Raw genomic sequence first — 83,476 nt, forward strand, 5'->3', positions numbered from 1 at the left:
TCTTGATGGTGGTAAGAGGGCAGAAATTCTATACCGGAAAGCTCGGAAGACGATCACCAAACCAAATTCCGTCCTGGTTCGGGCGCTTGTGGTTTTTCGCAGGAGCCATAATGACGTTGTATATAGGAATCAGAAATCTTCGATGACACTACTTGCACCGCTCCCACCCCTGTGGTACAACATAAATACATTCAAGTTTGCTCTTCATGAGCGGACATGAATTTCATGCAGAGTGGCTGAGGGACGGGCCCTGTGACGCCACGACAACCGGCTCAAGCAATTTGAGACATCGGTGTCAACTCTCGCTCACCTTAAGTGGTGGGGAACATGAGATTCGGGGTGCTGGCTGTATCGCATCTCGCTAAATCCCAGGTGTTAGGCAGTACCGGTAGTAGAGCAGTACCTAAACGAGTTTTTTGTCGTCACGTTGTGCCCGTGCATTCGTGCACCCGTTTTAGTCTACGGGTCCACAAAAGCTGCTCTCGGAAGCGAGGGTAGGATGGCTATATCTTACGAGTTGTGTTGTCGGGAGTGCGGTAAGCGCTATGAAAACGCGCCGCTCTCGATTTGTGACGAGTGTTTCTCGCCGCTGGAAGTACAGGTTGATCTCGACGCCGCCAAAAAGACGGTGACCCGCGAATCGATTGCGCAGGGTCCCACGAATATGTGGCGCTACCAATCACTGTTGCCCGTTCCTGAGAATTACGTTCCGCAGACGCCTGCGGGATGGACGCCGCTGGTGAAGGCTCCCCGGCTGGCCGAGCGCATTGGCGCCAAGAATCTCTATATCAAGAACGATGCCGTGTGCATGCCTACGCTGAGCTTCAAGGATCGCGTGGTAGCGGTGGCGCTGGCGAATGCGCAGATCTTTGGTTTCGATACGGTGGGCTGCTCGTCGACAGGGAACCTGGCGAACTCAGTGGCGGCACAGGCAGCGCGGCTGGGGCTGAAGACTTACATTCTTGTGCCGGCTGATCTGGAAGCGGCGAAGATCCTCAACACGCAGGTCTATGGCGCTAACCTGATTCGCATTGACGGCAACTATGATCACGTGAACCGGCTCTCGTCGCAGATTGCGGACCGCTACAACTGGGGCTTTGTGAATGTGAACCTGCGGCCCTATTACGCGGAAGGCTCGAAGACAGTGGGCTTTGAAATTGCCGAGCAGCTGGGCTGGCGCTTGCCGGATAACGTTGTGGTTCCCATGGCTGGCGGATCGCTGATTACGAAGATTCGCAAGGCCTTCAAGGAGCTGATTGCACTGGGCCTCGTCGAACCCAAAGATGTGCGCTTCTTTGGCGCGCAGGCTACAGGATGCTCGCCCATTGCACGCGCTGTAAAGACAGGTGCGGATCACATTGAGCCGCAGCGGCCTGCAACCATTGCGCGATCGCTGGCGATTGGGAATCCGGCAGACGGTATCTATGCGGCGAAGGCGATTCGCGAGAGCGGCGGCTGGGCTGAGGATGTGTCGGATGTGGAGATTGTTTCGGGGATTCAGGAGCTTGCGGAGACCGAAGGCATCTTTACCGAAACGGCGGGCGGCGTGACGACGGCTGTGACGGCGCGGCTGTATGCGCACGGGCGTATCAAGCCGGATGAGCTGACGGTGACCTGCATCACTGGCAACGGCCTGAAGACGACGGATGTGCTGGCTGGCGCGTATGAGACGGAAGCAGCGATTCGTCCACGGCTGACGGATTTTGAGAATTACATCAACGAAATTAAGGAATTGAACGAGCTGGTATCGGGAGGCGTAGATGTCCGTTAGAGTTTTGTTGCCGAATGCATTTCAGAAGCACACGAACGGCGCGAAGGAAATTCAATCGAGCGCGTCGAACCTGCCGCAGCTGCTGGATGAGATCGAAGTTACATTTCCTGATTTGAAGTCGCACCTGCGAGATGAGACGGGCAATGTGCGGCGGTTTATCAACTTCTATGTGAACGAGGAAGATATTCGCTTTCTCGGAAATGAGAAGTATGCGTTTCAGGATGGCGATGAAGTGCTGGTGATTCCTTCGATTGCCGGCGGGTCCTGGCCGGACGGGCCCACGCGCTTTGCGCCGAATGGCCACTGTTCCTGCTGTTCGTATTGTGGACAGGAAGATTGCAGCTGCTATTAAGATTCCCCCAACGGCCCTCCCTATGGAATGCGCGGATTTCGATCCGCGCATTTCTTTTTTGAGGGCGTTTTATCTCAGCCGAGAGAGATCGTGCGCACGCCGCTCTACTGGCGAGGAAAAGACGATGCTGGTGGTGGGGATGCCATACGGGAGTAGCCGCTCGATGACCTTTTCCAGCCCGGCGATCGATGCTGCGGCGACCTGAAGGAAGAAGGCGTCGCCCCCGGTGACGTGGTGGCACTCACGGACCTCGGGCAGTTCCTTTACGAACTTCAAAAATGGGTGGTAGCGCGGTCCATCGCAGGTCATGCGGATGATGGCAAGAATCGGCAGGCCTAGTGCTTCGCGGTCCATCTCGATGGTGTAGCCACGGATGACGCCGGTGTCCTCCATGCGGCGCAAGCGCTCAGCTGTAGCCGATGCCGACAGGCCGATGCGGCGTCCGAGGTCGGCGAAGGAGGCTCGGGCATCCTTTTGCAGCTCTTCGAGGAGATTTCTATCGTAGGGGTCGAGGTTTTCCATAGAATCCTCTGAGATAAAGCTGATTATAAGAGCAAAAGATGGAAATACGATGAAATTTCGCTCGGATCGATTGTACTGAGGATCAGATTAATCGCTAGCATTCAAGCATTATGGGTTTAGTTCCAATTGCGCTTTTCGGACAGGCGCTCACGATTGAAGAAATCAGTGCAGTTGCATTCCAGCATCATCCGGTCACAATCAATGAAAAAGCGTGGCCAAAGATCAAGGCTTCGCGGGCGGTTGTCGAGTCGGTTGTTTCAAGCGGCGAGACTGCTTATGGGATCAATACCGGCTTCGGCAAGCTGGCCGATGTTCGCATTTCAAATGGCGATCTGCGCGCGCTGCAACATAATTTGGTCCGCAGCCATGCGTGCGGGCTGGGAGAGCCGCTGCCTGAGCCGGAGACGAGGGCGATGCTGCTGCTGCGCGCGAATGTTCTCGCAAAGGGGCATAGCGGCGTGCGACCTGTTGTGCTGAAGATGCTGGTGTCGCTGCTGAACAGCGGCGTGCATCCGGTGATTCCTGCGCGCGGGTCGGTGGGCGCGAGCGGCGATCTGGCTCCGCTGGCGCACCTGGCGCTCGCGTTGATTGGCGAGGGCGAGGTGATGTATCGCGGCAGGCGCGTGGGCGCGTGCTGCGCTTTGCGTGAGGCTGGGATTGAGCCGCTGACGCTTGAGGCGAAAGAGGGGCTGGCGCTGCTGAATGGCACACAGGCGATGGCTGCGACCGGTGCGCTGGCGCTGGAGCGCGCGATGCGCGCAGTGCAACTCTTCGATCTGGCTGGGGCGATGTCGCTTGAAGCGCTGCGCGGAACACCGACGGCATTCGATGAGCGCATCCATGCGGCACGGCCGCATCGGGGGCAGATGGCGGCGGCTGCGCATCTTCGCAGCCTGCTCGAAGAAAGCGAAATTCGCGAGTCGCACCGGCATGACGATCCGCGTGTGCAGGATGCGTATTGCCTGCGGTGTATGCCGCAGGTGCATGGCGCGGCGCGGGGCGCGTTTGCGCATGTTCGTGAGGTGATTGAGACGGAGGCTGGATCGGCGACGGATAATCCGCTGATCTTTGTCGATGAGAGTGGGATTGTGTCTGGAGGAAGCATCCTTTCCGGCGGAAATTTTCATGGTGCTCCGCTGGCGCTGGCATTGGATTATGCGGCGATAGCTCTGACGGATTTGATGAGCATCAGCGAGCGACGCATCGATCGGCTGATCAATCCGGATATTAATGAAGGTTTGCCGCCGTTTCTATCGGATACTCCCGGGGTTTCTTCCGGGCTGATGATTGCGCACGTAGCTGCTGCTGCGCTGCTCAATGAAGCCAAGGTACTGTCGCATCCGGCGAGTGTGGATTCGGTGCCGACTTCGGGCGGCAAGGAAGATCATGTGTCGATGGGGATGACGTCGGCGTTGAAGCTGCGGCAGGTGGTGGAGAACGCGGAGAATGTGCTGGCGATTGAGATGATGTCTGCGGCGCAGGGGCTTGATTATCGTGCTCCGTTGAAAGCTGCGCGGGAAGTGGAACGGGCGCGGGTAGCGGTTCGCGATGTGCTGCCGCGACTTGTTGAGGATCGCGTGTTATCTGGAGATATTGAACGACTTGCTGGTGAGATCCGACAGGGAGCATTCGACGGATGGAGAAATTAGGAGGAACGATGCTGGAGACAACCGCAGAAGTCATTCGCGCGCCGCGCGGCAAAGAGTTGAACACGAAGGGCTGGCAGCAGGAAGCGGCGCTGCGTATGTTGATGAACAATCTCGATCCGGAAGTGGCGGAGCGGCCTGATGATCTTGTTGTATATGGCGGGACGGGGCGTGCGGCACGCAACTGGGAGAGTTTTCATGCGATCGTGCGCGCGCTTAAGACGCTGGAGAACGATGAGACGCTGCTGATTCAATCGGGCAAGCCGGTGGGGATTTTGCGGACGCATGAAGCCGCGCCGCGCGTGCTGCTTGCCAATTCGAACCTTGTGGGGAAGTGGTCGAACTGGGAGCACTTTCATGAATTGGAGCGCAAGGGGCTGATGATGTATGGCCAGATGACGGCCGGATCGTGGATATATATCGGCAGCCAGGGCATTGTGCAGGGAACTTACGAAACATTTGCCGAGGCTGGGCGACGGCACTTCGGCAGTCTTGAGGGGAAGCTTGTTGTCTCCGGTGGCATGGGTGGCATGGGCGGCGCGCAGCCACTGGCCGCGACGATGAATGGCGCGCGTTTTCTGGGCATAGACGTGGATGCTGCGCGAATTGAGAAGCGGCTGTCGAGTGGATATTGCGACCAGATGGCGTGGACTCTGGATGAAGCACTCGCGATGCTCGATGCCGCAAAGCTTGAGGGAAAGGCGATTTCTGTCGGGCTGGTGGGGAATGCCGCTGATGTTTTGCCGGAGCTGATTCGCCGCAAAGTTGTGCCTGATGTGCTGACGGACCAGACGAGTGCGCACGATCCGTTGCATGGTTATGTGCCGAATGGAATGAGTTTGAGCGAGGCGCCGGAGTTGCGTGAGCACAATCCGAAAGAGTACACGCGGCAATCGATGCGGACGATGGGCGAACATGTGCAGGCCATGCTGGAACTGAAACGCATGGGCGCGGTGACGTTTGACTATGGCAATAATCTGCGCACGCAGGCGAAGCTTGCCGGGGTTGAGGATGCGTATGAGATTCCGGGGTTTGTGCCGGAGTATATTCGTCCGCTGTTCTGCGAAGGCAAAGGGCCGTTTCGCTGGGTTGCGCTGTCGGGCGATGCAGAAGATATCTATCGCACGGACAGGCTTGTGCTGGAGATGTTCCCTGGGGACGAGAGCCTGAGCCGCTGGATTAAGCTGGCGCAGGAGCGCATTCATTTTCAGGGGCTGCCGGCGCGTATTTGCTGGTTAGGTTATGGACAGCGGGTGAAGCTGGGCGTCGCGATGAATGAGCTGGTGCGCAATGGCGAGATCAGCGCGCCGATTGTGATTGGACGCGATCATCTGGATGCAGGTTCCGTTGCTTCGCCTTATCGCGAAACGGAAGGCATGCTGGATGGCTCGGATGCGGTGGCGGACTGGCCTTTGCTGAATGCGCTGGTGAATACTGCGGCGGGTGCGTCATGGGTAAGTATCCACAATGGCGGCGGCGTGGGAATTGGCTACTCGCATCATGCGGGAATGGTTGTGGTCGCTGACGGCACGGAGCTTGCGGCGCAGCGGCTGGAGCGCGTGCTGACGACCGATCCGGGGATGGGCGTACTGCGGCATGTGGACGCGGGATATCGAAAAGCCATCGACTTTGCGAAAGAGAAGGGCATTCGCGTGCCGATGCATGAGGGCCGCGCATGAGCGCGTTGCACGAGGATCCATACTGGCCGCGCGCGCAGAGCTGGCTTGCGGGTGAATCTTTGCCAACGGCACGTGGATTGTTGCGCGTGCTTGGCGCGCCCCTGACGCTCGGCTCGATTACGCCGAGCCGTTGCGATCTTGCTCCGCAAGCGGTTCGCGATGCGCTATTACGCTTCAGCACGTGTGACGCTGCACATGGACGCGACGTGCGTGATTTGCGCGTGGAGGATCTGGGTGATCTGGCGCTGGCGCAATTGACCGTGGAAAATGCGCAACTGCCGATCGAACAGGCTGTGCGGAATGCGGCTGCGGGTGCTGATGCGGTTGTTCTACTTGGTGGCGACAATTCGATCACGCGATCTGCTCTGCATGGTATGCATGAAGATTTGCAACGGTGCGGATTACTTACTCTGGATGCTCATCTCGACCTGCGCACTCTGGAAGGCGGCTTGCGTAATGGGAACCCTGTACGGGCGTTGCTGGATGATGGGCTGCCCGGTAAGAACATTGTGCAGGTCGGCATCCAATCGTTCGCAAACTCCGCGGCATATTTTCAAGTAGCGAAAGACGCCGGTATTCGCGTGATTCCAGTGGAACAGCTGGTAGATGAGGGTGTGAAAACTCTATTGGAACGGGTCTTGCAGGATCTTGCAGAGAAGGTAGACGTCATTTATGTCGATCTCGATCTGGACGTGATGGACCGCGCATTTGCGCCTGCGACAGCGGGGGCGCGTCCAGGTGGACTGACTCCGCTCGATATTCGACGCGCTGCTTATCTGTGCGGCGCGCATCCAAAGGTGCGGGTGATGGACCTTGTTGAAATGGATCCCACACGTGACAGCAATGATGTGACGGCGATGGCAGCGGCTGCCTGTCTTTTGTCGTTTGCTTCCGGGCTTCTGGGGAGCCTGGAATGAGTGTATCCGTATTAGTTACAAATTGCTCCCAGTTGGTAACGATGGCGGGGCCGGATCGCCCGCGCACTTGTAAAGAGATGCGCGAGCTAGGCATTGTGCACGATGGCGCAATGTTTTTGCGCGATGGGCGTATTGCCGCGGTTGGCTCGCGTGCGGAAGTAGAGTTGCTGGCAGAGCCGAATACGCAGGTTGTTGATGCGGGTGGCCGCGTGACGATGCCGGGATTCGTGGATGCGCATACGCATCTGATTTTTGCTGGAAACCGCGCTGATGAGTTTGAGATGCGCTGCTCGGGAATGACCTATCAGCAGATTGCGGAGCGTGGCGGCGGGATTCGTTCGACGGTTCGCAAGACGCGCGCAGCGACGGAAGAAGAACTGATTGCGGTCGGGCAGAAGCATGCGCAGCGGTTTCTGCGCGGCGGCACGACGACGGTCGAGACGAAGTCAGGTTACGGGTTGACGCTTGATGATGAGTTAAAGATATTGCGGGCTGTGCGGGCCGTTTCGCGGACTACGCCGTTGCGTTGTGTGCCTACGTTTCTGGGTGCGCATGAGATTCCAGATGAGTACAAAGGACGACCGGATGCGTACGTCGATCTGGTTGTCGAGGAGATGCTGCCTGCGGTTACGCGGGAATCGCTGGCGAAGTTCTGCGATGTGTTCTGCGAGGATAAGGTTTTCAACGTGAAGCAGACGGAGCGTGTCTTGCGTGCTGCGAAGAAGCTTGGATTGGGATTACGCGTGCATGCGGACCAGTTCACTTCGAGCAGCGCAGTTGAACTGGCGGCTGCTCTTGGCGCGAAGACGGTGGATCATTTGGAGCAGACGACTGCTGATTCAATTGCGGCGATGAAGCAGGCGGGAGTGCAGCCGGTGCTGCTGCCGGGATCAGTATATGCGATTGGTTCGCAGAAGTATGCACCTGCGCGGGCGATGATCGATGCCGGGCTTCCGGTTGTGATTGCCACGGATTTCAATCCGGGCTCTTCGCCGACGGCTTCGATGACGATGGTTCTCTCGCTCGCCTGCACGCAGATGAAGATGACTCCGGCGGAGGCTGTGACGGCGGCAACGATCAACGCAGCTTACAGCCTGAATCTGGGGCATGAGGTTGGCAGCCTGAAAGCGGGCAAGGTTGCGGACTTCGTGATTCACGATGCGGAGGATTACCGTGAGCTGGCTTACTTTTTTGGGAGCCATCGCGCGCACCGGGTCTTTGCGGCGGGCGCTGAAGTTTGACGGTGCTTCCTCCGGTCTGATACTCATATCTCAACCGCTATGGAAATTTACAACGATGACCGTGTGATATCTGCTCCTGCTTCGCAGAGCTGCGCCGGTTCGATTTCCATTTGCATTCACATCATTCGAATTAGCTTCGAACAAGATGCGGGTGCGTAGGCGACGAGAGTTTTAGAGCAGCATGAAGCCACCACCCGCAGCGGTTGGTGGCTTTTTTATTTTGATCAAAGGACGTGAGGGGCAATGAGCGTGTCGTTAAAAGATGTGCAGGCAGCGCGACAGAGAACGCGCGAGTTTATCTATTGTTCTCCGGCACCGCATTCGGCGGCGCTGTCGGCGATGACCGGGCAGCAGGTTTTTTTAAAGCTCGACAATCTGCAGCGTACGGGAGCGTTCAAAGAGCGGGGCGCTCTGAATAAGATTCTGATGCTTAGTGATGACGAAAGGCGGCGCGGCGTGATTGCGGCGAGCGCAGGAAATCATGCGCAGGCTGTGGCCTTTCATGCGACGCAGCGTGGCATCAGGGCGCGCATTGTGATGCCGCTGATGACGCCGCTGGTGAAGGTATCTTCTACCGAAGGATTTGGCGCGGAGGTAGTGCTACACGGCGCGAATTACGACGAGGCGTGTGCGGAGGCGCTGCTGCAGGGCGAGGCGGATGGCATGACGTTTCTGCATCCGTTTGACGATGCGGATGTGATTGCGGGGCAGGGAACGATTGGCCTTGAGCTGCTGGAACAGGTGCCGGATCTTGAAGCTGTTGTCGTTCCTATTGGCGGCGGAGGGCTGATCAGCGGCGTGGCCTGCGCGATCAAGGAGAGCAATCCGAAGATTCGCGTAGTGGGGGTGCAGACGGAGAAGCTGCCTTCGATGCTGCGCGCAACTGAGGCGGGAAAGACGGTCACGATTCCTGCGGAGGCTACGATTGCCGATGGCATTGCGGTAAGGCGGGCGGGTGAGCTGACGCTTCCGCTGGTGCAACGCTATGTGGATGAGATTGTGACCGTCGATGAAGAAGAAATCGCCAAGGCGATTCTTGTTCTGCTGGAGCGAGAGAAGACGCTGGCGGAGGGCGCAGGCGCGGTTGCGCTCGCGTCACTACTGCAGCATAAGACGTCGCTCGACGGACAGCGTACGGCAGTCCTGGTATGCGGTGGGAATATCGATGTGAGTTTGCTGGCGAAAATTATCGAGCGCGGCCTGGTGAAAGATGGACGGCATACACGGCTGCGGATCCATTTGACTGACAGGCCGGGATCGCTGCATCAGCTCACAAAGATTATTGCGGATGCGCGCGCGAACATTGTGCAGACAGGGTATGACCGCGCGCACTATGGAGTGAACCTGGGCGATACGGTGATTGATTTCACCTTGGAGACGCGTGGGTATGAGCACAGCCGGGAAATCTCGGATGTGCTGACGGCGGCAGGCTACCGACATGAAAGGATTGAATAACAGGCGTAAAATAACTCTGGGCGCTTCACTCGGAACGAGGAGGCAGCTGAGGGTTTCATGGCACATCTTGCTGAGGCGGCAGCAGATCAGCTGACGCTTGATCCTGAAAACTGGAATGAACTGCGAGGGCTTGGCCATCGCATGCTCGACGATATGTTCGACCACATGGAAACGCTGCGCGAACAGCCTGCGTGGCAGCCTGTTCCTGAGCGGGTGCGGGAGGCTCTTGACGAGCCATTGCCACGTCAGCCGCAGGGTGAAGAGGCGGCGTATCGCGACTTTCTTCGCAACGTGCTGCCGTATTCGACGGGCAACCGCCACCCGCGTGCATGGGGATGGGTGCGCGGCAACGGCACTCCATTTGCGATGCTGGCGGAGATGCTGGCTGCGGGGATCAACACGCACGCGGGCGGAGGCCAGCAGGCGGCGACGCTGGTAGAAGAGCAGGTGATTGCGTGGTTCGCGCAGATCATGGGCTTCCCGCAAGATGCCAGCGGTATTCTGACCAGCGGCGGAACCATGGCAAATGTGCTTGGACTTGCCGTGGCGCGGCATGCGAAGGCCGGGTTCGATGTGCGCGGCGAAGGACTACAGTCCGGGCATGCGAAGCTGACGGTGTATTGCTCGACGGAAACGCACATGTGGGCGCGCAAGGGCATGGAGTTTCTTGGGTTGGGGCGGGAGTCGCTGCGGCGAATTCCGGTCGATGCGGATTTCAGGATCGATACGGCGGCGCTGCAGAAGCAGCTGCAGGAAGATCGAGTTGCCGGGCTTCATCCGATTGCGCTGATTGCGAATGCTGGAACGGTAAATACGGGCGCGGTGGATGAGATGAAGGCGCTGGCAGAAATTTGCCGCGAAGAAGATCTCTGGCTACATGTGGATGGCGCATTCGGCGCGCTGCTGAAGTTGTCGCCGAAATATAAACATCTCGTGTCGGGTATGGAACTGGCGGATTCGCTGGCTTTCGATCTGCACAAGTGGATGTATCTTCCGTTTGAAATTGGCTGCCTACTGGTGCGCGATGGCGATGTACACAGGGCAACGTTTGCGGCACATGCGGATTATCTCGAAAAGGCTGACCGCGGAATGCTTGCCGGTGGGTTGTCGTTTGCCGATCGCGGGATTGAGTTGTCGCGCGGGTTCAAGGCTCTGAAGGCCTGGATGTCGCTCAAGGCTTATGGGGTCGAGATGCATGGCGAGCTGATTGAGCAAAACATGGAGCAGTCAGCGCATCTTGCGGCGCTGGTAGATCGGCATGCAGAGCTGGAGCGGATGGCTTCGCGGGTAATGAATCTTGTGTGCTTCCGGTATCGTCCGCGCGGGTGGTTTGAGCAGGATGCTTTGAACCAGCTTAATCGTGAGCTGGTGCTTCGACTGCAGGAGTCCGGGGAATTTGTCGTTTCCGGTACGCTGCTGGGTGGGGATTATGTGATTCGCGTTGCGAATACGAATCATCGCAGCCGTATGGAAGATTTTGATGCGCTGGTAGATTCGGTTGTGGCTGAAGGGCGACAGATTGCCGCTCAAGAAAAGCTCGCGGGAGATTCTTCGCTTCGCTCAGAATGACGGTAACTCCTCGCTGATGTAATGAAAAATCTAGTGTTTGCCCGCTGGTTTTGGGCCGGTGGATTTGCGGATTACCAGCGTGGGCTGGATGGTGTATTCCGCGCCCTTTGTGGCTCCGGTTTGATAGGTGTTGTAGAGGGCGCGAAAGGCCAGCTTTGCGATCTCCTGGCGGGAAAGACGCACGGTGGTGAGCGCTGGCTGGGTGAAGGCGCTTAGTTCAATGTCATCGAAGCCAACGATAGAAATGTCCTGTGGGATGTGCAGGCCGCGCTCGAAGACCGCACCCATGGCGCCGATGGCAGTCATATCGTTTGAGGCGATGACGGCGGTTGGATGCGCCTTGTGATCAAGCAGTCTGGACATGGCTTCGTGGCCACCGTCAGTGCGGTGATTTCCCTGTTCGACAAATTGCAGGTCGAGCTTAAGATTGTTGCGCTTGAGCGCATTGATGAAGGCGCGTTTACGAATGCGGGCAGATGCGAGAGACATGGGACCGGCGATGAAGCCGATTGTTTTGTGTCCCAGGCTGATAAGGTGATCGACGGCAGCGTCGATGCCGGCAGCATAATCGACGAGGATGTTGCTGATGCCTTTCTGCGGGGTGGCATTATCGAGGAAGGCCAGCGGAATTTTGCGGCTGTTGAATTCGTCAATGAGGTGCTCGGCGATTTCTGAAGTCATGATGGCGACACCATCGACCTTTCGCTGCAGCATGCGGCTGACACAGACTTCCATGCGATGCGGGTCGTAGTTGGTATTGGCAATCAACACTTCCTGTCCGTACTGCACAGCGATGTCTTCGAAGCTTTTTACCAGCTCAGGGAAGAAGGGATTGGTGATGTCGGAGATGATGAGCCCATACAGGCTGCTGCGGCCCGATCCCAGGGCGCGCGCGTTGGTATTGGGGTAGAACTTCAGTGTTTCGATAGCTTTGCGGACACGCTCGGCGGTTTCGGGAGTGACCTTATCGGACCCATTGATGGTGCGGGAGACAGTGGCGGTGGATACCTTGGCGAGCCGGGCAACTTCCTTAATATTCATGTCTGTCCTGAAGTTTGGAACGAAAAAGAAATATATCAGTTCAGTAGTTAAGTGATTTTCGCAGGTTCGCCGACGGAGTGAAAGGGAATGCTTGCTTGTGAGGTATAGCGCGGGCGGTAGATAGATCGATAGACATTGTAAGCGCTTCCATTTATGATCTTGCCAATCTTGAGGAGGGTTTGTTTTGACTGATCGATTTCGCCTGTCGGGCTTGCTTGTTGTCATTCTTGGATTTGCGGCTGTGCTGCCCTTGCATGCCCAGAGATGGTCCGAGGAGAAGGCGAATGCCTGGTACGCGCAGCAGGGCTGGCCGGTTGGCAGCAACTTCATTCCTTCCGACGCGATCAATCAGCTAGAGATGTGGCAGGCGGAGACATTTCATCCCGAAGAAATAGACAAGGAACTGGGATGGGCACAAAGCATCGGCATGACGACGATGCGGGTCTTTCTGCACGATCTGCTCTGGCAGCAGGATGCGGCAGGATTTCAGAAGCGGATCGATACTTTTCTGACGATTGCGGACAAGCACCATATTAAGCCGGTTCTGGTGCTCTTCGATTCGTGCTGGGACCCGAACCCGAAGCTTGGACCGCAGCATCCGCCAATTCCCGGCGTGCATAACTCGGGATGGGTACAGAGTCCGGGTGAGAAGGCGTTGCAGGACAAGGCGGAATATCCGCGGCTGAAAACGTATGTAGAAGGCGTGATCGGCGCGTTTGCGAATGACAAGCGGATTCTGGCGTGGGACTTGTGGAACGAGCCGAGCAATGGCAACAACAGCTCTTATGGGAAAGACGATCCCAAGGACAAAGGTGCCCTCGTTCGTGCTTTGCTTCCGCAGGTGTTTTCATGGGCGAGGGCGGAGCATCCGATTCAGCCGTTGACGAGCGGTGTATGGACAGGAGACTGGTCGTCGCTCGACAAGATGGATGCTATGTCGCGCATCCAGATTGCAGAGTCGGACGTGATCTCATTTCATAATTACGGCTGGCCGGAAGAATTTGAGCAGCATATAAAGTGGCTGGAGCAATTCCACCGGCCCATCATTTGCACGGAGTATATGGCGCGGGGAGCGGGCAGCACCTTCGACACGATTCTGCCGATTGCGAAGAAGTATCATGTGGCGGCAATTAACTGGGGATTTGTTGCGGGCAAGACGCAGACCTATCTTCCTTGGGATTCGTGGCAGAGGCCTTATGTTCTGCAACAGCCTACGGTCTGGTTCCATGATGTATTTCACGAGGATGGCAAGCCATACCGCGAAGCTGAGATACAACTGATTCGCAAGCTTACGAGTGAGGCCGCGGCTGCGGGAGGCCAGTAGACCTGCGAATCTGCTATATTCAGGCCGTGTCCCTCTGCAACAAAAAACATCTTTCGTGCAAAGGGGGCTGTGTGTCTGCAGCCCTTTTGTTTTGCTCCTTAACGGCTTCCGCCTTGTTTGGGCAGGCACCTCCACAGCAGGATCAGCAGCCGATGGGAGGCAACAGTACGGGCGGCGTGCACGCGGCTGTGCATGACTCGGAAAACCGGCCGATTACGGCGGGCGGCTTTGTCGACAGCGGCCCGATTGTCTTTCAGGATGTGAGCAAAGAGGCGGGGCTGACAACGTGGCGCCACCAGATGGGCGTGCCGAATAAGCAATTCATTATTGAAACGAATGGGTCGGGCGTTGGACTGATTGACTACGACAACGACGGCTGGCTCGATATCTACCTGGTGAATGGTTCGACGTACGATGCCGAGTCGGGCAAGGCTGCAGCGCCACATGCTGCGCTCTTTCATAACAATCACGATGGGACCTTTACCAACGTTGCGGAGAAGGCCGGCGTCACGAATGACCGCTGGGGCTTCGGTGTGGCAATTGGCGATTATGACAACGATGGCTGGCCGGATATCTTTGTGGGGAATTTCGGGAAGAACCGGCTGTACCACAACAATCATGACGGCACGTTTACCGACGTTGCGGAGAAGGCGGGCGTCACGCTGGGCAACTGGTCTACGGGCGCAAGCTTTGGTGATTATGACGGCGACGGGCGGCTCGATCTGTTTGTGCCGGGCTACATTCATTATGACATTGCCAGTCCGCCGGTGCCCGGAACGAAGGCGGTTGCCTTTGCCGGATGCCACTTCCGCGGTGTGGAGACAATGTGCGGGCCGCGCGGGCTGCAAGGCGAGCACGATCACCTCTTCCACAACAACGGCGATGGCACGTTTACCGATGTGAGCGTGAAGGCGGGTGTTACCGATCCGAATGCGTATTACGGATTTACTTCGATCTTTGCCGATTTGAACAATGACGGCAAGGTGGATTTGATTGTTGCCGACGATTCGACGCCGAACTATCTGTACATCAACAAGGGCGATGGCACGTTTGAAGATGACAGTTATGCTTCAGGATTTGCGCTGAACCAGGATGGACGCGAGATTGCGGGTATGGGGCTTAGCGTGGGCGATTATCAGAACAATGGCCTATTGGATATTGTCGCCACAGATTTTTCTGATGACTACAAAGTCCTCTTTCACAATGATGGCGATGCAAATTTTACGGATGTGAGCTATCACGCAGGCATCGCGCAGGAAGGAATTCCTTTTCTAGGCTGGGGTGTTGGTTTTCTCGACTACGACAATGATGGCTGGAAAGACATCCTGATGGTGAATGGGCATGTCTATCCACAGGTGGACAAATATGACTGGGGCACGAGCTTTGCCCAGCGCCCGCTGCTGTATCACAACCTTGAGGGTAAGAAGTTTGCCTATGTTCCGCCGGTAAAGGGAACAGGCCTTGCCGATGTGGTTGCGGGGCGCGGTGCTGCGTTTGGCGATCTGTTCAATGATGGCAAGATCGATGTAGTCATCAATGTGATGGATGATCATCCGGTGCTGCTGCGCAATGTGAATGCGGATACGCATCACTGGGTCGAGATGAAATTGATTGGCGGACCAAAGGGTCCGCGCGATGCTGTGGGTACGGCGGTGTATCTGACTGCTGGCGGCGTGAAGCGGCGCGATGATGTGTTAAGCGGTGGAAGCTATATTTCTTCGAACGATCAGCGCGTGCATTTTGGTTTGGGTGATCTGACGAAGGTGGACCAGGTGGAGATTCACTGGGCCGGTGGACCGGTGGAGAAGGTCGCGCTGCCGAATATCGATCGCATTTATACGATCGAGCAAGGCAAAGGGGTCGTTGGCGAGCTATGCACCGGCTGCGACAAGAAAGCAAAATGATGCGTAGCCGGTTTCTCTGGGTTTTGTTGATGCTGCCGGTCTTTTGCCGCGCGCAGAACACTGCTGCGGTTCCTGGTCAATTTGTCGAGGTGACGGATGCGGTGGGCGTTCACTTTCTGCACCAGGCTCCGCATACTTCAAAAAAATATCTGATTGAGACGATGGGTTCGGGTGTCGCGCTTTTCGATTACGACAACGACGGGCGGCTCGATCTGTTTCTTGTGAATGGCGCGCCTTTCAGCGATCCCACGGCGAAGGGAACGATTCCGCAAAAGACCGGACCGCAGTATTGGAACCGTCTCTATCACCAGAAGGCTGACGGCACCTTTGAAGATGTGACGGAGAAGGCCGGGCTGCAGGGCGTGGGCTACGGCATGGGCGTGGCTGCGGGCGATTATGACAATGATGGCCGCGAAGACCTGTATGTGACGGCTTACGGTGGCAACAAGCTTTATCACAACAATGGCGATGGAACGTTTAGCGATGTGACCGCGAAGGCTGGTGTAGCCGGGAGTGGGTGGTCAACGAGCGCGGCATGGGTTGACCTCGATGGTGATGGGTTTCTCGATCTGGTGGTGCTGCGCTATATCCAGTGGGACTGGGATGATCTCTGGTGCGGTGAGCATCGCGAAGGGTTTCGCGGGTATTGCCATCCTGATGTGTTTCAGCCGATATCGATGCTTGTGTATCACAACAACGGCAACGGGACATTCACGGAAGAGGCGCACAAGTTGGGCCTGGATAAGCCAGCCAAGGCTCTGGGTATCGCAATTGCTGACTACGATCACGACGGGCATCCGGATATTTTTATCGCTAACGATTCGATGGTGGAGTATCTCTTTCACAACAAAGGCGATGGAACGTTTGAGGAGGTCGGACTCGACACGGAGGTCGCTGTCGATGGCGAGGGCCGCACATATGCGGGTATGGGCGTCGACTTCTCTGATTACAACAACGACGGGTTGCCCGATGTTGTGGTGACGAATCTGGCGAACCAGAAGTATGCGCTCTATCAGAACAGCGGGGATGGGTCGTTTACTTACTCGAGTTATACGTCGGGCGTTGCGGGGATGACGCTGTTGCATTCGGGATGGGGTATTCGTTTCCTCGACTATGACAATGACGGATACAAAGACCTGCTGATTGCGCAGGGGCACGATCTCGACACGATTGAGAAGACCTTTCCGCAGCTGCATTATCGTGAGCCGATTCTGCTGGCGCACAACGAGGGTGGCAAGAAGTTTGTAGATGTCTCGGCTACTTCAGGCGAAGTGTTTACCAAGCGCTGGGTCGGGCGAGGCATGGCTATCGGCGACATCAATAACGACGGGCTACTCGATGCTGTGATTACCGAAAATGGCGGCCCCGCGCATGTCCTGCTGAACAAGACCAAGACCGATAATCACTGGCTTGGCATCAAGCTGGTTGGGCATAAGAGCAACCGCGATGGTATCGGTGCCGTCATCAAGATTACGACTTCCGCCGGGCCGCAGTGGCAGACGGTGACGACCAGCGTTGGCTATCTTTCTTCGAGCGATCCTCGCGCGCATTTTGGATTGGGCAAAGATGCTGCTGCGCAGACGGTTGAGATTCGGTGGCCCAGTGGGATTGTGCAGACGCTTAAGGATGTGAAGGGCGATGCGTATGTCACAGTGGATGAAGCTGCCACTAAATAGTCGGTGACGTTTCGATTCCGTCCAGTTTGAGAAGCACTCGTTTCAGCTGCGTGTCGTTATCGTAGCCGGAGGCGACAGCGCGCTCTCTTCCGCGACGTGCAATGGCTTCACGTTCGGCGGCATGATCGAGGTAGTAGCGGGCCTTTTCGGCGCATTCTTCGAGAGTAGAGAAAAAGACCGCTTCCTTATCTTCCTTAAAGGCGGCCTGATGGCCGGGTGTGCGCAACGCGAGAAGAAAGGCTTCACAGGCTGCGATCTCAAAAGCTTTGTGAGCGACGTCTTCCTGATTGGATTGGGTGACAAAGGCGAGATTTATTTTTGATTGCCAGATGCCCTTTCTGTAATCAGCTGTCCGGAGGCTTCCTGAGACGACGTACTTCGCCCGAGTCTCAGGCGGATAGACTTTATCCCATCGATCTCCTGAGATGACGAGTGGCAGTTTGTAGTCTTCGGCCAGTGACCTGAGGAATTCGTGGCGTTGATCGTAGGGTGTTCCGATAAAGGAAAGCGCTCGGGTGCGATCGCTATCGCTCCAGCCTGCCGGCGGAGGGAAGTGTACGGCTGGGTCATAGCTGAGCTGAATCTGAATGAAGGCTACTTTCCATTCGATATAGCGTCGAATGTCCGCTGTGCGGAAAAGGCATTGCAGGTCGAAGAGCTTGTATATCCGGTAGAACTGCATCCAGCAGCCGTCATTGCGTGGGCCGAAGGGGTTGTCCTGGTTGTAGCAGACGGTCTTTGCGCCGGTGGCTTTGATTTTCTGGATAGTTTCGGGCGTGAAGACGAGCGGCTTGTCGAACCAGACGACGTCTGGTCGGTGCTGGTTTATAGCTTTGAGCAGGTTGCGGTTCGCGGCGGCAATCAGTGGACCGATGGGTAGCGGTAACGAAGCTTTGAGAGCAGCGGCGAGGGCGATAAATGGTCGCGAGTGTTGAAAGGGAGGACGTCCTGACCGATGCGCTTCAACGCTTCGAGACGGAAAGCGGAGGTTGCGCCAATTCCTAGGTCGGCAACATAGAGGATTTTTCGTTTGGCTGGCGTTCCGTCCAAGCTCCTCCTTGGCCGACCCCCCTAGGGAGGGGTCCGCTAAATTATTGAAATTATTACCTTATATACAAAGATCGGCACAAGTATTTGATTTTGCTGCGGTTATACGTAAATATCTGATTCCTTAAGAATCAGGGTTCGGCGTCAAAGACACCTATCTCTATTATAGAAAATTCAAGGGAAATATTCGGCAGATTTGTTGACCTTGTAAGTTACTGATTTTGAGATGGTTATTGCCAGATCCGAGAGTTTTGCCTCTTGACAGGGATTTGGTTTCCTCGCTGACGTGAAGCTTCGCACCCTGCGGTGGATTGGGTTCGATTTTCGCCATGCTGCGTTCAGAATGGCCGATCTGGGAGCCTGATGCTATCCCACCCTTTCGCAAAGAACGCGAAAGGATGGGGCACCCACACCCAGCACCCAACACCCCGTTTTGCTGGCTCAGTTAAACAGTTAGAAGTTGTAGTGCAGCGACAATTGAAGGATGCGCGGTTGTGACCGCACTTGCTCGTCCTGGCCAAAGGTTGAATCGCCTGCGTTGGTATCAGGATTCCCATAGCTGGCAATGTTGAACGTATTAAAGGCATCTGCACGGAAACCGATAGTGTGATGCTCTGTGATGTGGAAGTCCTTAAACGCGGACGTATCGATCTGGGTGAAGCGCGGAGCGCGAAGAGACCCGTTTCGCCCGCTGCCGAAGAGAGTGCTGGATGGCTTGCCATAGGCGCAGACGCCATTATCCACGCCCGGCACGACATCGTTGGGAGGGAGGCCGTAGCCACAGGCGGTAGCCGAGGGGTCAGTGCCGTACCAGTTTGCCAGGCTGCGATTCACGACTTTGATATGCCGGTATTGGTTGGCACGCTGTGAACCATAGGAGTTCACGCTGATGTTGCCTCCGGTGACGGTCTCCGGAAAGCCGGAATAGGCAACTCCGGCACCGGAGATCGACCAGCCACCAATCACGGCGTCGACCAGACGGTTCACTCCTGAGGCGAACTGTTTGCCGCGACCGAATGGAAGGGCATAGACGATCAATCCTGAGAAATTGTGGGTTACGTCGTATCCGGCAGGGCCGTAATCAGAATGGCTGTCAAAGTAGTTCTGGAATGCGCCGCTAAATCCGTTGACATTGAGTCCGTAGTTACCCAGGCTGTTTGTCATTGCCTTGCCATAGCTGTAATTCAACGTGTATTCGAGGCCATGGATTGCGCGATGGCGCAGGACGGCCTGCAACGCGTTGTAATTCATCATGGCGCGCGATTCGGTGATCAGAAGGCCACCGCTGCCGACGCTTCCAAGCGGACTGCCGTCGCCGACACTCTCATGCTGTCCCGATGTGGAATCGTTCGGCGTGAGCCACTGGTTCGCGTTGCCGTAGTCCATAATGTGCTGCCCCTGCTCGCCCAGATATCCGATTTGGAGCGAGGTTGCTCCGCTGAGAGCGTACTCGGTAGTCAGGCTCCACTCCTGGATATAGGCAGGCTGGATGTTTTGTGGCCACAAGGCGTACTGAGAGCCAGAGTAATTCACATCCGACGGATTGGAACTGAAGCCTTGTTGTGCGGTGCGGGGCTGGCCACCAGAAGCCGGTGTCGTGCCGGAGGCCACGGTCGGCTTTATTTCCGGGGTTGCGGTGGATTGAATGAAGGGAACGATAGATGTCAGGCGCTGGTTGCCAGCGTTGCCTTCAAAAAAGCTGGTTGCTCCATAGCCTCCGCGAACGACAAAGTTGTTTGTTGCCTGCCACGCGAAGCCAAGACGGGGCATGAACTGTGTGTGATTCGCGTTGTAGCAGGCGCGATTCTGGCAAACCTGCGCTCCGGTAGGGGCTTCGTCAGGGACTTTGCCAGCATAGATCACGGCATTGGTATCCAGCAGCACGTTGCCCGTCTTGTCGTTGACTTCATACCAGGGCTGATCGTATTCATAGCGCAGGCCGAGGTTAAGGGTGAGATTTGGAAGTACTTTCCAGTCATCCTGAAAGAAGCCCGCGGTCCGCCATTGACGCTGTCCGACAAATACGCCCCGCGACGTAACCTGCACGGTGCTGACGCGGTTGAGGACAAAGTCGGCTGCGCCATATCCGGGGCTGGTTATACCGTTGACGCCCGGATTTCCAGTGAAGTCGCCGCTGTAGGACAAGGAACCGAGAAAACCGCTGTTATTGCTGGTGATGTAATTATTCTGATAGCGGATCGCCTGGATGCCCATGCTGAACAGATGCAGCCCGTGCTGCCAGGTGAGATTGTCGATATAGCTGTATGTATTGTCGATGATGGAGCCGTCCTGCGCGGTGGTTCCTCCGGCGCTGGGGCCGCTGGCGATGCTTTGGTAGGAGTAGCCGGGGAAGGTCTGCGCCCCGTTGAAGGGGATTCCAACTTTGGCGTTACCTGTCAATCCGAACTGGCCGCTAGGATCGGTTGGTTCCGATTGGACCCAGAAGGTACGGGTAAAGCCGATGCGCGCGGCGTTGACAATTGCCGGGGAGAAGACATGCACCCAGGTTCCGCCGCCAATATTCGTCGGAAACCGGTTCTGTGAAGGGAACTGGATATCGAGAACAGCGATATTGCCGTCATAGGCATGGGACTGGCCGTAAAAGCCAGTGATCTTGTCTGCTGCACGCAGATCCCATTCGAGTTTGACATCGAACTGATTATTGACGGTAAAGCTCCGGCTCGGACCCTGATAGTTGTTCGCGGCGACACCGTCGCTCGGCGTGGCGTTTGGCAATGGGTAGAGTGAGGGGTTCGCGAAGAGGAATTGCGCGACCGGGTTCGAGACCGTGATTTGATTATTGGCGTAAGGCACGAAATTGTTCTGGGTGTCGTAGAGCTGAATCGGCGTATTCTGCACGCCGCCGGGGCCTACGGGAGGATGCAGGACCGCAGAAAAGTCTCCATTGCGCATGGCCTGCGTGAATACGCTGTACTGGCCCGTGCCTCCGGTATGTGCTCTTGCGCCGATGTAGTCGGCAAAGAAGAAGAGCTTGTCGTGGAGAATGGGGCCGCCAAGAGCGCCTCCAAACTGCGATTGCGTGTAGGGGTTCTTCTCAATGATGGGAACTGCGTGATCGTTTCCCCAGGTATTGGCGTTCATATTGTCGTTCTGCAGGAAGTAGAAGGCGTCCCCGTGGAACTGATTGGTTCCGCTCTTCATTACGGCGATCACGTCGCCGCCATTCACGTTGCCATATTCGGCGGGCGCGTTGGCGGAGATGACTTTCAGCTCACCAATCGCAAACGGAGAAGGATTGATGGCGATGAGATTGTTCTCGGTCTCGTTATTGTCGATTCCGTCGAGAGTGTAGTTATTAGCCTGCGCGCGCTGTCCGTTGATGTTCGGGATGCCGCTGTAATAGGTGTTGCGCTCGATGGCGTTGTTCCCGGACATGCCTGCCGGGCCATTGGTGCTGGTTGCGCCGGGTAGATACAAGGTGACGCTTGAGAAATTCAGGCCGTTCAGAGGGATATTGGAAATCTCATTGCTGGTGAAGGTTACGCCGAGGCTGGGGTCATTGGTGTTGAGAATGGGCGCGGCGGCTGAGACTTGCACAGTTTCTGCGGCGCTGCCGGCCTTCAGCTGCACATTGAATTTCGCGGTCTGATCGATCTCCAGAGCAAAGGGCGGGATCGTCTGTATGCCGAAGCCGCTGGCCTGCACGGTGACCTGGTAGTGGCCGATTGGCAGAAACTGGATCGTATATTGACCGGATGCGTTGGTGGTTACAGGAGTGTCTACGTTCGTGGCCACGTTGTGTGCCGTGACTGTAGCTCCAACAATGATGGCGCCGCTTGCGTCGGTTACGGTTCCTGTGATGTTGCCGGTGATGGTTTGGGCGAATGTGGTTAGAGTGGCCAGACATGCTATGACGATCAGCAGGGGATAACACAGCCATTGGCTGCGGTGGGAGAGTTTCGATTCGCACATTTTGAAATGTGTCCTTTCGTTATGGTCCTGCGGTGAAACTAAAGCCTCGCACGATAAATCCTGGTTGAGCGTAGCGACATAGATATCCAGCGTCAAATTGAATGGTATCGATACCCACGCTGTAAAAATGGAATTTCTGGAGCTAAATGGAAGCGTGCTTATGAGTTGCGGGATGGGGTTGCGGTTATATAGTTCGTTACTGTTTTGGGCCGGCCGAGGCTGAAGCCTCGTTCTTATCGGGACCTTTTCCGCCGGGCTGAAGCCCGGTGCTTCTACCGTGGCCTTGCTGGCGCAAGGCTTCGCAGCTTTGCTGCGGATGATATGGTTCCGGTCGCATTTTTGTTTGACGGGGAGCGCACAGGAGATCCTTCGCTTCGCTCAGGATGACGGCGCTTTCGGAGAGGGTGTATCTTCGCCTGGGATGGCGGTGGTTGAGTTCATGGTAGCCCACCCTTTCGCAAAGTGCGCGAAAGGATGGGGCCCCCAAAATTCCGGTTGTGCTGCGGCCTCAGTTGCCGGATGCGACGGGGAAGACGATGTGGGAGGGATGATCGGCTGATCCGTAGATGTGCTGCGTAGCGGCTTTGTAGTCGGATGGCGAGGCGGTCATGATGTTGGGCACGAAGGTTTGCGGGTTGCGGTCGTAGAGCGGGAACCAGGTGCTTTGGACCTGCACCATGATGCGGTGTCCTTTTAAGAAGGCGTGGTCGGCTCCGTGCAGGCTGAATTTGTATTCCTCGGGCTTGTCGGCGGGGATGGCTTCAGGGTGCTCGAAGCTCTTGCGGTAGCGGCCGCGGAAGATCTCGTCGACGATCATGAGCTGCGCGCCGGACATTTTGCCGAGGGAGGAGTCGTCGGGATAGACGTCGATGAGCTTGACGATCCAGTCGGAGTCGGTGCCGGAGGTGGAGGCAAAGATGTCGGCGACGATGTCTCCGGTGATGGTGACGGGCTGATCGAGAGCCTGGGTTTGCCAGGTGGCGATATCTTTGCGGGTGCCGAGGAATTTCTGATCCTGCACGAGCCAGGTGTACCAGCCGGAACCGCCCGGCGCGTAGGTGGCTTCAATCGGCCGATTGCGATAGGGGACTGGATTGGCCGGGTCGGAGGTGTAGGCGGTAAAGCTGGTGTCACCGGCTGTGGGTTTGTCAAAGCTGAGGGAGCCGTCGGCGTCGAGGTAGAGATTGCGCTCGGTGATGTTTTCCTTTGGCGGCCACGCGTCATAGCGCATCCAGCGATTGGTGCCGGTCTGGAAGCTGGCTGCGTCTTTGAGGTCGAAGGTGCCTTCGTCCTTTAAGTAGTGGGCGAAGAAGGGCGCTTCGATCTGGGCGCGGAACTGGTCTCCGGTGGCTGCGCCGAAGTTTACGTTGCCGAGTGAGCGCGTGGTGCGCGACCACTGGCCGTGGTTCCAGGGGCCGAGGACGATGAAGACTTCGTTGTTTTTATCGTGTGGCTTGAGGGAGGCGTATTCGGCCTGCGGTCCCCACATGTCTTCCTGATCCCACCAGCCGCCGACTTCGAGCGTGGGCACATTGACTTTGGTGAGATGGTCTTCGACGGCGCGAATCTGCCAGTAGTGGTCGCAGCTGGGGTGATCGATGAAGCCTTTCCATGTAGGCAGGACGCCGACGTTAGCCTTCTTGATGTCTCCGGCGAGCGAGCCGGCGTCGAGGAAGAAGTTGTAGGCGTCCTCGTCGATTTTGCTGAAGGCGTTTTCTTTGCTGGTTTCAAGGCCGATGGCGTAGTCGTATCCGTAGCTCTGTCGCCAGGCGCCGTTGTGGAAGAAGTCGTCGCCGAGCCAGAGGTTAGTCATGGGCGCTTGCGGCGAAATGGCTTTGACGGCGGGGTTGGGATCGATGCCGGATTCGATGGCGAGGAAGCCGGGATAGGAGATGCCGACGACGCCGACGCGCCCATTGTTATTGGGCAGGTTTTTGATGAGCCAGCCGACGGTGTCATAGGCGTCGGTGGTTTCGTCGATGTTGTTCGGGTCGGAGGATTTGGGGTCATGGTGGTCGACGATGGGGCGGTTCATGAAGAACTGGCCCTCGGAGCCGTAACGGCCGCGGATGTCTTCCATGACGAAGATGTAGCCGCTTCGGGCAAGGTCAGTGTATTGCGCGTTGATTGAGTTGGAGTTGTATCCGTCGACGCCGTAAGGTGTGCGCTGCATGATGATGGGAAGCGGTTGGTTCGTGTCAGTCGGGCGAAGGATGATGGCGTGGAGCTTCACGCCGTCGCGTACGGGGATCATCACTTCTTTGCGGTCATAAGAGCGGAAGTGGTTGTGCTCGGGCTGGTCGCTGACGCGGGTGGCTTCATTTTCTTCCTTGCCGGCGACGCGCTTGACGCCGGTAACTTTGCCGGTGGAGTCGGTGACGAAGGTGAACTGCATGCCGTGTCCGTTATCGAAGGTATTTTGCGATGAGGCATGCAGCGGTGTATGCGGGATGCGGGCACCTTCCAGGGCGAGCGAGTTACCGTCATGGAAAAAGGAGAGCTTAATCTCGGGCTCGTCATTCATGCGGTATTGACCGGCGTACTTGTCGAGGGTGGCGGCGTCGAGCCTGATTTCTGCGGCGGGTGCGGCCTGTGCGGTGAGCGAAAGTTGTATCAGCGGCAAGAGTAGCGCAAAGGCGGCTGCGCAGTGACGAAGAGCGCGATAGTTCATGGGTTTTCCTTGTGAGTGAGGCGGGAAATTCTTCCTGCCCGAAGAATGACCTTAGCAGAATCAGTTGGTACGGCGCTGAAAATTTGGGATCGCGTGAATGCAACCGTGACCGTACAAATAGACAATCCGCCCGATTATTTCTGGCACCTTATGCGGGTCGTTATGAGCACTAGTTATCGCGCGGATAAGTATTTGTAATGGTGAGTACTGATAAGTACATTTTGATGTTTAATCTGAATGAACATCTCCCATTTGTAACCTTCACCGCCATAATTTCGGCAGCTCAACAGCTGACGAAATCTGTTGTATTCAGATTTGGTCTGGAGGACAATTGGGAATCCCATCGCGTCCACGGCGCGAGTACCGCAAGATTGATAGAAAAACAAACGAACTGATCGCCCGAGCCGAGCGATCCTGCTGCATTTTTTGGAGGAATTTGTGACCAAGCGACATGCCTACTGCGTGCTCCTTCTCCTATTGTCCCTAACTTCACCCCTACTGGCCCAGACGGCAACAACATCACTACGCGGCTCGGTAAAAGATCCGAGTGGCGCGGTTGTGCCGGAAGCAACCGTTACTTTAACTGATAGTGCAACCGGTAAGACGCTGCAGACGACATCCAATAGTGGCGGCGATTATCAGTTCAGCCAGATTCCGCCGGCAAAGTATACGATTAAAGTTTCGGCGACAGGTTTCGCCGATCAATCGAAGGTAGCTGAATTGCTGGTGAACCAGCCGGCCACAATTCCTTTTACATTGTCGGTGCAAGCCAGCGCGGAAGTTGTGAATGTCAGCGCCGAAGCGCAGACACTGAATACAAGCGATGCCACCATCGGTAACTCTGTAAGCAATGCGACGATACAAGCGCTCCCAAGTGAGGGGCGAAATGTTCCTGATCTTCTTGCACTGCAGCCCGGTGTATTGTTCCTGGGCCACGAAAACAATCAGACGATGGACAGCCGCAGCGGTTCAGTGAATGGCGGAAGATCCGATCAAGGCAACGTCACAATCGATGGGTTAGATGATAACGATCAAGTGAACGGCTATGCGTTTACTGGGGTTTTACGTGAGACGCAGGATTCCGTCGAGGAATTTCGAGTTACCACCAGTAATTCGAATGCCGATGCAGGACGCTCCTCGGGAGCGCAGGTCAGTCTCGTAACTAAGGCAGGCACAAATCAGTTTCACGGCAGTGCTTATGAGTATCACCGGCCAACCTTTACCGTTGCCAATGACTGGTTCAACAAACAGGCAGAGTTGGCTAGCGGCGAACCAAATATTCCGGGTAAGCTGATCCGCAACACGTTCGGCGCTGCAGTGGGCGGCCCGATTATTAAAGACAAGTTGTTTTTCTTTGGGAATTATGAAGGGCAGCGTACCGCAGAGAATGAACAGGTAACGCAAACTGTCCCGACCGCGAGTCTTCGCACGGGAAACATCACCTATGTTACCGGCACAAACCCGACGACGACACAGACGATCACCGCGGCGCAGATTGCGCAGATTGACGACTGTTCCGGACCAAGCGTATGTCCCTGGGGTCCGGGGCCTGACCCCAATGTAGAGCAGTATTTTCAACAATTTCCGGTCAATAACGGGCTTTCGACTGGTGATGGATACAACTATGGGTCCTATACGTTCTCATCACCTGCGCCCGCCACTCTGAACACGTCACTCGCAAAGTTTGACTGGACGCCGAACGATCGGCAGCGCATTTTTGTACGCGGAAATCTGCAGAAAGACACGACGGCGGGAACAGAAAATTTTCCCGGTCAGCCGCCGCAGTCTTTTCTTGTCGACAACACGAAGGGCTTTGCGGTTGGCGATACCTGGACGATCAGTCCGAATCTTGTGAATGACATACGCTACGGTTATACGCGTCAGGGATTCGGCCAGAGCGGACTAGGGCAAGGAGACTATGTAGATTTTCGTTTCCAGGCCTCATTGACGGCGGAAACGCGTTCCACCATCGTGGATGTCCCGGTCAACAACATTGTGGATAATTTGAGCTGGACCAAAGGCAACCATACAATTGAAGGCGGCGCGAACTGGCGCCTGATACACAACAACCGGGGTACAGACTCAAACTCTTATAACAGTGCCAGCACAAATCCGTACTGGTTGGCAAACTTTCCGCCGACCCCTGACGCGATTGGACTTCCCGGCGTAGACTCCAGCTTTGCCAACTCATACGAGATTGCATATGACAACCTGATTGGTACCGTGCCGTCGGTGACGCAGCAATCCAACTACCAGGTAACGAACGGAGGGGCGGGCGGCAATCTGCTTCCAGACGGAACGTTCATCAATCGCCATTTTAAAGCCAATGAATTTGAATATTACCTTCAGGATTCATGGCGCATTCGTCCAAACTTTACGTTGACGTTCGGCCTGAGACACACCATTCTTCAGACACCGTATGAGACGAGCGGCCAGGAGATAGCCCCAACAATCGATACTCACGACTGGTTCATGCAACGCGGCGCCGCGGCGGCGGCGGGACAAGTCTACGAGCCCGATCTAAGTTTCGCTCCGAACGGTCCCGTCTATCACCGGCCCAGCTATTGGCCGAAATCAAAAGACAACATCGCACCGCGGCTTGCGTTTGCCTGGGCACCTGACAGCAAAACGTCGGTCCGTGGCGGCTTTGGAATGTTCTATGACCATTATGGTCAGGGTATCGTTAACTCGTTTGATCAATTAGGGTCGTTTGGACTTACAACGAGCCTGCAGAATCCGGCGAACGTGCAGACAACCAGCACTTCTCCGCGATTTACGGGCCGTCAGACACTCCCGTCACTCGGTCTTCCGCCAGCTCCATCCCCTATCGCTTATCCCTATACGGTTCCCGGCGGGTCCTTCCTCATTACATGGGGTGTGGACAGCAAGCTGAAGACGCCGTATTCGGAGTCAATCGATTTCTCCGTTCAGAGGGAATTGCCTGGCGGATTTACAGTTGACTTAGCCTATGTTGGCCGTTTAGGCCGCCATTTGTTGCAGCAGCTTGATCTTGCGGAGCCTGTAGATTTTGTCGATACCAAGAGCGGTGCCGATTATTTCACAGCAGGTTCACAGCTCTCCCGCATCGTGGATGCAAACCATGGAAACGGTCCGTACAGCGGCAATGGTACAGCCGTCTCTGTTCCGACCATTCCTTACTTTGAAAATGTCTTTCCGTACATGGCGGGCTACGACTACGCCGGCGAAAGCGCAACACAAGCAATCTATAACAACGAGTGGGCTCCCTATCGCTATGGCGCAGGAGAAACCAGCGCATTAGCGGATATCGATTTCTTCAGTTGCACGCCGAATGATCCTATCTATCCATGCCCACCGGGACAGGCACCAAAGTTCTGGCAGGACCAGTTTTCCTCGCTGTATGCCTGGTCTTCGATCGGCATGAGCTATTACAATTCCGGTCAAATTGTGCTGCGGCATCCTGTCAGCCACGGTCTACAGTTTGATTTCAGCTACACCTTTTCGCGGTCGATCGACATGGGATCGGATACCGAACGCGCCAGCGAACTGTTTGGAGGAGGTAACGGCCCAGCTGGGGGCACCTCTGCCTTCAGCACGATCCTGAACAGCTGGAAGCCGTCTTTGAATCGCGGTGTTTCCGATTTCGATACAACTCATCTGATCACTGTCGATTGGGTTTATAGGCTCCCATTCGGTCAGGGGCAACGCTATGCGGGCGATGTGAACCGTCTGGTAGATGCATTTATCGGCGGTTGGCAATGGTCTGGTCTGAACCGTTGGACGAGTGGTTTGCCCTTCAGCATTTTTGGGCCTGGATGGCCGACGAACTGGCAGGAAGAAAGTGCCGGGGTTGTCACGGGCACGGTGAAGATTCGTAAACATCTTGACGCTAATGGAAATCCGCAGATATTCGACAATCCTGACACTATCAATGCCGGGGTTGCGAATGGTGGTTCTCCGGTCCGTCTCGCCTATCCGGGCGAGGCTGGCGAGCGCAACAACTTCCGCGGCGATGGTATCTTTGCTATCGATTCTGGATTGTCAAAATCGTGGAAGATTGTTGAAGGACAAAACCTGAAGTTTGCCTGGGAAGTGTTTAACGTCACGAATTCCGTGCGTTTTGATACGAACCCGGTGAACTTAAATGGCGGGCTTACGAGTGGAACGCTTGGCGTTTACAGTGCCACGCTTTCACAGCCGAGAAAGATGCAGTTCTCGCTGCGGTATAGCTTCTAACCTGGTTCTGATAAAAAAGGCCCCGCTCATCGAGCGGGGCCTTTTTATGGACAAGATTAGTTGTTAGCAGAGGTTATCCCTGGATAATGACAAGAGAACGTTGCGAGGGATCCGGTGGAGTGTTTCAAATCCGCCGCTTACTTTGCGATTTGTTCCCTTTCTTACTCATGGCCAGAATGGCGGTCTTCCATTTGTGTAGCCGCATTTGTTTCGTGCAAATGACGAACCGCTTTTTAGCTTACAGCTTCTTTATTCAGAAGCCAGGGCTTTGACAAACTGATAGTAGAAGTCGACGCCTTTGTAATAGGAGTCAATGGGAAGGCGCTCGTCTTTGCCGTGGGCGCGAACATCGTCGGCTTCGAGGGCGATGCCGGAGATACCGTATGTGGGCATGCCGGCGGCATTCGTATAGACGCCATCTGAGGCACCGGTGGCCATGGTTGGGATGACGGGCGTGTTCGGCCACATCTTGTTTACTAATGCTTCGAGCGGCTGCATCACTTCCGGCTTGAGTGCTGCGGGTGGAAGCTGCTTGCGGTCGGGCGCAGTGTCGGAGATTCCGGCTGCGTCGTTCTCATAGCGGATGGTCACTTTAGGATCGTTGACGATGCGGATGAGGTCCTGGCGCACTTCTTCAAGCGAATGGCCGGGCAGGATGCGGCAGTTGACGATGGCCTGCGCGCTCTGCGGCAACGCGTTGTTGGCGTGGCCTCCGGAGAGACGCGTGGCGACGCAGGTGGTGCGCATGGTGGAGTTGTATTCCGGATTCTCGGAAAGATGCGCGATGGCCTTTTTGTCCGGCGGTGTGGAGAGAATAGCTTTCATGTCGGACGCGGTCTGGCCTGGTTCAAGGGTGCTCATTTTTGCGAAGTAAGCGCTGGTGATGGCGTTCAATTCAAAGGGGAAGGTGTAGTTCTGCACCCGCTGCAGCGCGTCGGCGATGTGATAGATGGCGTTGTCGGGGACGGGCAGGGAACTGTGTCCGCCGGGGTTGAGTGCGGTGAGCTGGTAGTCGCCGTAGAGCTTTTCGGTTGCGTCGACGTCCATGGCGATGGTTTTGCCGTGCTGCAGGTCGATGCCGCCGCCGTCGGGATTGACAACGTAATCGGCATCGATGAGATTGCGCTGATTCTTGATGAGCCAATCGACACCGTTGGACTTGCCGCCTTCTTCATCGGCGGTGAGGGCGAGGATGAGGTCTCGGTCGGGCTTATAGCCTTCCTGCCTGAGGCGGATGAAGGTGGTGACGAGGATGGCGTCGCTCTCCTTCATGTCCTGCGTGCCGCGGCCGTAGTAGTAGCCGTCTTTTTCGACGAATTTGAAGGGGTCGGTGGTCCAGTCCTCGCGGCGGGCTTCGACGACGTCGAGGTGGCCGATGAAGAGGATGGGCTTCTTTGCGCCCGCGCCGTGTATGCGTATGACAAGGTTCTTCTTACGGTCGTTAGGGCCGCCTAAGTACATGTCTTCTTTCGGGAAACCGGCATCGAGGAAGCGCTGCTGCATGGCTTCAGCTGCGGCGGTGACGCTGCCGACGGAGTCGGTGGTGTTGATCTCGATGAGCTGCTGGAAGATGTCGTGCGCGAGTTGCTTCGTTTGCGGATCGACCTGGGCGAAAGAGCGGCTGGGTATGGCAGAAGTGAGAGCGCAGAGCGCAAGAATGCTGAGCGCAGAGGTACAACGCATGCAGTTTCCCCTTTCAAGTAAAGTCAAAAAGTAACAGATCGCGTCCGTATTTTGTGGAAGAAATACGCATAAGTAGTGCTTGGAGAGGCTTGTGCGCGGGTGATATCGTCAAGCACAAATCTCCGTTTTATACAGAAGGAATCGAGTGAAGAAGATCGCCGGCGTTTTGCTTTGTTTCTGCGCCTCCCTGCCCGCCTGCTACTCCCAGAATTCAAAATCAGCCATTACGCTGGATGAATTTATGAATGCGACCGATGTGAAGCAGGCGAGGATTGCGCCCGATGGGTCAGCAGCGGTGATATGGACGAGCGCGGCAGACTGGAAACATGATCGCTTCCGCGACGATCTTTGGCTGTGGCAGCAGAAGACGGGAGCTACGGTGCAGTTGACTCAGTCAGGGTATGACTCGGAGCCGGCATGGTCGCCGGATGGAAAATATATTGCGTTTATTTCTTCGCGCTCGCTGGCAGATGAGGATGACAGCGATGCTAAAGACTCCGATAAGGAGGAGACGGAGCGGGTGTGGGTAATCTCGCTGGCTGGCGGCGAGGCATTTCCGTTATATCGGGAGAAGCTGGATGCGCATGCGTTTGCATGGTCAGTGGATGGGACGAAGATTTTCTTTTCTACGCAGCAGCCGCTGACCAAAGAGCAGGAAGATGCGCGCAAAGAGGAGTGGAAGGATGTAATTCGCTGGCGTGAGCAGGAGCGCGGAGATGTACTGCTGGCGCTTCCGCTGGAGGCTGCGCTTGCCGAGGCGCAGAAGATTTCGCCACCGAAGACCGATGCCAAGAAACAGGATGAGGATGCGACGCTGCCGAAACTGGCGCAGACGCTGACGAAGAACGATCGCGAGATTTCCGAGATTGCAGTGTCGGCACAAAGGATTGCTTTCGAGACGGAATCGGTTTCGCATCGCATGGAAGGGCCGGAGGCGACGGAGATTTTTCTTGTCGGGACTTCTGGCGGCAATGCGAAGCAGCTGACGCATAACCAGGCGACTGAAAGCGGGCTGCGTTGGGGACCGCAAGGAAAGCGACTGTACTTCAATGTGCGCGCTGGCGCGGGTTCGCTTGAAGGGAAGTATGAAGACGTCCAGGGACGCTTGTACGCGATCGATCCTGAGAACGGGAAGACCGAGCGTTTAGGCAAGGAGTTCAAGGGGTCGCTTGAGGACTACACAGTTGCGAGCGACGGGACGATTTTCGCGACTGGACTGACCGGAATGCAGCAGCAGCTTTACAAGATTGATGGCGCCAAGGCCGAAGAAGTGAAGGGCGTGGCGGGAAATTATTCGAGCGTCGATGCGGCGAAGCAGACGGGGAAGTTTGTGGTGCTGCATTCGACAATCAACGACCCGACGCAGGCATTTGTAGTGGACGGCGCGGGCAAGCTGGATTCGGCGAAGGCGGTCACGACCTTCAATACGCTTTTTCACGAGCGGGCGCAGGAGGAGTGGGAACCCTATCGGTGGAAGTCTTATGATGGGACCGAAGTTGAGGGCGTGCTGATTTATCCGCCGGGGAAGAAAGGCCAGAAGCACCTGCGGATGCTGACGCTGATTCATGGCGGCCCGGCAGATGCGGACGGCGATCGCTTTGGCGCTGACTGGTATGACTGGGCGACGCTGGCGGCAGCGAATGGATGGCTGGTGTTTCGTCCGAACTATCGCGGTTCGAGCGGCTACGGTGACGAGTTTATGTTGCAGATCATGCCGCACCTGGTTTCGGTTCCGGGGAAAGATATTCTGGCAGGCGTGGATGCGCTGGTGAAGGATGGCGTGGCTGATCCCGATCATCTTACGATTGGCGGGTACAGCTATGGCGGTTATATGACGAACTGGCTGATTACACAGACGACACGCTTCAAGGCTGCGGTGACGGGCGCCGGCGCGGTGGAGCATGCGGCGAACTGGGGCAACGACGATGAGACCTTCGACGATGCCTGGTATCTGAGCGGCACACCGTGGGAAAAGCCGGAGCTATATCAGTCCGAGGCGGCGCTGTTTCAATTCGACAAGGTGAAGACGCCGACGCATATCGTTGGCGGCAATGCCGATATACGTGTGAACTTTCTGGAGGATGTGCTGATGGAGCGTGCCTTCGAGCAGATCAAGGTTCCGCATACGTTTCTCGCGTTTCCGGGTGAGGGACATAGCTTGGATAAGAATCCCTGGCATGGATACATTAAGGTGCGCGAAGAGCTGAAGTGGCTGGATAAATATGTCAATCAGTAAGCGTCTGGTGTTGCCGGTTTTGTTTGCAATCTGCGTGAGCGCAGTTGCGCAGCAGAAAGTCATCATCGATACGGATATTGGCGATGATATCGACGATGCGTATGCGGTGGGGCTGGCGCTGTCGAGCCCGGAGCTGAAGATCCTCGGCATTACTTCGGCGTGGGGAGATACGGAACTGCGCAGCCGGATGCTCGACCGTATTTTGTGTGAGACGGGGCGCAGCGATATTCCTGTGCTGACCGGCGTCAAGACGCAGACGAAGACCGATTTTTCGCAGGCGGTGTGGGCGAAGGCTGGTGCTGTCCGCGAACATGGCGATGCGGTTGGATTTCTGCTGGATGCGATTCGGAAGAATCCCGGTGAGATTACCTTGATTGCGCTGGCACCGCTGACGAACATTGGCGCGGCGATCGATCGCGATCCGGAGACGTTCAAAAAGCTGAAGCGTGTAGTGATGATGGGCGGTGCGATTCGTCATGGATACGGCGAGTTCGGGTTGGCAAACGCCGGCGCGCCGGAGCCGGAATACAACATCGCCATGGATGCAGCCGCAGCGCAGAAGCTGGTGAAGGCCGGCGTGCCGATTTACATGATGCCGCTCGACTCGACGCAATTGAAGCTGGATGAGATACAACGCGGGATGCTGACGACGGTGAGCACTCCGCTGACCGATTCGCTGCAAGTGCTGACAGCAGAGTGGCAGCGCGTGGCGCACCAGACGACGCCGACGATGTTCGATGTGGTGGCTGCGGCGTACGCCGTTGAACCCGAAGTATGTCCGGTGACTCCTTTGCACATCGATGTGGACGATAAAGGATCAACGCGGGAGGGGACGGGCGCACCGAATGTCAATGTCTGCCTTAACTCCGATTCGGACACCTTCTTTCGGTTCCTGATGCCGCGTCTGCTCGCGCAGCGGCTGCATGGCAATTCGTCGTGCGTAGCCCCCTGAGTTCGGCTCTAGCTGGCATCGTGAAAGATAATTCCGAGGGTGTACCTTTGTCCTGAGCGCAGACGGCTGACACCGTGTCGGAGATTGACTCGATAAACCCCGCGAGTTCCCTGAACTGGGCGATGATGTACTGCGAAGGCCACGGCGTCGCCCTGGTGAAGCGGAACGACCTCCGGCCGCGATTGCATGCGAGGCCGCTGTTCGGTGAGCACAAATTCGCCGCCCGTGAAATCGCGTTGCGGCTCAGAAAGCAGGATCGCTACCTGAATAGGAAACACGTGTTCGCCATAAAGATCCTGATGCAGGCAGTTGAAGTCGCCTTCTCGATACTGAAGGAGCAGCGGGGTTGGCCGTTTCTGTCCTGCCTGATGGCATCTGTGGAGGAAATCTTCATGATTGTCCGGATACCGGACATCGATTCCCATGGCGGTATTCCAGCGATTCGCTACAGGTGCGAGCCGAGGATAGAGCGCAGTGCGGAGGGCTTGAACAAGTTCGGGAAGCGGGTAGCTGAAATATTTGTACTCGCCGCGACCAAAGCCGTGCCGTCCCATGATGACACGGCTTCGAAATACGGATTCCTCTGAGTACAGTGCTGCAAGAGTCTGACACTCTGTGGGTGCGAGGATACCGCGAAGCAACCCACACCCTTGCGCGTCCAGATTTTTCTCGGTTTGCTGCCAATCGAGTGAGTTGATCCGGGCAGCCGCATTTTCAGGAGAAATGGCGTTCACAAATTGCTCATTTTTGATTGCGGTATCCATGGTGAATTCCTTTCAGTTCAATATATTGAGACGCAGCTGGATTGGCGCTCCGCTTCTTGCTCTTGAATTCGGTGGAAGCTGATCCAGCCGCGATCCATGCTTGTAAGCGACAAGCGATTGTTTCGCCCTTTATAATCAGCGTTTGCCCGATATCCGATGACCATGCTGGCCGACTCCATCGCCGAACACCATCCAGTTCCGACTGAAGCCGAGAAAACAGCGGTGCAGGAGCAGCTGGAGCGCCTGTTGGCGAGCTCTTATTTCAGTCACAGCAAGCGATTTCCAACATTTCTACGCTTTGTGGTGCAGCATGCGCTGAACGGGCAGGCAGAGATGCTGAAGGAGCGGACGCTCGGCATCGAAATTTTTGGGCGAACGCCGGACTACGATACGGCAGCCGATCCGATTGTGCGTGTGACAGCAGCGGAAATTCGCAAGCGCATTGCACAGTATTACCAAGAGCCACGCGGTGAGGAAGAGATTCGCATTTCGCTGCCTTCCGGCTCGTATGTGCCACATTTTCAATGGCCGAATGTGCGGGAAACTGAAGTTGAGACCCCGCCTTTGCCGGTGGAGGCGAGCGCGGAAGCCGACCGAAAACCCTTTCTTGCTCGCGGATGGCTGGTCGCACTTGTTGTGTTGCTGGCGGTGGCGGCTGCGATAGGGGCGCTGTTCTGGAGAACGGAGGAACATTCTCCTTATGAGCAGTTCTGGGGACCATTGCTGGGATCGAAAGAGCCGGTACTGTTGTGCATTGCCGACCAGACGCAGTATTCGGAGATAGCGCTGCGCGATGCTGCTGATCCGACGCGGCAGAATGTGCTCAAAGACAATTTGAGCGCGGTGGTGATGGACGATATGAATGCCATCGTCAACATTGCGGGATTGATGCAGGCGAGTGGAAAGAAATACAGCCTGAAGGGCGAAGGCACGACCGACCTGATGGATCTGAGAAATGGCCCGAGCGTTTTCGTCGGGGCGTTCGACAATATCTGGACGCTGCGGCTGACGAAGGGACTTCGCTATCACTTCGGCAACAATCCGGAGATGACCAAGCTCTGGATTGCGGATTCAAGCAGTGCGCAGCCTCCGGTGTGGGTGGTGGACCGGGAGCTGCAGGAGAAGACCAACAACTACCGCGACTATGGCCTGGTGGCGCGCTTTGTGGATTCGACGACGGGCAAACTGACGGTGATTGCCGCGGGCGTATCGCGTGGCGGGACGATTGTTGCAGGGCAGTTTCTTACTGATCCGGAATATCTGCAGGAGCTGGCAAAAGTGACGCCGAAGGGCAGCGGCAATAAGAATGTCGAAGTCGTGCTGGGGACGCAGATTATCGGCGGCCAGCCGGGCACTCCTAAGATTGAAGCTGTCTATTTCTGGTGATCGGTTCTGGTTGACGGCATCTTCCGACGAGCGCTATGTCTCATTGCCGATGGCCACGACGAAATACTGTGCCGGTTCCTGGCCTGTGTTGCGGATGCCGTGTTCTTCACCGGAGTGAATGAAGGCGGCCGAGCCGGGGCCGATGGTGGTGGTTTTGCCGGCGATCGTGACCTCAAGCGTTCCTTTGGAGATAAGGAAGAGCTCTTCGTGCGTGTGATGATGCGGCGGGTGCGGCATGGCTCCGGGTGCGAGCACGGTTTCGTGAACTTCGAGATGAGCGCCGGCGTGCGTGACACCATTCAGGATAGGCCGCGCCGTGTTGGAGCCGTTGGTATGCGTCTGCATCTGGTCGAAGGGCAGGGCGAAGGACTGGATGGGCTGATTGTTGTCCTGTGCGGCGGCTGCCAGCGCGAACGGAGTCAAGAGCATCGGCAAAACCTGGCAAAGGCTGCGGCGTGAAATTTCCATCAGAATTCCCTCTGCGAACAAAGTAGCACTCGCGGGAAGACATGCGAAAGCGATCGGCGCTATGACTTCTGCGGCAGATTTCGATAGACTTTGCATCGAGTATGAAGCTGGCTGAAATTCAATCCGCACTGCGCGAACAGAAGCTGGACGCGTGGCTTTTTTACGATCATCACCATCGCGATCCGATTGCGGGGCGCATTCTCGGGCTCGACCCGCACGCGCATATCACGCGCCGCTGGTACTACGTAATTCCGGCGCACGGCGAGCCGCACAAGCTGGTGCATCGCATTGAGCAGGGACGGCTGGATACGCTGCCGGGCGGGAAGACGCAGTATTCGTCATGGCAGGAGCTGCAGACGGGACTGGAGGCAATGCTTGCGCCCTATCGCCGCATTGCCATGCAGTATTCGCCGCGAAACACCATTATGTATGTCGCGATGGTGGATGCGGGCACCGTTGAGCTGTTGAGGGAGATGGGCAAGTCGATTGTCAGCTCTGCGGATTTGGTGAGCCAGTTTGAGGCAGTGCTTACCGAGGAGCAGATTGCCAGCCACTACGAGGTGCAAAGGGCGCTTGATGAAATTCTGGCTGAGGGATTTCGCGCCATCGACCGACGGGTGAAAAGCGGCGTCACCGAATACGAAATGATGACGTGGTTCCAGGAGGCGATGGAACGCGCGGAGCTGATTACGGAAACCGGCCCGAACGTTTCGGTGAACGAGAACTCTTCGGATTCGCACTATGAACCGACGGCATCGCACTCACGGCAGATTAAGAGCGGCGATTTTCTGCTGATCGATATATGGGCGCGCAAAAACCGGCCCGGAACCTGCTGGTATGACATTACCTGGACCGGCGTTGTGGGACGCGAGCCTTCTGCACGCGAACGCGAAGTATTTGAGACCGTGAAGAATGCACGTGATGCTGCGATTCGAGTGGTCGAGGAGGCCTTCGCGCAGAAGAAGCCGATTGCTGGATGGCAGGCGGATGATGCTGCGCGTGCTGTGATTCGGGATGCGGGTTTTGCGAATTACTTTACGCATCGCACAGGACATAATATTGCTACCGAACTGCACGGCAACGGAGCCCATCTGGATAATCTGGAGACGCATGACGAGAGGCGCATTCTTCCGTTTACGTGCTTCTCGGTAGAGCCGGGAATTTATCTGCCGGAGTTCGGGATTCGCAGCGAGGTGAACATGATGACTTCGCGTGACAGCGCTGTGGTGACGGGACGGATGCAAGAGGAGCTGGTGCGGATTTAGACAGTCTCCATTGGTAAACTCAAGTTGTGACTCAGGAAAATTTGCGTACAAGAATTGAGCAGCATTTCGCCGCCGGTGCGGCTGCTGTGAGTGATGCGGCGGCGATGGCCGCTTTTGAAGAACTGCGCGACGCTCTGGAGATGGGTGCAGTTCGCTCGGCAGAGCCGGATGCCAGCGCTCCAACCGGCTGGCGCGTGAATGCATGGGTGAAGCAGGGTATTCTGCTCGGCTTCAGGATTGGCCATCTGGAAGCATGGGGCCACGAGCTTTCCTTTGTCGATAAACATACTTTTCCGGCGCGGAAATTTTCTGCGGAGGAAGGCATTCGTATCGTTGCCGGGGGATCGTCGGTGCGCCGCGGTGCTTATCTGGCGAAGTCGGTGATCTGCGTTCCGCCGATGTATGTGAATGTGGGCGCATACGTGGATGAGAGCACCCTGGTGGATTCACACGCGCTGGTGGGCAGCTGCGCGCAGATCGGCAAACGCGTGCACCTGAGTGCGGCGGCGCAGGTGGGTGGCGTGCTGGAGCCGGTGAACGCGAGTCCTGTGATTCTGGAAGACGATGTGCTGGTCGGCGGCAACTGCGGCGTTTATGAAGGCACAATTGTGCGCAAGCGTGCGGTGCTGGCGGCAGGGACAGTGCTGACGCGCGGCACTCCGGTCTATGACGTCGTGAATGGAGTTGTTCTGCGGGCTGAGGGCGAGATGCCCCTGGTGATTCCTGAAGGCGCAGTTGTGGTTCCAGGAGCGAGGGCTGTGACCAAGGGGAAGGGACAGGAGTGGGGGCTAAGCGTCTATACGCCGGTCATTGCGAAGTATCGGGATGAGAAGACCGAGCTTAGCCTGGCGCTGGAAGATTTGCTGCGGTAAGAAAGCATCCATTTCGAGCCACAAGCTTTGGCTCCCACCCCTCGCAAACTACGCGAAGGATAGGCACCCGGATTCAACCGTTGCGGAGAAAAAGCACCGCTCAGGATGACAATTCATTTTTAAGCTGGCCGGATGCCATTGGACGGTGTGGTTTACTCTAATTAAAGAACCGTTCACAGAAGCACTCCCGACGCCGAAGGCGTGTGTGCCTGGACGGCAAGTCCAAAATGGCCGACGCAAAGCTGCAAATCATTCCTTTGGGCGGGTTAGGCGAGTTCGGCATGAACTGTCTCGCCATCCGCTACAAAGACGACATTCTCGTCATCGATGCTGGACTCATGTTCCCCGAGTCGGAGCTGCTGGGCGTCGATATCGTTGTCCCTGACATTACTTACCTGGTTGAAAACCGCGAGCATGTGCGCGGCATCATCCTCACGCACGGGCATGAGGACCATATCGGCGGCTTGCCGTGGATTCTCTCGGAGCTGAATGTGCCGGTCTACGGCACGGAGTTCACGCTGGCCTATGTCGAGGGCAAGCTCGAAGAGCACAAGCTGCTGGATCAGACGGATCTGATCGAGATTGCTCCGGGATCGAAATTTCCCATTGGACCGTTTACGGTCGAGCCGATCCGGGTAACGCACAGTCTTGTCGATTGCGTGGCATTGGCGATTGATACTCCAGTTGGCGTCATCGTGCACACCGGCGATTTCAAGATCGATCTCTCGCCCCCGGATGGCAAGGCCTTCGATCTGCACAAGTTTGCCGAGTATGGACAGCGCGGCGTGCTGGCCCTCCTGCAGGATTCGACGAACGTCGATCGGCCCGGCTATACGCCGAGCGAGTGGGCGGTGAAGCCGCGTCTGGACGAATTGTTTTCACGCACGAAGAAGAAGCTTTTCTTCAGCTGCTTCTCATCTTCGATTTACCGCATTCGCATTGCTGTCGACCTGGCGCATACGCATGGACGCAAAGTCGCCATCATTGGACGCTCGATGGTGGAATCGTCGGAGATTGCGCAGGACCTCGGCTATCTCGATGTGCCTCCGGGGATCATTATTCATCCCGGACAGATTGCCGATTTCGCTCCGGAAGAGGTGATGGTCCTCATCAGCGGCACGCAAGGCGAACCAATGAGCGCGCTAAGCCGCGCCGCCGTCGACAATCACAAGCATGCAAAGATTCTGCCGGGCGATACGGTTGTGCTGAGCTCGCGTGTGATCCCAGGAAACGAGAAAAGTATCTTCCGCGTGATCGATCACCTGTATCGACGCGATGCGCATGTGATCTTCGACGACGGAGCTTCCGGACTGATCCATGTGAGCGGACACGCCAGCCAGGAAGAGCAGCGGTTGATGATCAATCTGCTGCGGCCGAAGTTCTTTATTCCGGTGCATGGTGATTACCGTCATCTGAAGAAGCATGCCGAGATTGCGCAAAACATGGGCGTGGTTGACTTGGCACTGGTGATCGAGAACGGCGATGTGCTCGAACTCGATAAAGATGATGCGCGCAAGACGGGCAAGATTACTGCCGGACGCGTCTGCATCGATTCCGGGTCGACTGCGGATGTGGTCGAAGACATTGTGATTCGCGATCGCCGCCACCTGAGCGAAGATGGGTTTGTGCTGCCGATCCTGACAATTAACAAGCTCAGCGGCAAGGTGGAGAGACTGCCGGAGATTGTGAGCCGTGGCTTTGTGGGTGCCGATCAAGGGTTGATGGAGGAGGCGCGCAAGGTCGTCAGCGGGACGCTTGAGAATTCGAGCGATGAAGAGAAGGCCGATTACGGCGTCATCAAGGAAAAGATTCGTATTGATTTGAAGCGGTATATCCAGAAGAATACGAGCCGACGGCCTTTGATTATGCCGGTGATTCTCGAAATATAAGGAAAGACCATGCGCTCGAAGTTTCTCTTTGTGGCTCTGTGTATATTGTGCGCGCCTATCATGCGCGCGCAAGCGACTTCATGTCCTTCGACGAAAACGCTCGATGAGTTGACCAACGCTTTATATGGCGCTGTCAGCGGGCCCGCCGATAAAGATCGCATCTGCATGCGGGAGCTCATGCTTCCTGAGGTGAGATTGATTCCGGTGGGAAAAGCCAAGGACGGGAGCTTCGGCCCTCATATCCTGACTCTGGATGACTGGATCACTCGCGTGAAGGCGCGCGGGCATGATGCGTTTTATGAGCATCAGGTGAAGGTCACCAGCGAAGTGTATGGGCATATCGCGCACCTTTGGAGCACCTATGAAATCAGTCCAATGGAAGGCAAGCCTCCCGTGCGAGGTATCAACAGCATCCAGGCGGTCTTCAACGGAACTGATTGGAAGGTCGTAGAAATCGTGTGGCAGGCGGAAACACCGGAAGAGCCGCTCCCACAGAAGTATCTCCCTTAGATTTTCATCGCTCCTTTTCAGGAAGGGGAGTCAATCTGAGCACAGCGAAGAATCCAGAGACTATCTCGTGCGGTACGACTCTTCTAAGTTTCCGCGAGAAACTCGCCAGTTTTTCCGTTAAGCCGTCATCTTCTGGATTCCTCGCTACACTGTCTTTCTAAATTTTTCATCAGGAGATTCCTTTGCTGGTTTCCAATCAAGAGTTTCATGATGCGCAGGCTCGGATTCGCGGCGTGGCTGTGCATACGCCACTGCTACGGTTACAAGTTTCGGGTTCTCCGGGGAATGTGTTTATCAAAGCCGAGGGTTTACAGCCCATCGGCAGCTTCAAACTGCGCGGCGCATATAACAAGATTGCGCAGCTGAGCGAGGATGAGCGCAAGCGCGGGGTGATTACCTATTCGAGCGGCAACCATGCGCAAGGTGTGGCGTACGCTGCAAAGGCGCTGGGAACGAAGGCGGTGATTGTGATGCCGTCGAATGCTCCTGAGGTGAAGAAGAAGGCGACGGCTTCTCTGGGTGCGGAGATTGTCGAGGTCGGGCCGTCGAGCTCGGAGCGCAAATTGAAAGCGGAAGAGCTGGAAGCGAAGTTCGGCTATGTGATGGTGCCTCCTTATGATGACGCAGCCATCATTGCCGGGCAGGGAACTTGCGGACTGGAGATTCTGGAAGACCTGCCTGAGGTCGATCTGGTGCTTGCGCCTGTAAGCGGCGGCGGATTGCTGAGCGGCGTGGCTACGGCCATCAAGCTGATCAAGCCGGATGTGCGCGTCTTCGGTATTGAGCCGGAGCTGGCTGGTGACGCGCAGGAAAGCTTTCGCGGCGGCAAGCTGGTGAACTGGCCAGCGGAGATGACCACGCGCACCATGGCTGACGGGCTACGTACGCAGAGTCTTGGCGATCTGAACTTCGAGCATATACGCGCGTATGTAGACGACATCATTACCGTAAAAGAAGACGAAATTGCCGAGGCGATGCAGGTCCTGCTTTATCGTGCCCGGTTGACCCCGGAGCCGAGTGGCGCGGTTGCGCCTGCGGCGGTGCTCTTTCACATGGAGCAGCTGCTTCCATTTCGCAATGTGGTGGCGATTATGAGCGGTGGCAATGTGGAGCCTGAGGTGCTGCGGGGCGTTGTGTGCACAGGCTGAACCGTCAGTGCCGTCGGCATAGTAGGTTCTTGTTAAACGTTACAATCGAAACACGATGCTTCGCACCGTTCGAGCAACTCGGTATGTCACCCCGCTGCGGGAAGGTGGATCGTTGCCGGCGATTATCGAGGCCGACGACCTGGGGATGTATGTCCTGAAATTCCGAGGCGCGGGACAGGGGCCGCTTGCGTTGCTGGCGGAGCTGGTGGCTGGCGAGATGGGTCGCGCTCTCGGCTTGCGGGTTCCGGAGCTGGTTTTTGTCGAGGTAGAGGCCGCGCTCGGGCGCAACGAGCCGGATGCCGAGATTCGAGACCTCCTGAAGCGCAGTGTGGGGCTGAATCTGGCACTCGATTACCTGCCGGGATCGACGATGTTCGATCCGGCGGCGGGGGATACCGCCGATGCGAAGTTGGCTTCGCTCGCGGTGTGGTTTGACGCTTTTGTGGCGAATGTGGACCGTACGCCGCGCAATCCGAATCTGCTGAAATGGCATGGGGACCTGTATTTTATTGATCATGGTGCCGCGCTGTATTTTCATCACAACTGGCAAAGCATAGATACGGCGGCACATTCTCAGTTTTCCGCAATCCGCAATCATGTGATGCTGCCCTGGGCGTCGGCTCTGGATGCGGCAGATGCGGAGGCGCATCAGCAGCTGAACACTGCTGTTTTCGCGCAGATTCTGGATGCTGTTCCGGATGCATGGGTGACGCCGGAGGGTGGAGTTGCGGATGCGACGGAACGGCGGGCTGCTTATGTGCGCTACTTCGACGAGCGTCTTGCCGCGTCGTCAAGTTTTGTGGAGGAGGCGAAGCGTGTCCGCGCAGAGCTCGTTTGATTACGCCGTGATTCGCGTGGTGCCACGTGTGGATCGGGAGGAATTCGTCAACGCGGGCGTGATCGTTTTTTGCCTGGAAAAGAATTTTCTGGGAGCCAAGGTGAGCGTGAATGAAGAGCGGCTGAAGGCTCTCTGGCCGGAGATCGATGTGGCACTAATCCGGCGGCATCTGGAGGCTTTTCCGAAGATCAGCGCCGGCGACTCCGACGCCGGACCGATTGGGCAACTGACTCTTCGCGAGCGCTTTCACTGGTTGGTTTCGCCGCGCAGCACCATGATTCAGGTATCGCCAGTTCATACCGGCATCTGCGGTGATCCCCAGCAATCGCTCGACCGGCTTTTTGAGCGTCTCACGTGTTGAGAGAGAAGAAATGCAACTCTTCCCTGTGCGTCAGGACGACAAGACCTTCTGTAAAGGCTAAACCGATGAACGCTGAAAACCGTCAGACAAACGTGATGCGAAAACGAATCTCAGCTCTCTCAGTTGTTCTGCTACTCGGCGCTTCGCTGGCATGGGGCGATAAGAATTCGCCGCCTTCGCATGGCGTGAAGGGCACGGTGGTGCATGTTGCCAACATTTATGTGCAGGCGGATGAATCGTCGGACAAAGTGAGCTCGGTAACTCCGGGGCGAGAGTTGATTGTTGCCGAGCACAGCGGCAAGTGGCTGCGCGTGTTTGCTAACACCGATGTGGAAACGGTCAACGAGCAGGATGTTCCCGTCTTCGGCAATGAAACGAATGCGCAGCCCATTTCAGGATGGGTCTTGGATAAAGGCGTGGTGACGGCGGACACCCCAAATGGTGGCCAGATTTTGTATGGCGAAGCCGTCAGCCTGGAGAATGTGGCGAGCCAGTCGCATCCTCCGCCGGATGCGGCGCAGAGCGCGCGACGTTTGTATCGCATGGTGGTCACGCTTTTCCCGCAATCGCCGCGTGCTGCGGAAGCGATGTGGCGCGCAGCCGATATTCGCTGGCAGCTGCAGAAGGCGGACTCGCTGGCGCTGCCTTCTGCCCACGAAAAAGAAAATTACCTGCGTGAACAGATGGATGAGAGCGAGATGAAGAAGATCCAGAAACTCTATCCGCGCACGAAGTGGGCCGATCTGGCGGCTTACGACATGATCGACAACAAGGTGTGCGGAGACTGGCAAGGAACGGAGAAGTGCCCAGAGAAGGAGGCCGAAATTTACGGCAAGTATGCCGAGGAGCATCCTGACTCGCCCAAAGCTCCGCAGGCACTGTTTGAAGCGGCCTGGCGCGAGGCTTCCGCTGGCGACATGTTCCAGGCCGACAACGACCAGAAGAAAGCTGACGAGGCGCGTGGCCGCGCGAAGGCGCTGGCTGGGCAGGTCGAGAGCAAGTATTCCGACAGCGACTATGCGGCGCGCGCCGCCGGTCTGGTATACAAGATGGAGCAGCAGATTCCTATTTACGGCAGCGAACGCGAATGATGCTGGAGTGATATTCGTATCCTTGCAAGCAGAAGAAAAAGCAGATCCTTCCGCTTCACTTCGCTCCGCGTCAGGATGGCAATTCCTTTGATCGGGAATTGTTTTCAGGAAATACTGGAGGTTTTTTGAACGACTACATTGTTTCTGTATTGCTTGGCATTGTGGAAGGTTTGACGGAATTTCTGCCGGTCAGCTCGACAGCGCATCTTCGCATCAGCGAAGCACTTCTGCACATCAATCTGACAGATCCCTACTGGAAGATGTATACGATCGTCATCCAGCTGGGCGCGATTCTGGCTCTGTTGTTGATCTTTACCGGCCGTATCGTTGAATTTTTCCGGACATTTCCGGAGGGCGAAGATCACAACCGCACGATCTGGAATCATCCGCTGACGCTGACGATGATAGCGTTTGTCTGCACCGCGATCCCTGCGTTTCTGCTTACAAAAACGATTGGCAAGCATCTGGAAAGCCTGACTGTGATGGCGATTTCGCTGCTGGTCGGCGGCGTGGTGATGTGGGCCGTCGACGCGTGGAGCGAACGCAGCGACCCGATGACGACACATGTGGAGCAGATGTCGCTCTTCCAGGCGATCTGGATTGGCTTATGCCAGGTAATGTCGGCGGTCTTCCCCGGGACTTCGCGCTCGATGTCGACGATTGCAGCAGGTCAGGTTGTCGGGATGTCGCGGCCTGCGGCGCTCGAATTCAGCTTTTTGGTTTCTATCCCGACGATGATTGCTGCGACTGGCTACGACCTGCTGAAGACGCTGCATCCGAAGCATGTGGAAGGCGCTGAATCCATCGCTCCGCTGGTGATGACCGGGCACGGCTGGATTGTGCTGGCGATTGGGTTCGTGGTCTCGTTCTTTGTGGCGCTTGGTGTGGTTGAGTGGTTCCTGCAGTGGGTGCGCAAGCACGGATTTGTGCCATTCGCGGTATACCGGATCATTCTGGGAATTCTGTTGCTGGTATTTGCGGCAAAGCTGCGCTAGAAAGGCACGGGGCCGACTCCAACCCCGTGCTCCGTCTGTTCTCTGACTGGGTTCCCCCGGGCAATTTTTTACGAAGAAGGCCACGCGGCATCTGGGATAATAAAACTGCTCTGGGGGTTCGGAACGGTAGAGCCGATTACGGCAATGCCTTCGTGTGTCTCTTATGAAGCCCCTCAAACTGGTTCTTACGCCAACGCGCAACCGCCGCCTGAATGAACTGATCGGGCTGTTAGTGCTGGTTGTGGCGGGCCTCCTTCTTCTCGCGCTGTTTTCGTACCATCCTACCGATCCGTCACTCAATACCGTTTCCGGAACCTCGGCTCGTCCGGACAACTGGATTGGCGTTGTCGGCGCATATATCAGCGACTTCCTGCTGCAGATGGAAGGTGCGGCAGCCTTCTGCCTGCCTTTGCTGCTGTCGGTTCTGGGCTGGACGTGGATGCGATCGCTGCCAACTAGCTCTCCCTGGGCGAAAGCGGTTGGCGCGGTGTTGACAATGCTCTTCGTGCCGGCGGTTTTTGGATTGCTGCCCGGGCACCTGCATTTTCTTGGCGGACTTCCCATTGAGGGTTTGACCGGACGCCTGGTTGTCGACACGCTGGTGCACTATTTGAATTTCCCAGGCGCGTGCATCTTTACCGTGGCCATGGTGGCCGTAGCGGTCTATCTCTCTTCGACCTTCAGCTTCAATACCGCCAAAGAATGGCTCTCGATCCGTTTCGCTTTTGTGATGGCGTGGCGTGACAGGCTGAAGAACTGGCGGTCTGCACGTATCCGCGCGCGCGAGGCGAAGAAGCTAGCGCGGGAAGAAGCTATCCGCGAAAAAGAGCTGATGCAGGCGCGCAAGTTTACGGCGAAACAGGAGAAGCTCAACTTCAAGAAGCAGCCTGACGCGACGATGGAGGGAGATGCTCCGGCGCATCGTCAGGGCGGCTTTGCGGAGATGCAGCCGGAGCCTGCTCCGCAAAAGAGCGTGTGGGAACAGATGCCGCGTGCGACGGTGCCCGATCCTGAACCGGACCCGGCACCACCGCCAAGCATTGCCGTCAATGAGCGCGCAGATGCGGAAATTAATAAAGTCACGGTCGCTCCCAAGTCGCATAACGGCTTCCGCCTGCCGCCGAGCACGTTGCTGCATCGCAGCGAAGATACGCAGGTCGTCCGCGAGGACGAGCTACGAGTTGAGGCGCAGGTGCTGGTGGAGAAGTGCGCCGAGTTCGACGTAAACGGGCAGGTGGTGCAGATCAATCCTGGACCAGTAGTTACGACCTTCGAATTTCGTCCCGAAGCGGGTGTGAAATACAGCCGCGTGACTGGACTTGCTGAAGACCTCTGCCTGGCAATGCGCGCAGAGAGCATCCTGATTGAGCGCATGGCGGGCAAGAGCACCGTCGGCATCCAGGTGCCGAATCATACGCGCGAAACCATCTGGCTGCGCGATGTGATCGAGTCAGAAAATTTCGGACAGCCCAAAAGCAAGCTCACGCTGGCGATGGGCAAGGATATCAATGGGCGCATCGTGACTGCCGATCTGGCGACGATGCCGCACGTTCTTATCGCGGGCTCGACAGGCAGCGGCAAATCTGTCGCGATCAACGCGATGATCATGTCGGTGCTTTACAAAGCGACGCCTGAGCAGGTCCGCATGATCCTCGTCGATCCCAAGCGCGTTGAGCTTGGCATGTACGAAGGCATTCCGCATCTCTTTACGCCGATCATCACCGAGCCGAAGCTCGCTGCCAATGCTCTTCGCAATGCTGTCCGCGAAATGGAGCGCCGCCTGAAGCTGCTCGCTTCGCGCAGCGTGCGTAATATCGACCAGTACAACAAGCTGTTTGAGAACGGCACACCGAGCCTTTTCGACCAACAGGAAGAAGAGAAGCCGCTGCCGTACATCGTCATCATCATCGACGAGCTGGCCGATCTGATGATGCTCGACAAGGCCAACGTCGAGGAATCAGTGACGCGGCTGGCGCAGATGGCGCGTGCTGTCGGCATTCACCTGGTGCTCGCAACGCAGCGGCCTTCGGTCGATGTCATCACCGGCCTCATCAAGGCCAACGTGCCTACTCGCATGTCCTTCCGTCTGGCGACGAAGGTCGATTCGCGTACGATTCTCGATTCGAATGGCGCAGAATCATTACTTGGGCGCGGCGATATGCTCTTCCTGCCTCCGGGAACGTCGCGGCTACAGCGCGTGCACGCTCCATTCGTGACAGAAAAAGAGATTGCTGCGGTGACGGAGTTCTGGAAGAAACAGGGCGATGCCGAGTACGTGCAGGGCTTCCTTGAATCGCCGAAAGATGACAAGGGCCGCGATCTCGATATGGACGGCGGTGGCGAGGATGCCAACGACGAGCTGTACGAAGATGGAGTACGGCTGGTGCTCGAGTTCGGCAAGGCTTCGACTTCGCTGCTGCAACGCCGCCTGCGCATCGGCTATGGCCGCGCCGCTCACTTGATCGACATGATGGAGCGCGATGGCATTGTTGGACCTGCGGAAGGCTCAAAGCCACGCGAGATTCTCAAGCCGCCGGACTGGTTGAATGAAGTAGAACCGGCGATTCGTTAGGTGCTGGTTTCCTGCAAACAAAGCCGTCATTCTGAGCGAAGCGAAGAATCGCCAGCGAGTCTGGCTGAGATTCTTCCTCCCTTCGGTCGTCAGAATGACGGCTTTTAAGATCTGCTACCTCGCAGGCCAAGCCAATCGCGCTGATAGACGAAGCTGACGGAGAGCAGCAACACACCTAATCCGAGAAAACTGAGGATGCGATAGCCCTGACTCAGCTGGCGCGTGTCTACGAGGAAGACCTTGGCGATGCTGAGCGTGAGCAGAGCCAGAGCCTGCCAGCGTAGAAAGGCCGATTTCTTCCAGAAGCCTATGGCGAGAAGTAGCGCTCCAAAAAGCATCGCCCATGCGGAGTAGGTGAACTGCTCATTGGTGTACAGATCGCTTCGCGGAATCGATATCTGCGCGGCCCAATAGGAATGAATTTCGAGGCAGACGGCAATCATGACCAGCACGTTCACGCCGATTCCCGTTGCTGCTGCGATGGGCCGCCATTCCTGCGATGCGCGCGTCGCTATCCACGCAGCAAAAGCGAAGACGGCAATCGCGACCAGGTACGTGGCGAAGCGCGCATTCAAAAGCACCGGCTGGCTATCGCCAAGGTGAATGATATTGACACCGACAAATGCCAGCCCGAGAACCGAACTGGCGAGATAGCGCAGCTCCGCTTGCGGCTGCTCCCGCGCCAGCCATATGAGGACCGCGGCCTCCAGCAACCAACCGATGGCGATGTATCGTCCGTGGAGTTCCAACGGGATTGCGGCGGTAAAAAAGATAATGCTGATCGCCATGTAGACCGCAGGCAGCGCCATGGGTCCGCGGCCGAGCTGGCGCAAGCGGGATACCCGCAGCATGACGAAATAAAAGGCCGCAAGTGGCAATGCGATCCATGGGCGAGCATAAGTTCTGCCAGGTTCGCTGAACAGTGCATAGAACTCAAAGAAGGCGAGCGCCGCATTCAGAAACGGCAGAACGACGAGAACGATATTGTCCTGCACGGCGAGATGTTTCGTCTGCGTGGACATACGCAGATTGCGCAATAGCTGCGGAGCAACAGCGAAGAGCAGGAAGAATGCGACGGCGAAGAAGGCAGCAAGCGGGAATTGCTGGTCAGAATAATAGGCGACATACCATCCGATGGCGTAGAAGCTGGTGCCGAAGAAGGCGGCCAGCAGCAGTCGCGACCAGGGACGCAGAGCTATAAGGATGACCGCGGCTATATCCAGCAGTAGCAGATAGCTGAAGAGCGAGAGCGCGTGGTTCTGCCCATTTGAGAGCAGAACAGGCGTGATGAATCCGCCGATGGCTGCATAGAACGCCAGCAGCTCAGAGTTCTGCATCCAGCACAAGACAGCGTTTGCAGCCGTTACCAGCACCATGGCAAGTAGCGCAACCGCGGTGGGCACAAGGTGAAAAACGGCATAGGCAGCCCATAACGACAGGTACAAAACGCCAGTGCCGAGCGCCTTCATCGAGTAGGAAAATGCACTATAGCCCTGCGAACGGAAACGCTCGGACCATGCGACGATTCCGATACCTGCAGCCAGTCCGATGAGCACGCGGCTGAGCGGGCCAATCCATTGATTGTCGATGGCGAATTTGAGAAACCAGGCCGTCCCGATGAGCAACGCAATGATGCCGATACGGTTGAAGAGCTGCGAACCGATGCGGTTCTCGAGAGTCTTCTGGCCTTGCTGCCTTACGATGCGCGGACCGGTCGCGGGTTCTGGCGTTGCCACGGGAGCCGGAATACTGCGGGCCTCAGTTGGTGCTGCGGATGTTGGCTGTGCCTGCTCCTGTCCCTGCTCCAGGCGATAGACGCGTGCTGTCAGCTCGGCTACCTGGCGCTTCAGGTCTTCAATCTCATCGCTCACTCGTTCAATGTACAGCGCGGCAAAAGAAAATGGGAGCCGACGGGCGGCTCCCATTTCAGTGCGTCGCAAGGATCAGTAAGTAAGCTTCAGACCAAACTGAATAATGCGTGGCTGAAAGGTGCCGGTGACCTGTCCGTTGCTTGTAGGAGTGCCGCCCGTAATGGAATTGACAGGAACGGTGGCTCCCGGCGCGAGGGTAGCGCTGGTCGTGCCCAGCGTTCCACCCAGGCCGCTGCTCGGCAGGTAGTAATTAGTGTGGTTAAAGAGGTTGTAAAACTCTGAGCGAAACTCAAGCTTCATGTTCTCGAGGGGCAGGCTGAACTTTTTATTCAATGCCATGTCGGTTTGATAGAAGGCTGGAGTGCGGCCTGGATTGCGCGAAGAGTTGCCGAAGGGGCTGAGCAGGTTTCCAGCTGCATCCTTGGTGGGAGGCAGAACGAAGGCTGCGTAATTGACGTATTGAATGTAGCCGGTGCCGGGAAGCTTTGACTTCTTGATAAGCGGCTGGCCGGGCACACGGTCCGGACGATAAAGGTTGGCTCCGCGATAGCTGGCTGTGATCTGCTGAGAAACCTGATTCGCTGAGCTGGGCGAATAGGTGATGTTGAAGGGAGTGCCCGCCTGCATGGTATTGATTGCGCTCACCTGCCAGCCGCCCAGGACTGCATCGACAAATCCATTTGAGCTGGAAAGGTAAGTGCGGCCACGTCCGACGGGAAGATCGTAGACGAGGCTGGTAACATTCGCGATGGGCAGGTTGTAGTCCGATTGCGAATAGTCGGCGGCAATCTTGTTGCCATCCTGCGGAGAAGGCGTGTTGCCTTCGAGTGAGGCGCTGGCGTTGTCGAGCGAGTGCTGCCAGGTGAATGAGTTCAGCAAGGTTAATCCACCGACGAAGCGCTGTTCATAGCGGGCCTGCAGCGAATCGTAGTGCGAATAGAACTCGTTCAGAGCCTCGGTAATATCCGATGGCCAGTTGCTATACGGGCGAGCAAATCCATTCCTCGGGTTTTTCTGGTTTCCATTCAGGAAGCCCTGCAGCTTGACACCGTGATTGCCCACATATGCAACGTCGAAGACGATGTTCTTTGCGAGCTGGCGCTGCACGCTGAGGAAGTAGCTCTCAACGTAGCTGTCGCGGGTGTCTTTGGGAATGTAGGTGATGTTATCCGTCGCCTTATTGAAAACCGTCAACGAAGCAGGGAAGCCGCGATCGATGGTGACGAAGCACGTGGTGGCGGGCGCGCCGATCGGGCACTGGCTGGCCGGTGACGGCGCCACTGTCTGCGATCCGACCGAAGCAAATTGCGCCTGCGGAGCATTGATGCCGAGAATGTCGCCGGAACCAGCGCGGGTGTAATGAACGAAGCTCATACCGAAGCCGCCATGAATGACTGTCTTGTCATCCGGCGAATAGGCAAAGCCGACGCGCGGGCCAAAGTCGGTAAAGTCAGGATTGACCAGTGTGCTGCCATAGACTCCACCGCCGCGGTACGGCGTAATCCCATCAGCTGCGATTGCGCCAGGGGTGATGGTGAGCACGGTCTGCGAAACAGGATCGAAGTTCGAGATATTGTTATTTTCCTCTGAGTAGGGCGAGCCGTATTCTCAGCGCATGCCGTAGTTGAGCGTAAATTTAGGCGATATCTTCCAGTCATCCTGCGCGTAGACGTTGTCCATCGACGCACGAAGATGAGTAACGTAGTAGTTCGCTAACGCGTAGGAAGAAGGCATGCCAAAGAGGAAGTCTGCCCAATAGTTGTCGGCAACTGGGGACTTCGAGTTGAGGGCGGTGTAATCCGAGCTGAAGCCGAACGAGCCATAGAGCGGGTTGTTGTCGTTGACAGCCATCCACACATGTTCGTATTCGTAGCCGAACTTTATCGAGTGCTGGCCCTTCACCCAGGTGAAGTTGACCTTGGGATCAAGCAGAGAAGGGTCCTGCCATTGTGGGTTCGTGCTCTGGCGTCCGAAGGCGCTGAAGTTGGTAATGCCGATCGACGGCAGACCGCCAGCAACGATGGGATTCGTCGGCAATCCCGGAATGGTGATGGAGTCATTGCCGATGGAGAGCGTGAATTTGCCAGCCTTGGTGCGCGATAGACCGAGACGCGCATCGAGAACCTTGTTCGCACCAAAAAGATGCGTATAGCCGAGCGCGACTTGCTGATCCAGAACGCGGATCGTTCCGTTGGTCTGGCCATCGAGAGGCAACGGAATTGCCGGATAGTTAACGCCAGTCTCCTTGCGATCGCTCACACGCAGGAACCATGAGCTGTTGGCGTTCTGCTGCCAATCGAGGCGCAGATCGCCCTTGTCCGAATTGTCGGTGAAGGGGACAAGCAGCGCGTAATCATTGGAAGCAAGGCCCGTGGTTGGTGAACCTGCGATCGGGAGAGGAATCTGCCGGAAGAAGTTCACCACTTGCAGCGACGTGGGATTGAAGTCGCCGTCCGGGATTCGCTGGCCTGCTGCGTAAGTTTTGCCGGTGATCGGATTCTGTACCGGAACCACCAGGGTGCCGTTCAGCTCATTCTGCGTCGGTAAAGTAAAGACGCCCAATGGCTTCAAGGTCTGGCGGAAGCCTTCGTAATCGAGGAAGAAGAAAAGCTTGTTCTTGAGGATGGGACCGCCAAAATTCATACCGAACTGGTTACGGTTGAAGGTGGGCTTCTGAAACGGAACAGGGCCAAGCGTACCAGTGAGCGTTGGCTTGAAGTAGCCAGCCGCGTTCAGGTCCGTATTACGGATAAATTCATACAGCAGAAAATGATAGTCGTTGGTTCCGGCCAGCGACGCCACGTTGATCGTCGCGCCCGAAGAACGGCCATATTCGGCGTTCTCATTGTTGGTAACGATCTGCCACTGCGAAACCGAATCCGGCGGAATGGCGATAATCTGGTTGTCGAAGCCCTGATTGCTCTCGCCGTAGGCATTGTTGTCCATGCCGTCGAGCAGGAAGTTATTGAACATGCTGCGCTGGCCGTTGACGTTATACGCTCCGGCGCGCACGAGGCTGTTGACTGAGCTGGTGGTTGCCGCCGTGGGAGCTTGACGCGAGCCGGTGACGAGTGCCAGCAGATCGGAATAGTTACGGGTAACAAGCGGGTAAGCGGCGCTTTGGTAGCCGGTAATCACCTGTCCGCGCTGGCTCGATTCTGTTTCCAGCTGCAGGTGCACGTCGCTGACCTCGACTGTTTCAGTTGCTTGGCCAATTTGCAAGGCAAGGTCGATGCGCTGACGGCTGCCGACCGACAGGGTGACATTGTCGGCAACTGCGGTGTTGAAGTCGCTCATCGAAGCCGTCACGCGATATACTCCGGCACGCAGCGAAGGTATTTCCCAGTCACCGCTGCCATTGGCAGTGACTTTGCTTTCTGTTCCTGTAGCAGTATTGGTTACAGTTACCGATGCCCCGGCAACACTGGCGCCGCTGGCATCACGTATCGTTCCCACCAGGCTTCCATTTTCATACTGCGCGCTGGCCAATAGCGAAAACGACAGAACGAGGAAAACCCCGAAAAAACGCAAAAATGCTGTTTTATATGTAGGCATTAGCTAAACCTTAACGGCGGCCCAATAATAATTGTTGAAAAGAGTGTGAACGCAAGATGAAACCGATACTCTAGGTCGGAACGTACCTTCGATGGTACCCTTCAGAGAGGCGATGTTTTGGGCCGCCCCCGCTGTTGAATAGTTCACCCCCATGAATGCAGACAGACCCGGACGCATTGCAGACGACAAAACGGATGGAAAGCCACGCATCCGCGTGCTGGTTGCCGACGAGCATCCAGTCATACGTATTGGTGTAGAGAATCTGCTCCAGCTGGAGCCTAGCTTCGAGTATGCCGGGGAGGCAGGCACCGGCGAAGAAGCGATGGCTCGCACTTTGGAACTCGATCCTCACATCCTGCTGCTTGGCCTGAGCCTGCCTGATCTGCCCGCACTGGAGACGATGCGGGCCGTCATCAGTGGCTCACATTCCACCAAAACTATTCTGCTGACCGAGGCGATTTCTCAGCAGATCATTCTTGAAGGCTTGCAGCTTGGTGCGCGCGGCATCGTTATGAAAGCAGCGCTTATGGATCACCTTGCTGCCGCCATTCGGGCCGTGTCGGGCGGAAGGTACTGGATCGAAGACCATCCCGCCACGAGTCTCGTGCAGGCACTTCACGATATCAGCCGCAATCCCACACCTGTTCCGAAGAGCGCTCCACCGCTGACGCCACGCGAGCTTGAAGTGGTAGGCTGCGTCGTAAGGGGCGGCAGCAATCGCGATATCGCCCAGCAATTCAACCTCAGCGAAGAGACCATCAAGCGGCATCTCTCGAATATTTTTGAGAAAACCGGCGTCTCTACGCGCCTTGAGCTGGCGCTGTACGCCATCGAGCATCAATTGGTTGCTCTGCCCGCCTGATTTATTTCTTCTTATCTTCCTCGTTCAACAGACCACCCGCACTTTTCCGTGAGCATCCTTTGTAATGCGCGCCGTATTGCGCCTTTGTGCTTTACCCGAAAGAAGCAAGGAGCTCGAAAGAAAAATATGAAACAGCAAGTGTTACTTTTACTCTTCGCCTCAGCGTTGTGCGGTACCGTCTATGCCCAGGAAATGAATCCCACAGCCACGCAGCAATGGCCGCAAAACCAGCAGCAGACGCAGAATCCGCAGGCTGAGATGCGTGATGGCGTCCCGGTTTACAAAGTGCAGGTCGTAGGCCGTGATATTCCTGCGATCAATTACTTTCATCGCAGCGGGAGCACGAAAATCGGCTTTCAGGGCACCAGTCTCCTGCCTGAAGCAAAGGGCTCAGCTTCTGTCGAGAGCGGTCGGGGAAGGCTTACGATCAATGCAAAATTTGAAGGTCTGCGCCCGGCAAACAGCTTCGGCGTCGAATATCTGACCTATGTCCTGTGGGCCATCACCCCGGAAGGACGTCCATCGAACCTCGGTGAAATTTTACCCTCCCGTTCCAAAAACGAGATTACGGTCACCACTCCGCTGCAGGCTTTCGGCCTGGTTATTACCGCCGAGCCTTATTACGCCGTCACCATGCCGAGTGACATTGTCGTGATGCAGAACTCTGTGATGAACGACAAGACGCAGGGCATCATCGAGCAGGTGAATGCGCATTATTCCTTGTTGCCACGCGGCGCTTACACGCAAACGGCGGGCCGGAACAGCGTGCTGCATCCGATCACTCGCAATGAAGCATGGCCGCTTGAGCTTTATGAAGCGATCAACGCGGTACAGATTGCTGAAGCTGCCGGAGCCGACAAGTATGCGCCTGATACTCTGGCGACTGCGAAGCAGAATCTTCAGAACGCGCAGGATCTGGAAGAGCATAAGAGCCGTCAGAAAGAGCTGATCACCTACGCGCGAGCTGCTGTGCAGACAGCCGAAGATGCTCGCATCATGACCATTCGCAAGATGCGGGCGGAGGATGAAGCTAATACGAAGCAGGCGGCGCAGAATGCGCAGCTTGCCGCAGCCCAGTCCCAGGCAGCTGCCGACCAGGCTGCTGCGGAACGCGCACGCGCAGAGGCGCGCGAAGCGGAAGCGGAAGCGGAGGCGGCTCGCGCTCAGCGGCAAACGCAACGTGCCAACGACCAGACTGACCAGATGCGCGAACGGCTCAAGGCGCAGCTCAATCAGGTGCTGGCCACGCGTGAAACCGCACGCGGTCTGGTAATGAATATGTCCGATGTTCTTTTCGACTTTAATAAGTTCACGTTGAAGCCGGAAGCCAGGGAGAAACTCGCCAAAGTATCAGGGATTCTGCTCGCTTATCCGGGATTGACGATGCAGGTGGAGGGCTATACCGACAACATTGGCTCGGATGAGTACAACCAGAAGCTTTCCGAACAGCGCGCTGGCGCCGTACGCGATTATCTGGTGGCACAGGGTGTCGCGCAGCCTGGAATTACTGCAACTGGCTATGGGAAAAGCGATCCTGTCGCCGACAACTCAACCAACGATGGCCGTGCACAAAACCGCCGTGTCCAGCTTGTAGTTTCGGGCAACTCTATCGGCGTGCAGCAGCAGGGCCCCGGTCAGCAGGGTGATGCAGCGGCTCCACCCGAAAATGCTCCTCCACCACAGCCGCCGAACAGCGGTGTTTCTAATCCACCAGGGCCACAGTAAAGAGAATTCTCCGACATAGGGCTGCCCGCCAAGGCAGCCCTATTTTTTTTGCTTTTGGCCAACTCGCAAAATCCTGCCGTTCTCTGTCATCATCTAACCGTACATATGCAAATCACATTTCTGGCTACCGGTCAGATGGGAACGGCCATCGCGTCTCATCTCATGAAGCAGGGCCATAAGCTCACTGTCTGGAATCGCACGCAATCGAAGCTTCAGCCGCTTCTCGAAGAGGGGGCGACGGCTGCGCGGACTCCTGCTGAAGCGGTAAAACAGTGCGAAGTCGTCTTTTCCATGCCGATGGACGATGCGTCGCTGGAGGCCATTGTCTTCGGGGATCATGGGCTGCTTGATACTCTGCCTGCATCCGCGATTCATGTTTCGCTCAGCACCATCAGCGTGCAGCTCTCGCAAAAGTTGGCTGTAGAGCACTCGATACGTAAACAGAACTTCGTCGGGGCGCCGGTTTTTGGTCGTCCCAATATCGCTGCCGAAGGCAAGCTCTGGATTACTGCTGCGGGAAAGCAGGATGCCATCGAAAAAGTGCGTCCCCTGCTCGAATCTTTCAGCCGCGGGATCACCATTGTGGGCGATAAGCCGTACAAGGCGCACGCGCTCAAAATCGGCGGCAATTTTCTTATCACGGCCATGATCGCCGCGCTCAGCGAAGGATTTGTCTATGCCGAGTCGCAGAGCATCGATCCAGCTCTTTATATTGAGGCGGTCAACGCAGCGCTCTTTCGGTCGCCATTTTATGAGGCTTACGCCAAGGTGATGCTGCACCCGCCAGAAACGCCCGGAGCGACTATTGCGCTCGGGCAAAAAGATACGCGCCTCTTCCGCGAGGCGGCAGCGGCTACGAATACGAGAACGCCGCTGGCCGACCACTTTCAGGAAACGCTGCACGAGGCCGAAGAAGCCGGGCTACGCGACCACGACTGGGCTGCGGGATATTACCAGTTCGTGCGCAGTATTTCGCACATAACGCATAAATTAGGATGACTGCATGCAGAAATTGACCGGCAAAATCGCCTTTGTCACCGGAGCCAGCTCCGGCATCGGAGAAGCTACCGCCCACGCCTTCGCTGCCGAAGGCGCCCGCCTGTTACTCGCCGCCCGCAGAACCGATCGTTTTGCCGAGTTGACGTCCAAACTCAAAAAGGCTGGAGCCCAGGATGTGCATACATTCTCGCTGGACGTTCGAGATGCAGCCCAGGTCGCCAGTGCCGTCGACAAACTCCCGGAAGCCTGGAAGGCTATCGATATTCTGGTGAATAACGCCGGATTGAGCCGCGGGCTCGACAAGGTGTACGAAGGCAAGCTGCAGGACTGGGACGAGATGATCGATACCAACGTCAAAGGACTGCTGTATGTCACTCGAGCCGTGGTTCCGGGTATGGTGGCACGCGGAAGCGGCCATATCGTCAGCATGGGATCGACTGCCGGGGAGATGACCTATCCCGGCGGCGCTGTCTATTGCGGAAGCAAAGCGGCGGAACACGCCATCAACGACGGCTTGCGCCAGGATCTGTTGGGCACGCCGGTGCGTGTTACCAGCATCGATCCCGGCATGGTGGAAACAGAATTCAGCAAGGTGCGTTTTCGCGGCGACAAGGAACGCGCCGCCAAGGTCTACCAGGGGCTGACCCCCCTGCAGGCGGCCGACGTCGCCGATGCGATTCTATGGGCAGTCACCAGACCGCCGCACGTAAACATTGCACGCGTTCTGCTGACCAGCATCGATCAGGCAAACTCGCTGCTCTTCAACCGCAAGCAAGCGTAAAAGCTACGATATCGAGGACAGGCGCGATTCAATATGCGCCAATGCCGCTTCGAGGGCAGCGCGACGGTGCGGACTTGAAGTACGCTCGTCCAGAATCCGCTCGCGCTGCAGTTCCAGTTCCTGAACCTGACGCTTCTGTGCGGCCTCTGCAGCCGCCTTCGGCCCCCCGTTCATTTGTTCTGGTTCTGCCTGCTTTTCTGCCACTTGCTCCTCCACGGATTTACTCTCCCAACCTCTAGCCATACTCCTATGGTAACGCTTCCCGCGCGTATTCATGCTCCGAGACGTCGCATTTCGACGAGCGGATGGATTACGAAGGTGGCAAAAGCGCATTTTTTGATGCGCGTTGTGCTGTTTGTTGAACCGAAATCGAGCAAAGTTTTGTGCAGATTGCTATTCTGCGTCCTAATCCCAATTTGAATTCTATTCCTCATGCCGCATTCAGCCTGTTTCAAAAGGCTGCCAAAAGGGATTTAAAAACGTAGTTAACGTCGCTATTTTGCACCCTTCCTGTCCTGATTCGAACCTCTTTTCCGAAAATTTACCTGATAAGAACCGTATGACTTGCGGCAAAGACCTTATCAGCCGTTATCTCCGATCCGTATAAACGCGCTGGTTCTGAATAATTTCTGAGGTTCAGCTATCTCCTTACAAATGTTCGCGAAAGGAGAAGGGGGAACTCAGTTTTTGGAGGCAAGCGTTGAAACGCAAACCAAGTTGGATAGGGTTTTTGGGGCTGCTCGTCATTCTGGCGTGCGGCATTCCAAGAGCAAAAGCACAATTAGCCGTGACCACCGCCACACTCAGCGGTACGGTCACCGACTCGACGGGGGCCGTAGTTCCCGGAGCGAACGTAAAACTTACAAGTAATGAGAAAGGGGTCGTCCGGACCTACTCGACCGACGCCAGCGGGGCCTATAGCTTTACCCAGGTACCGCCGGCCAACTACACCCTGGATGTTCAGGTCAACGGATTTAAGGCATACAGGCAGACCGGGCTTGTGCTGGATGCGGGGCAGTCGGCGAGCCAGAATGTGGCTCTGACGCTGGGGGCTGCGACCGAGCAGGTGGTCGTCAACGCTCAGGCATCGCTATTGAATACGGACAATGCCAACCTTTCGGCAGACATTAACGGCAAAGAGGTGGTGGAGCTTCCGCTGAACCTTAGAAACGTCTATGGCCTCGCCACCCTCAATTCTTCGGTCAACAACACCTCGGAAGGCCAGATGCTTCTGGGCGGCGGCGGTCCGAGCAGCGACAATGCAGATCAGGATATCTCGTTCCTGAACTTTGCTGGCGGATTCTTTGGAACCTCGGCTTACCTGCTGGACGGAGCCTGGGACACAGATCCGGAGTGGGGCGCAGTGAATTACGTCCCTTCAGTGGATTCGGTTGGGGAATTCAAGGTCCAGAACAACTCCTTTACCGCACAGTACGGATGGAGCACCGGCAACGTGGTGAACGTGGTCACCAAGTCGGGTACGAACAAGTTTCACGGTGATATTTACGAGTTCTACCGCAACTCGGCGCTCGATGCGAACCTCTGGTTCAACAACTACAACAACCTGCAAAAGGAAGATTTCAGTCGTCACCAGGTGGGTGCTTCGGCGGGCGGACCGCTCTATATTCCCGGGCTCTACAAGCAGAAAGAAAAAACTTTTATTTTCGGCCTGTATGAGCACCTGACGCTGGCTACCCCGGCAGTAAGTACCTTTACGGTTCCGGACGCGAACTTCCTGGCTGGAAACTTCTCGGAGCTGCTTGGTTCGCAGGTAGGAACGGATGCCCTGGGGCGGCCCGTGTATGCGGGGTCTATTTACGACCCGCGGAGCGCTCGCGCCATCACCGCGGGACAGGTGGATCCGAGTACAGGTCTAGTTGCACGTCAGACCGGCTATATCCGTGACCCGATTGCCAACAACACGATTAATGCAAACGGCATCGACCCGACTGCTGCCAAGCTGCTGGGCTATTATCCCAAGCCAACCGGCTTGGGGGTGGCGAACAATCTTGCGGCGACCGGTACCAACCCGGCGAACTCGGACGAATACCTGGTTCGCGTAGACCATAACATCAACCAAGCGTCTCGCTTCTACTTCCGTTATTCGTATAAGAAGGAGTTCAAGACCGGCACGCCCGCTTACTGGGGTTCGGCGAATCCGGCTGGGCCCGGCAACGATCGCCCGAACAATCGCTGGAACATGGTCGCTGGATACAGCCAGGTTTTCAGCCCCACCTTCACTATGAATATCGCGGCAGGTGTGGAAGTGTGGCATGAGACATCGACGAACCAGTCTCGTGGTTTCAAGCCGTCGACGATTGGATTGCCTTCGTATCTGGATGCAAATAGCCCAGAATTTCCCATCGTGAAAGTCGGAGGCGAATCACCGCTTGGTCCGCTTACGAATGAGACGGTGACGAACCACGGACCGATTGGCAGCGTCTCGCTGGATTTCATCAAGACGCTTTCACACAACACGCTGAACTTCGGCTTCATGTTCGTGGAGCAGGAGGACGATCAGGCGAACTACTTTCAGTCGACCTTGCAATCGAACGGCAACTTTACTGGCGGTCCTGATCCGAACAATCCGGGAACCGCTACCGGAGTTGACGGCAAGCCGGTTTCGTTCAACAGCGGAAACGGCATGGCGCAGATGATGATGGGCGTGCTGGATGGGGCTACGGCGGGAACTACTTATAACCCGGCAGTGGCTGTCCACTACTTTGGTGGCTACATTCAGGATGACTGGAAGCCGCTTCCGCAGTTGACGTTGAACCTGGGTCTTCGCTATGAAATACAGACGGCGCCGACATATCGGCATAATGTGGCTTCCGTCTTCAATCCGGATGTCACCAACCCCCTCAGCAGTGCTGTTGGTATGACATTGCCGGGCGCATTGCAATTTCTGTCTGACGACCAGCGCGCGTCGTATGACACGAACACGGATAACTGGGCGCCTCGTTTTGGTTTCTCGTACCAGGCGAAACCGAATGTTGTGCTTCGTGGAGGATACGGCATCTTCTATCCGCCATCGATCTCGTGCTGCTTTGAGGCTAGCGCCTCTGGATTTGCAGCCCAGACAAACGCGCCGATTACGCTCGACACCATTCACCCCAACCCGGCCATGAGCATTACAAACCCCTGGCCGAATGGATTTGTTCCGATCACGGGCAACTCACTCGGCGAGATGCAGCAGGTAGGCGATTCCGTAAGCAGCAACTTCAGGAAGCGCGCGGCAGGCTACGTGCAGCAGTATCTTGTTGGCACGCAGTGGGCGATTACACCGGCCGATGTTCTCGACATTAACTATGTGGGCAACCATGGAGAGCATATGCTGGCTGCCAACCTTAACCATTCACAGCTGGACCCCAAGTATCTGCCGATGGGAACCGTGGCTCTGAATGCACTTGTTGCGAATCCGTTTTATGGTGCGATTGCGCCGGGAACGGGCGGCTGCAATCTGGGCAATGCCATGATTGCTCAGTCGCAGCTTCTTCAACCCTTTCCGCAGTATTGCAACGTGACGGAGAACGGCGCGAATGTCGGCTTCTCAAACTACAACGCTTTGCAGGTGAACTATAACCATCGGTTTACCAAGGGTCTGACGGCGCTGGTGTCTTACACGTATTCGAAGTTTCTGGATAACGTAGAAGGCAACAACGCGTGGTCGTATTCCGGCAATCCGGGACCTGCGAATAATTACAATCTGGCTGCGGAGAAGAGCGTGGATGGCTCTGATATTCCTCACAGCCTCGTAGCAAGCTATGTCTATGACCTTCCGATTGGCCGCGGTAAGGCGATTGGATCGGGCATGGGCCGCGTGGCCGACGCAGTGATTGGCGGCTGGGAAGTTTCGCAGATCGTGACCTTCAAGCAGGGCATTCCGCTTGCGATCAGTGGTGCGAATATCTCGTCCTACGGCGGCAATCCGCGCCCGGATGTGGTGGCCGACACGCATGTGGATCACCAGAGCATTCATGAGTGGTTCAATACAGGCGCGTTCAAGTACGCTGATTATGGAACCTTCGGAACCGCGCCTCGCTTCTTCTCCGATCTTCGTGGCCCGGGTTACCAGAACTGGGACACCTCAATCATGAAGAACTGGCAGTTCAAGGAATCGATGCGGGTGCAGTTCCGCGCGGAGATGTTCAACACCTTTAACCATGCGCAGTTCTATGCACCACAATTCGGCGGCGAGACCTATACAGGTTGCGATCCGAATGCGGACCAGGGCTGCTCATCTACGCTGGGACAAATTACAAACTCCTTCCCCAGCCGCACGGTGCAGTTTGCAGGAAAGTTCTATTGGTGATCGTTACTTGAGAATTTTTTCTGTACTGTTGTCGCTGGTTTTGTTGGCCATCCCGCAATTTGGGATCGGCCAGCAGAGCCAGAACACCACGCTTGAGTCGCTGCTGGCCGAGGCGCAAAAAGCCCAGGCTGGCAGCGACTATGCGGCGGCAGCCAATGAATACAAGCAGGCAGTAAAGATTCGCCCCGATATTCCGGAGTTGTGGGCGAACCTCGGCCTGATGGAGCATGAAACCGGAGATTACCCGGAGGCGATCCGGAGCTTCCAGCAGGCGCGTAAACTCAAGCCCACTTTATATGTCCCGAATCTTTTTCTTGGCATCGATCTTGTGCACACGAAAAAGTCGAGTGAAGCGATCCCATATTTATTGACTGCCGAAAAGATGAATGAATCCGACTTGCAGCCGCATTTAACGCTGGGCCGCGCTTATTTCTCGTTACAGGAATATACGCTGGCGGCGCAGGAGTTTTCGCGTGCCGCGCAGCTCGATCCGAAGCAGGGAACAGCATGGTTTTCTCTCGGGCTTGCACATCTGGACCAGGTGGAGAGCGATGCGCGCAAAATGTCGGCGCAAGGGCAGAATTCGCCATATACTAGGGCGCTCTATGCGGAATCGCTTGTGAGTCAGTCGCGATATAACGAAGCAGCCGGAGTCTTCAAAAATGTTTTTGCTGCCGGCTCGCATCCTCCGTGCGTACATAGCCAGTTGGGATTCGCTTATCTACGACAGCAAAATGTCTCTGGCGCCTTGGCTGAATTTGCGGCAGATAGCCAAGCGGAGCCAGGATGCGCGCTTGCGGTCCTGGGCGAGGCGCGTTCGCATGTGGATGCCGGAGAAGATAGCGAAGCGTTGATGCTTCTAACGCAACTGTGGACGCGAGATGCCGGATTTATCCGCGCCAATGCGTCGCCGCTTGTTGATGGTTTGAGCTCGGAGCGCTCGGCGGCCTTTGCTCAATTCGTGGCACAGCAATATAACGATGGGGGACTTTCTGCCGATTTGTATGGGGCATTAACCGCAATCTTGAAGGGCGCTGCGCAAGCGGCGAATCACGAAAGTATTTCCAGCCAGAAGGGAAGTGCTTCGGCTGCGGCGCAGTTTGCGTCTGGTCAATACCGAGGGTGTGCTGATTCGACCGAACACTCTCTGACAACGAAAAACCAGAGTGATCTCCGTTTGCTGGCGGCTTGTTCCTACTTCACGGGGGATTATGAGCAGGCTTCGCGCGCGGGAGCCGCTCTTAATTCGACCGAAGGGCTTTACTGGTCCGTCAAGGCAAATGAGCGGCTGGCGTTTCAGGCGCTCAACCAATATGAGCAGTTGGAGCCGAATTCGGCGCGAACGCATCTCTTGTTGGGCGACATTTATGTGCAGCGTGAGCGATATGATGACGCGCTGGGCGAATATCAGAAGGCGCTCGATCTCTCGCCTGACAATGCAGCGGCGTTGGAGGGGTTGACGTCGGCTTATCTTCGTAATGGCAATACTGTAAAGGCGGTCGAGACCGCGCAACTGGCGCTGGCACAGACGCCCAATGACCCGGAGATCAATCTCCTGATGGGCGAAGCGTTGGTTGCGCGTCATGAATTTGCTCAGGCCGAGCCTTTCCTGACGAAAGGCTTGCAGGCGAAACCGCAGATGCTTTCGCATGTGCATGCATTGCTGGGTAGGGTGTACGCTGAAACCGGCCGCACGCAGGAGGCGATCCGCGAGCTGAAGTTAGGGGTTTCCAGCGACGAGGACGGAAGCGTTTATTATCAGCTATCGCGACTCTATCGTGAGACTGGCGATAACGCTGAAGCAACAGCTGCGATAGAAAAGATGAAGGCTCTCCAGCAGAAGCGGCGGGAAAACGCCGTGATCGCATTTCACGACGCGCATCCGTCTACACTGGACGATACTCCATAGGCAAAAGCGCTGCGTTTGCACTCGCATCAACAAAATTTATTCAAAAGAAAGACAGGGAATCCCTTCATGCAACGATTTCGCTCCCAGACTGCAGCACTCTCCACCGCATTTCTGCTTTTGAGCCTGGGAACTGCACTTGCACACGGGCAATCAACTCGTGGCGGAGACGATCTTCGCCTTCTGGACCATGTGACGGAATATCATTCTCTGCCTGATGGCATTGACCTGCGTTCGGGTGGCGCGCGAGAGCAAATCACCGCTCTGCGTGATGATGTATTGCGCATTCGTATTACGCGCGGCAGTTCGCTGCCGGAAGATGCATCCTGGGCCGTACTTCCCGAGTCCCGTCGCAGCTCCGTTAAGGTTACGCCTGAGAGCACCGGCGATCGCGTTGGGTTTCACACGGATGCGTTGCGTGTCGAGATCGACAAGAACACTATGGCGCTGACGGTGAGCGACCTGGAAGCCCATGTGATTCAGAAGGACTCCAAGCCTGCGCGCTTTGAGGGAGATACATTTCGTCTCTACAAAGCTATGGGTCATGATGAGCATTTCTTTGGACTTGGAGATAAGACAGGTCCACTCGACCGCAGAAACGAAGCGTTCACTCTATGGAATACAGATGCTTACCGCTTTCAGGAATCCACGGACCCGATTTATAAAGCAATTCCTTTTTTTATGACGTACGACGGAGGGCGCGCCGCGGGCGTTCTGCTCGACAACACATGGCGCAGCAGCTTCGACTTCGGCAAGGCTTCTGCTGATATGTATTCGTTTGGCGCTGCGAATGGGCCGGTGGATTACTACGTGATGTATGGGCCTTCGCCAAAACAGGTTGTCGAATCGTATGCATGGCTGACGGGCAAGCCGCCTCTGCCTCCGATGTGGATGCTCGGCTTTCAGCAATCGCGTTATACCTACGTACCGCAATCGAGAGTGCTGGAGATTGCAGACCATCTTCGCGCGGATCATATTCCTGCCGATGCACTTTATCTGGACATTGATTTTCAGGACAGGAACCGGCCGTTTACCGTCGACACCAAGTTGTTTCCGGATTTCACAGGCATGATCGACAAGCTGAAAGCCGAGAACTTCCACGTAGTCGCGATTACTGACTTGCACATTGCCAATGCGCCGCATCAGGATTACGCACCTTATGACAGCGGTATTGCCGGTGATCAATTTGTAAAGAATCCGGATGGCTCTGTCTTCACTGGAATCGTTTGGCCGGGGCCGAGTGTCTTTCCCGATTTCACGCAGCAGCAGACGCGGGCATGGTGGAGCACGCTTTATAAAGAGTTTGTACACGACGGAGTTGCTGGTTTCTGGAACGACATGAATGAGCCATCCGTCTTCAACACGCCGTCGAAAACCATGCCGGAGGATGTAGTGCATCGCATCGACGAGCCTGGATTTGCGAAGCGCACGGCCACGCATGCGGAGATTCATAACATGTATGGCATGGAAAATTCGCGCGCTACGTTTGAAGGCCTGTTGAAGCTTGATCCCAACACGAGGCCATTTGTGCTGACGCGTGCGAGCTATGCAGGAGGGCAGCGTTATGCGGCGACATGGACGGGGGATAATAGCGCGAGCTGGAATCATCTTCGTATGACCACGCCGATGATCGAAAATCTTGGACTGAGTGGCTTCTCCTTCAGCGGCGCAGATGTAGGTGGATTCGCGGGTAGCCCGCAGATGGACTTGTTGACTAAGTGGCTGGAGATCGCTGCCTTTCAGCCGATTGATCGCGATCACTCGGAAAAAGGCACCGCCGATCAGGAGCCGTGGGCAGGAGGATCAGAGCAGGAAACAATTCGAAAACGCTTCATCGAAGAGCGCTATCATCTGCTTCCTTATCTCTACACGCTGGCGGATGAAACATCGCGTACGGGACTGCCTATGGTGCGTCCGTTGTTTCTCGAGTTTCCGCACGCCTTTCCTGACAGTCATCCTATGGATGTAGACCCGGCAGCGGCTGGCGAATTTCTTCTGGGCGGCGATTTGTTGATCGCGCCGCCGCACTATCCTGATGAACTGGATAGCTATTCAGTGGAGTTTCCTTCGCGTGACTGGTATGACTACTGGACTGGGGAGAAAATTCCTGTACCTGTTGCGGTTGCTTCTACGAATTCGCCGCAGCCTGTCGATCCCAATACGATTGCACCCTTGACGATCCAGGTGAAACCGGAACTCGCGTCGTTGCCAGTCTATGTGCGTGCCGGAGCTATTCTTCCAATGCAGCCGCTGGTGCAGAGCACTAACGAAACGCCGAAAGGTCCACTCACATTACGCGTATATGCGGGTGAGGCCGGTTCTCCTTGCAGCGGAGAGCTATATCTGGATGACGGCAAAAGCTTTGCCTATCAGCATGGCGAGTATCTGCGGATGAAGTTCAGCTGCGAAGTCACTGCCGACGGCCTTCGTCTGCATATTGGCGCACACGAAGGCTCATATCCGGCGTGGTGGAAAGAGATTCGCGCGGAATTTTATGGATTGCAGCCAAAACAGTATCGCGCTGCGGTAAAGGGGCGCGAAGTTACTGCCGAGCAGTCTGCTGCGCATATCAGTGTTGAGGCAGCGGATGATGCGAAGGGGTTGGATATTGAGGTGAAGTAGAATTGTTTTCGAATCCCAGCGATGTGATGGATTCACGTCGCTGGGATTTTTATTTCACATCACTTCCCGGCAATCGGAATCATCTGCTGCGGCAGGTTCCATCCCCGGATGGCTATCTCTGGCTTGCCGTCAGTTGCAGCTGATGGATATTCCACGTCGATCTCGCGGCTTTCTCCCGGCAGCAGCGAAACATAGTTATCGCTGTAATACGCGGGAAGAATTCGCGAGCCATCATCTGCGTTCAACAACGTGAGCTTGTTCGCAAGCGCAACGGCATTACCGTGATTCTGCAACTGCACATGTACATGCACCGTACCGTTGTCGCGGTCTTGCGAGGCAGATACAGAGAGCGTGGCAGGCGGCAGGTGATTTAACTGCCGGTACGAAGCGCTCTTCGCTCCAAGCCAGTAGAAATTGCTCGACAACTCTTTACCTGTACTATCTCGCAGCTCCAGCTTTACAAGCGCCACGCCTTGAGCGAGGAGGGGAGACAGATCGAGATGAAGGCTATTCATTTCACTGTCAGCGGCCACATCTTTTTTATCGTCCCGATGCAACAGCAGCTTGTTATCGAGGGAATAGACATCTGCGCTGACGCTCACTGCGGCGAGCGCGGTGGTGGTGGTATTCACGATGGAGATGCCGTAGTCGGGCAGGTTAAGCTGGACGTGAACTGGTTCGCACGCCTTCTTCGTTCCATAGAAAGAAGCCTGCGTGTCGTAGTCTGAGCTGAGAATCTGCCACATGTTGCTTGGCCACGCTGGCTGCGTCATCCAGAGCAGGCGGCCGCTGTTGGGGGCCCACAGGTGCGCATTCATTCCTTCAAAGATCGCGCGATGGTCTACATAGTTCAGCATCTGCGACTTTCGCTCGAAGTCTTCAAGTCCGGTAGGCGCTCCGAACTCAGACTGTATCTCATCTATGAACGTGGCTACATCGCCGTTCCCGCTTTGATGCCAGTCGTGATAAGCCCATACATCATCGACAGGCCACTGATCCTGCTTTGGAACCCATTGCTTAAATGATTCGAGCGTCGACATGGACGGCGTGCCGGTCTCGACGGAGAAGCCATGGTTCAGCGTAGTGAAATACAGCGACGGATCCATGTAGTGATATGGACCGCTATTTTGAAGGTTCACCTGGTTCGAACTGGGTGAGTAATATCGCGTGCCATCAAGCGTCCGCGTCAGATCGGCGAGACCTTCATTGATGATGGGCTGCGGGACACCTTCGTTGCGTCCACACCACATCACGATAGAAGGATGATTGCGGAAGCGCAGAATCGTATCGCGCGCATTGTTCAGAAACAACTCTGGATCCTGCGCTTCCACGTTGTAGTTCTGCGTCGATTCCCAGAAATCATTCCACACCAGCATGCCGTACTCGTCGGCAAGATCGAAGAAGGTCTGCTCCGTATCCTGGCCGACCCAGTTGCGGATGATGTTCAGGTTGGCATCGCGATGCAGGCGGAAGTATGGCTCCAATCGTTGGCGCGACACACGCTTGCGCGAATCATCCATACCCCAGTTGCCGCCGCGACAGGCAATCTTCACGCCATTCACTTTGATCACGAGATAGGGCGCGGTGCTGGTGTCAGAGATGATGTGAATCGCCGGGGATGTTTCCGCCCCGAGCTTTAATGATGCGACCCAGGAACGCCAGTTTTCTCGCCACGCTTCAGGCAGATTGGGCGGCGGAGGATCGGCTGCCGGAATTCCGCGCATGCCCTCGTGGCTTATATCTACAACAGGCTGGTCTTTGCTCCTCGCTTCAGATGGCGCATATTCCACGCGCCGCAGATGGCCGCTGCTGTCGAGCAGGCTAAGCTCATAAGTAATTTCACGGATACCGAAGCGGAGCTGCTTTATATCCGACACTGTGCCGTTTTCGTTGAATGTGAGTTTCAGATGATACAACTCCGGCTTGCCGTAACCGTTCGGCCACCATAACCGGGGATTCTGTACCGTCAGCTGCGCAAATTCAGATGGCGAGAGCTTGATAGTGTCTGTGCCCGGCTGAATCGTAACCTCTTTGGTTACATTTACGCCCTCAAATGCAGCGGTCAAGGTACCATGCACCGCGGCCGTGGCCTGGTTCTCCACAGGCACGTTGATCTCGACACTTGCACGGCTTATATCCGGCAGCGGCAGGGTCGTAACTACCTGCGGGTCGCCAATATTTACCGCAGCAGTTGCGGTCAGCGTCACCGGCTGCCAGATCCCTGTGTTGCGATCGCGCACCGCCGGAATCCAGTCCCATCCTTCCGTAGCGACAAAGGTTGGACCATCGAGGCACATCATGCCGCCATTTTCGCCTGGGCCACCCTTTACTGATTGCTCCTGCGGAATGCCGGGATGCGGTGGCGGAGAGATACGGACTGCAAGGACATTGGTCTGTTCCAGCTTGAGGACCTTGGTGACGTCGAAGGTTCCGCGTATGAATGCTCCGGTGACATTTCCGAGTGACTGGCTGTTGAGCCAGACCGACGCTTTGTAGTTGATGCCTTCAAACGTGAGCGATAGATGCTGCCCCGCTGCGAGTCTGGGACCTTTGAACTCTGTGCGATACCAGTAGTCCTGCTTGTTGAGGCTCTCCGGAATTGCGAGATTATTGAGACCATAATCCGGATCGGGATAGACACCACGATCAATCATGGTCGTCAATACGGTTCCGGGTACGGTTGCCGCGAGCCAGCTTTTGCTGTCGAAGCCAGTTTGCGAAATGTCTGTTGCTGCGGCTTTTGTTTCAGGGGCTGCGATCAGTTTCCAGCCACCTGCGATCGTCCAATGATTTTCGCCGTCAGCTTCGAGAGATGTGTGTGAGGCCGGCAGCGGCTTAGCAACCGGCTGCTGAAACGGCGCTTTACTGTGGGGCAGCGTCTCCGGATCCTGCGGAGCGCGATAGCCCGCCTGCCCCCGCGTTTGTATCGGCCAAGGTTTTGAACCTTCTTCAAAGGCCGCGAGTGAAAAATCCGGCTTCTGCGCGTAGAGCTGCTTGATCTCCTCCGCACTCATGGCGTGACGCGTCAATGTCAGTGATTCGATCTTTCCCCCGAAATGTTTCCAGCCTTCCGCAGGGATTTCACCGGGAGCCAGCGAAATGACCGGGCTCACACTGCCGAGCACCAGAGCGCCGCTGGTCACTTCCCGGCCATCGCTGTAGAGGTGAAAGGTGCTGCCGTCGAAAGTCGCAGCTAGCAGGTGCCAGGTTGCGGGGGCAAGGGTCACGGTGGCTTCCAGGCTGTTGTCTTTGCCCAGCCAAAGGATCAGCTTATTGCTGCTTAACGCGAGGAAGCGCGGGTACTCTTCTGTGGGATCGCCGAGACCTGCTACGACGCTTGGCGCATCGAGCGCGGCGTCGGTTCTTACCCAGCAGGAAAGTGACCACGGCGCATCCGCGCGTAACACAGTATCAGTCTTGAGCAGCGGTTTTCTTAACCCTTCGCCATCCGGAAGGAATACTCCGTTATAAGGGCCGTACTCTGGCGGATCATTGGTGGGCACAATTTGTGCCGATGCGAGCTGCAATCCAATGCAGGCGGAAACCAGCAGGCAGAAAAGCCGCAGCAGAGACCTGTTCATGAATCCCCTTTAAGAAGCCTGTTTTGCAGTATTGCTTCGATGAGAACGATATCATTTCGACGTCGCGGCTGCCAGTAGACTTGTCGCGTCAGTCGTGTTGGGTGGTGGAAAGCAGGAAACCAAGCAGCGTTTTCTCCGCCCAGTAGCCGTCATATCCGCTGGCTGGAGCAAGAAAGGCGCAGTGCCCTCCGTGTTGCGGCTCAATGAAGTTGACGTGAAGATTATCGATCAGAGTCTGCCGCGTCTCTGGCAGCATGCGGATGAATGGATCATCGAGCGCGTGCAGAATCAGTGTAGGAACATGGATCTGTGAGGCAACGCGCGAGCTGGCAACTGAAAGGTAATAATCATCAGCATCGGCGAAGTCGCCAAAGCGGGCTACCACGTGCTCGTCAAACATTCGCATACTGGAAAGCTTCCGCAGCATCCCGCTGGCGTAGAAGGGCAGGTAGATGGCAGGAAACAGTTCTGCCTTGCGCCGGATGCGGTCGACCATAGCGCGCAGAAAGTAGCGCTCATAAAAACGGTTCTGCGGCTCATGCAATGCGGCCGAAGATGCGGCGAGATCCATCAGCGGTGAAATGCCGGCGACGGCCTTCAGCACCGACGGCACATCGGCGCCGAGCTCGCCTGCGTATTTGAGTACCAGGTTTCCGCCCATGGAGTAACCGATGAGCGCTATCGCCTGAATCTGGTGTTGTGAAACGATGGCCTCGATCACTCGCGCCACGTCGTTCGAACAGCCAGAATGATAAATGGCAGGCGAGAGTCGATCTGTTCCACCGCAACTGCGCATGTTCATGCGAACCACGTTGCAGCCCGCCGCCCATGCCCGCGTGGAGTTACCGAGTACATACTGAGAATTGGAAGAACCTTCCAGGCCGTGAACCAAAATAATTGTAAGCCGCTGGCTGCGCACTTCGAGTGGCTGCCAGTGGCAGTGGCAGAGCACGCGTGTCGGCCCATACTCACTGTGACCGTCGATAGGGCCTTCGACTTCTACCAGCAGCTCTTCCGGTTCGGGCAGGAAAGCATGACGCGGCAGGAAATTGCCGGCCAGCGTCATCAGGTGTCCATTGTTCAAAAAGCGGCGTGGCATGAAATCGCTATGCCAGCCGTCGGCGGATATGCTGAGAGAGAGCTTTGAATACGTCTTGCTCACGCTTTCCCGATCCCCTTTAAGACAGCGGCAGCGCGCAGCGGGCCCGTCGGCTCATCTTCGTGTTTGAAGTAGGCGAATACATCTCCCGCAGCAGCTTTGCCCTGAAGGCGCGCGCGCGCCTCATCGATCTGTTGCTCTCCGTAATCGCTCTTTCGCAGGCGGTAACAGGAGAAATCCGCCGTTTTTATATCTGGTGTCGTCAACTCATCGCTTTCGGCCACACATAGTGCCGCATTATGATCGCCCAGAATGGCATAGGTCGCGTCAGTGAACCATGATTCGTGACGGAACTCGAAAGCCATCCTGAGCTTTGAGGACGATGCTTCCTTGAGAAAGGACGCAAGCCGCTCCGTGTCAGCCTTGAAGTTTGGCGGCAGCTGGAAGAGCACTACTCCAAACCTCCCGGCGTCGACGACAGGTTGAATCGATTCCGTAAATTTGGCGACCGCCTCGGCGCAGTTCCTGAGCCGCGAAATATGCGTTACGCGCTGCGGGGCTTTGAACGAAAGCCGAAAGTCGGACGCTGAGGTGGCGGCTGCCAGCCATGACGCTGTAACCGTTGGGGTCGGCAGGCTGCGAAAGGTATAGTTGACTTCGACGGAATTGAGTTGGGACGCGTAATATTCCAGGAATTTTTTGGCCGGAACGGCCTTGGGGTAAAAGCCTGGTTTCCAGCTTGTATAAGCCCAGCCCGAGCAACCGACGTAAATGGACCCAAGTTGCCGTTGCATACTGGTTTGCGAGGAGGGAATCAAGTGCGATTGGGGCGGCTAGTGGGGATCGAACCCACGACATCCTGAGCCACAGTCAGGCGTTCTGCCGCTGAACTATAGCCGCCGTACAAGTAACTATTGTAGCATTTCGGGCGCAGGCTGTGTCCTCCTCAGAGCACCATGCTCGCGGCCGCATCGAATACATGGGGAACCAATTATGGAGCCAGAAGTCCTGCCGCCCGCAAGCCGGAATCTACCGCCGCGGACACGCGTCGCGGGCAATCTTTTTGCCGATGAGAATCTCGACATGCTGGCCCATCTGCTGGATGACTGGTTTCGGATCCCCGGAACCTCGATCCGCTTTGGACTCGACGGCATCATTGGTCTGGTTCCCGGGCTGGGGGATGTGCTCGCGGGCCTGGCGTCGTGCATTCTGATCGTAGCCGCATGGTTCAGGGGCGTGCCCTATGTCACCCTTGCGCGCATGGTCGTCAATCTTGGTATCGATGTTGTAGTGGGGTCAATTCCGCTGCTTGGCGATATCTTCGATATTGCATGGAAAGCGAATCGCCGTAACTACGCATTGATGACGCGCCACCTGCAGCAGCCGCACCGGCATACATGGAAGGACTGGGTATTTATTCTGCTGTTGACAATGTGCGTGGTCGCGATTTTTATGGTCCCGCTGATTCTTCTGATATGGTTCGCAGAATGGCTCGCTCATCGCATCTAGGAGGTCTCAACAGGGCCTTCATCTACGGTACAATGAGTGAAGTCAGCACTGGAATCGGGGCGTAGCGCAGTCTGGTAGCGCATCTGCTTTGGGAGCAGAGGGTCGGGGGTTCGAATCCCTCCGCCCCGACCAATAGGATCAATTACTTAACTGTTGATGTACAGTTGCGACCTTACTGAAAGCCGCTTATAGGTACAAGACGCCTCTTCCTAAGATCCATTACTGGGTCGCATCCGCGCTCAGAGCCAGTTAGTTTGCTCAGGGCATGCCGTGCTTTTATCTCTCTGAAAGGTGACGCGAGTGTCTAACTTCAGAATGGATCCAGGAAACGAGCAAGTAGTTGTTGTGTCGTCAGAGGTTCGATGACGCGGATGCGGAGGCCGGAGGTGACTGTGTCCGTTTGTATAACCAGTGAAGGGCCCCAAGAGAATATCTTAGTGTGCCAGCAGCAGTCGAAATAGGGTCGTCTTTATCAATGCCTGCGGGTGCGGTCGCGAGTAGACAGCGTTCATGCTCCCAGGCAGGGATGGTGAATAATCTGACGAGGCTCAAGACTCGCTGGCTGTACATTGCCGCAGGCAGGCGCGGAAGTCTTTCCCGGTTTCGATAACGGATGATCAGACTTGATGCCTCAGCCCGTGCCTCAACGCGGCCGTCACGCCATTAGAGTCATCGGATCACGTCCCGGCCGTCTGCAAAAAGAGGAAGCTGTCTCCGTGGCCTACCGGAGACCTTCGTGTTCACAAAGACTCGACATTTCTGTAATAACAGCGCGCTGCAAGGCTATGTTGGAGGTCATCCAGTCGCATTCATAAGAAACGGGGAGAAGCGGCATCCCTTGATGAGAGCGTCTGCCCCCATCACGTGGGCGTGGGTCTACCAGCTCAGCGAGGTAACCGAATTGTGCCATTTGTTTTCTCCTATTTCGTTGATAGGTTCATGCTCTCATTGCAGCCAATTGCCGTCGTTGTTCGAAGGCAGGAATGTGCTTGCTCCAGAGCAGGTAAGGAGAAGAGGCGAGAAGACGAGCCTACAAAGACATCCGAAAATGGGCAGCGACATCATTTTGGATCTGGAGTAGCGACTGCAAACGCTGTCCATTTGAAAACTGGGCACAACACGTCTTGGTTTGACCCGAATTGATCAGCAAACTAAGATACCGGTGCCCAACGGTGAAGGTTACAGCTTGAGCTGAAAGGGAAATCTTGTGAAATGCGCGTGCAAATTGTCGCATGGAAACCAGATTGCGGGCCTTCCAGATGGGCTTAAGTCTCGCTTTCTATCGGGATTGCCGCAAGCCCAACTCAACTCTGTCCTTTCCGTCGCAAAGCATCGGCATTTCCGTGCCTCTTCAGTGATCATCAATCAGGAAGATCTTGCCGAACGATTCTTCCTGCTGACAAGTGGTCGTGGCAGGCACTTCGTGATCACGAGTGAGGGGCGAAAGATACTTCTGCACTGGTTAACTGCGGGACAGATATTCGGCGGCGCTGCAATTCTCTCTGCCCCGTTCCAATATCTTGCCGGCACGGAAGTGCTGTCGGACAGTTGTGCGGTGGTGTGGGAAAGGCAGACTATCCGGGAATTAGCGACTAAATTTCCCGCGCTGCTGGACAATGCCTTGTCAATTGCGGTGACAGAGAATATTGCGTGGTCAACTGCCGCACATATCTCACTAAGCTCCGATGATGCACATGGACGCGTTGCTCACTTACTGGTAAGTCTCGCGAGTGCAATCGGCGAAGCCACTCGCGATGGCGTCGAGATGAAGGTCTTGAATGAAGATTTGGCCGAAGGGGCAAACGTGACGGCATTCACAGTCAGCCGTTGTTTGCGAGATTGGGAACGCGCAGGTATATTGGCGAAGCGTCGCGGTAAGATCGTGCTGCGAAAACCCGAACTGCTGCTTGCCGCTGGCCGAGAATTACGTAGACCCGTTCTTTAAAACCCGCCTCCTTAAGCTCCCTCTCATCAGTCGCGCAGACCTCCTACCTGCTTTAGAGCATACACACAGCTTCTATTAAGCAACGATTAGCTTTGCATTCAGTGGGAATATAAAACCGTAGAGGAAAAGCATGACAAATCTCGGATTAGGTCAATCTTCTCAACTCGCAAACGGTGCCACTGTCTTCGGTTCGTCGACCAACGAATGGGGTGCCCGAGATGGATATAGCAATCGTAATTGGCCTCTTATTTTTGTTTGTGGATGTATTGCCGTTGTTCTCTTTGCGGTAAAGCGCGACAGAAGTAACGCGACGTAGGTTTGTGTTACTCGATCTACCCGATTAAGGCTGGCGCAAAGTAACCACCCCAACCCAAGGAGAATTTTCAGTTGAAACTTTTGCAGTTCGCCCCACGCGAAGTGAATCTCGCGAAACCACCGGCCCGGCTAGGTTTGCCAGAGTCCTTTGAGCCTTCGCAGGAGTACGCGCTGCTTGTGCTTTCTATTCTGCCCATCGACCAGCAGGAGGCTATTTACAGAATCCTCGCCGAACTGTTCGCGAAGTGCGTCACAGAGCCTGATCCAGATACCTCTATCCGGCAGCAGTAAAAGGGAGGTTGAGGAGCGGAACCAAAAGGGCGAGATGATCCGGGTTTGCTACGTCGATGCCAATGGAAAGCCCCTCAAACGTTGGGGCCTCCACAACCTGCGTCATAGCCTCGGGTGCTGGATGGTTTCGAATGGAATTGATCTGAAAACTGTCGCTTCCATGCTTCGTCACAGTAACGTCCGCACAACTCTTGGCATCCACAGCCAGGCTGTAGATGGGAAATAAGCTGGCGGCGCAAGATCAGTTCTTGAATACTCTGCTGTCGAGTGAGAGCGAGCTTGTGCGATAGCGGAACCGTGCGGAACGGATGCGGAGTGAAAACTGACCCGGAACGTGGTTGAACATGTTTATCTTATTGAAAAGATGGTAGGCACGAGGAGACTCGAACTCCTGACCTCTACCGTGTCAAGGTAGCGCTCTAACCAACTGAGCTACGCGCCTATATTGGTTCGGTAGGTGGATGTAAATTCCTAAGTTTGCTAACCATGCTGAATTCCGCCATCAGCGCTGCCTATGACTTCTCACTGAGAAATGGAGAGCAAAATTTTTCAACCGTACCGTGTTGCTTGTCGTACGTGACCGAACTGGATCGTCTCGTACTCTGCTATCCAATTGTAGCAAACGTAGGCCCGCCGAAGCCAAGGCTGGGAATAAAGGTCACTCTAGATTGCAATAGGCGCGATCTGAGAAATTCGTGTCAAAAGGAAAAACTGCAGGTTGTTTTCCCGCGGAATTTTCTTTTCGAACCGGTTTTTTCTCAAGTAGAACTGGGGCATCCTGAACGCGATTTGAAGCGATTTGGGAGTGCGTTCGTGCTTTTGCGAGGCCTTTTTGAACGTTTTCGTGGTTATTTTCTCCTGCTTTGGGCTCTCTTGTGCTCGGTACCTGCTGTTGCTTCTGACTTTCAACAGCCCACCCCGGAAGAGCTTAAGATGACGTCCGATCCTGCCGCGCCGGATGCCCCGGCAGTATTTCTTTTCCGGCAGGAAGTCTCCGATGACAAGCTACACATGCATTCGCTCTATGCGCGGATCAAAATTCTTACCGAAAAGGGTAAGGACAATGCCGACGTAGAGATTCCCTATGAGGGGAGAAGTTTTTCGATCCGCGGCATCCAGGGTCGAACCATACATAGTGATGGCACGGTGATTCCATTTACCGGAAAACCGATCGAGAAGCTGCTGTTGAAGCAAGGCAACGTACGCGAGATGGCCAAGGTCTTCAGCCTGCCGGATGTGCAGGTGGGCAGCATTATTGAATACGAATATGTGCTGGCTTACGAGGACGGTTATGCGGTACCGCCGCGTTGGTATATTCAGCAGCTGCTGTATGTGCACAAGGCGCATTATCACTTCAACCCAACGCAGCGCGAGCTGACCAGCAACAGCGAGCACGGTAATACGGTTGTCGGACTGATGTATACGCCGATGCTTCCACCAGGCGCGCAGGTACGCAGTGGCCTGGATGGCTACGATCTAACGATTGAGAAAGTCCCCGCGATGGTCGATGAAGAGTACATGCCGCCGATGGAGAGTTTCTCCTACAGGGTGCTCTTCTATTACTCCAGTTACCGCAGCGGCGACGAGTTCTGGAAGCAGCAGGGCAAATACTGGTCGAAAAACATGGATCGCTTTGCTCAGCCTTCCGCCAAGGTACAGGCCGTCGTGCAACAGATTGTTGCGCCCAGCGATACCCAGGAGCAGAAGCTAAGAAAGATTTATGCCGCTGTGATGCAGTTGGAAAATACCAGCTTTACGCGGGAACACTCCGCCGCTGAGAACAAGGCGGAGGGACTAAAGATTAAAACGGCAGACGATATATGGGAGCAGAAGCGCGGGAACAGTGACGAGCTTACGCTGCTCTTTATCGCCTTGACGCGGGCTGCGGGCATGAAGGCATATGCCATGGCAGTTACGAATCGCAATAGCGGCCTTTTTGTTCAGAGCTACCTGGATTGGGATCAACTGGATGACGACATTGCCATTGTCCCGCTGAATGGCAAGGAGATATTTTTCGATCCGGGTCAGCGTTATTGCGAGTTTGGAAAGCTGCACTGGAAACACACATTTGTCCAGGGTGTCCGCCAAGTGGAGGGTGGCATTGCAATCGCAGAGTCGAATGGAATGACCTATGCGGATACCAGTATCGTTCGATTCGCAGATCTGACGCTGAATGAGGACGGGAAGCTGCAGGGCCTGATCCGGATTACTTTCACCGGTGGTGAAGCATTACGCTGGCGTCAACATATTCTTAAGACGGACGACGAAGAGGCGAAGAAGGACATTCAAGATGAACTGCAGAAGGAGATGCCCGCGGACGTCATCCTGAAAACGAATCACTTTCTCGGAGCGACCGATTACGATCATCCGCTGATGGTGATATTTGATGTGAGCGGCAGCATGGGCACAGCAACCGGGAAAAGAGTTTTTCTGCCGGGAAGCTTTTTTGAAGCGAACGCGAAGCCTCTATTCGTTCATGAGAAACGTGAAAATCCTGTCGATCTACGCTTTCCGTATCTGTTGAGAGATACTGTGACGCTTGCATTGCCAACAGGATTTGCCGTGGAAAGTGTTCCGAAGGATGTTGAAATACCTTTACCTCAATTCGCAGATTTCGTTTCCAAATATAAAGGGACGGACACGGTTTATGCCTACGGCCGATTGTTAGTGGTGGCTTTATGCGGCGAAGGAATATCCGCAGGTCAAGGATTTCTTCGCTAAAGCGAACGCACAGGATCAGCAGCAGGCGATTCTGCACTCAGCGTCGCCTGCTCCGGCAAGAGGCCAGTAGATGCGAGTTCATCTGGCGGCCGTATTTCTTCTTTTAGCTACGTACAACGGGATGGCTTCTTCTCCTGCGCTGCCTGACTGGATGCAACAGGCGGCTGCCATCCCTGTAACAAATTCACTGAAAGCGAAGGCAGTGGTTCTGCTAAGCGACGAGTTGTTGACGATTCAGCCGGATGGACAGGCGCGTCTTCGCCGCCGCGAGGTGATTAAGCTGTTGCGGCCGCAGGGACGCGAGTATGCGGAATTAGTGGCATGGTCGGGCGGGGGTCGCAAGCGTCTCTCTTTCCATGCATGGAGCATCGGTCCGGACGGTCATCCTTACACAGTGAAGGACGATCAGATTCGCGAAGAGGGCGGAGAAGAAGGCGGCATGCTCTATATCGATGACCGCGCAAAGGTCGTCACCCCGCCCGGAGCTGATCCCGGTGGCATTGTTGCTTACGAATCGGAGAGCCAGCTGCCGAATTACATGACGGAAAAGTCGTGGGATTTCCAGACCTCGATCCCGGTGCAGCACGCGATTTTCGAGATCGATCTCCCGGCAGGCTGGAAGCAGCGTCCACTTTGGCATAACCACACATCCATTCCGCCGCAGGAGATTTCTCCTGGACACTTTCGTTGGGAACTCACAGGAATTCCCGCGATAGATATTGATGATGTGCCGCTTGCTCCTGCCGAGATTGCACTCGCGGGCCGCATGGTCGTGCATTACGGGGCGAACAACATCGCGGAGGTGGTCAGCTGTGGACGACCATTGGCGAATGGTACGACGGGCTCGGCGCGCCGCAGACAAATGCCACGAGCGAGATTGCTGCCAAGGCACATGAGTTGACCGGCAACGAGAGCGATTTTACGGCGCGCGCCGAGAAAATTGCTGAATTTCTTCAACGCGAAATTCGTTATGTGGGGATCGAGATTGGCATTGGCGGTTACCAGCCACATCCGGCAGCCGCCGTGTTCCATAACCGCTATGGCGATTGCAAAGACAAAGCGACGCTGTTAATTGCCATGCTGAATTCTATTGGCGTGCATGCTACGTATGTGCTGGTGGATACGCGCCGTGGTTTTGTCGATGCCGATGTCCCCTCGATAGACGGAAATCATGCGATTGCTGCCATCGAGGTTCCGGATGGATATAACGATGCGCGGCTGAAGACAATTGTGAAGACAAGCAATGGGCAGCGCTTCCTGATATTCGATCCCACAAACCAATATGTGCCGCTTGGTTTGCTGCCTACCTATTTACAGGGAAGTTACGGAACACTGGTGAACGGCGTGAAGAGCCAGGTAATCCAGCTACCCGTGGTGCCGCCGGATGGCGATGTCATCGAGCGCATTGCGAAATTCCAGTTGGATGCCGACGGGACACTGCAGGGGTCCATTACCGAGAATCGAGTTGGGGCTTCCTCGGGTAGAGAACGGAATTACTTTGCAGAGAATACAGAGAAAGAGCGGCGCGAATTTGTAGAACGGCAACTGCGAGAGGATTTCTCCGAGTTTCAGCTTAAAGATGAAAGCGCCGAGAACGTGCAAAACCTGGGACAAAAATTCATGGTGAAGTATCAGATCTCTGCACCTCAATATGCGAAGACTGCCGGAAATCTTCTCCTCATTCGACCACGCGTGCTCGGCTCTTATGGAGAGGCGCTGAACGACAGGCCGAGGGAGTATCCGATCGATCTACGGATGGTCGGCACGAGGCGAGATTCGTTCGATGTTGCCGTACCTGCGGGGTTTGTGGTGGATGAACTGCCTGATCCTATCAAGGTCGACGTCGGATTTGCGACGTACAACAGTGAAGTGAAGGCCGATCAGAATGTATTGCATTATTCCCGCGAGCTCGTGGTGAAGGAACTGATGCTCAAGCCTGATCAGTACGACGCCTTGAAAAAGCTGGAAGCGGCCATCACGACAGATGAAAACCGGAGCGCCGTTCTGAAGAAGCAGTAGTTCAGCGTTTCTGTTTTGTCATCGGTACGACCTGCACCGTGGCATCGCGTACCTCCGCCAGAAAGCGGTTGATGACGGAACCGCGTAGGAGAATGTCAAAGCGTGAGCGCGCCGACTGACCGAAGATGACGTGCGAGATGTTTTCGCGCTTGGTGAAGGCAATGAGCGCGTCGGAGACATTCTTATCACTCAATACAACGACTTTGGCGCTGAGGTCACGGGCCATGCGCTTGTATTCTTCCAGTCGGTGAAAACCATCGGGATTGGTATTGCGCAAATCCTTGCCCGGCGTTTCTACGTAAACGGCATACCAATTCGTGGCGAGGCGGCCTGCGATACGCGCGCCGGCGCGGATGATGCGCTCCGTTCCGGTGTGGGCCGAGATGCAGACCATCACCTTTTCCGGCATGGGAGCCTGTTCTAGGCCCTGCGTGCGCCGGTACTCTGAGGCAGCGGTGCCGACCTGCTCGGCGGTGGTACGCAGCGCCAGTTCGCGCAGCATATTGAGATTGCCCTTGCGGAAAAAATTGGATAGCGCCTGCTCCACCTTTTCCGGAGCGTAGATTTTTCCTTCGCGCAGGCGCGTGCGCAGCTCATCGATGGTTACATCAATGGTGACGACGTCATCGGCGCGCTTGATAAAACTGTCCGGCACGGTCTCGCGTATCTGAGTGCCGGAGGAACGCGAGACGGCATCATTGAGCGTCTCAAGGTGCTGGATATTGATAGCCGTCATCACGTTGATACCGGCATCCAGCAGCTCAAGCACATCTTCGTAGCGTTTGCGATTACGCGAGCCAGGCACATTTGTATGTGCCAGTTCATCGACGATGCAGGTCTGGGGATGACGTGCGAGGATGGCATCGATATCCATCTCGCGCAGCGTAACGGATCGGTAGACGACCTCTTTCTGCGGAATAATTTCAAGGTCGCCGATCTGCTCGGCTGTCTCCTTACGGCCATGAGGCTCAACCAGGCCGATCACCACATCGAGGCCGTTCTTCTTCAGCATGTGCGCATCTTCGAGCATGCGGAAGGTCTTGCCTACACCGGGCGCAGCGCCAAGATAAATACGGAGCTTTGCACGCTCTTCAGGGACGGGAATCTGGTCGAGTATCTCAGCCAACTTCAACCTCGTGGCGCGTGGGCGTCACCGCAGGGACAGGCAGGGTAAAACTGAAGGTTGTCCCCTGACCAAGACGGCTTTCGACGGCTACTTGTCCGCCAAGTGTTTCGACGAGGCGGCGCACAAGTGCCAGGCCAAGGCCAGTGCCGCTTCCGGAGCTCTCGGTGAAGCGGCCAAAAATGGTCGGCAGGCGTTCGGCTTCAATGCCGCGTCCACTATCTCTGACAACGAACTGGATGCTCTCTTTTATCTCTGAGGCCTCAAGCAGGATCTGTCCGCCGACGGGCGTGTAGCGAATCGCGTTCGTCAGCAGGTTATCAAGTATGCTGCGCAGCGCACGACGGTCGGCATTCACGTGTGACAGATCGGCAAAGACGCTGACCGTGATTTCGATATTCCTCTCTCTCGCCTGTTCGCGAAAACGATGGTATGCATCGTCGAGAATTTCTACAGGCCGCAGTCGTTCGATCTTCATTTCCCGGCGACCGGTATCGAGCTCTGCTACTTCGATAAGATCCGACATCAGGTCGTCCAGCTTCTCGGATTCTTTGGTGGCGCCTTCCAGGATATCCGCCTGCAAGGGACGCAACTCACCCGCATGACCGCGTGCGAGGGCGTAGATTGCCAGCCTTAATTTTTGCAACGGATCACGTAATTTTTCGGATGCGACAGAGAGAAAACGCGTCTTGAAGCGGTCGATGTCCTGCAATTCGGTGACGTCTTCGAGGACGGTGACCGCGCCCAGCAGCTTGCCTTCTTCATCGCGCATTGGAGAGGTACGCAGCCGATAGTTGCGTTGCGCGCTGCCAATGCGCATGGGGAGCAGCAGCGCTTCATTTTCGCCACTGCCTTCGCCGGTGACCGCGCGCTGAATAGAAACAGCGCTTCGAACGGCATTGAGGATCTTTTCTCCTCCGGGAGTGTTCGTGAGCGCCATTCTGTCGCCCGCCGATTTGCCCAGAAGCTCCGTCGATGCCTGATTCAGTTTGAGCACGTGGCCCTTGGCATCGGTCACGATGACCGGTTCAAAAATCGATTGCACGACAGCATCGCTGAGCTGCTGTTCCATCTGTCGCCGGCCCGATTCGGTTTCGCGCAGGTCGCGCAGACGGATAGCCATGCGGTTGACCTCGGTCGCAATGGTGCCGAGATCATCCCGGTTGCGCCACTCGATGCGTTGATTCAGATCTCCCTGGCCAATGAGGTGAGCGGTTTTCGCGGTGCGGCGGATCGGCATGATCACGAAGAGCAGGGAAATTGCCGAGATGCCGATGGCAGCGAGGAGGCTGATGCTGGAAGCAGCGATAAGTCGCGCTCGCAAAAGGAAGCGTTCGTGGTCCAGCGAGTCCATGAGACGCGCACGGCTGTTGAATACAGTACCTAACGCGTCTGATATAGATTCATCGATCTCATTGAGTTGCGGACGCAGCGTATCCTCGGCGAAATGCTGCCAGTTGTCGGACGGCGTGGAGCGCAGACGCGCGATTAATTGGGAGTGTCGCTGTTGCACGGCCCCTAATGAAGGTGATTGCGGGACGGCAAGCGTCATCCGCTGGTCGGTTACGCTCGCCTCCGCCAGCAACTGAGACTCGATGGCCCGATCGGCTGCGGATGCCAGGCGCCCAGCCAGCACTTGTTCCCGGGCTATCGATGCCTGAACCTGTGACAGGGCACCTACGGCAGCGTCCGCCGTTTGCTGCTGGCCATCCAATGCGGAAAGATGCACAAACGAATGGCGCACGAGCATTCCCAGCCCGCCGACCAGCGTAATAAGTATCAAGAATCCGAGAATAAGTCTTTGGTACAGGCTCAGCATGCAGTAAGACGCTACCTGCTACCGAGAGTAGTGGCAGTCTTCTTATGATGCAAGCGCCGTCGAACGGCTATAGAGTGATTGCGCGGCTGGCTTACGGCAGTTTGCATACCAGGACGGCGCGATTCCGAAATGGGCAATCCATTTGCGTCGAAGAATGCGGTTCCAGCAGGAGCCAACTCACTCCCTCGGGCCGCAATCGGGAGATGCGCTCCTGATCGGTCATCTGATCGAGGCCACTTTCGAGATCATGCATCCGTTTCCAGTGAGGCGCGAGTTGAGGAAAGATGGCCACGACTCCGGGGTCTTTCACCTCGTCTGCCAGGGCGCTGCGCATTGCGGTAGCTCGAAAACTCTGCATATCCGATCCGTCTAAATCATCACGATCCGGAGCTATGGCAAAAATCGCATCGGCGGGCGTGTTGTGGCGG

At 56.0% G+C, this 83,476-nt stretch carries 58 protein-coding genes, 3 tRNA genes and 1 riboswitch; of the genes, 41 read left to right on the top strand and 20 right to left on the bottom strand.

All coding sequences use genetic code 11. The annotated features are described in order from the left end of the window. The first annotated feature begins 220 nt into the window (after positions 1 to 220). Positions 221 to 334, top strand: a riboswitch (SAM riboswitch). A gap of 165 nt (positions 335 to 499) precedes the next feature. Then, entirely contained in the window at positions 500 to 1,771 is a 1,272-nt protein-coding gene (thrC, locus tag GSQ86_RS09495) for a threonine synthase (protein ID WP_158749719.1), read from the top strand. Further along, a complete protein-coding gene (locus GSQ86_RS09500) occupies positions 1,761 to 2,123 on the top strand; it encodes a MoaD/ThiS family protein (RefSeq protein ID WP_158749720.1) in 363 nt (120 codons plus the stop codon). Before thrC ends, GSQ86_RS09500 begins: the two co-directional genes overlap by 11 nt. A 69-nt stretch (positions 2,124 to 2,192) precedes the next feature. Here the strand turns inward: GSQ86_RS09500 and GSQ86_RS09505 are convergent, their stop codons facing one another. After that, positions 2,193 to 2,645: an Lrp/AsnC family transcriptional regulator gene (locus GSQ86_RS09505; RefSeq protein ID WP_158749721.1), complete on the bottom strand. Its 453-nt coding sequence runs from the start codon at positions 2,643 to 2,645 to the stop codon at positions 2,193 to 2,195. A 110-nt stretch (positions 2,646 to 2,755) separates the two neighbouring features. On the opposite strand from GSQ86_RS09505, the gene hutH reads away from it, so the two are divergent. From hutH to GSQ86_RS09535, 6 genes are all read left to right on the top strand, one after another. Next, entirely contained in the window at positions 2,756 to 4,294 is a 1,539-nt protein-coding gene (hutH, locus tag GSQ86_RS09510; RefSeq protein ID WP_158749722.1) for a histidine ammonia-lyase, read from the top strand. 8 nt (positions 4,295 to 4,302) lie between these two features. Continuing rightward, a complete protein-coding gene (hutU, locus tag GSQ86_RS09515) occupies positions 4,303 to 5,970 on the top strand; it encodes a urocanate hydratase (RefSeq protein ID WP_158749723.1) in 1,668 nt (555 codons plus the stop codon). Continuing rightward, positions 5,967 to 6,887: an agmatinase family protein gene (locus tag GSQ86_RS09520; RefSeq protein ID WP_158749724.1), complete on the top strand. Its 921-nt coding sequence runs from the start codon at positions 5,967 to 5,969 to the stop codon at positions 6,885 to 6,887. Before hutU ends, GSQ86_RS09520 begins: the two co-directional genes overlap by 4 nt. Beyond that, entirely contained in the window at positions 6,884 to 8,128 is a 1,245-nt protein-coding gene (gene hutI / locus GSQ86_RS09525) for an imidazolonepropionase (protein ID WP_158749725.1), read from the top strand. The genes GSQ86_RS09520 and hutI overlap by 4 nt, the downstream gene beginning before the upstream one ends. A 243-nt stretch (positions 8,129 to 8,371) precedes the next feature. Beyond that, complete coding sequence (locus GSQ86_RS09530) at positions 8,372 to 9,583, top strand: threonine ammonia-lyase (RefSeq protein WP_158749726.1); 1,212 nt, start codon at positions 8,372 to 8,374, stop codon at positions 9,581 to 9,583. Between the two features lie 57 nt (positions 9,584 to 9,640). Then, entirely contained in the window at positions 9,641 to 11,152 is a 1,512-nt protein-coding gene (locus tag GSQ86_RS09535; protein WP_158749727.1) for a pyridoxal-dependent decarboxylase, read from the top strand. Positions 11,153 to 11,182: 30 nt separating this feature from the next. On the opposite strand, the gene GSQ86_RS09540 is transcribed toward GSQ86_RS09535, so the two are convergent. Further along, entirely contained in the window at positions 11,183 to 12,193 is a 1,011-nt protein-coding gene (locus GSQ86_RS09540) for a LacI family DNA-binding transcriptional regulator (RefSeq protein WP_158749728.1), read from the bottom strand. Between the two features lie 184 nt (positions 12,194 to 12,377). Between GSQ86_RS09540 and GSQ86_RS09545 the strand changes: the two genes are divergently transcribed. The 3 genes from GSQ86_RS09545 (at position 12,378) to GSQ86_RS09555 (ending at position 17,097) form a co-directional block, all read left to right on the top strand. Further along, positions 12,378 to 13,517, top strand: coding sequence for a cellulase family glycosylhydrolase (locus GSQ86_RS09545; protein ID WP_158749729.1), 1,140 nt, complete (start codon positions 12,378 to 12,380; stop codon positions 13,515 to 13,517). Positions 13,518 to 13,669: 152 nt separating this feature from the next. Then, positions 13,670 to 15,421: a CRTAC1 family protein gene (locus GSQ86_RS09550; protein ID WP_158749865.1), complete on the top strand. Its 1,752-nt coding sequence runs from the start codon at positions 13,670 to 13,672 to the stop codon at positions 15,419 to 15,421. Further along, positions 15,418 to 17,097 (top strand): CRTAC1 family protein, encoded by a 1,680-nt coding sequence (locus GSQ86_RS09555; RefSeq protein WP_254062272.1) that lies wholly within the window; start codon positions 15,418 to 15,420, stop codon positions 17,095 to 17,097. The genes GSQ86_RS09550 and GSQ86_RS09555 overlap by 4 nt, the downstream gene beginning before the upstream one ends. Here the strand turns inward: GSQ86_RS09555 and GSQ86_RS09560 are convergent. Beyond that, positions 17,090 to 17,686: a glycosyltransferase gene (locus GSQ86_RS09560; RefSeq protein WP_254062290.1), complete on the bottom strand. Its 597-nt coding sequence runs from the start codon at positions 17,684 to 17,686 to the stop codon at positions 17,090 to 17,092. The two genes, GSQ86_RS09555 and GSQ86_RS09560, sit on opposite strands and share 8 nt — an antisense overlap. Between GSQ86_RS09560 and GSQ86_RS23410 the strand changes: the two genes are divergently transcribed. Continuing rightward, positions 17,570 to 17,977: a hypothetical protein gene (locus tag GSQ86_RS23410; protein WP_254062293.1), complete on the top strand. Its 408-nt coding sequence runs from the start codon at positions 17,570 to 17,572 to the stop codon at positions 17,975 to 17,977. The two genes, GSQ86_RS09560 and GSQ86_RS23410, sit on opposite strands and share 117 nt — an antisense overlap. A 620-nt stretch (positions 17,978 to 18,597) precedes the next feature. Here the strand turns inward: GSQ86_RS23410 and GSQ86_RS09570 are convergent. Then, positions 18,598 to 22,077, bottom strand: coding sequence for a TonB-dependent receptor (locus GSQ86_RS09570; RefSeq protein WP_158749732.1), 3,480 nt, complete (start codon positions 22,075 to 22,077; stop codon positions 18,598 to 18,600). A 508-nt stretch (positions 22,078 to 22,585) separates the two neighbouring features. Further along, positions 22,586 to 24,748, bottom strand: a complete 2,163-nt coding sequence (locus GSQ86_RS09575; RefSeq protein ID WP_254062273.1) for a CocE/NonD family hydrolase — start codon at positions 24,746 to 24,748, stop codon at positions 22,586 to 22,588. Positions 24,749 to 25,186: 438 nt separating this feature from the next. Here GSQ86_RS09575 and GSQ86_RS09580 point away from each other — a divergent pair, with 438 nt between their 5' ends. After that, on the top strand, positions 25,187 to 28,963 hold the full coding sequence (locus GSQ86_RS09580) for a TonB-dependent receptor (protein ID WP_158749733.1): 3,777 nt from the start codon (positions 25,187 to 25,189) through the stop codon (positions 28,961 to 28,963). A 249-nt stretch (positions 28,964 to 29,212) separates the two neighbouring features. Here the strand turns inward: GSQ86_RS09580 and GSQ86_RS09585 are convergent, their stop codons facing one another. Beyond that, on the bottom strand, positions 29,213 to 30,646 hold the full coding sequence (locus GSQ86_RS09585; protein ID WP_158749734.1) for a M20/M25/M40 family metallo-hydrolase: 1,434 nt from the start codon (positions 30,644 to 30,646) through the stop codon (positions 29,213 to 29,215). A gap of 145 nt (positions 30,647 to 30,791) precedes the next feature. Here GSQ86_RS09585 and GSQ86_RS09590 point away from each other — a divergent pair, with 145 nt between their 5' ends. Together GSQ86_RS09590 and GSQ86_RS09595 are read left to right on the top strand one after the other, a co-directional pair. Then, the gene (locus GSQ86_RS09590; RefSeq protein WP_158749735.1) at positions 30,792 to 32,882 is read left to right on the top strand and encodes a prolyl oligopeptidase family serine peptidase; all 2,091 of its coding nucleotides are present in this window, start codon (positions 30,792 to 30,794) and stop codon (positions 32,880 to 32,882) included. Beyond that, the gene (locus GSQ86_RS09595; RefSeq protein ID WP_158749736.1) at positions 32,869 to 33,834 is read left to right on the top strand and encodes a nucleoside hydrolase; all 966 of its coding nucleotides are present in this window, start codon (positions 32,869 to 32,871) and stop codon (positions 33,832 to 33,834) included. The genes GSQ86_RS09590 and GSQ86_RS09595 overlap by 14 nt, the downstream gene beginning before the upstream one ends. An 8-nt stretch (positions 33,835 to 33,842) precedes the next feature. Here the strand turns inward: GSQ86_RS09595 and GSQ86_RS09600 are convergent, their stop codons facing one another. Beyond that, on the bottom strand, positions 33,843 to 34,598 hold the full coding sequence (locus tag GSQ86_RS09600; protein WP_158749737.1) for a 2OG-Fe(II) oxygenase: 756 nt from the start codon (positions 34,596 to 34,598) through the stop codon (positions 33,843 to 33,845). Between the two features lie 156 nt (positions 34,599 to 34,754). Here GSQ86_RS09600 and GSQ86_RS09605 point away from each other — a divergent pair, with 156 nt between their 5' ends. Next, complete coding sequence (locus tag GSQ86_RS09605; protein WP_158749738.1) at positions 34,755 to 35,984, top strand: hypothetical protein; 1,230 nt, start codon at positions 34,755 to 34,757, stop codon at positions 35,982 to 35,984. 33 nt (positions 35,985 to 36,017) lie between these two features. Here GSQ86_RS09605 and GSQ86_RS09610 read toward each other — a convergent pair whose 3' ends face one another. Then, a complete protein-coding gene (locus GSQ86_RS09610; RefSeq protein WP_158749739.1) occupies positions 36,018 to 36,452 on the bottom strand; it encodes a cupin domain-containing protein in 435 nt (144 codons plus the stop codon). A 101-nt stretch (positions 36,453 to 36,553) separates the two neighbouring features. Between GSQ86_RS09610 and GSQ86_RS09615 the strand changes: the two genes are divergently transcribed. The 10 genes from GSQ86_RS09615 to GSQ86_RS09660 all read left to right on the top strand — a co-directional run bounded on the left by GSQ86_RS09615 (position 36,554) and on the right by GSQ86_RS09660 (position 47,993). Then, complete coding sequence (locus GSQ86_RS09615; RefSeq protein WP_158749740.1) at positions 36,554 to 37,717, top strand: Xaa-Pro peptidase family protein; 1,164 nt, start codon at positions 36,554 to 36,556, stop codon at positions 37,715 to 37,717. A gap of 41 nt (positions 37,718 to 37,758) precedes the next feature. Then, the gene (locus GSQ86_RS09620; RefSeq protein WP_371720575.1) at positions 37,759 to 38,589 is read left to right on the top strand and encodes a 2,3,4,5-tetrahydropyridine-2,6-dicarboxylate N-succinyltransferase; all 831 of its coding nucleotides are present in this window, start codon (positions 37,759 to 37,761) and stop codon (positions 38,587 to 38,589) included. A 227-nt stretch (positions 38,590 to 38,816) separates the two neighbouring features. Then, positions 38,817 to 40,478 (top strand): ribonuclease J, encoded by a 1,662-nt coding sequence (locus GSQ86_RS09625; RefSeq protein ID WP_158749742.1) that lies wholly within the window; start codon positions 38,817 to 38,819, stop codon positions 40,476 to 40,478. A 9-nt stretch (positions 40,479 to 40,487) separates the two neighbouring features. Next, positions 40,488 to 40,988, top strand: a complete 501-nt coding sequence (locus GSQ86_RS09630) for a hypothetical protein (protein ID WP_158749743.1) — start codon at positions 40,488 to 40,490, stop codon at positions 40,986 to 40,988. Between the two features lie 176 nt (positions 40,989 to 41,164). After that, entirely contained in the window at positions 41,165 to 42,136 is a 972-nt protein-coding gene (locus tag GSQ86_RS09635; RefSeq protein WP_371720631.1) for a threonine/serine dehydratase, read from the top strand. Between the two features lie 55 nt (positions 42,137 to 42,191). After that, entirely contained in the window at positions 42,192 to 42,974 is a 783-nt protein-coding gene (locus GSQ86_RS09640) for a HipA family kinase (RefSeq protein WP_158749744.1), read from the top strand. Continuing rightward, positions 42,952 to 43,335 carry a DUF3037 domain-containing protein gene (locus tag GSQ86_RS09645; RefSeq protein ID WP_158749745.1) on the top strand — a complete coding sequence of 128 codons (384 nt, stop codon included), beginning with the start codon at positions 42,952 to 42,954 and terminating at the stop codon, positions 43,333 to 43,335. The genes GSQ86_RS09640 and GSQ86_RS09645 overlap by 23 nt, the downstream gene beginning before the upstream one ends. Before the next feature lie 95 nt (positions 43,336 to 43,430). Next, positions 43,431 to 44,426 carry a tol-pal system YbgF family protein gene (locus GSQ86_RS09650; protein ID WP_216841087.1) on the top strand — a complete coding sequence of 332 codons (996 nt, stop codon included), beginning with the start codon at positions 43,431 to 43,433 and terminating at the stop codon, positions 44,424 to 44,426. Between the two features lie 125 nt (positions 44,427 to 44,551). Further along, positions 44,552 to 45,421, top strand: a complete 870-nt coding sequence (locus GSQ86_RS09655; RefSeq protein WP_158749747.1) for an undecaprenyl-diphosphate phosphatase — start codon at positions 44,552 to 44,554, stop codon at positions 45,419 to 45,421. Positions 45,422 to 45,584: 163 nt separating this feature from the next. Continuing rightward, complete coding sequence (locus tag GSQ86_RS09660; RefSeq protein WP_158749748.1) at positions 45,585 to 47,993, top strand: DNA translocase FtsK; 2,409 nt, start codon at positions 45,585 to 45,587, stop codon at positions 47,991 to 47,993. 104 nt (positions 47,994 to 48,097) lie between these two features. On the opposite strand, the gene GSQ86_RS09665 is transcribed toward GSQ86_RS09660, so the two are convergent. From GSQ86_RS09665 to GSQ86_RS23420, 3 genes are all read right to left on the bottom strand, one after another. Further along, on the bottom strand, positions 48,098 to 49,933 hold the full coding sequence (locus GSQ86_RS09665; RefSeq protein ID WP_158749749.1) for a DUF2339 domain-containing protein: 1,836 nt from the start codon (positions 49,931 to 49,933) through the stop codon (positions 48,098 to 48,100). 3 nt (positions 49,934 to 49,936) lie between these two features. Then, positions 49,937 to 51,406, bottom strand: a complete 1,470-nt coding sequence (locus tag GSQ86_RS23415) for a hypothetical protein (protein ID WP_254062274.1) — start codon at positions 51,404 to 51,406, stop codon at positions 49,937 to 49,939. Positions 51,407 to 51,472: 66 nt separating this feature from the next. Further along, a complete protein-coding gene (locus GSQ86_RS23420) occupies positions 51,473 to 53,419 on the bottom strand; it encodes a carboxypeptidase-like regulatory domain-containing protein (RefSeq protein ID WP_254062275.1) in 1,947 nt (648 codons plus the stop codon). Positions 53,420 to 53,570: 151 nt separating this feature from the next. Here GSQ86_RS23420 and GSQ86_RS09675 point away from each other — a divergent pair, with 151 nt between their 5' ends. The 4 genes from GSQ86_RS09675 to GSQ86_RS09690 all read left to right on the top strand — a co-directional run bounded on the left by GSQ86_RS09675 (position 53,571) and on the right by GSQ86_RS09690 (position 57,786). After that, positions 53,571 to 54,281, top strand: coding sequence for a response regulator transcription factor (locus tag GSQ86_RS09675; RefSeq protein WP_158749750.1), 711 nt, complete (start codon positions 53,571 to 53,573; stop codon positions 54,279 to 54,281). Between the two features lie 126 nt (positions 54,282 to 54,407). After that, positions 54,408 to 56,006, top strand: coding sequence for an OmpA family protein (locus GSQ86_RS09680; protein WP_158749751.1), 1,599 nt, complete (start codon positions 54,408 to 54,410; stop codon positions 56,004 to 56,006). A gap of 105 nt (positions 56,007 to 56,111) precedes the next feature. Continuing rightward, on the top strand, positions 56,112 to 57,005 hold the full coding sequence (locus GSQ86_RS09685) for an NAD(P)-dependent oxidoreductase (RefSeq protein ID WP_158749752.1): 894 nt from the start codon (positions 56,112 to 56,114) through the stop codon (positions 57,003 to 57,005). 4 nt (positions 57,006 to 57,009) lie between these two features. After that, positions 57,010 to 57,786, top strand: coding sequence for an SDR family NAD(P)-dependent oxidoreductase (locus GSQ86_RS09690; RefSeq protein WP_158749753.1), 777 nt, complete (start codon positions 57,010 to 57,012; stop codon positions 57,784 to 57,786). Between the two features lie 3 nt (positions 57,787 to 57,789). Here the strand turns inward: GSQ86_RS09690 and GSQ86_RS09695 are convergent, their stop codons facing one another. Next, positions 57,790 to 57,990 carry a hypothetical protein gene (locus GSQ86_RS09695; RefSeq protein WP_158749754.1) on the bottom strand — a complete coding sequence of 67 codons (201 nt, stop codon included), beginning with the start codon at positions 57,988 to 57,990 and terminating at the stop codon, positions 57,790 to 57,792. A 496-nt stretch (positions 57,991 to 58,486) separates the two neighbouring features. Here GSQ86_RS09695 and GSQ86_RS09700 point away from each other — a divergent pair, with 496 nt between their 5' ends. The 3 genes from GSQ86_RS09700 to GSQ86_RS09710 all read left to right on the top strand — a co-directional run bounded on the left by GSQ86_RS09700 (position 58,487) and on the right by GSQ86_RS09710 (position 66,626). Next, on the top strand, positions 58,487 to 62,098 hold the full coding sequence (locus GSQ86_RS09700) for a TonB-dependent receptor (RefSeq protein ID WP_158749755.1): 3,612 nt from the start codon (positions 58,487 to 58,489) through the stop codon (positions 62,096 to 62,098). Positions 62,099 to 62,105: 7 nt separating this feature from the next. Next, positions 62,106 to 64,007, top strand: coding sequence for a tetratricopeptide repeat protein (locus GSQ86_RS09705; protein WP_158749756.1), 1,902 nt, complete (start codon positions 62,106 to 62,108; stop codon positions 64,005 to 64,007). 66 nt (positions 64,008 to 64,073) lie between these two features. Beyond that, entirely contained in the window at positions 64,074 to 66,626 is a 2,553-nt protein-coding gene (locus tag GSQ86_RS09710; RefSeq protein WP_158749757.1) for a TIM-barrel domain-containing protein, read from the top strand. 59 nt (positions 66,627 to 66,685) lie between these two features. On the opposite strand, the gene GSQ86_RS09715 is transcribed toward GSQ86_RS09710, so the two are convergent. The 4 genes from GSQ86_RS09715 to GSQ86_RS09730 all read right to left on the bottom strand — a co-directional run bounded on the left by GSQ86_RS09715 (position 66,686) and on the right by GSQ86_RS09730 (position 72,206). Continuing rightward, positions 66,686 to 70,207: a LamG-like jellyroll fold domain-containing protein gene (locus GSQ86_RS09715; protein WP_158749758.1), complete on the bottom strand. Its 3,522-nt coding sequence runs from the start codon at positions 70,205 to 70,207 to the stop codon at positions 66,686 to 66,688. A gap of 88 nt (positions 70,208 to 70,295) precedes the next feature. Next, positions 70,296 to 71,369, bottom strand: coding sequence for a YheT family hydrolase (locus GSQ86_RS09720; RefSeq protein WP_254062276.1), 1,074 nt, complete (start codon positions 71,367 to 71,369; stop codon positions 70,296 to 70,298). Further along, positions 71,366 to 72,100: a DUF72 domain-containing protein gene (locus tag GSQ86_RS09725; RefSeq protein WP_158749759.1), complete on the bottom strand. Its 735-nt coding sequence runs from the start codon at positions 72,098 to 72,100 to the stop codon at positions 71,366 to 71,368. Before GSQ86_RS09725 ends, GSQ86_RS09720 begins: the two co-directional genes overlap by 4 nt. A gap of 31 nt (positions 72,101 to 72,131) precedes the next feature. Further along, positions 72,132 to 72,206: transfer RNA gene (locus GSQ86_RS09730), tRNA-His, on the bottom strand. A gap of 93 nt (positions 72,207 to 72,299) precedes the next feature. Between GSQ86_RS09730 and GSQ86_RS09735 the strand changes: the two genes are divergently transcribed. The 5 genes from GSQ86_RS09735 (at position 72,300) to GSQ86_RS23870 (ending at position 75,592) form a co-directional block, all read left to right on the top strand. Beyond that, complete coding sequence (locus tag GSQ86_RS09735; RefSeq protein WP_158749760.1) at positions 72,300 to 72,815, top strand: DUF4112 domain-containing protein; 516 nt, start codon at positions 72,300 to 72,302, stop codon at positions 72,813 to 72,815. Positions 72,816 to 72,870: 55 nt separating this feature from the next. Next, positions 72,871 to 72,947, top strand: a tRNA-Pro gene (locus GSQ86_RS09740). Between the two features lie 1,075 nt (positions 72,948 to 74,022). Further along, complete coding sequence (locus GSQ86_RS09745) at positions 74,023 to 74,760, top strand: Crp/Fnr family transcriptional regulator (RefSeq protein ID WP_256366828.1); 738 nt, start codon at positions 74,023 to 74,025, stop codon at positions 74,758 to 74,760. Positions 74,761 to 75,147: 387 nt separating this feature from the next. After that, entirely contained in the window at positions 75,148 to 75,366 is a 219-nt protein-coding gene (locus tag GSQ86_RS09750; protein WP_158749762.1) for a hypothetical protein, read from the top strand. A 34-nt stretch (positions 75,367 to 75,400) separates the two neighbouring features. Further along, on the top strand, positions 75,401 to 75,592 hold the full coding sequence (locus tag GSQ86_RS23870) for a tyrosine-type recombinase/integrase (RefSeq protein WP_158749763.1): 192 nt from the start codon (positions 75,401 to 75,403) through the stop codon (positions 75,590 to 75,592). Between the two features lie 139 nt (positions 75,593 to 75,731). Here the strand turns inward: GSQ86_RS23870 and GSQ86_RS09760 are convergent. Then, positions 75,732 to 75,808 (bottom strand) — tRNA-Val (locus GSQ86_RS09760). 491 nt (positions 75,809 to 76,299) lie between these two features. Between GSQ86_RS09760 and GSQ86_RS09765 the strand changes: the two genes are divergently transcribed. The 3 genes from GSQ86_RS09765 (at position 76,300) to GSQ86_RS09775 (ending at position 80,106) form a co-directional block, all read left to right on the top strand. Further along, a complete protein-coding gene (locus GSQ86_RS09765) occupies positions 76,300 to 78,087 on the top strand; it encodes a DUF3857 domain-containing protein (protein WP_158749764.1) in 1,788 nt (595 codons plus the stop codon). Between the two features lie 70 nt (positions 78,088 to 78,157). Beyond that, a complete protein-coding gene (locus tag GSQ86_RS09770; protein ID WP_158749765.1) occupies positions 78,158 to 78,988 on the top strand; it encodes a DUF3857 domain-containing protein in 831 nt (276 codons plus the stop codon). Then, a complete protein-coding gene (locus GSQ86_RS09775; RefSeq protein ID WP_158749766.1) occupies positions 78,985 to 80,106 on the top strand; it encodes a transglutaminase family protein in 1,122 nt (373 codons plus the stop codon). Before GSQ86_RS09770 ends, GSQ86_RS09775 begins: the two co-directional genes overlap by 4 nt. Before the next feature lies 1 nt (position 80,107). Here GSQ86_RS09775 and GSQ86_RS09780 read toward each other — a convergent pair whose 3' ends face one another. The 3 genes from GSQ86_RS09780 to GSQ86_RS09790 form a co-directional block, all read right to left on the bottom strand. Next, positions 80,108 to 81,232, bottom strand: coding sequence for a universal stress protein (locus GSQ86_RS09780; RefSeq protein ID WP_254062277.1), 1,125 nt, complete (start codon positions 81,230 to 81,232; stop codon positions 80,108 to 80,110). Continuing rightward, positions 81,225 to 83,048 (bottom strand): ATP-binding protein, encoded by a 1,824-nt coding sequence (locus GSQ86_RS09785; RefSeq protein ID WP_174239954.1) that lies wholly within the window; start codon positions 83,046 to 83,048, stop codon positions 81,225 to 81,227. The genes GSQ86_RS09780 and GSQ86_RS09785 overlap by 8 nt, the downstream gene beginning before the upstream one ends. 91 nt (positions 83,049 to 83,139) lie before the next feature. Continuing rightward, on the bottom strand, positions 83,140 to 83,476 hold a 337-nt coding region (locus tag GSQ86_RS09790), incomplete at its 5' end, for a hypothetical protein (RefSeq protein ID WP_158749767.1).

Origin of the sequence: Acidobacterium sp. S8 (assembly GCF_009765985.1) — a bacterium.
Classification (GTDB): domain Bacteria; phylum Acidobacteriota; class Terriglobia; order Terriglobales; family Acidobacteriaceae; genus Alloacidobacterium.

Excerpts from the sequence above, each read along its gene's own strand:
- thrC (WP_158749719.1), top strand. The coding sequence starts at position 500 with ATGGCTATATCTTACGAGTTGTGTTGTCGGGAGTGCGGTAAGCGCTAT.
- GSQ86_RS09500 (WP_158749720.1), top strand. The coding sequence starts at position 1,761 with ATGTCCGTTAGAGTTTTGTTGCCGAATGCATTTCAGAAGCACACGAAC.
- GSQ86_RS09505 (WP_158749721.1), bottom strand. The coding sequence starts at position 2,645 with ATGGAAAACCTCGACCCCTACGATAGAAATCTCCTCGAAGAGCTGCAA.
- hutH (WP_158749722.1), top strand. The coding sequence starts at position 2,756 with ATGGGTTTAGTTCCAATTGCGCTTTTCGGACAGGCGCTCACGATTGAA.
- hutU (WP_158749723.1), top strand. The coding sequence starts at position 4,303 with ATGCTGGAGACAACCGCAGAAGTCATTCGCGCGCCGCGCGGCAAAGAG.
- GSQ86_RS09520 (WP_158749724.1), top strand. The coding sequence starts at position 5,967 with ATGAGCGCGTTGCACGAGGATCCATACTGGCCGCGCGCGCAGAGCTGG.
- hutI (WP_158749725.1), top strand. The coding sequence starts at position 6,884 with ATGAGTGTATCCGTATTAGTTACAAATTGCTCCCAGTTGGTAACGATG.
- GSQ86_RS09530 (WP_158749726.1), top strand. The coding sequence starts at position 8,372 with ATGAGCGTGTCGTTAAAAGATGTGCAGGCAGCGCGACAGAGAACGCGC.
- GSQ86_RS09535 (WP_158749727.1), top strand. The coding sequence starts at position 9,641 with ATGGCACATCTTGCTGAGGCGGCAGCAGATCAGCTGACGCTTGATCCT.
- GSQ86_RS09540 (WP_158749728.1), bottom strand. The coding sequence starts at position 12,193 with ATGAATATTAAGGAAGTTGCCCGGCTCGCCAAGGTATCCACCGCCACT.
- GSQ86_RS09550 (WP_158749865.1), top strand. The coding sequence starts at position 13,670 with ATGGGAGGCAACAGTACGGGCGGCGTGCACGCGGCTGTGCATGACTCG.
- GSQ86_RS09555 (WP_254062272.1), top strand. The coding sequence starts at position 15,418 with ATGATGCGTAGCCGGTTTCTCTGGGTTTTGTTGATGCTGCCGGTCTTT.
- GSQ86_RS09570 (WP_158749732.1), bottom strand. The coding sequence starts at position 22,077 with ATGTGCGAATCGAAACTCTCCCACCGCAGCCAATGGCTGTGTTATCCC.
- GSQ86_RS09575 (WP_254062273.1), bottom strand. The coding sequence starts at position 24,748 with ATGAACTATCGCGCTCTTCGTCACTGCGCAGCCGCCTTTGCGCTACTC.
- GSQ86_RS09585 (WP_158749734.1), bottom strand. The coding sequence starts at position 30,646 with ATGCGTTGTACCTCTGCGCTCAGCATTCTTGCGCTCTGCGCTCTCACT.
- GSQ86_RS09595 (WP_158749736.1), top strand. The coding sequence starts at position 32,869 with ATGTCAATCAGTAAGCGTCTGGTGTTGCCGGTTTTGTTTGCAATCTGC.
- GSQ86_RS09600 (WP_158749737.1), bottom strand. The coding sequence starts at position 34,598 with ATGGATACCGCAATCAAAAATGAGCAATTTGTGAACGCCATTTCTCCT.
- GSQ86_RS09605 (WP_158749738.1), top strand. The coding sequence starts at position 34,755 with ATGACCATGCTGGCCGACTCCATCGCCGAACACCATCCAGTTCCGACT.
- GSQ86_RS09610 (WP_158749739.1), bottom strand. The coding sequence starts at position 36,452 with ATGGAAATTTCACGCCGCAGCCTTTGCCAGGTTTTGCCGATGCTCTTG.
- GSQ86_RS09615 (WP_158749740.1), top strand. The coding sequence starts at position 36,554 with ATGAAGCTGGCTGAAATTCAATCCGCACTGCGCGAACAGAAGCTGGAC.
- GSQ86_RS09625 (WP_158749742.1), top strand. The coding sequence starts at position 38,817 with ATGGCCGACGCAAAGCTGCAAATCATTCCTTTGGGCGGGTTAGGCGAG.
- GSQ86_RS09630 (WP_158749743.1), top strand. The coding sequence starts at position 40,488 with ATGCGCTCGAAGTTTCTCTTTGTGGCTCTGTGTATATTGTGCGCGCCT.
- GSQ86_RS09640 (WP_158749744.1), top strand. The coding sequence starts at position 42,192 with ATGCTTCGCACCGTTCGAGCAACTCGGTATGTCACCCCGCTGCGGGAA.
- GSQ86_RS09650 (WP_216841087.1), top strand. The coding sequence starts at position 43,431 with ATGCGAAAACGAATCTCAGCTCTCTCAGTTGTTCTGCTACTCGGCGCT.
- GSQ86_RS09660 (WP_158749748.1), top strand. The coding sequence starts at position 45,585 with ATGAAGCCCCTCAAACTGGTTCTTACGCCAACGCGCAACCGCCGCCTG.
- GSQ86_RS23420 (WP_254062275.1), bottom strand. The coding sequence starts at position 53,419 with ATGCCTACATATAAAACAGCATTTTTGCGTTTTTTCGGGGTTTTCCTC.
- GSQ86_RS09675 (WP_158749750.1), top strand. The coding sequence starts at position 53,571 with ATGAATGCAGACAGACCCGGACGCATTGCAGACGACAAAACGGATGGA.
- GSQ86_RS09680 (WP_158749751.1), top strand. The coding sequence starts at position 54,408 with ATGAAACAGCAAGTGTTACTTTTACTCTTCGCCTCAGCGTTGTGCGGT.
- GSQ86_RS09685 (WP_158749752.1), top strand. The coding sequence starts at position 56,112 with ATGCAAATCACATTTCTGGCTACCGGTCAGATGGGAACGGCCATCGCG.
- GSQ86_RS09690 (WP_158749753.1), top strand. The coding sequence starts at position 57,010 with ATGCAGAAATTGACCGGCAAAATCGCCTTTGTCACCGGAGCCAGCTCC.
- GSQ86_RS09710 (WP_158749757.1), top strand. The coding sequence starts at position 64,074 with ATGCAACGATTTCGCTCCCAGACTGCAGCACTCTCCACCGCATTTCTG.
- GSQ86_RS09715 (WP_158749758.1), bottom strand. The coding sequence starts at position 70,207 with ATGAACAGGTCTCTGCTGCGGCTTTTCTGCCTGCTGGTTTCCGCCTGC.
- GSQ86_RS09725 (WP_158749759.1), bottom strand. The coding sequence starts at position 72,100 with ATGCAACGGCAACTTGGGTCCATTTACGTCGGTTGCTCGGGCTGGGCT.
- GSQ86_RS09735 (WP_158749760.1), top strand. The coding sequence starts at position 72,300 with ATGGAGCCAGAAGTCCTGCCGCCCGCAAGCCGGAATCTACCGCCGCGG.
- GSQ86_RS23870 (WP_158749763.1), top strand. The coding sequence starts at position 75,401 with ATGATCCGGGTTTGCTACGTCGATGCCAATGGAAAGCCCCTCAAACGT.
- GSQ86_RS09765 (WP_158749764.1), top strand. The coding sequence starts at position 76,300 with ATGACGTCCGATCCTGCCGCGCCGGATGCCCCGGCAGTATTTCTTTTC.
- GSQ86_RS09770 (WP_158749765.1), top strand. The coding sequence starts at position 78,158 with ATGCGAGTTCATCTGGCGGCCGTATTTCTTCTTTTAGCTACGTACAAC.
- GSQ86_RS09785 (WP_174239954.1), bottom strand. The coding sequence starts at position 83,048 with ATGCTGAGCCTGTACCAAAGACTTATTCTCGGATTCTTGATACTTATT.